The sequence below is a fragment of the Methylobacterium sp. 77 genome (assembly GCF_000372825.1).
Classification (GTDB): Bacteria; Pseudomonadota; Alphaproteobacteria; order Rhizobiales; family Beijerinckiaceae; genus Methylobacterium.
In genome coordinates this window covers 2539599-2654110 of record NZ_KB910516.1, presented here as the reverse complement: position 1 = coordinate 2654110, position 114512 = coordinate 2539599, and the positions used below count along the sequence as shown (strand labels likewise).

103 protein-coding genes, 1 tRNA gene, 1 other RNA gene and 1 riboswitch (2 of these 106 cut by a window edge) are annotated in these 114512 nt (G+C 65.6%); of the genes, 59 read left to right on the top strand and 46 right to left on the bottom strand.

What is annotated here, in order from left to right; genetic code table 11:
• Nucleotides 1–803 carry the 3' end of an FdhF/YdeP family oxidoreductase gene (locus A3OK_RS0112555; RefSeq protein WP_019905226.1) on the top strand. The gene continues 1498 nt to the left of window position 1, outside the view, so 803 of the gene's 2301 nt are visible here — the last part of the coding sequence; its start codon lies beyond the left edge, outside the window; the stop codon is at nt 801–803.
• A complete protein-coding gene (locus tag A3OK_RS0112550; RefSeq protein WP_019905225.1) occupies nt 800–1105 on the top strand; it encodes a hypothetical protein in 306 nt (101 codons plus the stop codon). The genes A3OK_RS0112555 and A3OK_RS0112550 overlap by 4 nt, the downstream gene beginning before the upstream one ends.
• A gap of 22 nt (nt 1106–1127) precedes the next feature.
• Here A3OK_RS0112550 and fliP read toward each other — a convergent pair whose 3' ends face one another.
• Nucleotides 1128–1892, bottom strand: a complete 765-nt coding sequence (gene fliP / locus A3OK_RS0112545; RefSeq protein ID WP_019905224.1) for a flagellar type III secretion system pore protein FliP — start codon at nt 1890–1892, stop codon at nt 1128–1130.
• A 195-nt stretch (nt 1893–2087) separates the two neighbouring features.
• On the opposite strand from fliP, the gene A3OK_RS0112540 reads away from it, so the two are divergent.
• Nucleotides 2088–4160, top strand: a complete 2073-nt coding sequence (locus A3OK_RS0112540) for a M3 family metallopeptidase (protein WP_019905223.1) — start codon at nt 2088–2090, stop codon at nt 4158–4160.
• A 1-nt stretch (nt 4161) separates the two neighbouring features.
• On the opposite strand, the gene A3OK_RS0112535 is transcribed toward A3OK_RS0112540, so the two are convergent.
• The 3 genes from A3OK_RS0112535 to A3OK_RS0112525 all read right to left on the bottom strand — a co-directional run bounded on the left by A3OK_RS0112535 (nt 4162) and on the right by A3OK_RS0112525 (nt 9317).
• Nucleotides 4162–5952, bottom strand: coding sequence for a hypothetical protein (locus A3OK_RS0112535; RefSeq protein WP_019905222.1), 1791 nt, complete (start codon nt 5950–5952; stop codon nt 4162–4164).
• Between the two features lie 61 nt (nt 5953–6013).
• Complete coding sequence (flgK, locus tag A3OK_RS0112530; RefSeq protein WP_019905221.1) at nt 6014–7891, bottom strand: flagellar hook-associated protein FlgK; 1878 nt, start codon at nt 7889–7891, stop codon at nt 6014–6016.
• 37 nt (nt 7892–7928) lie between these two features.
• Nucleotides 7929–9317 carry a flagellar hook-basal body complex protein gene (locus A3OK_RS0112525; RefSeq protein ID WP_019905220.1) on the bottom strand — a complete coding sequence of 463 codons (1389 nt, stop codon included), beginning with the start codon at nt 9315–9317 and terminating at the stop codon, nt 7929–7931.
• Between the two features lie 245 nt (nt 9318–9562).
• Between A3OK_RS0112525 and A3OK_RS0112520 the strand changes: the two genes are divergently transcribed.
• Both A3OK_RS0112520 and A3OK_RS0112515 read left to right on the top strand, forming a co-directional pair.
• Nucleotides 9563–10030 (top strand): BLUF domain-containing protein, encoded by a 468-nt coding sequence (locus A3OK_RS0112520; RefSeq protein ID WP_019905219.1) that lies wholly within the window; start codon nt 9563–9565, stop codon nt 10028–10030.
• Between the two features lie 57 nt (nt 10031–10087).
• Nucleotides 10088–10540: a response regulator gene (locus tag A3OK_RS0112515; RefSeq protein ID WP_019905218.1), complete on the top strand. Its 453-nt coding sequence runs from the start codon at nt 10088–10090 to the stop codon at nt 10538–10540.
• A 33-nt stretch (nt 10541–10573) separates the two neighbouring features.
• On the opposite strand, the gene A3OK_RS0112510 is transcribed toward A3OK_RS0112515, so the two are convergent.
• The 6 genes from A3OK_RS0112510 to lptF form a co-directional block, all read right to left on the bottom strand.
• On the bottom strand, nt 10574–11365 hold the full coding sequence (locus A3OK_RS0112510) for a DUF2189 domain-containing protein (RefSeq protein ID WP_019905217.1): 792 nt from the start codon (nt 11363–11365) through the stop codon (nt 10574–10576).
• A 380-nt stretch (nt 11366–11745) separates the two neighbouring features.
• Entirely contained in the window at nt 11746–12582 is an 837-nt protein-coding gene (rsmA, locus tag A3OK_RS0112505; RefSeq protein WP_019905216.1) for a 16S rRNA (adenine(1518)-N(6)/adenine(1519)-N(6))-dimethyltransferase RsmA, read from the bottom strand.
• Nucleotides 12579–13598 carry a 4-hydroxythreonine-4-phosphate dehydrogenase PdxA gene (pdxA, locus tag A3OK_RS0112500; protein WP_019905215.1) on the bottom strand — a complete coding sequence of 340 codons (1020 nt, stop codon included), beginning with the start codon at nt 13596–13598 and terminating at the stop codon, nt 12579–12581. The genes rsmA and pdxA overlap by 4 nt, the downstream gene beginning before the upstream one ends.
• Nucleotides 13599–13647: 49 nt before the next feature.
• Complete coding sequence (locus tag A3OK_RS0112495; RefSeq protein WP_051093009.1) at nt 13648–16326, bottom strand: LPS-assembly protein LptD; 2679 nt, start codon at nt 16324–16326, stop codon at nt 13648–13650.
• Nucleotides 16327–16337: 11 nt separating this feature from the next.
• On the bottom strand, nt 16338–17426 hold the full coding sequence (gene lptG, locus A3OK_RS0112490) for an LPS export ABC transporter permease LptG (RefSeq protein WP_026597213.1): 1089 nt from the start codon (nt 17424–17426) through the stop codon (nt 16338–16340).
• Between the two features lie 10 nt (nt 17427–17436).
• Complete coding sequence (gene lptF, locus A3OK_RS0112485) at nt 17437–18606, bottom strand: LPS export ABC transporter permease LptF (RefSeq protein ID WP_019905212.1); 1170 nt, start codon at nt 18604–18606, stop codon at nt 17437–17439.
• Nucleotides 18607–18844: 238 nt separating this feature from the next.
• Here lptF and A3OK_RS0112480 point away from each other — a divergent pair, with 238 nt between their 5' ends.
• From A3OK_RS0112480 to msrP, 4 genes are all read left to right on the top strand, one after another.
• Entirely contained in the window at nt 18845–20341 is a 1497-nt protein-coding gene (locus A3OK_RS0112480; protein WP_019905211.1) for a leucyl aminopeptidase, read from the top strand.
• A gap of 50 nt (nt 20342–20391) precedes the next feature.
• Nucleotides 20392–21060, top strand: coding sequence for a hypothetical protein (locus A3OK_RS0112475; protein ID WP_196805437.1), 669 nt, complete (start codon nt 20392–20394; stop codon nt 21058–21060).
• Nucleotides 21061–21157: 97 nt separating this feature from the next.
• Nucleotides 21158–22849: an AMP-binding protein gene (locus tag A3OK_RS0112470; protein ID WP_026597212.1), complete on the top strand. Its 1692-nt coding sequence runs from the start codon at nt 21158–21160 to the stop codon at nt 22847–22849.
• A 141-nt stretch (nt 22850–22990) separates the two neighbouring features.
• Entirely contained in the window at nt 22991–23947 is a 957-nt protein-coding gene (msrP, locus tag A3OK_RS0112465; protein WP_019905208.1) for a protein-methionine-sulfoxide reductase catalytic subunit MsrP, read from the top strand.
• A 12-nt stretch (nt 23948–23959) separates the two neighbouring features.
• Here the strand turns inward: msrP and A3OK_RS0112460 are convergent, their stop codons facing one another.
• From A3OK_RS0112460 to carB, 6 genes are all read right to left on the bottom strand, one after another.
• Complete coding sequence (locus A3OK_RS0112460) at nt 23960–24850, bottom strand: LysR family transcriptional regulator (RefSeq protein WP_026597211.1); 891 nt, start codon at nt 24848–24850, stop codon at nt 23960–23962.
• 232 nt (nt 24851–25082) lie between these two features.
• Nucleotides 25083–26057, bottom strand: a complete 975-nt coding sequence (trxB, locus tag A3OK_RS0112455) for a thioredoxin-disulfide reductase (protein ID WP_019905206.1) — start codon at nt 26055–26057, stop codon at nt 25083–25085.
• A 14-nt stretch (nt 26058–26071) separates the two neighbouring features.
• Nucleotides 26072–27088 (bottom strand): mitochondrial fission ELM1 family protein, encoded by a 1017-nt coding sequence (locus A3OK_RS0112450; protein ID WP_155912152.1) that lies wholly within the window; start codon nt 27086–27088, stop codon nt 26072–26074.
• A 34-nt stretch (nt 27089–27122) separates the two neighbouring features.
• Entirely contained in the window at nt 27123–27611 is a 489-nt protein-coding gene (locus A3OK_RS0112445) for a hypothetical protein (protein WP_019905204.1), read from the bottom strand.
• A gap of 65 nt (nt 27612–27676) precedes the next feature.
• The gene (greA, locus tag A3OK_RS0112440; protein ID WP_196805485.1) at nt 27677–28153 is read right to left on the bottom strand and encodes a transcription elongation factor GreA; all 477 of its coding nucleotides are present in this window, start codon (nt 28151–28153) and stop codon (nt 27677–27679) included.
• Between the two features lie 127 nt (nt 28154–28280).
• Entirely contained in the window at nt 28281–31766 is a 3486-nt protein-coding gene (carB, locus tag A3OK_RS0112435) for a carbamoyl-phosphate synthase large subunit (RefSeq protein ID WP_026597209.1), read from the bottom strand.
• A gap of 360 nt (nt 31767–32126) precedes the next feature.
• Between carB and A3OK_RS0112430 the strand changes: the two genes are divergently transcribed.
• Complete coding sequence (locus A3OK_RS0112430; RefSeq protein WP_026597208.1) at nt 32127–32528, top strand: pseudoazurin; 402 nt, start codon at nt 32127–32129, stop codon at nt 32526–32528.
• Between the two features lie 51 nt (nt 32529–32579).
• On the opposite strand, the gene A3OK_RS0112425 is transcribed toward A3OK_RS0112430, so the two are convergent.
• Both A3OK_RS0112425 and carA read right to left on the bottom strand, forming a co-directional pair.
• Complete coding sequence (locus A3OK_RS0112425) at nt 32580–32957, bottom strand: hypothetical protein (RefSeq protein WP_019905200.1); 378 nt, start codon at nt 32955–32957, stop codon at nt 32580–32582.
• 218 nt (nt 32958–33175) lie between these two features.
• Nucleotides 33176–34414, bottom strand: a complete 1239-nt coding sequence (gene carA, locus A3OK_RS0112420) for a glutamine-hydrolyzing carbamoyl-phosphate synthase small subunit (protein WP_019905199.1) — start codon at nt 34412–34414, stop codon at nt 33176–33178.
• 206 nt (nt 34415–34620) lie between these two features.
• Between carA and A3OK_RS0112415 the strand changes: the two genes are divergently transcribed.
• The 8 genes from A3OK_RS0112415 to A3OK_RS0112375 all read left to right on the top strand — a co-directional run bounded on the left by A3OK_RS0112415 (nt 34621) and on the right by A3OK_RS0112375 (nt 44353).
• Complete coding sequence (locus A3OK_RS0112415; protein WP_019905198.1) at nt 34621–35082, top strand: GatB/YqeY domain-containing protein; 462 nt, start codon at nt 34621–34623, stop codon at nt 35080–35082.
• Between the two features lie 94 nt (nt 35083–35176).
• Nucleotides 35177–37102 carry a DNA primase gene (dnaG, locus tag A3OK_RS0112410; protein WP_026597207.1) on the top strand — a complete coding sequence of 642 codons (1926 nt, stop codon included), beginning with the start codon at nt 35177–35179 and terminating at the stop codon, nt 37100–37102.
• A gap of 199 nt (nt 37103–37301) precedes the next feature.
• Nucleotides 37302–39302: an RNA polymerase sigma factor RpoD gene (rpoD, locus tag A3OK_RS0112405; protein ID WP_019905196.1), complete on the top strand. Its 2001-nt coding sequence runs from the start codon at nt 37302–37304 to the stop codon at nt 39300–39302.
• A gap of 665 nt (nt 39303–39967) precedes the next feature.
• On the top strand, nt 39968–41218 hold the full coding sequence (locus A3OK_RS0112395) for an adenylate/guanylate cyclase domain-containing protein (RefSeq protein ID WP_019905194.1): 1251 nt from the start codon (nt 39968–39970) through the stop codon (nt 41216–41218).
• Between the two features lie 54 nt (nt 41219–41272).
• Nucleotides 41273–41403: riboswitch (TPP riboswitch) on the top strand.
• 75 nt (nt 41404–41478) lie between these two features.
• The gene (thiO, locus tag A3OK_RS0112390) at nt 41479–42699 is read left to right on the top strand and encodes a glycine oxidase ThiO (RefSeq protein WP_036302812.1); all 1221 of its coding nucleotides are present in this window, start codon (nt 41479–41481) and stop codon (nt 42697–42699) included.
• Nucleotides 42696–42908: a sulfur carrier protein ThiS gene (gene thiS, locus A3OK_RS0112385; RefSeq protein ID WP_019905192.1), complete on the top strand. Its 213-nt coding sequence runs from the start codon at nt 42696–42698 to the stop codon at nt 42906–42908. The genes thiO and thiS overlap by 4 nt, the downstream gene beginning before the upstream one ends.
• A 21-nt stretch (nt 42909–42929) precedes the next feature.
• Nucleotides 42930–43724, top strand: a complete 795-nt coding sequence (locus A3OK_RS0112380; RefSeq protein ID WP_019905191.1) for a thiazole synthase — start codon at nt 42930–42932, stop codon at nt 43722–43724.
• Nucleotides 43721–44353, top strand: a complete 633-nt coding sequence (locus A3OK_RS0112375; protein WP_026597206.1) for a thiamine phosphate synthase — start codon at nt 43721–43723, stop codon at nt 44351–44353. Before A3OK_RS0112380 ends, A3OK_RS0112375 begins: the two co-directional genes overlap by 4 nt.
• Here the strand turns inward: A3OK_RS0112375 and A3OK_RS0112370 are convergent.
• The 6 genes from A3OK_RS0112370 to map all read right to left on the bottom strand — a co-directional run bounded on the left by A3OK_RS0112370 (nt 44350) and on the right by map (nt 50200).
• A complete protein-coding gene (locus tag A3OK_RS0112370) occupies nt 44350–45099 on the bottom strand; it encodes a peptidase (RefSeq protein ID WP_019905189.1) in 750 nt (249 codons plus the stop codon). The genes A3OK_RS0112375 and A3OK_RS0112370 overlap by 4 nt on opposite strands.
• Nucleotides 45100–45157: 58 nt before the next feature.
• Nucleotides 45158–45985, bottom strand: a complete 828-nt coding sequence (locus A3OK_RS0112365) for a transglutaminase family protein (protein WP_019905188.1) — start codon at nt 45983–45985, stop codon at nt 45158–45160.
• A 36-nt stretch (nt 45986–46021) separates the two neighbouring features.
• Nucleotides 46022–46966, bottom strand: coding sequence for an alpha-E domain-containing protein (locus tag A3OK_RS0112360; RefSeq protein WP_019905187.1), 945 nt, complete (start codon nt 46964–46966; stop codon nt 46022–46024).
• Nucleotides 46967–47046: 80 nt separating this feature from the next.
• Entirely contained in the window at nt 47047–48486 is a 1440-nt protein-coding gene (locus A3OK_RS0112355; protein WP_019905186.1) for a circularly permuted type 2 ATP-grasp protein, read from the bottom strand.
• Nucleotides 48487–48624: 138 nt separating this feature from the next.
• Nucleotides 48625–49344 carry a DNA repair protein RadC gene (gene radC, locus A3OK_RS0112350; protein ID WP_019905185.1) on the bottom strand — a complete coding sequence of 240 codons (720 nt, stop codon included), beginning with the start codon at nt 49342–49344 and terminating at the stop codon, nt 48625–48627.
• A gap of 25 nt (nt 49345–49369) precedes the next feature.
• A complete protein-coding gene (gene map / locus A3OK_RS0112345) occupies nt 49370–50200 on the bottom strand; it encodes a type I methionyl aminopeptidase (RefSeq protein ID WP_019905184.1) in 831 nt (276 codons plus the stop codon).
• A gap of 253 nt (nt 50201–50453) precedes the next feature.
• Here map and A3OK_RS0112340 point away from each other — a divergent pair, with 253 nt between their 5' ends.
• The 5 genes from A3OK_RS0112340 (at nt 50454) to eda (ending at nt 54783) form a co-directional block, all read left to right on the top strand.
• Nucleotides 50454–50708: a zinc-finger domain-containing protein gene (locus A3OK_RS0112340; RefSeq protein ID WP_019905183.1), complete on the top strand. Its 255-nt coding sequence runs from the start codon at nt 50454–50456 to the stop codon at nt 50706–50708.
• 56 nt (nt 50709–50764) lie between these two features.
• Nucleotides 50765–51934 carry an FAD-dependent monooxygenase gene (locus A3OK_RS0112335; RefSeq protein ID WP_019905182.1) on the top strand — a complete coding sequence of 390 codons (1170 nt, stop codon included), beginning with the start codon at nt 50765–50767 and terminating at the stop codon, nt 51932–51934.
• A gap of 65 nt (nt 51935–51999) precedes the next feature.
• Nucleotides 52000–52086: transfer RNA gene (locus A3OK_RS0112330), tRNA-Leu, on the top strand.
• Nucleotides 52087–52236: 150 nt separating this feature from the next.
• Nucleotides 52237–54060 (top strand): phosphogluconate dehydratase, encoded by a 1824-nt coding sequence (gene edd / locus A3OK_RS0112325; protein ID WP_019905181.1) that lies wholly within the window; start codon nt 52237–52239, stop codon nt 54058–54060.
• Nucleotides 54061–54165: 105 nt separating this feature from the next.
• Nucleotides 54166–54783 carry a bifunctional 4-hydroxy-2-oxoglutarate aldolase/2-dehydro-3-deoxy-phosphogluconate aldolase gene (eda, locus tag A3OK_RS0112320; protein WP_019905180.1) on the top strand — a complete coding sequence of 206 codons (618 nt, stop codon included), beginning with the start codon at nt 54166–54168 and terminating at the stop codon, nt 54781–54783.
• Between the two features lie 91 nt (nt 54784–54874).
• On the opposite strand, the gene A3OK_RS24015 is transcribed toward eda, so the two are convergent.
• Nucleotides 54875–55018, bottom strand: coding sequence for a hypothetical protein (locus tag A3OK_RS24015; protein WP_019905179.1), 144 nt, complete (start codon nt 55016–55018; stop codon nt 54875–54877).
• Nucleotides 55019–55112: 94 nt separating this feature from the next.
• Here A3OK_RS24015 and A3OK_RS0112310 point away from each other — a divergent pair, with 94 nt between their 5' ends.
• The 8 genes from A3OK_RS0112310 to A3OK_RS0112275 all read left to right on the top strand — a co-directional run bounded on the left by A3OK_RS0112310 (nt 55113) and on the right by A3OK_RS0112275 (nt 64611).
• Nucleotides 55113–56390: a dicarboxylate/amino acid:cation symporter gene (locus tag A3OK_RS0112310; RefSeq protein WP_019905178.1), complete on the top strand. Its 1278-nt coding sequence runs from the start codon at nt 55113–55115 to the stop codon at nt 56388–56390.
• A gap of 66 nt (nt 56391–56456) precedes the next feature.
• Nucleotides 56457–57350 (top strand): amino acid ABC transporter substrate-binding protein, encoded by an 894-nt coding sequence (locus tag A3OK_RS0112305; RefSeq protein ID WP_245259351.1) that lies wholly within the window; start codon nt 56457–56459, stop codon nt 57348–57350.
• Between the two features lie 98 nt (nt 57351–57448).
• Nucleotides 57449–58954, top strand: a complete 1506-nt coding sequence (locus tag A3OK_RS0112300) for an aspartate ammonia-lyase (protein ID WP_019905176.1) — start codon at nt 57449–57451, stop codon at nt 58952–58954.
• Between the two features lie 464 nt (nt 58955–59418).
• Nucleotides 59419–61026 carry a porin gene (locus tag A3OK_RS0112295; protein WP_019905175.1) on the top strand — a complete coding sequence of 536 codons (1608 nt, stop codon included), beginning with the start codon at nt 59419–59421 and terminating at the stop codon, nt 61024–61026.
• Between the two features lie 363 nt (nt 61027–61389).
• A complete protein-coding gene (locus tag A3OK_RS0112290; protein WP_019905174.1) occupies nt 61390–62328 on the top strand; it encodes an amino acid ABC transporter substrate-binding protein in 939 nt (312 codons plus the stop codon).
• A gap of 28 nt (nt 62329–62356) precedes the next feature.
• Nucleotides 62357–63079, top strand: a complete 723-nt coding sequence (locus A3OK_RS0112285) for an amino acid ABC transporter permease (RefSeq protein WP_019905173.1) — start codon at nt 62357–62359, stop codon at nt 63077–63079.
• Between the two features lie 57 nt (nt 63080–63136).
• Nucleotides 63137–63829 (top strand): ABC transporter permease subunit, encoded by a 693-nt coding sequence (locus A3OK_RS0112280; protein WP_019905172.1) that lies wholly within the window; start codon nt 63137–63139, stop codon nt 63827–63829.
• A gap of 53 nt (nt 63830–63882) precedes the next feature.
• A complete protein-coding gene (locus tag A3OK_RS0112275) occupies nt 63883–64611 on the top strand; it encodes an amino acid ABC transporter ATP-binding protein (RefSeq protein ID WP_196805484.1) in 729 nt (242 codons plus the stop codon).
• A 66-nt stretch (nt 64612–64677) separates the two neighbouring features.
• Here A3OK_RS0112275 and A3OK_RS0112270 read toward each other — a convergent pair whose 3' ends face one another.
• On the bottom strand, nt 64678–65658 hold the full coding sequence (locus A3OK_RS0112270; RefSeq protein ID WP_019905170.1) for a substrate-binding domain-containing protein: 981 nt from the start codon (nt 65656–65658) through the stop codon (nt 64678–64680).
• A 74-nt stretch (nt 65659–65732) separates the two neighbouring features.
• Between A3OK_RS0112270 and A3OK_RS0112265 the strand changes: the two genes are divergently transcribed.
• The 4 genes from A3OK_RS0112265 (at nt 65733) to A3OK_RS0112250 (ending at nt 68648) form a co-directional block, all read left to right on the top strand.
• Entirely contained in the window at nt 65733–66428 is a 696-nt protein-coding gene (locus A3OK_RS0112265) for an ABC transporter permease (RefSeq protein WP_026597202.1), read from the top strand.
• Nucleotides 66425–67156, top strand: a complete 732-nt coding sequence (locus A3OK_RS0112260; RefSeq protein ID WP_019905168.1) for an ATP-binding cassette domain-containing protein — start codon at nt 66425–66427, stop codon at nt 67154–67156. Before A3OK_RS0112265 ends, A3OK_RS0112260 begins: the two co-directional genes overlap by 4 nt.
• Nucleotides 67129–67971 carry a substrate-binding domain-containing protein gene (locus tag A3OK_RS0112255; protein ID WP_019905167.1) on the top strand — a complete coding sequence of 281 codons (843 nt, stop codon included), beginning with the start codon at nt 67129–67131 and terminating at the stop codon, nt 67969–67971. Before A3OK_RS0112260 ends, A3OK_RS0112255 begins: the two co-directional genes overlap by 28 nt.
• Nucleotides 67972–68078: 107 nt before the next feature.
• The gene (locus tag A3OK_RS0112250) at nt 68079–68648 is read left to right on the top strand and encodes a hypothetical protein (protein WP_155912011.1); all 570 of its coding nucleotides are present in this window, start codon (nt 68079–68081) and stop codon (nt 68646–68648) included.
• A 75-nt stretch (nt 68649–68723) separates the two neighbouring features.
• Here A3OK_RS0112250 and A3OK_RS0112245 read toward each other — a convergent pair whose 3' ends face one another.
• The 5 genes from A3OK_RS0112245 to A3OK_RS0112225 all read right to left on the bottom strand — a co-directional run bounded on the left by A3OK_RS0112245 (nt 68724) and on the right by A3OK_RS0112225 (nt 74466).
• Nucleotides 68724–69425: a TerC family protein gene (locus A3OK_RS0112245; protein WP_019905165.1), complete on the bottom strand. Its 702-nt coding sequence runs from the start codon at nt 69423–69425 to the stop codon at nt 68724–68726.
• A 161-nt stretch (nt 69426–69586) separates the two neighbouring features.
• Nucleotides 69587–70843, bottom strand: a complete 1257-nt coding sequence (gene glp / locus A3OK_RS0112240) for a gephyrin-like molybdotransferase Glp (RefSeq protein ID WP_026597201.1) — start codon at nt 70841–70843, stop codon at nt 69587–69589.
• Nucleotides 70827–71381 carry a molybdopterin-guanine dinucleotide biosynthesis protein B gene (gene mobB, locus A3OK_RS0112235; protein WP_196805435.1) on the bottom strand — a complete coding sequence of 185 codons (555 nt, stop codon included), beginning with the start codon at nt 71379–71381 and terminating at the stop codon, nt 70827–70829. Before mobB ends, glp begins: the two co-directional genes overlap by 17 nt.
• A complete protein-coding gene (locus A3OK_RS0112230; protein ID WP_019905162.1) occupies nt 71378–73372 on the bottom strand; it encodes a molybdopterin biosynthesis protein in 1995 nt (664 codons plus the stop codon). Before A3OK_RS0112230 ends, mobB begins: the two co-directional genes overlap by 4 nt.
• On the bottom strand, nt 73369–74466 hold the full coding sequence (locus A3OK_RS0112225) for a molybdopterin-binding protein (protein ID WP_019905161.1): 1098 nt from the start codon (nt 74464–74466) through the stop codon (nt 73369–73371). Before A3OK_RS0112225 ends, A3OK_RS0112230 begins: the two co-directional genes overlap by 4 nt.
• Nucleotides 74467–74688: 222 nt before the next feature.
• On the opposite strand from A3OK_RS0112225, the gene A3OK_RS0112220 reads away from it, so the two are divergent.
• Nucleotides 74689–76014 carry a c-type cytochrome gene (locus tag A3OK_RS0112220; protein ID WP_051093007.1) on the top strand — a complete coding sequence of 442 codons (1326 nt, stop codon included), beginning with the start codon at nt 74689–74691 and terminating at the stop codon, nt 76012–76014.
• On the opposite strand, the gene A3OK_RS0112215 is transcribed toward A3OK_RS0112220, so the two are convergent.
• Nucleotides 75959–77944: a 4Fe-4S dicluster domain-containing protein gene (locus A3OK_RS0112215; RefSeq protein ID WP_081631248.1), complete on the bottom strand. Its 1986-nt coding sequence runs from the start codon at nt 77942–77944 to the stop codon at nt 75959–75961. The two genes, A3OK_RS0112220 and A3OK_RS0112215, sit on opposite strands and share 56 nt — an antisense overlap.
• Before the next feature lie 198 nt (nt 77945–78142).
• Between A3OK_RS0112215 and A3OK_RS0112210 the strand changes: the two genes are divergently transcribed.
• The 12 genes from A3OK_RS0112210 (at nt 78143) to A3OK_RS0112155 (ending at nt 89124) form a co-directional block, all read left to right on the top strand.
• The gene (locus A3OK_RS0112210; protein ID WP_019905158.1) at nt 78143–78880 is read left to right on the top strand and encodes a biotin/lipoate--protein ligase family protein; all 738 of its coding nucleotides are present in this window, start codon (nt 78143–78145) and stop codon (nt 78878–78880) included.
• A gap of 152 nt (nt 78881–79032) precedes the next feature.
• On the top strand, nt 79033–80268 hold the full coding sequence (locus A3OK_RS0112205; protein ID WP_245259350.1) for a porin: 1236 nt from the start codon (nt 79033–79035) through the stop codon (nt 80266–80268).
• A 132-nt stretch (nt 80269–80400) separates the two neighbouring features.
• Nucleotides 80401–80979, top strand: coding sequence for a DUF6505 family protein (locus tag A3OK_RS0112200; protein ID WP_019905156.1), 579 nt, complete (start codon nt 80401–80403; stop codon nt 80977–80979).
• Nucleotides 80976–81986, top strand: a complete 1011-nt coding sequence (locus A3OK_RS0112195; protein ID WP_019905155.1) for a DUF6352 family protein — start codon at nt 80976–80978, stop codon at nt 81984–81986. The genes A3OK_RS0112200 and A3OK_RS0112195 overlap by 4 nt, the downstream gene beginning before the upstream one ends.
• Entirely contained in the window at nt 81983–82531 is a 549-nt protein-coding gene (locus A3OK_RS0112190; RefSeq protein ID WP_019905154.1) for a DUF3305 domain-containing protein, read from the top strand. Before A3OK_RS0112195 ends, A3OK_RS0112190 begins: the two co-directional genes overlap by 4 nt.
• Complete coding sequence (locus A3OK_RS0112185; RefSeq protein WP_019905153.1) at nt 82528–83181, top strand: DUF3306 domain-containing protein; 654 nt, start codon at nt 82528–82530, stop codon at nt 83179–83181. The genes A3OK_RS0112190 and A3OK_RS0112185 overlap by 4 nt, the downstream gene beginning before the upstream one ends.
• Before the next feature lie 95 nt (nt 83182–83276).
• On the top strand, nt 83277–83924 hold the full coding sequence (locus tag A3OK_RS0112180) for a molecular chaperone TorD family protein (protein WP_026597199.1): 648 nt from the start codon (nt 83277–83279) through the stop codon (nt 83922–83924).
• A 44-nt stretch (nt 83925–83968) separates the two neighbouring features.
• Complete coding sequence (locus tag A3OK_RS0112175; protein WP_019905151.1) at nt 83969–84193, top strand: formate dehydrogenase; 225 nt, start codon at nt 83969–83971, stop codon at nt 84191–84193.
• Between the two features lie 7 nt (nt 84194–84200).
• Nucleotides 84201–87143 (top strand): formate dehydrogenase subunit alpha, encoded by a 2943-nt coding sequence (locus A3OK_RS0112170; protein WP_019905150.1) that lies wholly within the window; start codon nt 84201–84203, stop codon nt 87141–87143.
• A 12-nt stretch (nt 87144–87155) separates the two neighbouring features.
• On the top strand, nt 87156–87752 hold the full coding sequence (gene fdh3B, locus A3OK_RS0112165; protein ID WP_019905149.1) for a formate dehydrogenase FDH3 subunit beta: 597 nt from the start codon (nt 87156–87158) through the stop codon (nt 87750–87752).
• A gap of 73 nt (nt 87753–87825) precedes the next feature.
• Entirely contained in the window at nt 87826–88857 is a 1032-nt protein-coding gene (locus A3OK_RS0112160; protein WP_026597198.1) for a formate dehydrogenase subunit gamma, read from the top strand.
• Between the two features lie 63 nt (nt 88858–88920).
• On the top strand, nt 88921–89124 hold the full coding sequence (locus A3OK_RS0112155) for a hypothetical protein (RefSeq protein ID WP_019905147.1): 204 nt from the start codon (nt 88921–88923) through the stop codon (nt 89122–89124).
• A 34-nt stretch (nt 89125–89158) separates the two neighbouring features.
• Here A3OK_RS0112155 and moeB read toward each other — a convergent pair whose 3' ends face one another.
• Nucleotides 89159–89935: a molybdopterin-synthase adenylyltransferase MoeB gene (gene moeB / locus A3OK_RS0112150; RefSeq protein ID WP_019905146.1), complete on the bottom strand. Its 777-nt coding sequence runs from the start codon at nt 89933–89935 to the stop codon at nt 89159–89161.
• Nucleotides 89936–90052: 117 nt separating this feature from the next.
• Here moeB and dapE point away from each other — a divergent pair, with 117 nt between their 5' ends.
• Nucleotides 90053–91249, top strand: coding sequence for a succinyl-diaminopimelate desuccinylase (gene dapE / locus A3OK_RS0112145; protein WP_196805434.1), 1197 nt, complete (start codon nt 90053–90055; stop codon nt 91247–91249).
• Here the strand turns inward: dapE and truA are convergent.
• From truA to recR, 4 genes are all read right to left on the bottom strand, one after another.
• Nucleotides 91216–91992, bottom strand: coding sequence for a tRNA pseudouridine(38-40) synthase TruA (gene truA / locus A3OK_RS0112140; RefSeq protein ID WP_019905144.1), 777 nt, complete (start codon nt 91990–91992; stop codon nt 91216–91218). The genes dapE and truA overlap by 34 nt on opposite strands.
• Nucleotides 91993–92017: 25 nt before the next feature.
• Nucleotides 92018–92947, bottom strand: coding sequence for a methionyl-tRNA formyltransferase (gene fmt, locus A3OK_RS0112135; protein WP_019905143.1), 930 nt, complete (start codon nt 92945–92947; stop codon nt 92018–92020).
• Between the two features lie 28 nt (nt 92948–92975).
• Nucleotides 92976–93494 (bottom strand): peptide deformylase, encoded by a 519-nt coding sequence (locus A3OK_RS0112130; RefSeq protein ID WP_019905142.1) that lies wholly within the window; start codon nt 93492–93494, stop codon nt 92976–92978.
• 126 nt (nt 93495–93620) lie between these two features.
• Nucleotides 93621–94226 carry a recombination mediator RecR gene (recR, locus tag A3OK_RS0112125; protein WP_019905141.1) on the bottom strand — a complete coding sequence of 202 codons (606 nt, stop codon included), beginning with the start codon at nt 94224–94226 and terminating at the stop codon, nt 93621–93623.
• Between the two features lie 348 nt (nt 94227–94574).
• On the opposite strand from recR, the gene A3OK_RS0112120 reads away from it, so the two are divergent.
• The gene (locus A3OK_RS0112120; protein ID WP_026597197.1) at nt 94575–96191 is read left to right on the top strand and encodes a phosphoenolpyruvate carboxykinase; all 1617 of its coding nucleotides are present in this window, start codon (nt 94575–94577) and stop codon (nt 96189–96191) included.
• Nucleotides 96192–96269: 78 nt separating this feature from the next.
• Here the strand turns inward: A3OK_RS0112120 and A3OK_RS0112115 are convergent, their stop codons facing one another.
• From A3OK_RS0112115 to A3OK_RS0112105, 4 genes are all read right to left on the bottom strand, one after another.
• Nucleotides 96270–96590 (bottom strand): YbaB/EbfC family nucleoid-associated protein, encoded by a 321-nt coding sequence (locus A3OK_RS0112115; protein ID WP_019905139.1) that lies wholly within the window; start codon nt 96588–96590, stop codon nt 96270–96272.
• Between the two features lie 117 nt (nt 96591–96707).
• The gene (locus tag A3OK_RS0112110) at nt 96708–98564 is read right to left on the bottom strand and encodes a DNA polymerase III subunit gamma/tau (RefSeq protein WP_019905138.1); all 1857 of its coding nucleotides are present in this window, start codon (nt 98562–98564) and stop codon (nt 96708–96710) included.
• Between the two features lie 69 nt (nt 98565–98633).
• Nucleotides 98634–98730, bottom strand: an RNA gene (gene ffs / locus A3OK_RS23600) — signal recognition particle sRNA small type.
• Nucleotides 98731–98786: 56 nt separating this feature from the next.
• Nucleotides 98787–99050 carry a PepSY domain-containing protein gene (locus A3OK_RS0112105; protein WP_019905137.1) on the bottom strand — a complete coding sequence of 88 codons (264 nt, stop codon included), beginning with the start codon at nt 99048–99050 and terminating at the stop codon, nt 98787–98789.
• 145 nt (nt 99051–99195) lie between these two features.
• Here A3OK_RS0112105 and A3OK_RS0112100 point away from each other — a divergent pair, with 145 nt between their 5' ends.
• A complete protein-coding gene (locus tag A3OK_RS0112100; protein ID WP_019905136.1) occupies nt 99196–100731 on the top strand; it encodes a YifB family Mg chelatase-like AAA ATPase in 1536 nt (511 codons plus the stop codon).
• 16 nt (nt 100732–100747) lie between these two features.
• On the opposite strand, the gene A3OK_RS0112095 is transcribed toward A3OK_RS0112100, so the two are convergent.
• From A3OK_RS0112095 to A3OK_RS0112085, 3 genes are all read right to left on the bottom strand, one after another.
• Nucleotides 100748–102181, bottom strand: coding sequence for a mannose-1-phosphate guanylyltransferase/mannose-6-phosphate isomerase (locus tag A3OK_RS0112095; RefSeq protein ID WP_026597196.1), 1434 nt, complete (start codon nt 102179–102181; stop codon nt 100748–100750).
• A gap of 174 nt (nt 102182–102355) precedes the next feature.
• Nucleotides 102356–104521, bottom strand: coding sequence for a methylmalonyl-CoA mutase (scpA, locus tag A3OK_RS0112090; protein WP_026597195.1), 2166 nt, complete (start codon nt 104519–104521; stop codon nt 102356–102358).
• Between the two features lie 138 nt (nt 104522–104659).
• A complete protein-coding gene (locus A3OK_RS0112085) occupies nt 104660–105097 on the bottom strand; it encodes a hypothetical protein (protein WP_026597194.1) in 438 nt (145 codons plus the stop codon).
• 41 nt (nt 105098–105138) lie between these two features.
• Here A3OK_RS0112085 and A3OK_RS0112080 point away from each other — a divergent pair, with 41 nt between their 5' ends.
• Nucleotides 105139–106113, top strand: coding sequence for a DUF817 domain-containing protein (locus A3OK_RS0112080; protein ID WP_019905132.1), 975 nt, complete (start codon nt 105139–105141; stop codon nt 106111–106113).
• An 89-nt stretch (nt 106114–106202) separates the two neighbouring features.
• Complete coding sequence (locus A3OK_RS0112075; protein WP_019905131.1) at nt 106203–106403, top strand: hypothetical protein; 201 nt, start codon at nt 106203–106205, stop codon at nt 106401–106403.
• A 217-nt stretch (nt 106404–106620) separates the two neighbouring features.
• Here A3OK_RS0112075 and A3OK_RS0112070 read toward each other — a convergent pair whose 3' ends face one another.
• Nucleotides 106621–106836: a hypothetical protein gene (locus A3OK_RS0112070; protein WP_019905130.1), complete on the bottom strand. Its 216-nt coding sequence runs from the start codon at nt 106834–106836 to the stop codon at nt 106621–106623.
• A gap of 424 nt (nt 106837–107260) precedes the next feature.
• Here A3OK_RS0112070 and A3OK_RS0112065 point away from each other — a divergent pair, with 424 nt between their 5' ends.
• From A3OK_RS0112065 to A3OK_RS0112055, 3 genes are all read left to right on the top strand, one after another.
• Entirely contained in the window at nt 107261–108394 is a 1134-nt protein-coding gene (locus A3OK_RS0112065; RefSeq protein ID WP_019905129.1) for a trypsin-like peptidase domain-containing protein, read from the top strand.
• 104 nt (nt 108395–108498) lie between these two features.
• Nucleotides 108499–108747, top strand: coding sequence for a hypothetical protein (locus A3OK_RS0112060; protein WP_019905128.1), 249 nt, complete (start codon nt 108499–108501; stop codon nt 108745–108747).
• A complete protein-coding gene (locus tag A3OK_RS0112055; RefSeq protein WP_019905127.1) occupies nt 108744–109457 on the top strand; it encodes a DnaJ domain-containing protein in 714 nt (237 codons plus the stop codon). The genes A3OK_RS0112060 and A3OK_RS0112055 overlap by 4 nt, the downstream gene beginning before the upstream one ends.
• 140 nt (nt 109458–109597) lie before the next feature.
• Here A3OK_RS0112055 and A3OK_RS0112050 read toward each other — a convergent pair whose 3' ends face one another.
• A complete protein-coding gene (locus tag A3OK_RS0112050) occupies nt 109598–111088 on the bottom strand; it encodes a D-alanyl-D-alanine carboxypeptidase (protein WP_019905126.1) in 1491 nt (496 codons plus the stop codon).
• 297 nt (nt 111089–111385) lie between these two features.
• Here A3OK_RS0112050 and A3OK_RS0112045 point away from each other — a divergent pair, with 297 nt between their 5' ends.
• The 3 genes from A3OK_RS0112045 to clpA form a co-directional block, all read left to right on the top strand.
• Nucleotides 111386–111730 carry a phasin family protein gene (locus A3OK_RS0112045; RefSeq protein ID WP_019905125.1) on the top strand — a complete coding sequence of 115 codons (345 nt, stop codon included), beginning with the start codon at nt 111386–111388 and terminating at the stop codon, nt 111728–111730.
• A gap of 424 nt (nt 111731–112154) precedes the next feature.
• The gene (gene clpS, locus A3OK_RS0112040) at nt 112155–112505 is read left to right on the top strand and encodes an ATP-dependent Clp protease adapter ClpS (RefSeq protein ID WP_036302806.1); all 351 of its coding nucleotides are present in this window, start codon (nt 112155–112157) and stop codon (nt 112503–112505) included.
• A gap of 23 nt (nt 112506–112528) precedes the next feature.
• On the top strand, nt 112529–114512 hold the 5' portion of the coding sequence (clpA, locus tag A3OK_RS0112035) for an ATP-dependent Clp protease ATP-binding subunit ClpA (RefSeq protein ID WP_019905123.1). 509 nt of this gene lie beyond the right edge of the window; only the first 1984 of its 2493 coding nucleotides appear in the window; it begins with the start codon at nt 112529–112531; its stop codon lies beyond the right edge, outside the window.

The following is a 114512-nucleotide window of genomic DNA, read 5'->3' as shown; positions in this document are numbered from 1 at the left end:
TCGTGCCGGGTCGTGTCGCCTACCTGCTGCCCTGTCTCGGTCGCACCGAGATCGATCGAAATTCGAAGGGCAAGATCCAGATCGTCACGGTCGAGGATTCCATGAGCATGGTCCACGGCTCCGGTGGCATCAACAAGCCCGCTTCGCCGGAACTGCGCTCCGAAATCGGAATCATCGCCGGAATGGCCGCCGCCACCGTCGGCTCGGACAAGGTCGATTGGGCAGCGCTCGCCGACGACTACGACGGCATCCGCGCCTTGATCGAGCGCACCATTCCAGGATTTGCCGGCTACAACGTCCGGGTCCGCCGCCCGCGCGGCTTCATGCTGCGCAACCTCGCCGCCGAGCGCAATTTCGAGACGGAGTCGGGCAAGGCCACCTTCGCGGCGGATGCGCTACCGGAGGCGACGGACCATCAGCAGGCAAGGGCGAAGGGCGGTGTCTTCGTGCTCCAGACCTTCCGCAGCCACGACCAGTACAACACCACCGTCTACGGGCTCGACGACCGCTATCGCGGCGTCTACGGCGAACGAAAGGTGCTGTTTGCCCATCCCGACGATCTGGCCGAACTCCGCGCCGCCGCGGGCGACCGTGTCGACATCGTCGGCGCTCATGACGACGGCGTCGTGCGCGTCGCCGAAGGCTTCCGCCTCGTGCCATTCGACATGCCAAGGGGGAGTCTTGCTGGCTACTACCCGGAACTCAACGTCCTCGTTCCCCTGTCATCCTTCGGTACGGAGAGCGATACGCCGACCTCGAAATCGGTGATGGTCTCGATCCGTCGTCCGGCAGAGGCCGCGTGAGCGAGCCTCCCGCCGATGCCGAGACGTTCCTCGCCGTCACCGACTCGATTGCCGATCTCCAGCCCGGGCTCTCGACCCTAGAGGCCGGCCTCCTCGCCGGATTGCATCTGAAGCTCGCCGCCGATAGCCGCAGTTTCGCGCGGGTCTTCGGCGTCGAGCACGCCCTCGTCCTGCGTGCAGTGGAAACGCTGTCGGCGGAAGCCGAGCTTCTGGCGATCACCGAGCGGAACCAGCGTACCCAGCGCGCTCGCTACCAGGCGACACCGGCGGGGCTCGCCATCCTGGATCACCTCCACGGCTGAATGGCCGGGGAGTAATCCCGGATCATGTTCCGTAGCTCTGGATCAACGACCCCGCCACCAGCGTCCAGCCATCCACCAGCACGAAGAAGATCAGCTTGAACGGCAGCGCCACCGTCGCCGGTGGGACCATCATCATGCCCACCGCCATCAGGATCGAGGCGACGACGAGGTCGATGATGAGAAAGGGGATGAAGAGGAGGAAGCCGATCTCGAAGGCCCGTCTCAATTCCGAGATCATGAAGGCCGGAGTGACGATCTCGAGGCCGATCGCCTCCGGGCCAGCCGGGGTAGGGGCCTTTGCCATGTCGAGGAAGAGCTTCAGGTCCTTTTCGCGGACGTTCTTCAGCATGAAGGTCTTGAACGGGGCCGATGCCCTATCGAACGCCACGCCTTGCGTGATCTGCCCGGCAATCAGCGGTTCGATGCCGGTGCGGTAGGCCTCGCGCGCGGTCGGCGCCATGACGAAGGCGGTGAGGAACAAGGCGAGGCTGGTAATGACCGCATTCGGCGGCGCGCTCTGGGTGCCGAGCGCCGAGCGCAGGATCGAGAGGACCACCACGATCCGGGTGAAGGAGGTCGCCATCACCAGGACCGAGGGGGCCAGTGCGAGGACGGTGATGAGGGCAACGAGCTGAAGCGCCCGCTCGGTCACTCCACCCTGGCCGAGATCGAGCGAGAGGCTCTGCGCCTCGGCCGCAACAACGCCGGCGGCCATGAGGCCGCTCACCACCAGCAGAAGGCCGGTGGCACGGAGGAGACGGGATGGCGTTCGGCTCACGGGTGTCATCACGGGCGGCAAACTGCGTCGCCTGAAGCGCGGGCGCAAGCGCTCTGGCCGCGAAGAAAGCTCGATCGAGAACGAAGGAACCTAACCTCGGCGAAACGTGACAACTCTCCGGGAATGCACGGGGAACGCTTTGCGCTCGTCCATCGGGATGACTAGGTTCCCCCGAACATAGCCGGACGACGCCGAAGGACGACCATGACGAACGCAATTGCCGCCGACGCCCGGGATATCGGGCCGTTCGCCGAGGCCGTATGGCCGACGCCGTTCGGGCTGCCGCCGTTCGAGCGCATCCGGTCGGAGCATTTCCTGCCCGCTTTCGAAGCTGCTCTCGACACGCATGATGCCGAGATCGCCGCCATCGCCGGAAACCCTGAACCGGCGAACTTCACCAACACGGTGGAGGCACTGGAGCGTGCCGGTCTCGATCTCGACCGCGTCGCTTCCGTCTTCTTCAACCTGAGTGGCAGCAACACCAGCCCCGAACTCCAGGCTGTGGAGCGGGCAATCACGCCGCGCCTCGCCCGCCACGGCAGCGCCATCTACCTGAACCCGCTTCTCTGGGCACGCATCGCCGCCGTCGATGCGGATACCGAAAGGCTCGGTGACGAGGAGCGTCGCGTTCTGGAGCGTTACCGCACGCGGTTCCGGCGGTCGGGAGCGGATCTGGCGCCCGAGCAAAAGGCTCGGATGGCGGAGATCGCCGGCCGCATGGCCGAGCTCGGCACCAATTTCAGCCAGAACCTGCTGGCGGATGAAGGCGCCTTCACTCTTCCCCTCGACGGTGACGGCGATCTCGACGGCCTGCCCGAATTCCTGCGCTCGGCCGCTGCCAGCGCAGCCAAGGATCACGGCGGCGAGCATAGCCACGTCATCACCTTGTCGCGCTCGCTGATCGAGCCGTTCCTCGTATTCTCGACCCGGCGCGACCTGCGCGAGAAGGCCTATCGGGCCTGGATCAGCCGGGGCGAGAGCGGGGGCGCCACCGACAACCGGGCGATCATCGCCGAGATCGTCGCGCTCCGCGCCGAGCGCGCCCGCCTTCTCGGCTTCGACAGCTTCGCCCATTTCAAGCTGTCCGATACCATGGCGGGCTCGCCGGATGCGGCCATGGATCTCCTGCGCAACGTCTGGACGCCGGCCCATGCCCGCGCGGGCACCGAGCGCGACCGCCTGCAGGCGTTGGCGACGGCCGAGGGAGCGAACTTCGCCATCGGGCCGCATGATTGGCGCCATTACGCCGAGAAGCTGCGGCGGGCCGAGCACGATCTCGATGAGAGCGAGGTCAAGCCCTACCTGTCCCTCGACGGCGTCATCGCGGCCTCGTTCGACACGGCCTCGCGCCTGTTCGACCTGCGGTTCGAGGAACTCGCCGACTTTCCCCGCTACCATCCGGACGTGCGGGCCTGGGTGGTGCGCAACGCCGACGGATCCGAGGTCGGTGTCTTCCTCGCCGATTACTTCGCTCGCTCGTCGAAGCGCAGCGGAGCCTGGATGAGCGCCTTCCGCTCGCAGGAGCGGCTCAACGGCGTCGTCACGCCGATCATCGTCAATGTCATGAATTTCGCCAAGGCGGCGGAGGGCGAGACGCCGCTCCTGTCCTTCGACGATGCGCGCACCCTTTTCCACGAGTTCGGCCATGCCCTGCACGGCCTTCTCTCGGACGTCACCTATCCGCTTCTGTCGGGCACGGCCGTGGCCGGCGATTTCGTAGAGTTGCCCTCGCAACTCTACGAGCATTGGCTCGAACAGCCCCAGGTTCTGCGCGCCCATGCCAGGCACTACCGCACCGGTGAACCGATGCCGGAGGAATTGCTGAAACGGCTGCTGGCGGCTCGGGCATTCAACCAGGGCTTCTCCACCATCGAGTATACTGCCTCGGCCATCGTCGACATGACGCTGCACCTGTCGAGTGCGGGCGAGGGCGGGCTCGACGTGCTGGCCTTCGAGGCGGACGCGCTTCAGCGCATCGGTATGCCGGCGGAAATTTCGATGCGGCACCGCTCGCCGCATTTCGCGCATATCTTCTCCGGCGACGGCTACGCGGCCGGCTATTACAGCTACCTCTGGTCCGAGGTGCTGGATGCCGACGCCTTCGACGCATTTCGCGAGGCCGGCGACATCTTCCACCCCGCGACGGCGGCGCGTCTGCGCAAGTTCGTCTACGGCGCCGGCAACCTGCGCGCTCCTGGTGAGGCCTACATCGCCTTCCGGGGACGCCTGCCGAGCATCGATCCTCTGCTGCGCAAGCGCGGCCTCGCCGCCGCCTGACTCAGCTGAGGTAATTCACCAGGCTGAGCTTCGAGAGCATCGAGGTGACCTGATAGCTCGCCTGGAGCTGCGTCTGAAGCGACAGGAGCTTGGCGGTGACCTCCTCGGTCGACACCGTGTCGACGCTGTCGAGGCTGTCCTGAAGTGCCGCTCGGGTATAGCTGTTCTGTGTCTTGGCGTCGGCCATGCTCTTGGCCGCCAGGCTGAGTTCGCTGGCGATGCCGGCCACTCCGTCCTGGCCATTGCTGGAGGACAGCAGCGCACGCGACCGCTCGGAGACGGCGAAGTAGCGCGCTTCCTCGCTCGACCCGACCGTGGGCGCGGCGAAGCTCTGCACGGCCACCTGCGCGATGCCCGCGAGGACCGCCCGGATCGGAGCCTCGTTGGCCTGGGCGCCGATGCCCAATTTGCGGTCGGCGCCGACCTGAACCGTCGCGGTGGCGCGGGGATCGGTGGCGGTATCGTCACCGGTGTACCAGATGACGGTCTTGGTGCTGGCCTGCTCGGCATAGCCGTTCCCGTCGGCGGACACGCGGCGTGGGGCGAAACCGGCGGATTTCGAGCCTGCGAAGAAGTCCTGTGACGCACGCGACGCCGAACTCGCCGAGAGCGTCGTTCCCGCCGCTTCCTTGAGGGCGTTGGAGAGGGCCGTGGAGATGTTGCCCGCGACGTCGCCGCTCAGGGAGAACTCGTTCTTCGACGTCGGGTCGGCCGACGCCCTCGCCGTCAGCGTGATCGTCTTGGTCGTGCCGTCGCGAAGGGCGAGATTGAAGGTCAGCGTGTCGCCCGCCGTCGGCGTGCTGTTCACCGTGAGGCCGATCGAGGCAGGGGCGCCGGTGCCGAAATTCGCCGCTATTCCGAGAGACGCGTCGCCCTGAATGCTGGCGACGGGCTGCCCCGCGAACTTCGCGTTGAGGGCTGCGGCGGTGGCCGCGGCGCTGCCGAGCGGGATCGTATCGGTCGAGCCCGCCGGCGGATTCGCCGTGACGGTCAGGTCGGTGAAGGTCTGGGTGCCGTCAGCCTGGTTGATGGCCACACGGATACGGTCGCCTTCCTTCGGTGCGTTGGCCAGCGTGAACGTGACGTCCGGCGACGTTCCGCCCGTGGTCGCTCCGGCCGCGATGGCGGTCGGGTTCGAACTCGTCGCGGAGACGAGCTTGAACCCAAAATTCTCGCGCGTCTCCGTCCCGGCCGTACCGGTGCCTTCCTCACTCACCGTCACGGTCGAACCCGACGCGCTCGTGGAGATCCGGCCGTTGCCGTTCGGCCCGAGATCGGCGGCGACCTGTTCGCTCACCAACGTCTTGAGGCCATCCAATCCCAGGCTGGGCACGCCGTTCAGGATCGCATCCGACGACGCCACCGGCGGCGTTTCGGTGATCCGGCCGCCGAAGACGTAATTGCCGGCCGCTTCCTGGTTGAGGGCGTCCACGACGGCGTCGAAGCTGTTTCTGGCGCTCTGCACGACGGTGCCGGCCGCGACCGAACTCGTGGAGGTCAGTGATTTCTGAACCGTGGCGCCGAGGGTAGAGACCTGCGTCACCGCCGCGGTCGTGAGCTTGACCCGGGTGTCGTTCGCGGCGATGGCGGCGTCGTAGCCATCGAGGGCACTCAGGGACGCGTGGGCACTGAGGCTGGTGGTCCTGGCTCCGCCGATTCCACCATACGTCTCCGAATTCCGACCGGTGGCGAGCTGACCGGACAGCGTATCGAGCCGGCTCTTTAGACCGACCAGATTCGTCGTGTTGCGATCCTGGAAGTAGGTGCCGGCCGTGAAGGCGTTGATCGTCATCGGGACCTCGGCATGGGAAACGTCGAAAGGGGTCTGTCGGTACGGCTACGAGAACCGTTCGCTAGATTCGCAGGAGGGTGTCCATCATGTCGCGTGCTGCCGTCAGCACGCGGGCATTGGCGCTGTAGGCGGTCTGCAATTCGACGAGCTTCGACATCTCCTCGTCGATGCTGACACCGGAAGAACTGGCGAAACGCCCCTGAGCCGTGGCTAGCGCGATGCCCTGGCCTTCGTCGAGATTCTGCGCCGTCGCCGCGGCGGCGCCCTGCGCATCGATGATCCGCTGTGCGAAATCCCGCACCGACGAACTGTAGGGCGCGTCGACACCGCCGATTCCACTCGCAGCCGAGAAGGTGCGGCTCGCGCTGGTGAGGGCGTCGTAGAGATAGTTCGGCCTCGTCGCGTCGGACGTCTGGGTTTGGGTCGACGACTTCACCAGGGTCTCCGTCTTCGCGACCACGGTCGGGTTCACCGTGATGCGCTGGGCGAAACCGGTGAGCTGCGATCCGCCGTCGAAAGACCCGGTATAAAGTCGGCCGCTGCCGATTCCGTCGATGAAGAGGGGAATCTGAACGGCGCCGTTCTGCGTGTCCGTGGGCGATGTCGACTGCGTCACGCTGGCCGTGACGCCCTGGATCGCCGGAGCGCCGCTGCCGGTCTTCGACAGGATCCTGACGCCGCCCACGCCGACGCCGGTCTGCGCCGTCACGGAAAAGGTCGAGCCGAGCGCATTGGCAATCGCCGTACTGATGCTGGCGGGATCACTGGTCACGGTGATCGGAACGATGGTCGCCGTCGGATCGGACGTGTCGGCGGGGTTCACGGCCGCCGCCGGAGACGTGTTGGACGGCACCAGGATCAGGTTGCGCTGCGTGCCCGACGCGTCCTTCAGGGTGATCGTGATGGCGTTGCCGGCACTGAGGCCGGTGAGGTCGATGTCGACGCCAGTCCCGACGGAGGTCGACACGGGCGTACCCGTCGCGGACTTGTCCGAGAGTGAGCGTGACAAACCGGCGGCGAGATCGTCGAGCTGGCGCTGGGCCTGCGGCAGGACCGTGTCGCGCAGCTCGATTCCGGCGGCCAGCGAACCGGACCGGATCGCATTCGAGGCGACGAGGTCGATCTTGGCGCCGCCGGGCGTGGTCGCCGTGATGGTCCCGACGCCGCGTTTCGCCGGATCGCTCGAATAGGCGGAATCGGGAGTCAGCGTCCCTCGCCCGTCGAAGCTGAGGGTCGCTGCCGCCCCCCGGTCGACCAGGGTCACGCCGGATGCGGTGATGACCGTGACGGTGCCGTCTCGCTGCGGAGAGGTCTGCACATCGAGATAGCCGGACAGCGAATTGATGGCTTGGTCGCGCTGATCGAGCAGGTCGGCCTTGGCTGCGTCGTCGCTGGTCGCCGCGATCTTCGTGTTCAGTGCCGCGATCGACGACAGCAGTCCGCTCGCCGAGGCCGTGTCATTGCCGAGCTGGTTCTCCGTGGCGGTGCGGAGGGATTGGACGCCGTTCGCGATGGATCCGATCTTCGAGGCGAGATTGGAGGCGGCGGATACCACCGTCGAGCGGGCCGGGGCCGAGGTCGGGTCCGCGGCGAGCGTCTGGAGCGCCAGGGTGAAGTCGTTCATCACCCCGTCGAGAGCCGTGCTCGTACCCGGGATACCGTAGAGCTTGTCGAGCTGGGTCCGGACGTCGGACATCATGCTCGTATAGGAGGAGCCGGACGTTTCGAGACGCAGTTGCTTGAGGGCCGCATCATCGAGGATGCGGCCGATCGTACCGATGGCGACGCCGGAATTTCCGGGCCCCTGTGCGACCGTGTCGAGGGTGCGCTTGATGTAGCCGGCGGTGCCGACATTCGCGATGTTCTGCGACACCACACTGATGGCGGCCTGAGTGGATTTCAGGCCGGCGGCAGCGGTGCTGAGAGCAGTGAACGACACGGTCGTTGTCCTTCTATGTCACGCGGTACCGGAGCCTTCAGCGAATGATGTTGATCAGAGAGGACATCATATCCTGCGCGGTCGAAATGACCTTCGTATTGGCTGAGTAGGCCTGTTGGGTTACGATCATCTTCGAGAATTCGCTCGCAATGTCCGTATTCGACTGCTCGACGTTGCTGCCTTCGATCGTCGCGCCGTTGAGGCCCACGCGGGGTGAACCGGATTCGAGGGTCTGCCGATAGTTGCCGGCCGAATCCGCCTTCAATCCGTCGGGGTTCGTGAACTGCACGACCGCGACCTTTGCCAGCGCGACGCTGTTGCCGTTGCTGTAGCTGCCGACGACCTCGCCTTCGGCGTTGATGGAGACGCTGTTCAACTGACCGGCGCTGTAGCCGTCCTGCGTCAGCGTCCTCGTGGTAGCCGCGGTCGCCGTATAGGCCGTCAAGCCGCCGGCACCGTAGGCGACGCTGATCGCTCCGAGATCGATGCCGTTGACGGTGAGGTTGGGGATCGACACCGACGTCGTCGTCGGCGTGACCAACTGCCCGCTGCTGTTGAATGCGAAGGCGGTGCCGGCATTCGTCCAGGTGCTCGCCGAGGAATCGACAGCGTTGTTGTTCTGATAGAACAGGTTCCAGACGTCGTTTGTCGCCGGCGTAGCCGAGGCATCGCCGTTGGCGACCTTTGCCCAGACCGTGTTGATCGTGACCGGAGCCCCGCTGGCGGTATAGGCGGTGAGGCTCGGACCATTGATGCTGTTGGCCAGCAGCTTCGACGCGTCGCCCGGGGCAACCGTCGCGGTCCCGGTCCCGGTGGTGATCCGGGGGTCGGTGGCGAAACCCGTCGCGGGAAGCAGTTCCGACCCGGCAACCGTCGACGAGTAGTTCTTCGTCGCAGGAGTCTTCGGCAGGTTGGCCGCATAGTTAATCGTCGACGTTGCCTTGGCCGGCAAGGTCGATGTCGAGATCTGGATCGGGCCCTCGCTGGTCGCTCGCCCCGTGACGGGGTCGAGGCTCGTGCCCGTCAGATACGCCCCGCCGCCATTCCGCAGATAGCCGTCCTTGTCGGGAGCGAAATCGCCACGGCGGGTGTAGACATTGCCCGATGAGAAGGTGGTCTGATTGTTGGCGTCGCCGGTCTTGGTCTGGACCACGAAGAATCCAGGGCCGTTGATGGCGATGTTCGTCGGAACCTCGGTGGCGTTGATGCTGCCCTGAATCGTGGTGGTGAGCCGGGAATTGGCCGCGACGCTGCCTGCGACCTGGCGGTTGGGAGCTTGCTCGGCGACCAGGTCGACGAAGTTGGTGTCGACCCGCTTGTAGCCCGTGGTCTGCGAGTTCGCGATGTTGCCGGAGATGTTCTCGAGGGAGAAGGCCTGGGCCTTCAAGCCCGAGACCGCCGTCTGCAACGCGGTGAACACATCCATGACCGGCAACCCTTGACTCGAATGACGTGGACCGGAGACCGGCTCGACAATGGGTCAGCAATCGCGGTGCCAAATCTAAGATATTGATTTAATTAAATAAAATCTTGTTCCGCCCGGCAAGAACGACCATTCGATGGTGCCGCCCCGGCAGCTTTTGCCGGTTCCCGTCAAGGCGGTGGAGCCGTTTACCCAGCGTTATGCCTGGAACGGCTATCGTGACGCCGGCACTGCAATGGACGGGGATTATGAAGAGCAAACGGACGACCCTTGTCCACCTCATCTACTTCTCACGCCTGAACCTCGCCGCCGATGCCGCGGGCCGTACCCGTCAGCTCGGCGAGATCACGAGACAGGCGCAGAAGAAGAACGAATTTTCGGTCATCACCAGCTTCCTGCTGGTGGAGCAGAATTTCGCGGCCCAGATCATCGAGGGCGAGCGCACCTCGGTGAACGACACGTTCGGACGGATCAGCAACGATTCACGGCATCGCGACGTCCAGATCGTCGAGTGGCGGGAGATCGTGAAACGCGAATTCGTCAACTCGTTCGTGACCGCCGTCCGCGGACCCGTGAACGACGCCACCTTCCAGAAATCCGGTCTCCTGCCGATGTTTCAGCGCGGCACGCCGAAAGCCGCGGCGATCCACGCCCTCGCCGTCGCCCTGCAGGCCGAATCCATGTCGAAGCAGGGCATCGACCATCTCTTCGTGTGAAACCTCGTCCGTCACTGTCCCTGATGCCGACCATCCGGCCCTGAGCCTCGAAAGCCCATGAGCGAGACGCCACCGATCCTGATCGTCGACGATCAGGAGAAACTGCTGAAGCTGGTCATCCTCCTGATGACGCGGATCGGTTTCCCCGACGTCGACGGCGTCACCAGCGGAGTCGACGCGCTGGAACGCATGCGCGAGCGTAAATATGCCCTGGTCATCTCCGACCTGATGATGGAGCCGATGGACGGGCTCACGCTCTTGCGCGAGATCCGTGGAAACGACGTGTTGATGAACACGCCCTTCATCCTCACCGAGACCTCGTTCGATTTCGAGGACATCAACCTGGCCCACCAAGCCGGTGCCGATGCCTTCATCCTGAAGCCGTTCGATATGTCCGTGCTCAAATCGAAGCTGAAACAGGTGATCAACCGTAAGCCGCGCCGCCGTGAGGCTCCGCTTGCCACCGAATCGACGTTGAGCGTCGACTTCCCGATGCTCGGCAAGTTCTGATCATCCCGCCGGCGCGAGTCGACGGCGCCGCATTCACGTCACTACGAGCCGCTTGTAGAGGTGCCACGTAGCGTGTCCGAGGATCGGCATCGCCACGGCGAGGCCGATGAAGAGCGGGATCGAGCCGACGACGAGCATCGCCGCGACGATGCATCCCCAGGTGATCAACGTGCGCGGGTTGCGCCGGAACGCATCGAGAGAGGTCTCGACAGCTGTAAGTGCATCGACATCCCGGTCGACCATCATCGGCATGGACACGATGCTGGTCGCGAGCACGATGAGTGCGAAAGCGAATCCGACCCCGGTGCCGAGCGCCATCAAGGCCCACCCCCGCGATGACGTCAGCACGTCGGTGATGAAGGCAGTGGGAGTGGCGGGCACGTCCGCGCCATAGAGCGCCCAGAACAGGCCTTGGGCCGACAGCAGCCAGGCGACGAAGACGATCGCCAGGACGAGCCCCATAGTGGCGAGCCCGGTCGACGTCCGGCGGCTCAAGCTTCTGAAGGCGGCGTTCCAGCCCGTGTCCCGGCCGCTATGGCGTCGCCGGCTGAGCTCGTAGAGGCCGACGGCCGCGAATGGCCCGATCAGCGCGAATCCCGACGCGAGCGGGAAGATCATCGGCATGAGATCCGCACCGAAGGCGGTGAGGGCGATGAAGAGGCCGACGAGAGGATAGATCAAGCCGAGAAACAGGACGTGGGTCGGCATGGCGAGAAAATCGTCGACGCCGAGCGACAGGGCGGCCTTCAGATCGGCGGCCCCGATCTCGCGCACGGGCAGGGGAGTGGTGACACGGCGGGACGAGGTGATGGGAAACGTCGTCATCGATCGAAGCCTCCGAGATGAAGCTCACGACGCCGGCCGGGCCTTGATACGCATGCTCGCGCGTGACGGCGCCGAAAGCAGTATCCAGACAAGTAAGGCCCGATCTCGAAAAATGTCCATGGCCGTCATGGGGTCAATACCGAAGACATCGCGACGTTTGTCATCGTCTCAACGCGGATCTCAGCCGGGTCTCGCATTCGTGCGATTGCTCCGGGTCGTTGATTGGCGCGGATTTATTCGACGACCAGTGTCGCGTTCTCGGAAACCAGTATCGAACCAGGAGGTCGAGGTTGTGCGATGATCCCGCTCGAAGGCTGGCCATCCGAGAGGATCGGACTCGGTCCGGGACGACGCTCAGGCTTGCGGCATCCGTATCCGACTCAATCGAGAGCTCGCGCCATTGCGACGAAACCCGCCACCGGGACCTCCTCCGCACGGGCAGTCTCGGCTATGCCCGCCGCGTCGAGCAGGCGCCCGGGGTCCGGTGTCGCGGCTTTCAGGCTCTGCCGCAGCATCTTGCGGCGCTGGCCGAATGCGGCCCGTGTGACGCGCTCGAGGGATCCCACCGAGCAGGGGAGGGGCTCCCTCCTCGGCTTGAGATGGACCACGCTCGACGTCACCTTCGGCGGCGGTACGAAGGCCGAGGGAGCGACGTCGAACAGGATATGCGCTTCGGTGCGCCAGCCGCAGAGGACACCGAGACGACCGTAATTGGCCCTGTCGGATTCGTCGGCGACGATCCGCTCGGCGACCTCGCGCTGGAACATCAGGGTGAGGGATTCCCACCAGGGTGGCCACACCGCCTCCGTCAGCCATCCGGTCAGCAACGGCGTTCCGACATTGTAGGGAAGGTTGGCGACGATCCGGACCGGCCCGTCGCCGACGAGCGGACGTGGATCGAACTTCAGCGCATCGGCATCGACCACATCGAGGCGGCCCGGATAATGCGCGGCGATCTCCGCGAGCGCCGGCAGGGCGCGGGGATCCCGCTCGATCGCGACCACGCGGGCGGCGCCCGCCGAGAGCAGGGCGCGCGTCAGGCCGCCTGGACCCGGACCCACCTCCACCACCGTGACCCCGTCGAGGGGACCGGCGGCACGGGCGATGCGCCCGGTGAGGTTGAGATCGAACAGGAAGTTCTGTCCGAGTGCCTTCTTCGGCGCGAGATCGTGCTTCAGCACCACATCGCGCAGCGGGGGAAGTCCGTCGTCGCTCAAGTCCGTCGCCCGGCAAGTCTGGCGGCGAGCCGCAATGCGCCCATGAGGCTGTCCGGCCGTGCCACGCCCTTGCCCGCGATGTCGAAGGCCGTGCCGTGGTCGGGCGAAGTCCGAATGAAGGGAAGCCCGAGGGTCACGTTCACACCATCGTCGAAGGCGATCGTCTTGATCGGGATCAGAGCCTGATCGTGCGTCGGTGTCAGCGCGACGTCATAGGCCGCGCGGGCTCGGGGATGGAACAGGGTGTCCGCCGGGAGCGGTCCTCTGATGTCGATCCCCTCATCCTGAAGCTGCGCGACCGCGGGTTCGAGGACGTCGCGGTCTTCCGTGCCCATCGTGCCGGCCTCGCCCGCATGGGGATTCAGCCCCGACAGGACGAGACGGGGACGGGCGATCCCGAAGCGCTCCCTCAGGTCGTGCGCCACGATGCGTGCCGTGCGGACGACGAGGTCCTGGGTCAACAATTCGGGCACCCGCCTGAGGGCGACGTGGATGGTCACCGGGACCACGGCCAGGGTCTCGCTCCACAGCATCATGACGGCGAGAGGCGCGGCCTCGCCGGGCTCCACCGACAAGGCCCCGAGGAACTCCGTATGGCCGGGATAGGCGAAGCCGACGCTGGTCAGGACGTATTTCGCGATCGGATTGGTGACGAGGGCGATGGCCTCGCCCGACCGAACGAGGCCGACCGCCGTGGTGATCGATTCGAGCGTGGCGCCGGCATCCGCCGCATCGGGCCGTCCCGCCACCGCACCGACACGGGTGCCGCTCGGCAGTGGCATCACCGGAAATGCGCGGGGAAAAACCTCGACCGCGACATCGGGACCGACTTCGGCCACGGGAACCTGGAGGCCGAGGCTGCTCGCCCTCGCTTCGATGAAATCGGGATCGCCGACGAGGAAGAACGGGGGCAGCCCGACGCCTTCGTCACGCGCCAGCCAAGCCATGAGCGCGATCTCAGGCCCGATACCGGCCGGATCGCCCATGGTGAGGGCGATGGGTCTGTGCAGCGTCATCGCCTGTTTCGGTCTTCGCGCGCGTGTGCGGCCGGTCTGGTGCCCGACCTCACCGGGCCGCCGCGATGCCGTCGGCCGTGGCCGCAACGTTGACGTTCTGGCGCAGGTCGACCTCGCCGAGCGTCTTCAGTTCGACGCGCAGCAGGACGGTGCGGTTGCGCTCGGTGACACCGAGAGCGGCCGCGGTCGGAGAGACGATGTAGTTGAGCGAGAAGGTGGTGCATTCGTCCTGATAGCCGCCGCCCACGCTCAATCCGGCGAGATAGGCCCGGCCGGGATTGGTATAGACCGGTGCCGCGCCGACAGGGTTCGAAAGATAGGCGGTATAGGCATTAGCATAGGTGTCGCGCACGTCGATGTAATGGGTGAGGTCGACGAGTGCGGAGCCCGTGACGAACCAGTTCGGGGTGATGTGATAGGTGGCCGTCGCCGTCAGGCCTTCCCTGCGGTTGTTGAAGCCGAGCTGCGGCTGCGCGTCGTAGTAGGAATAGAACATCGACAGATCGATGGGCGCGAAGGGAGCGAGCCGTGCGATCACGCCCGTCTCCATGCGGTTGACGGAGAAGTCACGCTGCTCGAACCGAGCACGGGTGATGAAGGTGATGTTCTGGTTCGGCGACAGCTGGAAACGTCCGACGTAATCGGATTCGCGCCGCTCCAGACCGGAATCGAGGCCGACATTGGCGATATCGCCGCGCCGGAACGAATTGACGCCGGCGACCTGAATGGACTCGCCGAACATCACGTTCGCGTACCAGCCCGACGGCGTCACCACAGAATACTGCGCGCCGAGATTGGTGCGGACGCCGCCTTCCACGCGGTCGTAGCCCGAGAACTTGTCCCATTCGAACAGGGACGTATCGTCGAAGACGAGGCTCTGCGCGTCTTCGTTGGGCAGGCGCCCGATATGCGTCTCGCTCGGCCTGATGACGACCTGTGCGATCGGCTCCAGCGTATGGACACCGAGCGGACCGAAATTGCTCACGAACGGATAGCGGTAATCGAGGCCGACCGCGGGCATGATGCGGCCCGAGAAGTCCGAATCCGTGGTGCTGATCGTCTGTGCGAGGGCGTTCTGATAGCCAGAATTCTTCGGGTCGACGAAGAACGCGTCCGTGCGGAGATAGGCGAAGGGCGTGAAGACCTGTCCGACGTCGTCGATGAAGCTCCGGCGCCAGGACAATTGCGCGGATGCGCGCGTGTTGCTCCCCGCCAGACCGCGGATGATGCAGGTGTTGCGGTTGAAGGTCGTGCAGGTCTCGTAGAGCGGATAGGTCACCCCGTTGACCGTGGGATTGTAGAGGTACGAGCCCGTGCGCGGGATGCCCTGGAAATCCGTGGCTTCACGATCGAGATGGGTGATGTTCGCCTCGAACCGCACTTCACCGCCCAGGAATCCGGGACCGTTGATGCGTTTGTCGTAGTCGATCACCGGCGCGACGATCGGCTGTTCCTTCTGCCAGTCGTAGCTCGACAGGCCCTTGAAATAGTAGGCGCGCGCCTCGAACCATGAGCGGTCGCCCTGGCCGATCAGGTAGGCGGTCGACACCGCTTCACGGAAGTAATCCGTCGTGATGTTCGAGTTGCGGATGCGATAATTGTCGAGGAACCATTTGTCCGTGACGCCGACCACGTCCCAGCCGGTGCGCCAGCGGTCGTTGAGGTAGAACTGACCCTTGGATTCGATCGCGCCGCGGAAGTCGCGGTCGCCCGCACCGAGCGGGCCGGGCAGGAAGGCGCTGGGTGTCGTCTGGAAGATGCCGCTGGCACGAACCAAGTACGTTCCGGTCTCCAATCGATGCCGGATCTCGCCCTGACCGAGAAGACCCTGATTGCTCAGGAAGGCCGGAGACAGGGTGATGTCGAAATTCGGCGCGACGTTGATGAAGAACGGCGTCGAGACACCGCGACCGAGGGCGGTCGAGGTGATGAAGCGCGGGGTGAGGAAGCCGGTCTTGCGTTTCACCGTCGGGTCCGGCGCTTCGAAATAGGGCAGGTAGCCGACGGGGATCCCGGCCAGTTCCAGGACCGATTCCTCGAACGAGATGATGTGGGTCTCGTTGTTGTGGATGATCTTGGCGGCGCGCACCTGCCAGAGCGGCGGCGTCTCGGGATGGTTCTTACACGGCTCGCAGGCGGTGTAGGTGCCCGACTCGAAGGTCGTCTGCTCGCCGTCCACCCGTTCGCCGCGCGGCGCCGAGAAGCGGGTGCGGACGGGTTGACCGTGCATCTCGACGGATTGCTGGATGCGCAGGGCGTCGACGAAACCGTTCTTGAAGTCGTCCGTCAACTCCATCGTATCGCCGGTCACGACCGCACCGGTCTCGTCGGTGAGGCGGACGTTGCCTTCGGCGAAAACGCGGCTGCTCGCCCGGTCGTATCGGACGCGGTCGGCCTGGAGGATGCGCGGTCCGTAATGCAGCTCGGCGTTGCCGCGAGCCGTCACGGTGTTGTTGTCGTTGTCGTAGATCAGCTCGGCCGCCTCGACGAGGAGACGCTCCGCGGGCTTCCCCGTCGGCGCCGGTTGCGCGGGCGCCTTGCGCGCCGCAGCCGCCCGGGGCTGGCCCGGACCGTTCCGTGCAGCCGATTGCGCATTCGCTCCATCGGAGGCGAGCGCGAGCGCAGCACCTGAGACGAGCGCCAGGAGCCTGGCGAGCTTCGCGATGTCGGAGACTTTACGCAACCCGTGTCCCAACCTCTGCCTCGGCCTCGTTTCGCGTCCCGTCATCGGCAACGGCATCAGCCGTCCTCCTGATAGAGAAGCGTAAGCGTACCGAGAAGACTCCCTACCACGGCCGGGAACCATGCTGCCACCGGTGGCGACACGATCCCTGATGCGCCGAGGCTCTCCATGACCTGCCGAGCGACGTAGAGGATGAACCCCGCCGCCACACCGCCGAGCACAAGCTTGCCCACTCCACCAAAGCGGAAGAACCTTAAGGAAACGCTGGCTGCCACGAGCACCATGGCAACGAAGAGAATGGGCCTCGCCATGAGGACATCATACTGGAGTCGGTAGCGCGTCGCATCCAACCCAGCCCTCTCCGTTCGTGCGATGGTGTCGGTCAGTTGCCAGAAAGGCACAGATTCGGGAGGCGTGAAGCGCTGCCTCACCTGACCCGGGTCGAGATTCGAGGCGAGGAGGTAGGTGTCGAAGCTCTCGGGAGCCGTTCCCTTGGTGAGCAGCCGCGCATCCTGCAGGCTCCAGTAGCCGTCATGCAGGGTCGCCCGCGCGGCCTCGATCTGCGACAGGAAAACACCGGTGTCGTCGAACGTGTAGACCGAGACTCCCGCCAGGGTGGTGGTGCCCTCGATCGCCGTTCCGGCCCTGAGGATCGCTTGTCCGTCGAGACTGTTCTGGCGGATCCACAAGTCCTTGCCGGTGTTCAATTTCGTTGATTTCGTGAAGATCTTGGCTTCGATCTCGGTGGAGCGCTGTTTCATCGCTGCGGAGACGGGATTGTAGATTCCCACCGCGAAGGCTCCGACGGCGAGGGCCACCATGATGCCCGGCTGAAGGAACTGCCAGGCCGAGATACCGGCGGCTCGCGCCACCACGAGTTCCAGCTTGCGTGACAGCTGGAGAAGGGCCGCCATGGAACCGAACAGGATCGCGAAGGGCAGGACACCCTCGGCCACCGCCGGCGTCCGGTAGAGCGAGAGCTGGGCCATCAAACTTGTGGATGCGCCCTCCGTGTCGCCCGCTCGCCGCAGCAGCTCGACGAAATCCAGGGTGTAGACGAGCGCGAAGACGGTGATGAAGACGCCGAGCACCGTACGCAGGAAGCGCATGGCGAAGTAGCGGCCGAGGGTGAAGCCGATCATCATGGCGGCGGCCTCAACCGTCGCCGAGGCGCGGCCGGCGCAACAAGGCGCGGCCGACATTCGAAAGGTTCTTGGCCACGCGCGCGTTCCAGTCCCTGACCACCGCTCCGTTGAAGACGATCATGCAGGAGATGGCCAACGCCAGGGCGGGGGCGGCGTAGATCGCGATCACGGCGCCCTGGCTCCGCACGGCCGCGCTGCTGGCGGCAAAGCCGGCGATGCGCAGCACGATGACGGCGATGACGGCTCCCGCCACCGCCAGGCCGCGCCCCTGACGCGTGGTGCGCGGATCACCGAGGGCGGCGAAGGCGATGAGCGTCAGGGCTAGGGGGTAGAGCCATGCCGAGAGCCGGTCGTGAACCTCGGCACGGAAGCGCCCCTTCTGCGACTGATAATAGGTCTCGGTCGTGTCGGGGAAGAGGAGCTGCGCGGTCGACCGCTCGCGCGGCTTGTAGACGGTCTCGGCGTCCGGGGGCGTGAAGGCGGCGAGATCTACCGTGTATCGCTCGAAGGTGATGATTGAAGAATCCCGCGAATCCTTCTGCTGCCGGTGGATGCTGCCCTTCTCCAGGGCAAGGTAGCTCTGACCCTCGTAATCGACCGCCTGTCCCTGCTCGGCGAGATAGACCACCGTCTTTCCGGCCTCCCGCTTGTCCTGGATGAAGATGCCCTGCAGCGTTCCGCCGGGGCCGCGCTCGCGGAAATGGAAGGTGATCCCGCTGTCGAGCTCGGTGAACTGGCCCTCCTTCACCACATTGGAGATGAAGTCGCCGCGCACGCGCGTGAGCACATCGCGCAGTTCCTGGAACGACGAGGGCATCACCTGAATCGTGAGGAAGGCGACGCCCGCGCTCACGATCAGGCCGAGCGTGAGGAATGGGCGAAGAATGCGCCGCGGCTGCATGCCGGCGGCGGACATGACGATGAGTTCGGAATCGCCGTTCAACCGGTTCAGGGCATAGACCACGGCGATGAACAGGGCCACTGGGGCGATCACGGTGATCAGCGTCGGCACCGAGAGGCCGGTGATCAGGAAGAAGATGATGAGGGTCTGGCCCTTGGCCGTGATCAGGTCGAGTTCACGCAGGGCCTGGGTCACCCAGATCGTGCCCGTGAGGCCGATCAGGCAAGCGAGGAAGGCCCCGGCCACGATCCTGAATATGTAGCGCTCGATCTGCGTCATCGGATCTCGTGGCGGGCCATACGCACAGCTTCCCTGAGAAGCTTCCCTCGGGCCGTCCTCATGCCCCCCGGCATCGCGCCCGTCCACCGATGTCAGACGCTTTGGGGCGCTTCAAATCGGGCGGTTTCGCGGCAGCGGGATCGCGTTGCGTTCTTCGCCTCAACGGGTACACAGGGACCATCGCGGCGCTGCGTGCTGAGCCGCACGGACCATTCCAAACCTTCGGAAAGCTTGACTTATGGCGGACGGTATCACGATCGCATTCGGGCCGCTCGGCGCGGTCGGCCAGGGCGACATCGTACTCTTCGTCGGCGACGATCTGGCCCTCTCACCCGCCGTCGCGCAGGCCGTCGGCCGCACCGCGTCCGACTTGGTGGCGCGTGCCGCCGCGAGCGAGCGCTTCAAGGGCAAGTCGTTGACCGCGCTGGCGCTTCCTGCACCCGCCGGGCTCGATGCCGACCGCCTCGTCGTCATCGGTCTGGGCTCCGAGAAGGACCGCGCCAAGATCGACTGGCCGGCGCTCGGCGGCTTTGCCGCGAGCAAGGTCAGCGGCCGCAACGCCCACGTGGCTCTGGATTGGCCCGGCTCCTCGGTGAGCCCGACGAACGCCGCCGATTTTGCCCTCGGCGCCCGCCTGCGCCTCTACAGCTTCGACCGCTACAAGACCAAGAAGAAGCCGGAGGGCGAGGAAGGCCGCGTGACCGCGCTGACCCTCATGGTGGCCGATCCGTCGGCGGCCGAGGCCGCCTCCAAGGTCTCCGAGTCAGTGGCCGGCGGCGTGCTGCTCGCGCGTGAACTCGTGAACGAGCCGCCGAACGTGCTCTATCCCGAGGAGTTCGCACGCCGTGCCGAGGAACTGACCAAACTCGGTGTGGAGGTCGAGGTTCTCGGTCCCGGCAAGCTCGAGGCGCTGGGTATGGGCGCCCTTCTCGCGGTCGCGCAGGGTTCCACCCGGGAAGCCCGCGTCGTGGTGATGCGCTGGAACGGGGGCACCGACCCGGCGGAGGCGCCGATCGCCTTCATCGGCAAGGGCGTGTGTTTCGATTCCGGCGGTATCTCGATCAAGTCCGCCGGCGGCATGGAAGACATGAAGGGCGATATGGGCGGTGCCGCCTGCGTCGTCGGGACGATGTTCGCGCTGGCCTCGCGCAAGGCGAAGGTCAACGCCATCGGCGCCATCGGCATCGTCGAGAACATGCCGGATGGCGGCGCCATGCGACCCGCCGATATCGTCACCTCCATGTCGGGCCAGACGATCGAGATCATCAATACCGATGCGGAGGGACGCCTCGTCCTCGCCGACGTGATCTGGCACGTGCAGAGCGCCTACAAGCCGAAATTCATGATCGACCTGGCGACGCTGACCGGAGCGATCATCGTCGCGCTCGGCCAGGACATCGCCGGCATGTTCTCGAATGACGATGCCCTCTCCGCCAAGATCACTGCCGCCAGTGAGGCGACAGGCGAGGCGGTGTGGCGGATGCCGCTGATTCCCGCCTACGACAAGGCCATCGATTCGAAGTTCGCCGACATGAAGAACACCGGCGGCCGCCATGGCGGTGCCGCCACCGCTGCGTCCTTCATCAAGCGCTACGTCAACGACGTGCCGTGGGCGCATCTCGATATCGCTGGCGTCGCGATGTCGTCGAGCCCGAGCGAGATCAACCGGAGTTGGGGAGCCGGTTGGGGCGTTCGCCTCCTCGATCGGCTCGTGCGCGACAATTACGAAGCATGAGGCCATCCGGCGGCGCGTCTGTCGCTTTTCCCTTTGCGGCAGCCCTTCCTTTGGCTGCGGCGGCGCTTGCGGTCTGTGCGACCGCAAGCGCCGGGCTGAGCCAGGCTTCGGCGCTGCCGCCAGAGGTCCAGGCCCGGTTCTACGGGTTCTTCCTCAATGGTTACCCGCTCTTCGCCTTCGCCCTGGTCTACGCCCTGGCGCGGATCGTCGTGATGGCGACGACGAGCATCGCATCCCCTATCAGGCGCGTCCTGGGCGCTCTGGTCGGAATCGGTCTGCTCGTCGCGCTCAGCCTGCATCCGACCTTCGGCGGTCTCGTCCTACGGGCAGGGTTCGCAACCGGCGGAATGACCTTCCTCACCTACCAGCCGATGAGTGCCGCCTACGCCGTCGGTGCCGCCGCTTCGGCCTTCGTATTCGGCTCGGCACTGGCGGTCAGCCGCCTGCTTATCGGTGGCAGCGCTCCTCCGGCGTCCTGGAGACGGCGGATGGGCTTTGGGCTCTACAGAGGCGTCGGGGCCTTCCTCGCGCTTTGGTTCGCCTTCGCGGTGATCGGGGCAGCCCATATGGCCGGCTTTGGCCCATGGCCCCGTCGCGCCATGTCGGCGAGCGAAGCAGGATTGGCCCTTTCCCTCGTCGTCGCCGGCTTTCTTCCCCACGCCATCCTGATCTGGCTGGTGCTTCGGGCGAAACCTCGACAAGCATCGTTTGCGGCTTGATCCCGTGCTCGGGATACCGGAAAGATAGTTTATATGTGAACGAAGGTGGCGCTAAGCCGCCGCGGGCATCAGAGGGAGGATCGCGATGATCCAAGGCATGGCCCAAGGGCCGGTTTCCGCGCGCCCATGGCTCTCCATGTATCCGCCCGGCATGCCGGGCGAGATCGACGTCGCGAACCAGGGTACGCTCGTCGATCTCCTGCGCGCCGGCACGGAACAATGCGCGACGCGGCCGGCGATCCGATGCTTCGGCAAGTCGATCACCTATGCCGAGCTCGGCGCCTCCGGCGATGCGATCGCGGCATGGCTGATCGCGCAGGGATTCGCGAAGGGCGACCGGATCGCGATCATGATGCCGAACGTGCCGGCCTATCCGGCGGCGATCTATGGAATCCTGATGGCCGGTTGCGTCGTCGTGAACGTCAACCCGCTCTACACCCCGCGCGAACTGACGGCACAGATCAACGATTCCGGCGCGCGAGCCCTCTTCGTGCTGGAGAATTTCGCCCACACCGTCGCCGGCGCGCTGGCCGATATCGCCCTCGAACGGATCGTCATCGCAGGACCCGGCGACGGGCTCGGCTTCAAGGGGCGGATCATCAACCTCGCCTCCCGCCACGTCAAAAAGGCGGTGCCCGCCTATGACTTGCCGGCCGCGAAGACGGTGCGTTTCGAGGCCGTGGTGCGTCACGGGCGCGGACTGCCGAAATCGGTGGTCCCGGTCGGGCCGCAGGATCTGGCGTTCCTGCAATATACCGGAGGCACGACGGGGGTCGCCAAGGCTGCGATGCTGACCCACGCGAACATCGTCGCCAATGTGGCGCAGTGTCGGGTCTGGTTCTGCGTATCCCAGGCCGACCATGTCGACCGTGTGATGGTGACGGCGCTGCCGCTGTATCACATCTTCGCACTGACCGGATGTTTCTTCCTCTTCATGAACATCGGCGGATGCTGTCTGCTGATTCCCAATCCCCGCGACGTGGACGGGTTCGTGAAGACCTTGAAGAATAACCGCTTCACTCATTTTTCGGGTGTGAACACGCTCTTCAATCTGCTCAACAACCATCCCCGCATTAACGAGGTGGATTTCTCCGCGATCCATTTCGTGATCGCCGGCGGTATGGCCGTCCAGGCGCCGGTCGCAGCGAAGTGGAAGTCGATCACGGGCAAGTCCATCGTCGAGGGCTACGGGCTCTCCGAAACTTCCCCCGTAGTCTGCGTGAACATACCTGACGTGGAATGGACCGGCACGATCGGCTTTCCGGTGCCCTCCACCGATGTCGCGATTCGCGATCCCGACGGAAAGGATGTCCGTCCGGGCGAGCCGGGCGAACTCTGCGTGCGCGGACCGCAGGTCATGGCCGGCTACTGGAAGCGGCCGGACGAGACCGCGCGGGCCACGACGAGCGACGGCTACTTCCGGACCGGCGACGTCGCGGTCTTTCAGGCGGATGGTCAGGTCCGCATCGTAGACCGGATGAAGGACATGATCCTGGTCTCGGGCTTCAATGTCTATCCGAACGAGGTGGAGGAGATCCTGGTCGGCCATCCCGGCGTGCTCGAATGCGCCGTGGTGGGGACGCACTGCGAGGAGACCGGCGAGATGGTCGTCGCGCATGTGGTGCTCAAGGATAAGAGCGTCGGCATCGAAGCGTTGCGCGCCTACGCGCGCTCGCAGCTCACCGGCTACAAGGTGCCTCGGCGCGTCGTCTTCCACGAGACGTTGCCGAAGACCAATGTCGGAAAGGTGCTGCGTCGTGCGCTGCGCGACGAGGCGCCGCGGGCGTGAGCCCTGCCGCACCGTAACCTGCGACGGTTTCTCGCCGAATGGTGACGGTCGGCCGTGCTTGCGCGACGGACCGGCGGGACCGATGTTCCAGGGATAGGGCCGCCTCGCGCGCGGCAACCGGCTTTTGCTCGAGGACACCAAATGTACATCAAGCGCCAACGCGGTTGGGAAATGCCGGAGCGCCTGGCTACCCCGGAGAGTGTGTTCCTGAATCGTCGCGCGCTGCTCGGTGGTGCTGCAGGCCTCGCGGCGACGTCTCTGGTCGGCGTCGAAGGCGCATTCGCCGCTGCCGATCCGACGAGCGGCCTCTACCCGGCCGCGCGCAACGACGCCTACACCCTCGACCGGCCGCTGACGCCGGAGAAGTTCTCCGCAGAGTACAATAATTTCTACGAGTTCGGCACCTCGAAGACCGTGCTTCCAGCAGCGTACGCGCTCAAGACCCGACCCTGGACGATCAAGATCGACGGCCTCGTGGAAAAGCCGCTCGAACTCGGAATCGACGATCTCGTCCGCAAGATGGCTTTGGAGGAACGGCTCTACCGCCATCGTTGCGTCGAGGCGTGGTCGATGTCGGTGCCCTGGACAGGCTTCCCGTTGTCGAAGCTGGTGGCGCTGGCAAAACCCGCATCGGGTGCGAAGTACGTGCGTATGGAGACGTTCATGGACAAGTCCATGGCGCCGGGCCAGCGCTCGTTCCTCTACCCCTGGCCCTATGTCGAGGGGTTGACGATGGAGGAGGCGAACAACGATCTCGCCTTCATCGCCACCGGTGTCTACGGCAAGCCGCTCGCCAACCAGTTCGGCGCACCGATTAGGCTGGCGGTGCCCTGGAAATACGGGTTCAAGTCGGTCAAGTCGATCGTGAAGCTGTCATTCGTCGCCGAGCGCCCGAAGACCTTCTGGGAAGGCCTGCAGGCGTCGGAATATGGGTTCTGGGCCAATGTGAACCCGGCCGTGCCGCATCCGCGTTGGAGCCAGGCGACGGAACGCGTGCTCGGCACCGACCAGCGAGTCCCGACGCTGATCTACAACGGCTATGGCGAACAGGTCGCCGGGCTCTACAAGGGCTTGGAGAACGAGCGCCTTTTCGTTTAACGACGCGGTTCGCTAGTAGGTCCAGCGCTGGGCTTTCGCGACGAGGAAGTCCCGAAACGCCTGTACGCGAGCGACCGAACGCATCTCCTCGGCATAGACGAGGTAGCTCTCCATATGCGGCATCTCTGCCTCGCGCATGACCTGCACGAGGTCGGTCTGACCCTCGACCGCGTAATCGGGCAGGATGCCGATGCCGGCGCCCGTCTCCATCGCCTTCTGCAAGGCGGCGATGTTGTTGACCGTGAAGTGGATCGGGCGCCGTTCCAGCCCCTCGCGGCCGACCGTCGAGAGCCAGTGGGTCGCCAGAAGGTAGGACGGTTCGTTCCCGCCGAAGGAGACGAGGCGGTGGTTGTCCAGATCCGCGATGGATTTCGGCTCGCCGAACCTCTTCACGTAATCGGCCGAGGCGAAGGCGTGATAGTGGACGGTGAAGAGACGCCGCTGGATCAGGTCGGGTTGGGCCGGGCGCCGCATCCGAACCGCCACATCGGCCTCGCGCATGGCGAGATCGAGTTCCTCGTTGGTCAGGATCAGCTCGACGCGGACATCGGGATAGAGGTCGAGAAACTCGGCGACCCGTTGGGCCAGCCAGGATGTGCCGAGTCCCGTCGTGGTCGTCACCTTGAGATCGCCGCTCGGCCGCTCGCTCGTTTCCACGAGCCGCGCCCTGGTGTTTTCCAGCCGCAGCTTCATGTCTCTCGCCGCCCGGAACAGCAGGTCGCCCTGCTCGGTCAGGATCAGGCCACGGGCATGCCGGTGAAAGAGCGGTGCCTTCAGTTCCCGCTCGAGCGCGCTGATCTGGCGACTCACTGCCGATTGACTCAGGCCGATATCGTCGCCCGCGCGGGTGAAGCTGCCAGCCTCGGCGACATTGAGGAAGATTCGGATCTTGTCCCAGTCCACGGCGTCCAACCCCCTCACGCAGCCCCGTGCCGGTGGCCAAACGCCCGATGCCGGACCCAATTCGGGCAGGCACCGAGCCTTGCCGTGTTTCGGCGTGCCCGACTGCCGTTTCATACGGTTCAGCCGCGCAACACGGGACGCCGAGCCGATCGAATTCGGCTCGCGCTGGTTTTAGGACAACGATCTTGCGATTAGGTTGATGCCCGACGCAAGGCGCCGGGCAAAGATTTCCCTATTCGGCTGCGGCCTGACGAGGGGTTTCGCCAAGTTCGAGAGCTGCGAGGTACTTTTCAGCCTCCAACGCGGCCATGCAGCCCATGCCGGCCGCGGTGATCGCCTGACGATAGACATCGTCGGTGACGTCGCCGGCGGCGTAGACGCCGGGAATTGCTGTCTCGGTCGTCCCCGGCCGGGTTTCGATGTAGCCGCCATGGCGCATGGCCAGCTGCCCCTCGAAGATACCGGTCGCCGGCTGATGTCCGATGGCGACGAAGACGCCATCTGCCTTACGCTCGGTAATCTCGCCGGTGCGAACGTCCTTCAGTCGCAGATGCGTGACGGATGGCGGCGTCTGAGTTCCGCAGATTTCCTCGATCGCATGATGCCAGACGACCTCGACCTTCGGGTGCTTGAACAGGCGCTCCTGGAGGATGCGCTCGGCACGGAACTCGCCGCGGCGGTGGACGACCGTCACCTTCGAGGCGAGGTTGGCGAGGTAGAGCGCCTCCTCGACGGCGGTGTTGCCGCCGCCGACCACCACGACTTCCTTGCCGCGAAAAAAGAACCCGTCGCAGGTAGCGCAGGCCGAAACGCCGAAGCCCTGGAACTTGGCCTCGGAGGGAAGGCCGAGCCATTTCGCCTGCGCGCCCGTCGCGATGATGAGGGCATCGCAGGTGTAGGTTTCACCGGAATCGGCTTCCAGCTGGAAAGGGCGCGTCTGAAGATCGACCTTGGTGATGTATTCAGACACGATCTTGGTGCCGACATGCTCGGCCTGGAGCCGCATCTGCTCCATCAGCCATGGCCCCTGGATCGGATCAGCGAAACCGGGATAATTCTCCACATCGGTGGTGATCATCAGCTGACCGCCCGGCTGGAAGCCGGAGATCAGCAATGGCTCGGCCATGGCTCGGGCGGCATAGATGGCTGCAGTATAACCCGCAGGCCCGGAGCCGATGATGATAAGCTTGGAGTGATGAGGGGCCATAGTTCTAAAGTCTCCTACGACCGCGTCGCAGGTGCCAACCTGGAGCGGTGCTCGATATAGGCGCAAGCCATAGCTTGTGCGATGGCCGGCGTCGCGTCGAGAGGTGTGTAATGCAAATCTTCCAGGCGGCCGACGAAGGGCTTTAAAGCACCTGCCATTGCCAACCCAGCAAAGAGCCGCCTGTGCCGAATATAGGTGTTGGGAAGATCGAAGAGAAGCACCGGCGCCCCGCTGCTCACAGCTTCACCCACCATATTGGCCGAATCGGACGTTACGACGATCGCATCGGCCAGGGCCAGCATCGACACGTAGGGGTTCGCGCCCGTGCCGTCCCAAAAGAACCCGCCTTTCTGCTCGACGAGGCGGTGTAGCGCCGTCCTTAACGGCGCTGGGGTGCGACGGGACACCGTGAGCATCAGGGAGGATCCGCTCTCGGAGAGTTTCGTCAGGTTGGCGAGCAGCCGCTTCATATCGGCCGCGCGATAGCTCAGATGCCGGCTGTCTCCGCCGATCAGCACGGCGACGCGAGGTTTCTCGAATCCGATCAGGCGTGGATCAGGCGAGCGGCGTGCCGCCGCCAACCGCGCTGCCGTGACTTGGTGGGGCGCGGTGAGCGTCGTGAGGACGTTCGGCCCGCGAAGATCGTCGTAATCCGGCACCCAGATGAAATCAGCGGTATCGTGCCCGGTGCGAGGGTCCTTCAGGAACGCGGTGAAGGTTCGGCCCTTCGTGGCCTTGCGGATGGCGCGAAGATACGGAACCGCGCGGCGTCCGGAAGCGATGACGATCTCGGGAAAGGGGCCCGACAGGGCGCCCCCCCGATGGCCCGGGCGGTCGCGCGGGTCGATCGGCCCCCACGGAGCGAGCCAGCCGAAGGGAGGTCGCGGCGACACCCTGCGGATCTCGAAATCGAGCCCGAGCGTCTCGGCGATCCCGATGCACTGATTTTCGTCGCCGGCCTTGCCATCGGTGACGATCCAGGCGCCGACATGGGGGAGCTGGGTCGGAGAGGCTTCTCCAGCAGATCGCATCATGCCGGACGCTCCCGATATCGACATGGCCGCGTCAATTGGAGGGGAATGCCCGGCGCAGCCAGCCGGCATAATGCTGAGCGATCGCGGCAACGCGGCGGCGTTCCGAATCCGGATCGTACCACGCCCCGCCCGAACTCGATGGAAGTGCTGAAAGCTGCGGATGGCGGGCGAGAACCTCGCCGCGACGACCAACGATCAGGGCTTCTCCCTCGAGGTAATCGGATTGCGAGCCGCCGCCGAAGCCGCTGCGCCCGCCCTCGCTCCCGGTATAGGGCCTGAGTGAGAGGCTCGTGATGCGGACCACCAGGACCGGACCGGCACCGCCGAGTCTCTCGGCGAACTCGCTCTTCAGCGCCCCGAGAAGGTCACCGCGAAGTGCCTCGGCAGGGGCGCCGCCTCCCTGCGCCAAAAGCGGACCGACATCGACGCGAATTTCCGACAGACGCGATGCGCCAAAGGACGAAAGCCCTTCGGCCCCGACCGGAGAAACCATGGCCAGAGCGGCGGAGATCGCTACCATCGCTCGTCTCCAGCCAGCGATAGGCCGGCCGAATGCAGTCTGGCGCATGTTGCAAGCCTCAGGCGTCAGACGCCGTACTGGACCGCGACGACCTCGTAGGATTTGCCGCCGCCCGGCGTGGTCACTTCGACCGTATCGCCGACGCCCTTGCCGATGAGAGCACGGGCGATGGGCGACGTGATCGAGACCAGGCCCGAACGAACATCGGCCTCAGGTTCGCCCACGAGCTGATAGGTCTTCTCTTCCTCGGTATCCTCATCGACGAGCCGCACGGTCGCGCCGAACTTGATCTTGGTGCCCGACAGCTTGGTGACGTCGATGACTTCGGCCCGGGCGATCATGCTCTCGAGCTCCATCACGCGCCCCTCGTTATGGGACTGCGCCTCCTTGGCGGCATGATACTCGGCATTCTCCGACAGGTCGCCGAGGGCCCGAGCTTCGGAGATGGCCTGGATGATGCGCTGGCGCTCCACCTGCTGGCGATGCTTCAGCTCGGCTTCCAGAGCAGCGAACCCGCGCACCGTCATCGGAACCTTGTCTATCGTCATCGTCTCGCGCCACAATGAATAGGCCCGGTCGGGGGCGGAACGCTCCCTCCGGGCCAGAGTAAGATGGTTCTGAAGCCTTGGCAGTTGCTGTGTCCATCCAAGACGGACACGACATCAAATGTTAGGCTGCGAAGTATTCTTGCAAGGCGCGGACTTGGAGATCACCCTCGAGATAGGCCTTGATCCCCTCGGCCGCTGCCATCGCTCCAGCTAGAGTGGTGTAGTACGGCACTTTATGCAAGAGGGCCGCCCGGCGCAGGGAGCGAGAGTCCGACAGCGCACCCGCGCCTTCCGTGGTGTTGAACACGAGTTGAATGTCGCCGTTCTTGATCGAATCGACCACGTGCGGTCGGCCTTCGAGAACCTTGTTCACACGCTCGGTCGGAACGCCGTTCTCGACGAGGTAGCGCTGCGTTCCGCTCGTGGCGACGATCGTGAACCCGGCCTCCGACAATTGCCGGATCGCCGGCAGGATACGCGGCTTGTCGGCATCGCGCACGGAAACGAATACCGCGCCGCTCTTCGGAACCAGGGTGCCCGAGCCGAGCTGACTCTTGGCGAAGGCGACGCCGAAGCTGGCGTCGAGGCCGATCACCTCGCCGGTGGACCGCATCTCGGGTCCGAGCAGCACGTCGACGCCGGGGAACCGCGCGAAGGGGAAGACCGCCTCCTTCACGGCGATATGGTCGAGCACCTTCGGCTGCAGGTTGAAGCTCGCGAGGGGCTCGCCGGCCATGACCCTCGCCGCGATCTTGGCGATCGGCTCGCCGATGACCTTGGCCACGAAGGGCACCGTGCGCGAGGCCCGCGGGTTGACTTCCAGCACATAGATCGTGCCGTCCTTGATCGCGTATTGGACATTCATCAGGCCGCCGACACCGAGTGCCATGGCCATGGCCTTGGTCTGCCGCTCCAGCTCGGCCATGGTCTCCGGCGAGAGTGAGCGCGAGGGCAGCGAGCAGGCGGAATCGCCGGAATGGATGCCGGCTTCCTCGATGTGCTCCATGATGCCGGCGATATAGACGTCCTTGCCGTCGCAGATCGCATCGACGTCGATCTCGGTGGCATCCGACAGGTAGCGATCGAACAGGAGCGGATTCTTGCCCAGCACCGTGTTGATCTGCCCCGTCTTGTCGTTGGGATAGCGCGACTTCACGTCGGACGGGATCAGGCTCGGCAAGGTGTCGAGGAGGTAGTCGGCGAACTGCACCTCGTCGCGGATGATCGCCATGGCGCGACCGCCGAGCACGTAGCTCGGGCGCACCACGAAGGGCAGGCCGAGATCCGAGGCGACGAGCCGGCTCTGCTCCACCGAATAGGCGATGCCGTTCTTCGGCTGCTTCATCCCGAGCTTGTCGAGGAGGCGCTTGAACTGGTCGCGATCCTCGGCGAGGTCGATGGCGTCCGGCGAGGTGCCGAGGATCGGCACACCGGCGGCTTCCAGGGCGCGGGCGAGCTTCAGCGGAGTCTGGCCGCCGAACTGGACGATGACGCCGTGAAGCGTCCCGGCCTGGCGCTCGGTCTCGATGATCTCGAGGACGTCCTCCTGCGTCAGCGGCTCGAAATAGAGCCGGTCGGAGGTGTCGTAATCCGTCGACACCGTCTCCGGATTGCAATTGACCATGATGGTTTCATAGCCGGCCTCGGTGAGCGCGAAGCAGGCATGACAGCAGCAATAGTCGAACTCGATGCCCTGTCCGATCCGGTTCGGGCCGCCGCCGAGGATGATCACCTTCTTGGCATCGGTGGGCTGAGCCTCGTCGACCACCGTTCCCGCAAAGGGCGCCACATAGGTCGAGTACATGTAGGCGGTGGGTGCCTTGAACTCGGCCGCGCAGGTGTCGATGCGCTTGAAGACCGGCCGCACGCCCATAGCCCGGCGGGCGGCGCGGACGCTGTCCTCGTCGGTCTTCGCGAGCACCGCGAGGCGCGCGTCGGAGAAGCCGGCAGCCTTGAGCTGACGCAGCGCTCCGGGCGTGGTGGGAATGCCGTGCGCCTTCACCCGGTTCTCGAGATCGATGATCGCCTGAAGCTGCTCGAGGAACCACGGATCGATCTTGCACGAGGCATGGACCTCCTCGTGGCTGACGCCGAGGCGCAGGGCCTGTCCGACCTTCAGCAGCCGATCCGGCGTCGGCGTGCCGAGGGCCGCCTTGATCGCATTGTGGTCGTCGCCCTTGCCGAGGCCTTCGATCTCGATCTCGTCGAGGCCGGTGAGGCCGGTTTCGAGGGAGCGCAGCGCCTTCTGCAGCGATTCCGCGAAGCAGCGCCCGATCGCCATGGCCTCGCCCACCGACTTCATCGCGGTGGTCAGGGTCGGCTCGGCGCCCGGGAACTTCTCGAAGGCGAAGCGCGGGATCTTGGTGACGACGTAATCGATGGTCGGCTCGAACGAGGCCGGGGTCGCGCCGCCGGTGATGTCGTTGGCGATCTCGTCGAGGGTGTAGCCGACGGCGAGCTTGGCCGCGACCTTGGCAATGGGGAATCCGGTGGCCTTCGAGGCCAGGGCAGACGAACGCGAGACGCGCGGGTTCATCTCGATGACGATCATGCGGCCGGTAGCCGGGTCGATGGCGAACTGCACGTTCGAGCCACCGGTCTCGACGCCGATCTCGCGAAGCACCGCCAGGGATGCATCGCGCATCACCTGATATTCCTTGTCCGTCAGCGTCAGGGCCGGCGCGACGGTGATGGAATCACCGGTATGGACGCCCATCGGGTCGATGTTCTCGATGGAGCAAACGATGATGCAGTTGTCGTTCCTGTCGCGAACGACCTCCATCTCGTATTCCTTCCAGCCGAGGACGGATTCCTCGATCAGAACCTCGTTGGTCGGCGAGGCGTCGATGCCGCGCTCGACGATGTCGAGGAATTCCTCCCGGTTATAGGCGATGCCGCCGCCGGTGCCGCCCATGGTGAAGGACGGGCGGATGATCGCCGGCAGGCCGACCTCGGCAAGAGCGATCAGCGCCTGCCCGATGGCATGCTCGCCGTAGCGCTTGCGCCGGTCGGATTCTCCCGCGTGCCACTTCTTCTCGAATGCGGCGAGCGCAGCCGTTCGCGCCGAGGCTTCGGTCGCGGTCTCGATCCTGGCGATTTCGGCGAGATACTTCTCGCGGTCCACCTTCTTGGCGGCGGAGGCGTTGGCGACCGCCGATTTCGGCGTCTCAAGGCCGATCTTGGTCATGGCGTCGCGGAACAGCTGCCTGTCCTCGGCCTTGTCGATGGCCTCAGCCGTGGCGCCGATCATCTGGACGTCGAATTTCTCCAGAACGCCCATCTTCTTGAGGGACAAGGCGCAGTTCAACGCGGTCTGGCCGCCCATGGTCGGCAGGAGGGCGAAGCCGCCGGGAACGACGTGACGCTCTTTCTCGATGATCTTGGCGACGATTTCCGGGGTGATCGGCTCGACATAAGTCGCATCGGCCATGTCCGGGTCGGTCATGATCGTGGCCGGGTTCGAGTTGACCAACACGATCCGGTAACCCTCCTCGCGCAGGGCCTTGCAGGCCTGCGTGCCCGAATAGTCGAACTCGCACGCCTGACCGATCACGATCGGACCGGCACCGATGATGAGGATCGTGGAGAGGTCGGTGCGTTTCGGCATCGGGCGCCTTGGCTTGCGGGCACGCGCGCCCGACAAGCGCGGCGCCACACTCTCGAGGCGGGCCGGATGTGAGCGCGTGCGGCGTGAATGATCGTTGGGCCTCGCGTCTACACCCCGAATGCCGGTTTTGGAAGAGCTCTGAACGGCTTGAGCAGGTCCGTGCCCGGCTCTGGCGTGATCGAGCAATCACCGAATGATCGAAAGCTTTCATTGTTATAAATTTTAGTTATCGAGAAATTTTGCTTGGTCGATGGCAATCGTGTATTTGCAATGATCGACGGAGGGTCGACTTTTATCAAGAATAAGTCGAGGGAAGAGATGAAGAAATTCGGAGTGTTCTCCACCGTCACGGCTTTCTGCATGGCCGTTGCCGCGGTCGGCGCCACCGCCGCCGAGATCACCGTGAAGACACTGAACAGCGGACCCGGGGGAGCGATGGTATTCGATCCGTCCTTCGTGAAACTCGCGCCGGGCGACAGCATCAAGCTCGTGCCGCAGGACAAGGGTCACAACGTCGAGTTGATCAAGGGAATGGCCCCCGAAGGCGCAGAGACCTTCAAGACGGTCCTGGGCAAGGAAGAGAGCGTCAGGTTCGACAAGCCGGGCATCTACGGCGTGAAATGCTCGCCGCATTACCTCATGGGCATGGTCGGCCTGGTGATCGTCGGGGACAAGCCGGACAATCTGGAAGCGGCCAAGACCGTCGACCACAACAAGCTCGCCAAAAAGCGCTTCGACGCTCTTTTCGCGCAGCTTCCATGAGGGAGGTCGGAGGCGGTGTCGTGCCGCCTCCGGTCATCCCGATCGGACCTCTCAGACGCCGATATACAGGGCTGCGACCGCACGATCGATCGAGAGGTAGAACACGCCGAACGCGATCAGGGCGGCGGCGGCAAACTCAACGGCGACGTTGGGGAGCGTCTGCGAGCGGCGGATGATCTCCCGGCCGAAATACAGGCTGACCCAGGCGATGGTCAGGATCACCGGAAGCACGAAGAGAAACGACCACGTGCTCTCGACGCGGTCGATTCCGCCGGTCGGATCGATCAGGGCGCGGATGTTGCGGACCCACGGAGCGTAGCAGGCGGAGTAGAGCGCCGTCATCCAGGCAAGGCCGACGGCCACGCCGAGATGGAACGTGAAGACCCGATGCAGCCGCGAGAAATCGTCCCGCGCGTCGTCGAACGTCATATGGAAATCCCCGATCCTGGCCCGCCGGACGATCTTTGAAAGCGTCGTCGCTCGAACGGCCCGTTGATGATTCGGGAATGCCGGCCAAAGCTGGATTTTTTATGACGGGCGCGGGAACCAATCGACGATCGGCGAATCCAAGCTGGCCGACCTCGCCCATCCTTACGCCACGCGCACGGACTCCCGGATGAGGCCGATCTGTCCGGGACGTCCGAGACTTACTCGCTGGTCGCGACCAGCGTCTCGGCCTTGCCGCTGCGCATCAGCGTCACGAACCGCTCGAACAGGTAGTGGCTGTCGCGTGGGCCAGGCGAGGCTTCCGGGTGGTGCTGCACCGAGAAGGCCGGGCGGTCGGTGAGGGTGAGACCGCAATTCGAGCCGTCGAACAGCGAGACATGCGTCTCGACGGCGGTGTCCGGCAGGCTCGCCGGATCGACAGCAAAGCCATGGTTCATCGAGACGATCTCGACCTTCCCCGTCGTCTTGTCCTTCACCGGGTGATTGGCGCCGTGATGGCCCTGGGCCATCTTCACCGTGCGGCCGCCCAGCGCGAGTCCCATCAGCTGATGCCCGAGGCAGATGCCGAAGGTCGGCACCTTCTCGTCGAGGAGCGTACGGATCACCGGCACCGCGTATTCGCCGGTAGCGGCCGGATCGCCCGGTCCGTTGGAAAGGAAAACGCCGTCCGGCTTCATCGCCATGATATCGGCGGCCGAAGTCGTGGCGGGCACGACGGTTACGTCGCAACCGGCTTCGGCCAGCAGGCGCAGGATGTTGCGCTTCACCCCGTAATCGATGGCGACGACCTTGAGGCCCTCGCCGATCTGCCTCGTGCCGTAGCCGCCCTTCACCGCCCAGGTCGTCTGCGACCAGTCGGAGTTCTCGCGGCTCGTCACCGGGGGCACGAGGTCGAGACCTTCCATGGGGGCGAGAGCGGCGGCGCGCGCCTTCAGCGCTTCGCGGTCGAACGCTCCGGCCGGATCGTTGGCGATGACGGCATTGGGCATTCCGTGATCGCGAATGAGCGCGGTCAGCGCCCGGGTGTCGATCCCGGTGATGCCGACGATGCCGCGCGCCTTCAGCCAGGCGTCGAGATGGCTCGACGAGCGCCAGTTCGACGGATTGGTGACGGCCGAGGCGATGACCGCGCCGCGCACGCCGGAGGCCGGGGCCGCGTCGAGGCTCTCCAGGTCTTCGTCGTTGGTCCCGGTATTGCCGATATGCGGGAAGGTGAAGGTGACGATCTGGCCGGCATAGGATGGGTCGGTCAGGATTTCCTGATAGCCGGTCATCGCGGTGTTGAAGCAGACCTCACCATCCGCCGCTCCGGTCTGCCCGATACCGAAGCCTTCGAGAATGGTCCCGTCGGCGAGGACGAGGAGAGCGGTGGCCACTGGCTCTGCCCAGGGAGCGGGCGTGGAGGAAAGCCGCGCCTGGGCGCCTTCGTCTTGCAGCATCGTCGCGATCTCGCTTATGTCCGGCCGACCCATCGACGCCGGTGCGACGGCGCGTGCAGGTGGCGCATTGTGCGGCGCTCATAACGAGCGGGCCGTGATGGGGTCAATGTGGCCCCTGTCTTCGACCGGCTCAACCACCTCGATTCGCCGATCACCGCAATTCGTCGACCATTTCAGACGCTTACGACGATTCTCAGGAGACGACCATGCTGCGCGCCCGCCTCACCACCGAAATGAAAGAGGCCATGAAGGCCGGCGACAAGGCGAAGCTCGCCACCGTGCGGATGATTCAGGCCGCGTTGAAGGACAAGGACATCGAGGCGAGAGGTCTCGGCAAGGAGCCGGCCTCCGAGGAGGAGATCCTCGCGCTGCTGCAGAAGATGATCAAGCAGCGCAACGAATCGGCCGGCGTCTATGATCAGGGCGGCCGCCCCGAACTCGCGGAGAACGAGCGGGCCGAGGTCGCGATCATCGCCGGCTACCTGCCGCAGCAGATGGACGAGGCGGAGACCAAAGCCGCGATCGAAGCCGCCGTCGAGGAAACCGGCGCGGCCGGTCCGAAGGACATGGGCAAGGTCATCGCCGTGCTGAAGAGCAAGTTCGCCGGCCGGATGGATTTCGGCAAGGCCAGCGGATTGGTGAAGGATGTGCTGAACGCCAAGGCGTAAGGGCCGGGGCGGTATGGGCAGGGTGCGTCGAAGCGTTCGGGACTCCTTAAACGCGCTCGGCTAGAATGCCGGCCTGCAAAGGTCCGGTCCTCCCGTGCGTTACCCACCCCATATCCTCGAAGAGATCAGAGCCCGGCTTCCCGCCTCGGATGTGGTCGGGCGTCGGGTCAGGCTGAAGAAGGCGGGCCGCGAATGGCGCGGCCTGTCGCCGTTCAATTCGGAAAAGACGCCGTCCTTCTACGTGAACGATCAGAAGCAGTTCTATCACTGCTTCTCCTCGGGCAAACACGGCGACGTCTTCACCTTCCTGATGGAGACCGAGGGCCTGAGCTTTCCCGAAGCCGTCGAGCGTCTGGCCGGCGAGGCGGGCGTGACTCTGCCGGCTCCCAGCGCCGACACGCGGGAGATGGAAACCAAGCGCACCGGCGCCTTCGAGGTGATGGAACTGGCGGCCGGCTATTACGAGGATCAGCTCAAGGGCCGTCTCGGCACCAGCGCCCGCGCCTATCTCGACCGGCGCAGCCTCGGCCCTGAGATTCGCTCGCGCTTCCGGCTCGGCTATGCCACGTCGGAGCGCTATGGGCTGCGTGATTATCTGGCCGCGAAGGACGTCGACAAGGAGTTGATGGCCGAACTCGGCCTGCTGGTGAGTGGCGACGACATCGCCGTGCCGTTCGATAAGTTTCGCGACCGGGTGATGTTTCCCATCACCGACAGCCGGGGCCGGGTCATCGCCTTCGGTGGGCGTGCGATGCAGGCCGACGCCAAGGCGAAGTATATGAATTCGCCTGAGACGCCGCTCTTTCACAAGGGGCAGGTGCTCTACAATCTGCATGGCGCCCGGAAGGCCGCTCATGATCGCGGGACGATCATCGCGGTGGAGGGCTATGTCGACGTCATCGCGATGACCATGGCCGGGCATCCGAATGCCGTGGCACCGCTGGGTACGGCGCTGACGGAAGAGCAGCTCGCGCTCCTCTGGCGCAACGCCGACGAGCCGATCCTGTGTTTCGACGGTGATGGTGCCGGCCAGCGCGCGGCTTTCAGGGCCCTCGACGTGGCCCTGCCGGGGCTCACGCCCGGCAAGTCGCTTCGGTTCGCGCTTCTGCCGGAAGGGCAGGATCCCGACGACCTGCTTCGTTCCGCCGGCGCCTCGGCCATCGACCGAGTTCTCGAAGGGGCGCGGCCCCTCGTGGAGGTGCTGTGGTCGCGCGCTACGGAGTCGACGCCCACCGATACGCCCGAGCGCAAGGCCGGCCTCGCCAAGGGTCTGCGCGAGATGGTCGCCTCGATCCGGGACGAGACGGTGCGACGGTTCTACAAGGATGAGATCGAGGGGCGACTGCGGGCCTTGTCGCCCGGGGGTAGTAACGGCGGCCAGCGCCGGAACGGCTACGAGCCTCGGAATGTCGGAACCTCGACGTTCCAGCGCCGCCCGAGGCCGGGCGATCCGCCGCCTTCGCCGCGAATCACGACGAAGTTCAATCCGCTCTATGCGGGCTCGACGAATTCCGGCGGGACGGCGATGTTCCGGGATCGCGAGGCGATGATCGTCTCAAGCCTGCTGGCCCACCCGGAACTGTTGGGGATAGAAGCCGAGGATCTGGCGGCGCTGGAACTCGACGATCCCGATGCTCAGGCGCTTCGGTCGCTCCTGCTGGACCAGGCCGCCGACGCCGACCAGCCCGATGTCGAGGTTCTGGAGAGCCGTCTGCGCAGGGCAGGGCTCGAAGCGGCGGCGGCGCGGCTTGCCTCTCATGTCAGGCCGGGAGACCGATGGACGCTCGATCCACATGCCGACCGGATGCGTCTGGAAGACGCATTGCGTCAGGCCGTGATCTTGCACCGGAAGTCTGGAGCGCTAAATAGCGAGCTTCGCTCTGCCGAGAGAGCATTGGTCGAGGATGAATCCGAGGCCAACTTCGCTTGGCTATGCGACGTCAAGGAACGTATGGCCGTGATCGCAGGGGCAGAGGCAGACGCCGACGTGCCAGAATCAGACGATACGGCGGCCGCGTAGCCCGCGATGAATTGAGATTTGGGGCGCCTTTCGAGGCGCATGGTTAACAGTCGGTCAAGCGTATCGCTTGTACACCGAGATATGCGATATCGACGCGGTCGCTTCGTGCGCGCCGTACATCACTTGAATGGCGGCGTTGACGACGCGGAGTGAGCCGAACGCTCCCGCTCAACGCGACCAGGACAACAATAGGCGGAACATGGCGACGAAGGCAACGGAACGGGACGATACGGATGCTGCTCCGGAGCAACAGACCGACGGACCGCTCCTCGATCTGACCGATGCCTCGGTCAAGCGGATGGTGAAGCTCGCCAAGAAGCGCGGTTACATCACCTACGAGGAGATCAACGAGGTGCTGCCCGAGGGCCAGTCCGATCCGGACCAGCTCGAGGATGTGCTGTCGCAGCTCTCCGAAATGGGCATCAACGTCGTCGAGGCGGAAGAGACCGAAGATGCCGGCGGCGACAAGCCGGCGAGCGGCGAGGCGTCCGACGACGACGACGCTGCCGAGGGTACGGAAGTCGCCGAGATCGCCCCGGCCAAGCCATTGGCCGTGCGCGAGACGACCGCCAAGGAGCCGACCGACCGCACCGATGACCCGGTGCGCATGTACCTGCGCGAGATGGGCTCGGTGGAGCTTCTCTCCCGCGAGGGCGAGATCGCGATCGCCAAGCGTATCGAGGCCGGCCGCGAGGCAATGATCGCGGGCCTCTGCGAAAGCCCGCTGACGTTCCAGGCCATCATCATCTGGCGCGACGAGCTCGTCGACGGCCGGGTGCTCCTGCGCGACATCATCGATCTCGAAGCCACCTATGCCGGCCCGGACGCGAAGAACGCGCCGCAGCTTACCGAGGGCGAAGAGAGCGAAGATTCCGAGGCCGAGGCGCCGATCCCCGCCGAGGGCAGCGACGACGACGACGACATGGAGAACAACGTCTCGCTCGCGGCGATGGAAGCCGAGATCAAGCCGCGCGTTCTCGAGACGTTCGACAACATCGCCAACAACTACAAGAAGCTTCGCAAGCTCCAGAACGAGCATGCCGAGCTGAAGGCCGGCGGCGGCACGCAGACCTCCGGGCAGAACCAGAAACAGAGCGATCTCAAGGATACCGTCGTCGCCGACGTGAAGTCCCTGTCGTTGAACTCGAACCGCATCGAGGCGCTGGTCGAGCAGCTCTACGACATCAACAAGCGACTGATCAGCCATGAGGGCCGCCTCATGCGCTATGCCGAGAGCCACGGCGTCGCCCGCGATGAATTCCTGCGGCACTACCAGGGCTGGGAACTCGATCCGAACTGGATGGAGCGGGTCGGTAAGCTCGGCGGCAAGGGCTGGAAGAACCTCGTCGAGAAAGGTGCCAAGCAGGTCGCCGACCTGCGTGAGCAGATCCTGACTCTCGCCTCCGAGACGGGGCTGGAGATCGGCGAGTACCGCAAGATCGTCAACATGGTCCAGAAGGGCGAGCGCGAAGCCCGTCAGGCCAAGAAGGAGATGATCGAGGCCAACCTCCGCCTCGTGATCTCGATCGCCAAAAAATACACCAATCGCGGCCTGCAGTTCCTGGACCTGATCCAGGAGGGCAATATCGGCCTCATGAAGGCCGTCGATAAGTTCGAATATCGCCGCGGCTACAAGTTCTCGACCTACGCCACTTGGTGGATCAGGCAGGCGATCACCCGTTCGATCGCCGATCAGGCCCGGACCATCCGCATCCCGGTCCATATGATCGAGACGATCAACAAGATCGTCCGCACGTCGCGCCAGATGCTGCACGAGATCGGGCGCGAGCCGACCCCGGAGGAATTGGCCGAGAAGTTGGCCATGCCTCTCGAGAAGGTGCGAAAAGTCCTCAAGATCGCTAAGGAGCCGATCTCGCTCGAGACGCCTATCGGCGACGAGGAAGATTCGCATCTCGGCGACTTCATCGAGGACAAGAACGTCGTCTTGCCGATCGACGCGGCAATCCAGTCGAACCTGCGCGAGACCACCACGCGCGTTCTGGCTTCACTCACGCCGCGCGAGGAGCGCGTGCTGCGAATGCGCTTCGGCATCGGCATGAACACCGACCACACTCTCGAAGAGGTCGGCCAGCAATTCTCGGTGACCCGCGAGCGTATTCGTCAGATCGAGGCGAAGGCGCTCCGCAAGCTGAAGCACCCGAGCCGCTCGAGGAAGCTGCGGAGCTTCCTCGACAACTAAGAACGAAACGTCCCGCTCGTCGGGATGAGAGATGTCTCGGACCATTACGACAACGGCGCACCTTTCGGTGCGCCGTTGTCGTTGAGGCTGGCTCTTTAAAAAAAGCCGATTTCTCAATCGCTTCCGGCCAGCGAAGGATCGAACCCTCGCCCTCTCGAATAGATGCTCTCGGAATCGGGCATGCCGCGCCCTACACTCGGGCTCACGTTACCCGTGACCTTCGGCTTATGCCGATGGGCCCTCGCTCTGCAGCCGTCACACAGCGATGAGATCGCCCGTTCGCCGCGCCGAGCGATTCGTTTGTTGAAGGCGGCCTGGCGACGGACGCTGGCCTCGTTCGCTTGCGCGAAGCTCGATGCCGTCGGCTTGAAAGCATGGTCTCCCGGATTGGCGGGAGCTGGCATCGGATTGTTGGCGGATGGGAGCAATGCAGGCTCCGCTCCTGCGGTTCCTTGGAGCGCGAGGAGCGTCACGACGGCGAAAGACGCGAGTGCGATACGCATAGGCAAGCTCGATGACATGAAAGAACGTCTGCGTCCCGTGCGACCGGTGATGGTATTTTTCACCTTATCATGGCACGACTTGAGCGACACCCGACTTCGGAAATCGTGACGATCTTCGCGGCACCCGTTGCCGCTCGCCCCTCTCCGACCCACCTTGGCGTTATGCTTGAACTCGGTCCGCCTCATCCTCCGCCGACTGCCGATGCAGACGGATCGGAGGCCAACGACGTTCCGTTCGGCGCATTGCAGGATTGCGTGGCATTGCGGGATTGGCTGCTGAGCGAAGGTGCGCGTCTGCCGCAGGCTGACGACCTCCTGGCCGGGATGTCGGAGCGGCTGAACGGACTTGGTGTGCCGGTCGATCGTGCTTCGACCGCCATCGACACGCTGCACTCCGAATATTCCGGTGTCGGCCGCTTCTGGACTCGTGAGACGGGATCGACGGTCCGCCTGTTCCCGCACGGAGATGCGTCCGACAGGGCCTATCAGGAGAGCCCTTTCTTCACTGTCCACGAGACCGGCGAATGGCTCATCGTCGACCTGAAACAGCCGTTGGATCTGCACTACTCGATCATTCCCGACCTGAAGGCCGGGGGGTACACCCATTACATCGTCGCACCGTTGTTCTTCACCAACGGCACGCGTAACGGCATCACCTTCGCGACCCGCGCTCCCAATGGTTTTCGGGACGAGGACATCGCCATTCTGCGCTTCGTCATGCCGACCCTGGCGGCCGTGATGGAGATGCGGATCGTCAACAAGACGCTGGATCAGGTGCTGCGCATCTATGTCGGCGACGAGCCTCACCGCGCGATCCTCTCGGGTGACATCCGCCGTGGGCAGGTCAAGCGCATCCGCTCGGCGATCCTGTTCGCCGACATGCGTGACTACACCCAGATTTCGGCGAATATGACGCCGGAAGAGGCCGTCGATCTCCTCAACATTTTCTTCGATTGCCTTGTACCGGCGGTGGAGCGCGAAGGCGGCGAGGTGCTGAAGTATCTCGGCGATGGGTTGCTGGCGATCTTCCGCGAGCGCGGCGACGATCTCGGCGGTGCCGCCAAAGGCGCTCTCATCGCTGCCCGGACCGCTCTGTCCGCCCTCGACGAGGCCAATGCCATCGGCCGCTTCGCGCAGCCGGTCGTTGCCGGAATCGCGCTTCATCACGGTGAAGCCGCCTACGGCAATGTCGGCTCCGGCGCTCGGCTCGACTTCACGGTCATCGGCCGCGACGTGAATCTCGCGAGCCGGCTCGCCCGCTTGAACAAGACTCTCGGCGAGCCGCTTCTCATGTCGAAGCCCTTCGTCGATTTCCTCTGGGACGAGTCTGAATCCCTTGGGGAGCACGATCTCGACGGGTTCGTCGAGCCGATGGGCGTCTACCGGCCGGGGCGAACACCCGCAGCACTCTGAATACGGTTTCGCGCGTCCGGGGATTGACCGAAGCGTGATCCTTGCCCACATCAGGCACGTTCCAGGGAGATCCCCGTCAAGGGGCTGAGAAACCGATGAGCTTGGACCGTGAGTCCGGGCAGCGCGGAAATCCTTTGAACCTGAACCGGCTCATACCGGCGTAGGGATTGGACCGCGGGTTTTTCTCATCGGAAGCCCGGCATGCTTCGGATCAGAAGCGGAAGGACACCAATCTCTGCGGATCATCGCGGAGGTTCCTGTTGGACGTCTCAGCCACATCAACAATCGGTTCGCGCCGAACCACCGGTATCGCCATCGAAGCCGCTACGCTTCCTGAGCGAAGCGACGTCGTTGTCGTCGGCGCCGGGCTGATCGGACTTTCGTCGGCTTGGCGTCTGGCCGAGGCCGGTCTCACCGTGACGGTGATCGAGCGCGATACGGTCGGCGCCGGGGCGAGCCTCGCGGCCACCGGCATGCTGGCCCCAGCCGCCGAACACGAACCCGGTTCTGATCCGCTCCTGCCGCTGGCGTTGGAGAGCCTGGCGCGCTGGCCAGGGTTTCGTGACGATCTCCAGACCGCTTCCGGTATCGGCATCGACTACCGGGAGGAGGGGACCCTCGTGCTGGCGATCGGCCGCGACGAGGTCGACCGCCTGCGGTTTCGGCACGATCTGCAGGTCCGGTCCGGCCTCTCAGCACGCTGGCTTTCCGGAATGGAGGTTCGTGCCCGAGAGCCGGCTTTGCGTCCCTCGGTCACGGCCGGCCTGTTCTGCGCGGAGGATCATCAGGTCGATCCGCGCCTCGTCATGGCGGCACTCACTCGTGCCGCCCAGGCCGCCGGCGTCGTCATCGTCGAGCATTGTCCGGTCGAGGCGCTCGATTGGGAAGGCGGTCGTGTCCGTGGCGTGACGACGCCTCGCGGGCAGATGTCGGCCGGGGTCGTGATTCTCGCAGCCGGTGCCTGGAGCGGCGAAGCCGGGCTCCTCCCGGATGAACTCGCCCTGCCGGTGCGACCCTTGCGTGGCCAGTCGCTCGCTCTGAAGACCAACGCCCGGACGGGCAATCTCTCGCACATGGTCTGGACCGAGCAGGTTCACATGGCTCCGAAAGCCGACGGGCATCTCATCATCGGCGCCACTGTGGAGGATTGCGGCTTCGTTCCCGGCGTCACGGCCGGCGGCCTCTATGCTCTGCTGGAAGGGGCGAGGCGCGTCCTGCCCGGCATCGAGGAGATGGAAGTCGAGGCGGTCTGGAGTGGCTTCAGGCCGACATCCGACGATGATGCGCCGATCATCGACAGGCTCGCTCCCGGTCTCGTCGCGGCCACCGGCCATCATCGCAACGGCTACCTTCTGGCTCCCGCGACCGCAGATGCCGTCGCCGCCCTGATCGTCGAAGGTGCGCTGCCCGGTTTCGCTGGCGGCTTCGGCCTCGCCAGATTTCAGCGGCCGGCGCGCGCGGAAAGGAGGGCCTTCGCATGAGGCTCACCATCAACGGAAACCTGCGCGAGATCGAGGCCGCCGACCTTTCCGGCCTCTTCCTGATCGAGGCGGAGGAGACGGGAATCGAAAGCCCGCAAGGGATCGCGATTGCGTTGAACGGCACGGTCATCCGCCGACGCGACTGGGAGGCAACCCCGGTCGCGGAGGGCGACAAGGTCGAGATCGTGCGCGCCATGCAGGGCGGATAGGATAGTCGAAGGATCAAGCTCATGAACGGACACACGATCGAAGCCGCCGCCGAGGATGCGCTCGTCATCGCCGGCGTGGCCTTGAGTTCACGGCTCTTCATCGGCACGGCGGGTTATCCGACGCAGAGCATCATGGTCGATGCCGTCGAGGCTTCCGGGGCCGAGATCGTCACCGCATCGATCCGCCGGGTCTCGCTCCAGGGCCATGGGTCGGACACGGTGAGGCGCCTCAAGGGATATCGCTTCCTGCCCAATACCGCTGGATGCGAAACCGCGCGCGACGCGATCATGACGGCGGAACTGGCACGCGAGGCGCTCGATACGAACTGGATCAAGGTCGAGGTCATCGGCGATCGGGAAACGCTCTACCCGGACGTCTCCGAATTGCTGGAAGCCTGCCGCCATCTCGTCGATGACGGGTTCATCGTACTGCCCTATTGCAACGACGATCCCGTCGTGTGCCAGCGGCTCGCCGATATCGGCTGTGCGGCGGTCATGCCGATGGGGTCGCTCATCGGCTCGGGGATGGGGGTGGCCAATCCCGCCAATCTCGAACTGATCTGTCGACGCGCCAGCGTGCCCGTCATCGTCGATGCGGGAATCGGCACCGCTTCCGATGCCGTCGTGGCGATGGAACTCGGAGCAGCCGGCTGCCTCCTCAACACCGCCGTCGCCAAGGCCGACGATCCCGTGCGCATGGCCCGCGCCATGCGCCACGCCGTCGAAGCCGGCCGCCTCGCCCATCTCGCCGGCCGCATCCCCAAGCGGGGCCGCGCCGAACCGTCGAGCCCGCAGCTTGGTCTCGTCGGTTCGTGACGCCGGCTCTATCACCGCTTCTCGTCGTGACGGATCGAACGGGCAGCACGCGCCCCTTGGTCGAGAGAGTGGTTGCGTCGCTCTCGGGGGGCGCTCGCTGGATCTGGTTCAGGGATCGCGATCTCGACACGGCCGCGCGGCGATCCCTCGCTGAAGCGGTGATGCGTGCGGTGCGCATGGCCGGTGCCCGGCTTGTCGTCGGCGGAGACGTTATGCTCGCCCGCGCCGTCGGTGCCGATGGCGTCCATCTTGGCGGTCATGCGACTTTCGAGGACATCACCACGGCACGGCGCGATCTTCCGCCGGGGTGCCTGATCGGCGTCTCGGCTCATTCTCCAGACGATGTCGCCCGCGCCGAGCAGGCCGGCGTGGATTACGCCACGTTGAGCCCGATCTTCGCGACGCCGAGCAAGCCTGGATACGGGCCGGCACTCGGACCCGACGCTCTTCGGTCCCGTCGCGATCTGAGAATCCCGGTCTTTGCTCTCGGCGGCATCACATCCGAAAACCTCCATTCCTGCCGCGATGCCGGTTTTGCCGGAATCGTCGTCATGGGTGGGGTAATGAGAGCGGATGACCCGAGCGCTGCGGTGCGCGCCTACCTGAAAGCCTGGGACGGCAGAGGCTAGCGTGCCGCAGGGCCGTAAGGCGGCCGGGGGATAGCGCGGTGCGCGGCGCGCAGGGCCGCCGACCAACGCTCCCGGAGGTCGTGGAAGTACGATTCCCCCGCCTCGATCCGATGGCTGACCTCGAGGTCGAGAGCGCCGCGCCTCGCCACGGCAATATCGATGGGCAATCCGACACCGAGATTCGAGCGCATGGTCGAATCCATGGAGACGAGGCTGACCTTCAAGGCATCGTAAAGTTCGGTCTCGAATTTCACGGCACGGTCGAGGATCGGCTTGCCGTATTTATGTTCGCCGATCTGGAGGAACGGCGCATCGGTGCTGCACTCTATGAAGTTCCCGGCCGAGTAGATCAGGAACAGGCGCATCGGCTCGTTGCCGATCTGGCCGCCGAACAACAGAGAGATCGAGAACCGCAGGTTGGCCGCCTCGAACCCGGCCTTCTCGACGATGCGGACACGACGGATCGCCTTGCCGATGAGCTGGGCGGCCTGGAACATCGTCGTCGTTTCGGTGATCTTCAGCGTCGGCTCACCATCGTCGTCGGATACGCCCTCGGCGAGCATGCTCAGCACCGATTGTGTGATTGAGAGGTTGCCGGCCGAGGCCAGCATCATCACACGTTCGCCCGGGACGTTGAAGTGATGCAGCTTGCGGTAGGTCGAGATGTCGTCGAGTCCCGCATTCGTGCGGGTGTCGGCAACCATCACGAGCCCTTCCTCGACGAGGAGCCCGACGCAATAGGTCATGATACCGGTACCTCTGATGGCCCGCGATTCATCGGGCCACGCTGCATGGAATGAGACGTTAAGCCTGGATGGCGGCTTGAGCCTGTTCCACGCGAAGCTTCACTTCGAGCGTCTCAGTCCCGCCACCCATCCGGCTACCGCGGATCGGAGCCGCTCCCAGATAATCGAGCCCGATCGCGACGCGGATATGTGCCTCCGTCGTAGCGATACCATTGGCCGGGTCGAAACCCACCCAGCCGAGGCCGGGCACCAGGGCTTCCGCCCAGGCATGCCCCGCCTCCTGATCCTCCACGCCATCGGCGCGATGGAAATAACCCGAGACGTAGCGAGCGGGAATCTCCAGATGCCGCGCTGCAGCGATGAAAATATGTGCAAGATCCTGGCAGACGCCCTTTCCGGCCGCGAAGGATTGCGCGGCGGTGGTGCTGGCGCTGGTCGGGCCCGGCTCGAACACGACGGTGTCGTAGACGGCAGCAAGGAGGCGATGGAGGCAAGGCAGGACCGAGGAATCGCCCTCGTCGACCACGCTCTTGGCAAAAGCCTGAAGCTCGCTGTTGGCGACGGCGAGATCAGAGTCGCGCAGGTAGAACACGTCGGGCAGGCGTTCCACCGTGCCGCGAACGATGCCGTGCATCTCGTTGGTATCGACTTCGCCGGTCACCCGGATGGTCAGGGCATCGGCCGGCTCATCGGCCGTGAACCAGTGAGTGACGTTTCCGAATCCGTCCTCCCGCTCACTGATCCGCCCATCCACCGAAGGCTCGATCCGCCAGCGGCGGACATATTGTCCATCATGGTCGCGCGGGCGAAGGCGCAGAAGCTGGATGAGTCCGCGAGCCGGATGCTCATAGGTGTACGTGGTCTCGTGGAAGACGCGAATGCGCATGGACGTCTCTTGCAGAGCTCGGGATTCGGTCGGACCCTACACCAGATATTGCTCGATGACCGCCGCGCCGAGGCGATTGTTTTCCACGATGAAGGCGGTGACGAACTCGTGTAGCCCCGAGCGGAAGACCCGGTCGATGTTTTCGCTTTCGAGGCGAGCGAGCGTGTTGCTCGCAAGCCGCTGGCTCGCACCGCGCCGTCCATAGGCGTCGGCGATGAGATCCAGGTGTTCCACCAGCATGCCGTAGCAATTGGTGAGGGAGCGCGGCATCTGCCGGTTGAGGATGAGCAGGTCGGCCACCAGGAGCGGCTTGACGCTCTCGCGGTAGACCCAATGATAGGCGTTGAAGGCCGAGACTTCGCGCAGGATCGTGGTCCACTGGAAATAATCCAGGCTTCCACCGACCTTCTCCGTGGCGGGAAGGAGGATCCGATACTTCACGTCGAGAATACGGGCCGTATTGTCGGCGCGCTCGATCGCCGTACCCAGCCGGGTGAACCAATATGCGTCGTTGCGCAGCATGGTGCGATAGGCCGAGCCATCGAACGCGAGCGACACGCCCTTCACCCATTCGAGGAAGCGGCTGAACTCGTCGCGGTTGAGATCTCTGCCCTCGTAGTTGCGCAACTCGAGCCATGCGCCGTTGATGGCGTCCCACATTTCGGTGGTCAGCGCCGTGCGTACGGATCTCGCATTTTCACGCGCCGTCTCGATGCAGGAACGGATCGAAGATGGGTTGTGCGGCGAGAAAGCGAGGAAGTTGCACACCGTCGCTTCGTTGACGCTGTCGTAGAGTGGCTTGAACACTTCCGGGTCGCCGGCGGAGGCCAGGGCCGACGCCCATTCGTTGGTCTCGCCACCGCCGTAACTAGAGGGGAGGGCGGCGAGCCGGTGCGCCGCATCGAGGATGCGGGCAACGAACTCGGCCCGCTCGGCATAGCGCGAGAGCCAGTACAGATTGTCGGCGGTCCGGGATAGCATGGGCTTCCGTTAAGGCGATGGACGAGAAAACGATCCGCCTCGTTCCAGAGGCAGGCTCCGAAAGAGCGGATGGCGTAGGGTCAGGCGTCGAGCACCCAGGTATCCTTGGTGCCGCCACCCTGGCTCGAATTGACCACAAGCGACCCTTCCTTGAGAGCCACGCGGGTCAATCCGCCGGGAACGATCCTGATCTCGTCGGAACCGCATAGCACGAACGGCCGCAGATCGACGTGACGCGGCGCGACGCCCGAGGCGACGAAGGTCGGGCAAGTGGACAGGGCCAGGGTCGGCTGAGCGATGAACCCGTCAGGCGAGTGTCGCAGCTTGCGGCCGAAATCCTCGATCTCCCGCTTCGTGGCATGCGGACCGACCAGCATGCCGTAGCCGCCGGACCCATTGACCTCCTTCACGACGAGGTCGGCGAGGTTGTCCATGACATAGGAGAACGCCTCCTTCTCGCGACAGCGGAAGGTCGGCACGTTGTGCAGGATCGGCTCCTCGCCGGTGAAGAACTTCACGATCTCCGGCATGTAGCTGTAGACGGCCTTGTCGTCGGCGATGCCCGTACCGACCGCGTTGGCGAGGGTTACGGTCCCGCGCTCGTAAGCATTCATCAGGCCGGGAACGCCAAGTACGGAATCGGGGCGGAAGACGAGCGGATCGAGGAAATCGTCGTCGAGGCGGCGGTAGATCACGTCGACCCGGCGCGGACCTTCGGTCGTGCGCATGTAGACCACGTCGTCCTTGGTGAAGAGGTCCGACGCCTCCACCAGATCTACGCCGAGCTTGTCGGCCAGAAACGAGTGTTCATAGAACGCCGAATTGTAGCGGCCGGGGGTGAGCAGAACGACGGAAGGATCACGCGTCGCCGTCTGCGGAGCGAGGCTGCGCAAAGTCGCAAGAAGCGAATCCGGGTAATTTTCCACGGGCGCCACGCGGTGACGCGAGAACAGTTCGGGGAAGAGGCGTAGCATCACCTCCCTGTTCTCCAGCATGTAAGAGACGCCGGAGGGAGTGCGGGCGTTGTCCTCCAGCACGAAGAAATCGTTCTCCCCGGTGCGGACGATATCGATTCCGGCAATGTGGACGTAGAGGTCGTGCGGGACTTTGAAGGCACGCATCTCCATGCGGTAATGCGGGTTGCGATAGACCAGATCCGCCGGAATGATCCCGGCCTTGATGCATTCCTGGGCACCGTAGATGTCGCTGAGAAAGGCGTTGATCGCCGTCACGCGCTGCTTCAGCCCGCGTTCGAGGAAGCTCCATTCGGGCTTGGTAATCACCCTGGGGATGATGTCGAACGGGATCAGGCGCTCGGTGGATTCGTTGGCGCCATAGACGGCGAAGGTGATGCCGATGCGCCGGAAGAGCATCTCGGCCTGGCTGCGACGCGTGTTGAAGTGTTCGGGCGGCGTCGTATCGAGCCATGATTTCAGGCTGTCATAGGCCTCGCGAACCGCGGAATCGCCCATGGCGGCTCCGGGTATCCCATTCATCTCGTCGAACGCAGCGAGCGCCATTCGCGCCTCCCCTTTTATCCCGGCATCTTCGCAAGAGGCGCGCCATCGGTACGATGCGCGCCTCGAAGGAGGCCGACGTTTTCCCCGGACGAGCGCGGAGCGAGCGATCCAGGCAGTTCGATCATCAAAGTAGCACGTTCATATCAGCTTCAACCCTTTCAGACTCGCATGTCCATCGCGGCCGAGAATGACGTGGTCGTGGACGACAATTCCCAGCGGGTCGAGGATGGCGACGATCTCCCGCGTCATCTTGATATCGGCGGCCGACGGCGCCGGGTCGCCGGACGGGTGGTTATGGGCGAGGATGATGGCGGTGGCCGACAGTTCGAGGGCCCGGCGTGCGACCTCGCGTGGATAGACAGGAGTGTGATCGACGGTGCCCTGGCCCTGGACCTCGTCGGCGATGAGGTGGTTGCGCTTGTCGAGAAACAGAACGCGGAACTGCTCGCGGGCCGAGAACGCCATGGTCGCGCGGCAATATTCCAAGAGCGCCGCCCAGGAAGAGAGCAGGGGGCGCGCGGCGATAGCGCCTCGCGCGAGGCGGTGGCCTGCCGCCTCGATGAGCTTCAGATCGCCGATGACGCCCTGGCTGACACCCTCGACCTCCGCCAGCCGGTTCGGCTCCGCGCTCACCACCTCGGCGAAGCTGCCGAAGCGGCGGATCAGGGCCTTGGCCAGAGGCTTCACGTCCCGTCGCGGGATCGCGCGGAAGAGAACGAGTTCGAGGAGCTCGTAATCCGGCAGGGCATCGGAGCCGGCCTGAGCGAAGCGGGCGCGCAGCCGGTCGCGATGCCCGAGATAGTGCGGCGCCTCGAGCGCGGCCTCGCCGATGGACGATTCGATGGGGAGGCGCGGCATCGTCTTGCCTCCGGATTCCGTGACGTCAGGCGGATGGATTGACCGGCTGATGCAGGCCCTTGGGGGAGTAGGTGAAGACCTCGACCCCCGTCTCCGTCACCGCCACCGTGTGCTCGAACTGCGCGGACAGCGAACGATCCCGCGTCACCGCGGTCCAGCCGTCGGAGAGCACCTTCACTGCCGGTCGACCGAGATTGATCATCGGCTCAACCGTGAAGAATTGCCCGGGCTGGAACGCCACGTCGTAGCTCGGCTCGACATAATGCAGGATGGTCGGCGCATCATGGTAGGTACGCCCGAGGCCGTGACCGCAGAAGTCGCGGACCACCGAGCAGCGCTCGGATTCCGCATAGGCCTGGATCGCGCGGCCGATATCCGTGGTCGAGCCGCCCGGCTTGATCGCGGCGATGCCGCGCATGAGGCATTCGTGGGTGATCTCACACAGGCGTGCCGCCTTGCGCGGCACTTCGCCGACATAGGCCATCCGGCTGGAATCGCCGTGCCAGCCGTCGACGATCAGGCAGATGTCGAGATTGACGATATCGCCCTCGCGCAGTGGCTTCTCGTTGGGGATGCCGTGGCAAACCACGTGGTTGATCGAGGTGCAGATCGACTTCGGATAGCCGCGATAGAGCAGCGAAGCCGGGTAGGCGCCGTGGTCCATGGCGAATTCGTAGGCAAGCCGGTCGAGAGCTTCCGTGGTCACGCCTGGGCCTGTGGCTTCCATCAGCACGTCGAGGGCTTCCGCCGTCAGGCGTCCGGCCCTGCGCATGCCTTCGAACCCTTCGGGACCGTGGATCGGCGGACGAGGCGCGCGGCGTCCGCCTTCGACGACGGCCTGTTCGTTCTGGGTCATGACGCGTGCGGTTTCGTAAAAGCGACGGTGATCGATCTCTATCTACGGCGGCACGTGCGGGAGGCCAAGCCTCGACGATGCAAAGCGACCCGGTGATGATGGCTTTTCCGGTTCTGCGACCTGGGATGCGGGCTAGGCTTGCGCGAACGTCGGCGCTAGGTTTGAAGCGGCCGAGCGGGTAGAGGATGCCCCCGACGGAGCAATGGTGCCCGCGCGGGGTCTACCCCTGGCGGGCCAGAAGCAGGATCGGGCTATGGCTGACAAGGCGGTGCCGCATTTCCACAACGACCTTGGGGTCGCCGTGATCCATGTCGGCTCCAAGGAGTTCATGTGCATCGGCGCCAAGCCGCCCTTCGATCATCCGCACGTGTTCCTCGACATGGGGACCGATGAGGAGATCATCTGCCAGTATTGCTCGACACTCTACCGTTATCGGCCCGGCCTGAAGGCCGGAACGGCCGATCCGGCCGCGAGCGTCTGGGACGATCACAGCGCCAAGGCCGCCTGATCGCCCAAGCTCCCCCCGTGTCTACCGGCTCACACGTTCCCTCGGCGTCTCGCAGTATGACCGTCGCCATCGTCGGCGCCGGAATCGGTGGCCTGACCGCCGCCCTCGCGCTCGAAGCCGCCGGGCATGGCGTGACGCTCATCGAGCGCAGGACCGGATTCAGCGAGGTCGGGGCGGGCCTGCAGCTATCGCCTAACGCCAGCCGCGTTCTGATCGGCCTCGGCCTCGGCGCGGCCCTTCGCAGGGCCGCGAGCGAACCGCCGAGGGTGGTGGTCCGCGCCCTCGGATCAGGCCGCGAGATTGGCGGCGTCGATCTCGGCGCCGAGCTGCGTGGGCGCCACGGCGCGCCCTATTACGTCATCCACCGGGCCGATCTCCAGACGCTGCTGCTCGACGCCGTCCGAAGCCGGCCGGGGATCCGCCTGCTGATGGGGCGGGACGTGAAGGGGCTCGTCGAGTCGAACGTTTCCGTCGAACTGATGCTGGAGAGTGGCCAGGGCTCGAAGTCCGAGACCCTTTCGGTCGACCTCGTGGTCGGAGCCGACGGCGTACGCTCGACCCTGCGCGGACATTTCGACGGCAAGCCGCTGAAATCCTGTGGCGAGGCTGCTTGGCGCGCGACGATCCCGCGTGAGGCCGCCCCACCCGAATTGCAGGGTGACGAGACCGGTCTCTGGCTCGGACGTCGCCGGCACGTCGTGCATTACCCGATTCAGGGCGGACAGAGCATCAACATCGTCGCCGTGGTGCCCGAGCGGCTCGGCAGCGAGGATTGGGGCCAACTTGGTGAGCCGGCGGTCCTGCGCGCCCAGTTTCCCGATGCCACTCCAGTGCTGGCAGGTCTCCTGACCGCACCGGATTCCTGGCTGGTCTGGTCCCTCGTCGACCGGCCTACGGCACGGCCCATGGCGCGGGGCCGGGTCGCGCTCGTCGGCGACGCGGCCCATCCCGTCCTGCCGTTCCTGGCACAGGGGGCGGCCCTCGCCATCGAGGATGCGGCCGTCCTTGCCCTGACCTTGAAGGCCGATGACGTGCCGACATCACTGGCCGCCTATGCCGCGACGCGCGCCTCCCGCACGAAGCGCGTGCAATCCGCGGCGCGCGGCAACGGCCGAACCTACCATGCCGGCCCGCTCGTCGGCTTTGCCCGCAATGCCGTGATGCGCCGCCTCGGTCCGTCCGGAATGGGCCGTCGCTACGACTGGCTCTACGGCTGGGCGCCGTGATCTTGTCTCCCCGATCCTGATGCCTTGATCTCCCGGCCCGGCATCGCTACCGCTCTTGCGGGTATGCGGACGTGGCGAAACCGGTAGACGCACGAGACTTAAAATCTTGCGGCTGAAAGGCTGTGCGGGTTCGAGTCCCGCCGTCCGCACCATCGTCGTCGAACACTTAGCGATGGCCTAAAACGTGCTGTGCCGGGTTGGTCATTGACCGTATCGCTTGCCGGCCGATCTATCGCCTGCGAGACGAGCCCTCTACGTTCCTGACAGCAGGCGGCTTCGCATCAGCGAGGGAAGGATCTGCCATGACCGAGCTTCACCCCGAAGTCGCCGCCGTGACCGAGCGCGTGGTGGCGCGCTCGAAGGCGAGCCGGCGCGCCTATCTCGATCTGATCGCACGCGAACGCGATGCCGGCGTGCATCGGCCGATGCTGAATTGCGGCAACCTCGCTCACGGGTTCGCGGCGTCCGGCGAGGACAAGCCAGCGATCAAGTCCGGCCGGACGATGAATATCGGCATCGTCACCGCCTATAACGACATGCTTTCCGCGCATCAGCCCTACGGCCGCTACCCGGAGCAGATGAAGCTCTTCGCCCGCGAGGTCGGTGCCACGGCGCAGGTCGCGGGCGGTGTCCCCGCCATGTGCGACGGCGTGACCCAAGGACAGCGGGGCATGGAGTTGTCGCTGTTTTCGCGGGACACCATCGCACTGTCCACCGCGGTGGGCCTAAGCCACGGCATGTTCGACAGCGCGGCGCTGCTCGGCATCTGCGACAAGATCGTGCCGGGGCTGCTAATCGGCGCGCTCCGCTTCGGCCACCTGCCGCAGATCCTGATCCCGGCCGGACCGATGCCGTCGGGCCTCGCCAACAAGGAGAAGCAGCGCATCCGCCAGCTCTATGCAGAGGGCAAGGTCGGTCGCGACGAGCTTCTCGAATCCGAATCCGCGTCGTATCACGGCGCTGGAACCTGCACGTTCTATGGCACCGCCAATTCCAACCAGATGATGATGGATGTGATGGGCCTGCACATGCCAGGCGCGTCCTTCATCAATCCCGGTACGAAATTGCGCCAGGCCGTCACCCGCGCGGCCGTTCACCGACTTACCGAGATCGGTGCCGCCGGCAACGATTACCGCCCCCTGGGCCGCTGTGTCGACGAGAAGGCGATCATCAACGCCGTCATCGGATTGCTGGCCACCGGTGGTTCCACCAACCACGCGATCCACCTCCCGGCGATCGCGCGGGCGGCCGGCATCCTGATCGACTGGGAAGATTTCGACCGGCTCTCCGCCGTCATCCCACAGGTCGCCAAGGTCTATCCCAATGGCTCGGGAGACGTGAACCACTTCCACGCCGCCGGCGGGATGTCCTATGTGATCGCCAGCCTCATCGATGCCGGTCTGCTGCACGACGATATCCTGACCGTCGCCGGCGGCCGTTTGCGCGACCATGCCCGTGACCCCAAGCTGATCGATGACGTATTGGTGTTCGAGGACGCGCCCGCGGCCTCGCATGACGAAAGCATCCTGCGCGGCCCCGCAAACGCCTTCCAGCCGGATGGCGGAATGCGGCTGGTCAAGGGCAATCTCGGCCGGGCCACTTTCAAGACCAGCGCCGTCGATCCGTCGCGCTGGACGGTCGAGGCACCGGCACGGGTGTTCGACGACCAGGACGACGTCATGGCTGCCTTCAAGGCCGGTGAATTGGAGCGGGACGTCGTCGTCGTCGTCCGCTTCCAAGGGCCGAAGGCCAATGGCATGCCCGAACTTCACAAGCTGACGCCGCAACTTGGCGTGCTTCAGGATCGCGGATTCCGCGTCGCCCTCGTCACCGACGGCCGCATGTCCGGCGCCTCCGGCAAGGTGCCGGCAGCGATCCACCTGAGCCCCGAGGCACTCGGAGGCGGCCCGCTGGCGAAACTGCGCGACGGCGACATCGTCCGCCTCAGCGCCGAGGACGGAGCGCTTCAGGCGCTCGTCGACCCGGCGGAGTGGGATGCCAGGGGCGATGCCACCGCACCGCCGCCGGCTCTCGGGACCGGGCGTGAACTCTTCGCCTTCATGCGGCACGGCGCCGATGGTGCCGAGCAGGGCGCTTCCGCGATGCTCGCTGCGGCGGGGCTTTAAATAATAGCCCCTTCACCCCCTCCTGCGCGGGAGAGGGCGCGCTTGACCTCTGCGCGTCGATCCCTTGACCGATAGATGCTCCGCCTTTCGCAAGGATGCCTCTCAATGACGAATATCGACGCACTGATGCGCTCTGTTCCCGTAATCCCTGTCCTCGTGATCGAGAAGGCGAGCGACGCCGAGGCCATCGCCATGGCGTTGGTCGACGGGGGACTCACGGCGCTGGAGGTGACTCTGCGGACATCCTCCGCCCTGGAGGTCATCCGCATCATGGCTCAAGTCGAGGGTGCGGTGGTGGGTGCCGGCACCGTCCTCAATGAACGAGATCTCGATGCGGCGATGGAGGCCGGGGCGCAATTCATCGTCAGTCCCGGTCTCACCGATCCTCTCACGAAGGCCGCGATCGATCGCGGCATCCCCTTCCTGCCAGGCGTTGCCAATGCCGCCGACATCATGCGTGGCCTCGACCATGGCCTCGACCGCTTCAAGTTCTTCCCGGCGGAGGCCGCTGGAGGGATCAAGGCGCTGAAGGCGCTCACTGGACCGTTTGGACAGGTGCACTTCTGCCCGACCGGTGGAATCACCGAAGCGACTGCGCCGGACTGGCTCGCGATCAGCCAGGTCCTCTGTGTCGGCGGAAGCTGGGTCGTTCCGGCCGGCGAGCCGCACCCGGAAGCGATCCGCAAAGCGGCGAGGGTCGCGTCAGGCCTGCGGCCGCATTGACGCACCGGACATCCCCATCGGAGTCTGGGGCTCTCGGCAAGAGCGCCGACTTTAAGATTGGCCTTTAGAAGTCGGTCGGGAGAACATCCGATCAGCGCTTGCGCGACAATGGAAATAGAATAGCCTCCTTACACATCGTCATAATGGAGAGCTTGGTCATCGTGCCGGAAGCAGAACCGAGTGTTCGCACCTGCAGCATGCGGGGGCGCTCGGTCGCGGTGGTATCGCTGAGCATCGTAACTTCGTGATGCGACGTCGATGGCAATGGCATGCGTCATGCAGGTCTTGCCATGCAGATCAGAAGTCGATCTTGCCGGTGGGGAAACGCGATGCAGTCCAGGCTGACGACCTATATCTTCATCGGCATGCTTCTCGGGATCGCGGTCGGCTATCTCTGTAACGTGACGTGGCCGGACCCGCAGACGTCCAAGGAAATCTCAGGCTACATCGCCCTCATCAGTGACATCTTCCTGCGTCTGATCAAGATGATCATCGCGCCTCTGGTTTTCTCGACCCTCGTCGTCGGCATCGCGCATATGGGCGATACGGCCTCCGTCGGCCGCGTCGGTGGCAAGGCGATGCTTTGGTTCGTCGGCGCCTCACTCTGCTCGCTGCTGCTGGGCCTCGTGATGGTCAACATCCTTCGGCCCGGCGATGCCCTGAACCTGCCGCTGCCCGATGCCGGTGCGACCACGAATCTCAAGGCCGCTTCGCTCTCGCTCAAGGAGTTCGTGACCCATCTGGTCCCGAAGAGCCCGGTTGAGGCGATGGCGAACAACGAGATCCTCCAGATCGTCGTGTTCTCGATCTTCTTCGGCGTGGCGCTCGCCGCCCTCGGGGAGAAGGGTAAGCTCCTCGCTGAAGGCATCGAGGGCCTCGCCGATGTCATGCTCAAGATCACCGGTTACGTGATGGGGTTCGCGCCGGTGGCAGTGTTCGCGGCGATTGCGGCGACGATTACGACGCAGGGCATCGGCGTGCTGGTGACCTACGGCAAGTTCATGGTGGAGTTCTACTTCAGCCTCGCGATGCTGTGGTGCCTCCTGGCCTTTGCCGGCTTCCTGCTCGTTGGGAGCCAGATGAGGCGCCTCCTCAACCTCATCAAGGAGCCGTTCCTCCTCGCCTTCTCTACCGCATCGAGCGAGGCGGCTTATCCAAAAACCCTGCAGAACCTCGAGCGCTTCGGCGTGCCGAACAAGATCACCTCGTTCGTTCTTCCGATGGGATACTCGTTCAATCTCGACGGCTCGATGATGTACTGCACCTTCGCGGTGATGTTCATCGCGCAGGCCTACAACATCCCGCTGACGCTCGGACAGCAGATGACCATGCTGCTTCTTCTGATGGTGACGTCGAAGGGTATGGCCGGCGTGCCGCGCGCGTCGCTGGTGGTGATCTCGGCAACACTCTCGACCTTCCATATCCCGGAAGCCGGCCTGCTGCTCATCATCGGCATCGACCAGTTCCTCGATATGGGCCGCTCCGCCACCAACGTGCTGGGGAACAGCGTCGCCACCGTCGCCGTCGCGAAGTGGGAGGGCCAGCTTGAATTGACCGACCAGAGCCTTGACCGCGAGGTTTCTTCCATTCCGGAGCCGGCCGAATAGCCGGAGCCGTCGGGCAAAAGCGGTCGACCGGCAACCAGAGGGCAGGACGGGAAGCGGACAATGCGCATGAAAGGCATGATGGCCGCCGCCGGAGCGCTGGTCCTGGCATTGGGGCCCACGCCGGCGGCTGCCATCGACGTTCTGACCGGGACCCTTCAGAAGATCGGTCAGTCGGGCACCGTCACGCTCGGTTATCGCGAGAACTCGTTGCCCTTCTCGTTCAAGGACGGCACCGGGCATCCGATCGGTTATGCGATCGATCTGTGCCTGGAGGTGGTCGACGCGATCGGCAAGGAGATCGGCCGGAACGATCTCACCGTGCGCTATGAACCCGTGACCTCGGAAACCCGGATCGCCGCGGTGACGTCAGGCAAGATCGACATCGAGTGCGGGTCGACCACGGCGAATGCCGAGCGCCGCAAGCAGGTGGCGTTCTCGCCTGTGACCTATTTCAGCGCCACGAAGCTGCTCGTGAAACGCGGCGCAGCGATCGCATCCTATCGCGATCTGGCCGGCAAGACTGTCGCGGTCACCGCCGGAACCACCAACGAGGCGGCGTTGCGCGCCCTCGTGGCGCGACTCAACATATCCACGACTATCGTCACCGGCCACGACCATGCTGAGTCCTTCGCCATGGTGAAAGACGGACGGGCCGATGCATTGGGCCTCGATGACGTCCTCCTCTACGGTCTCATCGCAGCGGCCGGACCGGACGGGACGTCCTATACCGTACTCCCCGACAAGCTCTCCTTCGAGCCTTATGGCCTGATGTTCCGCAAGGATGACGGGCAATTCGCCAGCCTGGTCACCGCCACGTTTGAGCGCCTCGCCGAAGCGCGCGAGCTGCGCTGGATCTACGAGCGCTGGTTTCTCAAGCGACTGCCGAATGGCGAACGCCTGAACGTGCCGATGTCGGATGAGTTGAGGACGAACTTTCAGGTCATCGGGCTTCAGGATTGAGCCGATGTCAGGATTGCACCTTCACGGCGCTTGACGGTTCATCCGCCGCATGTGGCCTTCGGCGGACCCGCCGTTAGCGCGGCGCTCAGGAGAAACCGATGGCGACGGAAACGCAGACCGCTACCGAGGCGCCGACCGAGAACATCGCCATCGCGACAGTTCGAACCGTCGAGATGGAAGGCGCGCAAACGCGGACGGAGCACGATCTCCTCGGTTACGGCGAGGTGCCGGCCGGTGCCTATTGGGGCATCCACACCAAGCGCGCGGTCGCCAACTTTCCCATTACCGGCGTGCCGGTCGGGCACTTTCCCGAATTCGTCCGAAGCCTTGCATTGGTGAAGCAGGCGGCCGCCCGCGCCAATAGGCGGCTCGGATATCTGTCCGCCCAAAAGGCGGATGCCATCGACCGCGCCTGCGCCATGGTCGCCACCGAACCGCGCTTTGCGGAATCCTTCGTGGTCGATGCCATCCAGGGCGGCGCCGGCACATCGACAAACATGAATGCCAACGAGGTCATCGCGAACGTCGCACTGGAACTGATGGGGCACCCGCTGGGGCATTATGAGGCGCTTCACCCCAACGACGACGTCAACATGGCGCAATCCACCAACGACGCCTATCCGACCGCCCTGCGCCTGGCCGTCATCTTCGCGACCCAGCCCCTCATCAAGGCGCTCGACGATCTCGCCTATGCCTTCAAAGGCAAGGCCGTGGAGTTCGCCGACGTCCTCAAGATGGGCCGCACCCAGCTCATGGATGCGGTGCCCATGACCCTCGGTCAGGAATTCGACGGGTTCCACGCAACGATGAAGGAGGATGTCGCCAGGCTGAACGAGATCGTCGGCCTGTTCCGCGAGGTCAATCTCGGTGCCACCGCCATCGGTACGGGGATCAACGCCGATCCTCGCTACGCGTCCCTGGCGGTCGAGGAGCTGTCACGCACCTCCGGGCAGCACATGATCCTCGCCTCGAATTTGATCGAGGCGACGTCCGATCTCGGCGCGTTCGTCCTGTTCTCGGGCGTGCTCAAGCGCGTGGCGGTGAAACTCTCCAAGATCTGCAACGATCTGCGCCTTCTCTCCAGCGGACCTCGCACCGGGTTCGGCGAAATCCGTTTGCCTGCGGTCCAGGCCGGCTCCTCGATCATGCCGGGCAAGGTCAACCCGGTGATTCCGGAAGTGGTCAATCAGGTGGCCTTCCTGGTGATCGGCCACGATCTCACCGTGACCCTCTGTGCCGAGGGGGGGCAGCTTCAGCTCAACGCTTTCGAGCCGACCATCGGATATTGCGTCCTCAGCTCGCTGCGCATGCTGACCGCCGCGGTCGATACCCTCACCAAGCGCTGCATCGAAGGAATCGAGGCCGACCGCGAACGCTGCCGCTCGCTCGTCCATGGTTCGATCGGACTCGTGACCGCCCTGGTCCCGGCACTGGGATATGAAGCCTGTTCCAGGGTCGCTCAGCGCGCATTGGCAGAGAATCGGCCGGTCGCTGATATCGTGCTGGAAGAAGGGTTGCTGACGCAGAGCCAACTCGACCACCTTCTCGAGCTCGAGGCGATGACAAGGCCGTCCCGCGTGAGGCGGAACGCTCCGTCGGCCTGAGCCACCGCCCCTTCTCTCACTCCGGCCGTCGACGAGACGGCGATATAGGCCGGCTGAGGACACTGCCACCGTGCTTCATGACGTTTCGACGACGTTGCGGAGCACAAAAACTAAGCTCAGCCTGCATCGAAGGGACTAATTAACTCCACTAGCACGCTAGGCTGCATTGCCTATCTGCTCATGGCTTGCCGGCTGAATAGCAACCAACCCAGCCGACGACATCATTTGCCGCCTGACAAACGTTGCAGCGCCGCCACAGCAGTTCAGAACCGCCGTGGCATTCACGATTCCGAGTTGCCGGTTCGAACCCTCTCGCACAGAGTGAATACGCACTGGGGAAACCCCGGGGCAGAGTCGGAAGGGCACCAACGGCCAGCCGACTAACAAATAAAGGCAAACGAACTTCGGTCATCGCCGAGTTGAAGTTGCCTGTCCCTCGGGTCTCGAAGCTTTTGGAGATATCAATGAAGCTCTTGAAGAGCTCACTCCTCGGTTCTGCCGCAGCCTTTGCGTCAGTCGTTGGAGCGCATGCCGCCGATCTTCCCGTGAAGAAGGCTGTTCCGATCGAATACGTCCGCGTCTGCAGCGCCTACGGCGCCGGCTTCTTCTACATCCCCGGTACGGATACCTGCATCCGTCTGTCTGGCCGCGCCCGCCTCGACATCGGCTACCAGCCGACGGACAGCCGCTCCGGCACCAACGGCGACACGACCGGCTATATCGGTCTCGCCCGCATCAACGTCGATGCCCGCACCCAGACCGCTTACGGCACCCTGCGCGCCTTCACCCGTATCCAGTTCGCTTCGCGCACCGGCGCCACCGGCGGCCTCCGCTCCGGCACCCAGGAGCGTATCGGCTCGGCCTTCAGCGCCACCGGTCAGGATCAGTTCGGTCGCGACCAGCAGTTCGTGAACACCGACAAGGCGTTCATCCAGTTCGCCGGCCTCACCGCTGGTCGCGCTTCCTCGTTCTTCGACTTCTATGCTCACGACTTCGAGTTCGCCGGTGCGACCCTGAACTCGGATGTCCAGTCCACCAACCTTTTGGCCTACAGCGCTAAGTTCGGTGAAGGCTTCTCGGCGACGATCTCGCTCGAAGACCCGACCTTCCGCCGCAACACGATCTACTCGCAGACCTACTCGGTCGGCGCTGGTGTCTCCACGGCGCCGTCGCCAGTGCTGATCGGCACTGCTGGGGGTATCAACACCTTCGGTAGCTTCGACGTCGCCCAGCGCAACCGCATGCCCGACTTCGTCGGCGTGCTTCGCTACGACGCGGCATGGGGTTCGGCTCAGCTGTCTGCGGCCGTAAAGGAAGTCAACGTCGGAAACACGACCGCCGGAACGACGGCTCTCGTTGCCGCACCGGGCTTTGGCGGGTTCGCCGCCGTCACGGAACGTCCGTCCAACGAGTATGGTTGGGCCGTTCAGGGCGGTATGAAGATCAACACCCCGTTCATCGCTCCCGGCGATACCCTGTACCTCCAGGGCGCCTATGGTGAGGGTGCGACCTCCTACACCGGCTTCTCGTCCTACAACGGCAGCTACACCTCCGTTGCCAGCACCATCAACGGCGCTGCCTTCGACCCCTTCATGTCCGACGCCACGCTCAACCCCTTCACGGGCAAGATCGAGCTGTCCACCAGCTTCACCGTGGTGGGTTCGTTCCTTCACTACTGGTCGCCTGAGTGGCGTTCGGCCGTGTTCGGCAGCTACGGCGAGCTGTCCTTCGCCCGTGGTGCTCGCGCTGCCAATGCTGCAGCGTTCCAGACCAACGGAGCGACCGGTCAGTTCACGGGCACTCCCGGACAGGTCTCCTTCGACGTCAGCCCAGTCCTGCGTGACACCTACCAGATCGTCGCCGGCGCAAGCCTGATCTGGTCGCCGGTGAAGGATCTCGATATCGGTGTCGAGGGCTTCTACACCAAGGTCGGCGTCCAGAATGGCCGTGTTGTGGATCGCACCCAGTCGAGCGGAACCGTCAGCGCTGCCACCATCGCGTCCGGCGCCGTTCGCACCGTCACCGCAGACGACACCTACCAGGTGCGTATGCGCGTCCAGCGCGACTTCTAAGCATCGAAGGCTTTCGGGCCGGAGCATCGATGCCCTCGCGGTAAAAATGCTCCGAGCCTGAAGATTTCTTCAAGATCTGACGAAAAAGGTCCGGCTGAAAAGCCGGGCCTTTTTCATGTTCGGCGTTGGGCGGCTGTGCCCAAAACTTGTCTCGAACGACAAGATTTCAAAGATATGCTTTTGTCTCACGTAAGTGTTTCGCCTCCGCGCGAACGGCACGGCGATTGCTATAACGCCCCTGAGCGGTTGACATCTCCGGTGTGAATTCAAATCACCGATTGCGATGGGCACGACCGCTGCTACGTTGAGCCTCAAGAGCCGGTCGACCGATCGGCGAGAACACCTCTGGGAGCCAGCCTTCACATGCAATTGGGTCATCACAGGTCCGCTGCTCTGTCAGCGGCGGTCATTCTTGCACTTGTCGCGGGCATTCCCCTCGGTGCATCCGGCGCCAGCGCTCAGGAACTGACCGGCACCCTCAAGAAGATCAAGGAGACCGGCGAGATCACGATCGGCTACCGCGATGCATCGGTCCCATTCTCGTACCTGGACGGCGATCAGAAGCCGGTCGGCTACGCCTTCGAAATCTGCAAGAAGATCGCCGATGCGGTGAAGGCGAACCTGAAGCTGACCAAGCTTGAGGTGAAGCTCAATCCCGTGACCTCCGCCACCCGCATCCCGCTGATCGCGAACGGCACCGTCGATCTCGAATGCGGATCGACCACCAACAACGTCGACCGCCAGAAGCAGGTGTCCTTCACCAACACGCACTTCCTCACCGCCACCCGCTACGTGGCGAAGAAGTCGGCCAAGCTCGACACGATCGAGGACCTCAAGGGCAAGACCGTCGTCTCCACCTCGGGCACCACGAACATTCGCCAGATCAACGAGGCCAACACCGCCCGCAGCCTGGGTCTGACGATCCTGCCGGCTAAGGACCACGCCGAAGCCTTCCTTATGGTGGAGACAGGCCGCGCCGCCGCCTTCGTGATGGACGACGTGCTGCTGGCCTCGCTCGCCGCCAGCTCGAAGGACCCGGGTGCCTACGCCATCTCCACCGAAGCTCTGTCGAAGCCCGAGCCCTACGGCATCATGCTCCGCAAGGACGACGCGCCCTTCAAGGCCGTGGTCGATGAGGCGACGGCGAAGCTCTACAAGAGCCCCGAGGGTAAGGCACTCTACGAGACTTGGTTCACGAAGCCGATCCCGCCGCGCGGTATCAACCTGAACCTTCCCATGAGCGAGCCCATGATCAAGGCCTTCGCCTCGCCGAGCGATAGCGCCGACCCGGCCGCCTACTAAGCCGCCGTACCGGAGCAGACGACAGGCGATGAATTACAATTGGAACTGGCGGATCTTCTTCGAACCGTCGCCGGAAGGCACCGGCACCTATGCCGACATGCTTCTCTCCGGCTTGTCCTGGACGATCGCCACGGCGCTCTGCTCCTGGATCATCGCCTTCTCCCTCGGCTCGTTCATCGGTGTGCTGCGCACGCTTCCGAGCCGGGGGGCTCAACGGGTCGGCACGAGCTACGTGGAGTTGTTCCGCAACATCCCCCTGCTCGTGCAGATGTTTCTATGGTTCTACGTGGTGCCGGAGCTGCTGCCCGGCTCCTGGGGTACATGGCTGAAACAGCTTCCCAACGCGTCGTTCTACACCGCCGTGGTCTGTCTCGGCTTCTTCACGGCGTCACGCGTGGCCGAACAGGTCCGCACCGGCATCGAGACCTTGCCTCGCGGACAGCGGATGGCCGGTACGGCTCTCGGCCTCACCACCTGGCAGACCTATCGCTACGTATTACTGCCGAATGCCTACCGCGTGATCCTGCCACCGTTGACCTCCGAATTCCTGAACAACCTCAAGAACACCTCGGTGGCACTCACGATCGGTCTGCTCGAACTCACGGCACGGGCTCGCTCGATGCAGGAGTTTTCATCGCAGGTCTTCGAATCCTTCACAGCGGCGACGGTGATCTATCTCGGCATCAGCCTGATCGTGGTCACGCTGTCGAGCAGACTCGAAACCCGCATCACCGTGCCGGGATCGCGCTGATGTCGGCGCGTCCCGTCTCCAAATCCTTCGCGCCCGTCAGACTGGACTAGAGGACCGATGTTCACGGATTTCGACTTCGGGGTCGTCCTCTCATCCTTGCCGTACCTGTTCGGGACGGGAATGGTGTTCACGCTGACGCTCACCGCCCTCGCGGCTTCGGGGGGGATCATCCTCGGCACCATCATCGCGATGATGCGCCTCTCCGGAATCGCCATCCTGGCGCTCCCTGCCAAAACCTACGTCAATTTCATGAGATCGCTGCCGCTCGTGCTGGTGATCTTCTGGTTCTACTTCCTGGTTCCCTATATCGGCCAGTGGATGACAGGTGCATCGCGGCCGATCTCGGTCGGTGCCTTCACCTCGGCCCTCGTCACCTTCACCCTCTTCGAGGCGGCGTTTTTCTCCGAGATCATGCGCGCCGGCATTCAGGCCATTCCGAAGGGGCAGACGTCCGCGGCCCAGGCCATCGGCCTGACCTATGGGCAGACCATGCGGACGGTGATCCTGCCCCAGGCCTTCCGCAACATGCTGCCACTGCTGCTGACGCAGACCATCGTGCTCTTCCAGGACACGTCGTTGGTCTATGTCATCTCGCTCACCGACTTCCTCGGCGCCGCCTCCAAGGTGGCCCAGCGTGATGGCCGCCTCGTCGAGATGTATCTGTTCGCCGCGGCCGTTTACCTGGTGATCTGCATCACCGCTTCGACCCTCGTCCGGCGTCTGCAGCGCCGCGTCGCCATCATCCGCTAAGCTTTCGAGGATCCGCCATGTCCGCCATCGATCCCCAAGCTTCGGCCAAACCGATGATCGCCATCGACAACATCAGCAAGTGGTATGGACCGGTCCAGGTTCTCAATGGTTGCACGACGCAAGTCACCAAGGGCGAGGTCGTCGTCGTCTGTGGTCCGTCCGGTTCCGGCAAATCCACGCTGATCAAGACCGTCAACGCCCTGGAGCCGATCCAGAAGGGTGCCATCACCGTCGACGGGATCGGCGTTCAGGCCAAGGGCACGAACCTCCCCAAGTTGCGCGCCCGCGTCGGCATGGTGTTCCAGCATTTCGAGCTCTTCCCACACCTGTCGATCATCGATAATTTGATGCTCGGTCAGTGCAAGGTCCTCGGCCGATCGAAGGACGACGCGCATGACCGCGGACTCAAGCTCCTCGGGCGGGTCGGCTTGTCGGCGCATTCGCACAAGTATCCGGGCCAACTGTCCGGTGGTCAGCAACAGCGCGTGGCCATCGCTCGCGCCCTGTCGATGAATCCCATCGTCATGCTGTTCGACGAGCCGACGTCGGCTCTCGATCCCGAGATGGTCGGCGAAGTCCTCGACGTGATGATCGAGCTTGCCCGCGAGGGCATGACGATGATGGTCGTCACCCACGAGATGGGCTTTGCCCGAAAAGTCGCCAACCGCGTCGTCTTCATGGATCGCGGTGAGATCGTCGAAGACGCCACCAAGGACGATTTCTTCGACAAGCCGCGCTCGGAGCGTGCGCAGACCTTCCTCTCGAAGATCCTGGCTCACTGATTTTAGGCATTCCGGCGAGGGCATCATGGAGCTTTCGCCGGTCTGCTCGGTTCGCTTTTTTGGGTCCTACGAATAGCCGGGCGTCGACTTCGCCCGTCTGCGAATGGCAGTTGTGATGGCCTCCAGCCGTTCCGCCCCGATGGAGGCGCGAACCGCGAGGAAGTAGGTTTCCTCACCGAGCGGCACGTAGTGGAGGCCGAAGCGCTCCGCGATCGCGCGTGTTCCCATCCCGACATCGGCGGCGCCTGACGCGATCAGAGCGGCGACGGCCTGATGGGTGAATTCTTCGGTCTCATAGCCGTGGATGTCGCCACCGCTGACGCCGGCTTCGTCGCATAACCGGTCGAACCAGATTCGCGTGCCTGCTCCCTGCTGCCGGTTGACGAAGCGGATGCCGCTAGAGGCGAGGTCCGCAATGCCGGCGATGGCGAATGGATTGTCTTTTGCGATCATCAAACCCTGCTCGCGGCGCAGGACCGGGCGCGTGAGCAGAGCCGGATCGGCAAGGACGTCGGCGAAGGCCGAACCAGGCGCTGGAATGGACGCGCCGAAATGGAATCCTGCCCCGTCGACTTGGCCGTTTGCCAATTGTGCGAGGGCATTCATGCTTCCCGCGATCGACATCCCGACGCCGCCGATCTCGCTCAGGGCTTCGAGGAGGACGGAATCGTGACTGATCGCCAATCTCAACGGGACAGTCGCCATACCCGTCAACGCGGACAGAGCCGCTTCCAGAGACCGCTCTTCCCGCCCGATGACGCCGTCGCACGCCCGTGATGCCATGCCGAGCGTTTGGTGAAAAGCCGTGCCATAGGACGTCAGGACGGTGCCGTGTCCTTTTGTTTTGCGGATGATGGATCGCCCGAGCGTCTCTTCCAGGGCGGAGAAGCGCCCCCAGGTGGAGCGGTAGGATAAGCTCAGTCGCCCTGCCGCCCCCCGCAGCGAGCCCTCGGCGGCGACGGCGTCGAGAAGGGCCAGGGTCGGCCCGAATGCGATCTCTCGCTCCCCGACACGGATGGTGCCGCCCAATGCGAGGTCGACCTTCATAGGCAACCGGTTTCCTATTGAACTGGCAGTCGCGGAGATAGCATGAGGGAGCGCGCGCGCACAGCACCGGAGCCATGCTGCAAACTCTTCAGGACATGCTCTCGCGGATCGCCACGCTGGATCCGGAGGTGATCGCCATCGCTGGCCTGTCGTTGAGAGTGAGCCTCTCGGCCGTCGGGCTCGGGAGCCTCTTCGGCGTGCCCCTCGGAGCCCTCGTCGCCGTGTCGGCGTTCAGTGGGCGACGGGTGGTGGTCGGCCTTCTCAACGCGGCGATGGGATTACCGCCGGTGGTCATCGGCCTCGTCCTCTACCTGTTGCTGTCTCGCTCCGGTCCGCTCGGCGGTCTCGGCCTCCTGTTCACGCCGAGTGCGATGATTGTGGCACAGACTATTCTGGTCGTTCCGCTGATCGCCGCGCTCACGCGCCAGATCGTCGCCGATGCCGACGACCATCTCGGCGAGCAGCTTCGCTCCCTCGGCCTCGGCCGGGCACGGCGCGCCGCGGTCCTGATCTTCGATACGCGCTTCTCGCTGGTCACAGCGATCCTCGCCGCTTTCGGCCGCGCCATCTCGGAGATCGGCGCCGTCCTCGTCGTCGGGGGGAATATCGACGGGCATACCCGCACCATGACCACGGCGATCTCGCTCGAGACGCAGAAGGGCGACCTTCCGCTCGCCCTGGCTCTCGGCCTCGTCCTTATCGCTGTCGTCATCGTCGTCAGCGCCGTCGCCTCGCTCCTGCGTTCCTACGCGATGCGTGCCTACGGATGAGCGCTGCGCTCGCCATCGCGATTGAAGGGCTGTTCTACCAGGTCGGCGACATCCCGATCCTGAGAGGCGTCGATATGACGGTGACGTCGTCCGGCATCACGGCGATCATCGGGGCGAACGGCGCCGGAAAGAGCGTGCTCCTGCGTCTCATCGACGGATTGCTGGAGCCGACGAGCGGGACGATCCGCATAGGCGCATCGTCCGGACTTCGTCCGAGCACCGCCTTCGTGTTCCAACGTCCCGGGCTCGTCCGTGCTAGCACCGCCGCCAATGTGTCGCTGGCCCTGGCACCGCTCGGCCTCGATGCCAGCGACCGGCGCGACCGGGTGCGCGCTGCCCTCCACCATGTCGGTCTCGCCGACAGGGCCGGCGCTCCGGCGACCCGTCTGTCGGGCGGCGAACAGCAGCGGCTCGCGCTGGCGCGAGCCTGGGCGAGAAAGCCGGATCTGCTCCTCCTCGACGAGCCAACCGCGAATCTCGATCCGGCCTCCGCTCACGCCATCGAAGACCTCGTTGTGTCGATGGCGCGGGCCGGAACGAAGGTCATCCTCGTCTCGCACAATCTCGGTCAGGTCATGCGCCTTGCCGAAGATGTCGTGGTCCTCGCCGGCGGTCTCGCCATCGAACATGGGGCCGTACGGCACATCCTCTTATCGCCCCGCTCGCCGGAAGCGCGGGCCTATCTCGCCGGAGAAATGCCATGGACCTCCTTCGCCGCTCGCTCCTGAGCCTCGGCCTCCTCGTCGTGGTCGGATCATTCGGCCTCTCGACCGCGCCGGCCCTTGCCGAACCGGGTGAGACCATCACGGTCGCATCCACCACCTCGACGGAGCAGTCAGGCCTGTTCAAGGATCTGCTGCCGAAATTCACGCAGGCCAGCGGCATCGGCGTGAAGGTGGTGGCTCTCGGTACCGGGCAGGCCCTCGACGCGGCGCGGCGCGGCGATGCCGACGTCGTCCTGGTCCACGATACCGTCGCGGAGGAGAAGTTCGTCGGTGAGGGCTGGAGCGCGAAGCGCTACCCGGTGATGTACAACGACTTCGTCGTGGTCGGCCCGAAGGACGATCCGGCCGGTGCAGCCGGCAACAGCGTCGTCGAGGCTCTGGCCAAGATCGCGTCCGCCAAGGCTCCCTTCGTCTCGCGCGGCGATCGCTCGGGCACGCACAGCGCCGAGTTGCGCTACTGGAAGGAGGCCGGCCTCGACCTCGGCACGGTACGGGGCGATTGGTACAAGGAGATCGGCCAGGGGATGGGGCCGGCCCTTAACACCGCTTCCGCCACCAACGCCTATGTGCTGAGCGACCGTGGCACCTGGCTGTCGTTCAAGAACCGGGGAGAGCTCAAGATTCTGGTGGAGGGCGACAAGCGCCTGTTCAACCAGTACGGCGTGATGCTGGTGAACCCCGAGAAGCATCCGCACGTGAAGGCGAAGGCAGGGCTGGCCTTCATCGACTGGCTCGTGTCGGCCCCGGGTCAGGCTGCCATCGCATCTTATAAGATCGGCGGAGAGCAGCTTTTCTTCCCGAATGCCGGAGTGAAGTGAGCGCTGGCAGTGGATCGCGACCCTTGACAGGCTTCGGCCTTGGCGCACCTTCTCTCGGAAATCGCGCCGCAATGGCTGCAAGAGCTTGGCCTAGGGAGGGCCATCACATGACAGGTTTGGGTATCAGAGGGCTCGTAATCGGAGCCGCCACGGCGACGATGGTGCTGCTGCCGGCGATCGCTTCGGCGGAATCCGGCAAGCCGGCCAATATCTGCAAGGAACTCGTCGCTTTCCTGCACCCGCCGGCTCCGCCGACATCCGCCAGCCCAACGCCTGCCCAGGCGAGCACGGCCGTGACGGCACCCGGCGCAGATTCGCAGAAGCCTTCGGGGGCGAGCGACACGCAAAAGAATTCCGGCTTGAGTGGTCCCACCGCATCCACCGGTCCCGGAGCGGCCGGTCCCCAAGGGGCGAGCCAGAATGCCGCCGCACCGTCGGGAGCTTCGGCTCAGGCTCAGGCTCCGGCCGCAGCTGCGGCCCCTGCAACGCCCGCCGCACCTCCGCCGAAGGCACCGAGCGCTGCCTCGGTCGAGCAGGGTGACGCTGTCGCCGGCGCCAACGACATTGCCGGGTGTCAGCGCGTAGCACGGCAGATCCGCCGCGACGGCGTGGTGATGCCAGCCCCGCTCATGTCCCTGGCCGCCCTCGACCTGAAATATCTCGAGGCAGCCCGGTAAGCCCCTGAGCCGGCCACTCTCCGATTGACGGAAGGAGGTCCTGAAATGGGGCCTCGTTTCGATACCTTCGAGGTCTCAGCTCCGGCCGTGATCGGCGACCGAGGCTGGTGATGCCGTCGCCCGCTTCCAGACAAACGCCACGGCAACGACCAGCACCGCGCAGATGGCGGCGGCGGCATTATGCACGTGGGGCACGGAGGCTACATGCTCGGCGATATAGGGGTCGGTGACGATCATCTCACCGGCGATCCATCCGAGTAGCGCGGCACCCGCCCAGATCACGATGGGGAAGCGCTTTAGCAGCGTGGTGATGAGAGAAGCGCCGGCCACGATAAGGGGAATCGACAACAGCAGGCCGAAGACGAACAGGGAAACCTCGCCCTTCGCGACGGCCGCGATGGCGACCACGTTGTCGAGGCTCATCACCGCGTCGGCGATGGCGATGGTTCGAACGGCCTTCCACAGTGTCTTGCTGTCTCCGATCGCGTGGCCGTCCTCTTCCTCGCCGAGAGCCAGCTTCACCGCGATCCAGAGTAGAAGCAGGCCGCCGCCGATCCGCAGGAACGGCACGGCCAGCAGGTAAGTGATGACCACGGCGAACAGGATTCGCAGGCCCACGGCCGTACCCGCCCCGAGCAGGATTCCGGTGCGGCGCTGTTCGGCCGGCAGGGACCGGCAGGCCATCGCGATGACGACCGCATTGTCGCCGGAGAGAAGCAGGTCGATCCAGACGATCTGCAGCACCGAGACGAGGAAGTGCGAGTCGAGGAAATCCATCGGCGCTTTCGGTCAGGTCGGAGATGCGAGAAAATGAGAGGGAGCCGGCTCGCCTTCGGAGGCGGAGAGCCCGCGATATCGGTATGCTCCCGGCACATCGTGCCGGAGCTTATGCAATGCAAGCTTCGGTTCCGCTCTTCGGGCGACGGGGAGAGGATTCGTCACCCGTAAAGCAAGGCATGGAGATAGACTTCCATCATGTCTCCCGGTTCGATGCGGGTCACGTCGTCGCCGAGAGCGGCGAGCCCATCGCTGTCCGTCAGCGAGGTGAGCACGCCGGCACCGTCGCGGGGAAACTTCACCGCTTCCAACCCACCATCGGCGGAGCGTCGGAGGCTGATACGCACGTATTCCCGGCGGCCAACCTTCTTGCGGTAGGCGAAGGACGAGCGGACCGGAATGCCGAGCGGCGCGGCGAAGTTTTCTCCGCCGAGCCGCGCGAGCAGCGGACGGACCACGAAGAGCAGGGTCACGTAGACGGCGACGGGATTGCCCGGCAATCCCACGAACGGCGTTCCCTGCACGATGCCCATGGCCACCGGCCGGCCGGGCTTGATACCCAGACGCCAGAATACGAGGCTGCCGACGCTCTCCACCGCCGGCTTCACATGGTCTTCCTCGCCGGTGGAGACGCCGCCCGACGTGAGGATGAGATCATGCGCGGATGCCGCCTCCGCGAGGCGCGCGGCGAGGAGAGTGCGGTCGTCGCGCAGGATGCCGAGATCGCTGACCTCGGCGCCGATGCGCTTCAGGATGGCGATGAGCATCACCCGGTTGGAATCGTGGATCGCTCCCGGTGCGAGAGAGGCGCCCGGTTCGGCCAGCTCGTTGCCGGTGGAGAACACCGCGACCCGCAAGCGTCGGCGGACGGCCAGCGACGAGCGACCGATGGCGGCGGCAATGGCGAGATCCATTGGCGAGAGCCGTCGCCCGGCGACAATGACCGTGCTGCCGCGCGCGACATCCTCGCCCGCGAGCCTGCGGTTCGCGCCGCATTTGAGGCCCGATGGGAGGATCACATCCGTGCCGTCGAGAGCGACATCCTCCTGCATGAACACCGTGTCGGCGCCGCCCGGCATTCTCGCGCCGGTGAAGATACGCACTGCCGCCGGCGCCTCCCGCATTTCCGGGCCGGATTCGCCAGCGGCGATCCGACCCTCGACCGACAACCGTGTTTCGCCGGTCGAGGCGAGATCGGCATAACGCACGGCATAGCCATCCACGGCCGAGTTATCGAAGGGCGGGATGTCGATGCCAGCGATCACGTCTTCTGCCGCGATGCGCCCATCCGCCTCATGAAGCGGTACGTGCTCGATCCCGGCGAGCACGGGCAGCCGCTCCGCGATGAGCGCCAGCGCATCGTCCACGCTCATCAATTGTCCGCCGAAGGCGAAGCAATCGTCAGTCAGCTGAGCCATCGCCCTCGAACCTCGTCAGGACGGCGTCGATCGGTTCCGCCAGGGATTCGACGAGGGTCGCAATTCCTGAGACGTCGTCGAGATCGATCACCGGGATGCCGGCATCGGGAAATGCTGTGTCGCTGGCGAGGGCGACGATCCCTTTGTCGTCCGGATGCAATGGTGGGCGCCCATTGGCCTTCCGATAGATCTCGAGCTTCAGATGTCCTTCTCGCTTGAACCCCTCGACCAGGACGAGGTCGCACGGGCTGAGGCGCCGCAGCAGGTCGGAAAGCGTCGCTTCGACACCGTCACGTGCCTCGTGCATCATTACCCAGCGGGCGGCGGACGAAATCAGCACTTCGGATGCGCCCGCCTCGCGATGCCGGTACGAATCCTTTCCCGGCTGGTCCACGTCGAACGCGTGATGCGCGTGCTTGACGGTCGAGACCGTCAATCCGCGGGCGATCAGGGTGGGGATGAGCTTGGTGAGAAGCGTCGTCTTGCCCGCCCCGCTCCATCCGGCGAGGCCGATGACCCGCATTGCACGCTCCGTCATGACGCCGCCTCGGGCACCGAAAACCCCAGTTTGGCCAGGGCCGCCCGGGTTTCCGGCTCGGCAAGGACGGAAAGGAAACCGGCCAATGCCGGCTCGTCAGCCCGCTCGGCGGCATAGGCGAAATCGTAATGCTCGTTCGTGAGCGGCAGGAAGCCGAGGCCATAGGTACGAGCGACGCTCTCGATGGCGATGCCCCAGTCGGCCCGGCCCTGCGCCACGGCGGCGGCGACGGCGTTGTGCGAGCGCGGCTGGTTCCAGAAACCCGGCGGGCGGGCGCCGTCCAGCACTCCGTCGATCAGGAGTCGCGTGCCCGATCCGGTGTTGCGGTTCACCATGATCGCATCGGGATCGTCGACAAGGGCTGAGACCGCGCTCGCCGCGTCCCGTCCCTCGAACCGCCTGTCACCGGAGCGGAACACCACCCCTTGCATCCGTTTCCAGCCGGGGGCGAGTCTCAAGGTCGGGATCAGGAACGGCGTGTTGTAGAAGCCTGTCTTGAGGTCGAGGAGATGCATCGAGGCGATGTCGCATTCGCCCCGCTTCAGGGAGGCGAGGCCGCCTGACGATCCGACCCAGATGGTGCGCGCCCGGACGCCGCGCTCTGCCAATCGTCCGACGATTGCATCGAGCCCGATGCAGTGGCTTCCGACGATGGTGAGGTCGGGCGCGCGTGTGCCCGCTCCGATCCGGGTGAGGCTCACCCGTTCTCCGGCTTCCATGCCCGACCGTGGGGCGGGAATGGCGAAGAAACCGTCGGCTTGCGAGAAGGCGGTCACTGAGCCGGAGCCTTTGGACAACGGGACGGCGACGGGCGCCTCCCGCCCATGGGCGAGGGAGGCCATGACGAACTCCATCCGCCCGAGCTCGGAGGCCATGCGCTGGGGCAGCACCGCGTCGACGCTCTCCTCGTCGCGCGGCGGAAGCCCCGCAAGCGCCCTTATCAGCGGCACTGCGAACTCGTGGAAGGTGAATATCGCCGAAGTTGGAAAGCCCGGCAGGACGACGATGGCCTTGCCCTGCGCCTCGGCGAGGCAAAGGGGCTTGCCCGGTTTCAGAGCGACGCCGTGGACGAGGATGCCGGGCTCGCCGAGGCGCGAGAGGATGCGGTGTGAAACGTCCCCGGCGCCCTTCGATGTACCGCCGGAAAGGACGACCACATCGCACTCCGACAGCGCCTTTCGGATCGCCGCTTCGAGGGCGTCCTCGTCATCCCGGATGATGCCGTAGGGGACGGGTACGCCGCCATTCTCGGTCACCGAAGCGGCCACGATGGCGCTGTTCGAATCGTAGATGCCGGCGGGTGGCAGAGGCTTGCCGGGAGCCACCAACTCGTCGCCGGTGGAGAGGACGGCGATTCTGGGCCGACGCACCAATTCAATCTCACCGAGGCCGCAGGCGGCGAGGATGCCGATCTCTCGCGCCGTGATGACCATGCCCTTGCGCAGCACCGTCTCGCCGCGCGCCATGTCTGAACCGGCATAGCCGACGAACTGGCCGGGTGAGGCCGTCCGATCGAGGTCGATCGCCAAAGGCCCGTCACCGGAAGCGATCTCGGTCGACTCCACCATCACCACCGCATCGGCGCCGCGCGGGATGACGCCGCCCGTGGCGATGGCCGTCGCCGTACCGGGGTCGACGGCATGTCGGGGCGCGACACCGCAGGCGAGGATCTCGTGGTTGAGGCCGAGTCGACGCGGCTCCGCCTGGCTCGCGCCGAGCGTGTCCGACGAACGAAGCGCAAACCCGTCCACGAGAGCCCGATCGAAGGGCGGCACGTCGATCGGCGAGGCGATGTCCCTCGCCAGCACACGGCCGAGTGCTCCGACGAGCGGTACGATCTCAGCGGAGAGTGAAGCATGCGGGATGGCGGCGCGAAACCGCGAGACGGCCTCGTCCCGGCTCACCACGTGGAGGAATTGCTCCTGGCGCGCTGCGCGCGACAGCTTCGCCAGGAAATCCTCCGTCGTCTCGGATCCTTCGTTGCGGCTCACAGAGGTATGATCTCGACCAGTTCTCCCTCGGGATAGCCTTCCCGCTCCGGCGGCACCAGAACCGCGCCCTCTGCGAGGATCAGTCGCCGCAGCGGCAGATCCGCGCCGCCGAGGGGCTCGACGATGCCGTTCGACAGCCTTGCGAAGACGATCTCGGTCATTCCGATGCTTGAGGAGATTTTTCGGGAGAGCGGCGCTTTCGGGCGGGTGGATACCATCATCCCCGATAACCGTGCCAGCAACGGACGCCCGAGGGCGAGAAAGGCGGCGAGGGCGGAATCCGGCCGACCTGGTAGCAGCAGAGTCGGAACCGTTCCGAGCCAGCCAAAACCAGTGCTTTCTCCCGGACGCAGCGCGATTCCGTGCGCATCGAGGCGGCCCCTTCTCGCGAGAGCGGCCGCGCTGTGGTCCGTTCGGCCGAGTCCGGTTCCGCCGACGACGAACATCGCGTCAGCGAGCTCGACCGTCATCGCCCGGGCGATCGACTCCATGTCACGGGCCGAGCGGCCCCGTGTGACCCGCCCTCCGGCGGCGACAGCCCATGCAGCGACCGCGTCGGCGACCGAAGACGAAGGCCCGTCGCCAATTCCGATGACCAAGATATGCGGCCTCCGTATCGCGACTTTGCGGATCCCGGCGGCTTCGAGCGCGACGGCACCGAGTGGTGTCAGCCGCAATCCGGACCGCGCCAGTAGATCGTCGTGCGCGATCTCCTGACCGCCACGGGAGACTCCTTCCCCCAATGCGGCGTCGGCGACGATCTCACCCGAAGTATCGAGCGCTTCCGGAGGCAGCACCGTATCGGTGCCGAGCGGCATCCCGTCGCCGGCCTCCACCCATCGAGGCGCTGAGAGGAGGCCGACGGGTGCGTAGGCTGAAGCACCGGTCACGTCCGCGCCGGCTACGGCCCAGCCGTCCCTTCGGGCGCTCGCAGTGATCGGAAACTCCGTCGCTGCGGCGACATCGTCAGCGAGAACGAGGCCGACGGCCTCCCCCACCAGCACGAGAGAAGAAGGAACGGGCGCGGCGACGAGAAGCCGAGCCAACGCCTCAGTGAGGGGCATCAAGGCCGAGGTGGCGGACCGGATCGACATGAGCCCAGACGGATGCGGCATTGCAGACAGCCGATCAACCCCACTCATTACGGACGTGGGGGCGTGAGCCTGTGGGGGAGACAGGTGCCGCCAGCATCGCTAATCCTTGGAGGCCTTCCCCAGCAGGAGAGTGACGGCGCGGTGCAGACATCCGGGTTCTCGGGTCGACCCAAAACCTTTCGGCCATCGTTCCGGCGCGCCGTTTACGTTTGTGCCGCTCTCCTGGCCCTTTCTGATGGGATTCCTGCCTGGGGTCAGCTCCGAGGCCATGGCGGCCCGGTGCGGGCTCTCGCCGTCGCCCCGGACGGACGTATCGCGATCTCCGGCGGGTTCGACCAATCGGCTATCCTTTGGGGGATCGACCAGGGAGTCGCGCTCGCGATCTTGCGCTTTCACGATGGTGCGGTGAATGCCGTCGCTGCCCTTCAGGATGGCCGTTTCGCCACGGCGAGCGAGGACGGACGCATCGCCCTATGGCAGGCGGGGCGCTCCGAGCCCGTTGAAATCTTCTCCGATCATGCCGGGCCAATCGTGTCCCTGGCGATCTCGCCGGATGGAACGAGCCTCGCTTCGGCCTCCTGGGATGGAACCGCGCATGTCCGACCCCTGTCCGGAGGCCCGGTCCGGGTGCTTCAAGGACATGCCGGCAACGTCAATGCCGTAGCATTCCTCGCCGATGGGCGACCGGTGACGGGCGGCTATGACGCAACCTTGCGGATATGGCCGCTCGTCGATGCCGCGGATCCTCCGCTCGTCGTCCAATTGCCGTCGCCGATCAACAGCGTCGTCGTGATGAGCGACGGAGAGATCGCTGCAGCCGGAGCGGACAGCATCGTGCGCTTCCTGGCCGCGGACGGATCCATCCGCGCATCGGTCGATCTCGCCACGAACCCGGTCATCGGCCTCGCGTCGTCGCCTGATGGCCAGCGGGTAGCGGCCGCCACTGTCGCGGGCACCGTCGCCATGATCCATCGGCTGACGGCCAAGGTCGAGTTCAATCTTGTTGGACCCGGGCTTCCGGTCTGGTCTCTCGCCTTCCGGCCCGATGGAACCGAGCTGCTTACCGGCGGTGGCGACAGGCTGTTACGCCGCTGGGATGCGAAGTCCGGCGAGCCGATCGGGCCGCTGGCGATGGTGCGACCGGCGGATTCACTCGCCGCTTACAAGGGAGATCGCGGCGCCGAGGTCTTTCGCGCCTGCGTCGCCTGCCACACCCTGACGCCGGAAGACGGCAACCGCGCTGGTCCCACCCTGAGCGGTGTGTTCGGCCGTCGCATTGCCACCGCCGACGGCTACAATTTCTCGCAAGCCCTGAAGAACCTCGACATCGTCTGGGACGCGCGGACCATCTCGAAGCTCTTCGAGATCGGTCCGTCGCGCTACACGCCCGGCACCAAGATGCCCGAGCAGACGATCAACAACGCGGATGATCGCGAGGCTCTCGTACGGTTTCTGGAGAGGGCAACGAAAACGCAGTCACCGCGAGTTGGGATCAGGCGCCGCCGTCCCCCCGCGTCTCACGGGCGCGGAAATAATCCTCCGAGGTGAGCGGCTTGGATCGTTCGGGCACCGTGTGCGGATCGAAGGCCTCGTTCACGACGGCCTCGACGCGACAGGTGTCGCACATCATGAGAGTGCGGATTCGGGACTCGCCGGCACTGCCCCTGAACATCCAGTGGCGCCCATGAAGCTTCTCGATGACCCGCTCGATCGTGCTGCGCGTGCCGAACGGCTTACCACAGGAAACGCAGTCGAACGGCTCTTCCTCTTTGACGATGCGGCGCGGCTGGCTCCAAGCGGCGAAATCCACCTGTGGCTTCAGCGTGATGACGTTTTCCGGGCAGGTGGCAACGCAAAGTCCGCATTGCACGCACAGGCTTTCCTCGAAGGCGAGGAGTGGCCGGTCCTGGCTGTCGCTCAGCGCATGGGTCGGGCAGGTGCCGACGCAGGCAAGGCACAAAGTGCAGTCCTCGGTCCTGAAGTCGAGCCCGCCGAACGGCGCTCCGCCCTCCAAGGGGACGAGTGCGACGGGCGCTGGAGCGGCGACGTGCATCTCGCGGAAGGCGAACTGCAGAACGTGACGCTTCGGTCCCACGGGCATGAACGCGGCCGGGATCGGCGCGGGGGTGCCGACGGTGCCGGATGAGAGCGCGGTGGCAAGCATGTCCGGGTCGTCGGTCTCGATCAGGGCGACCAACGGCGAGCCATCTGCAGCGCCGTAGCCAAGGGCTTTGCCCAGGGTATCGGCCAGCGTCGCCATACGCCGAAGCGGCGCAATGTCATGCTTGGGGCGGTCGCGAACGAGGAGGCGGACGCCCACCGCACCGTAGGCGAGGAGGGCGGCGGCGGCTTCGGGGCCGAGCTGCGTCACCTCGTTGACGGCCACCGGCAGCACATTGGCCGGAAGCCCGTCGCCGTAGCGTGCCAGCGCCTCGATCAGCGGTTCGCCATGCTCGGCATCGTGAAGGAGTACCACCCCGTTCCGGCCGCCGGCCTCATGGTAGGCTCGCATCAGGGTGCGCAGGCGCCGCATCAGGGCATCGGCGGGTGGCAGCGCGTAGGCGGCAGCCCCGGTCGGACAGACTGAGGCGCAGGAGCCGCAGCCGGCGCAGATATAGGGATCGATCGTCACGTGATCGCCGGCAGGCGCGATCGCCCCGGTTGGACAGACATCGAGGCAGCGCGTGCATCCGGTGATGCGTGAGCGGGAATGGGCGCACAGATCCGCCTGAAAATCGACGAACCGCGCCTTCTCGAACTCGCCGACGAGGTGGGAGATCGTGAAGATCGCCCGCTCCACCGAGGCAGGGTCGCCGGGATCGGCCCGCACATAGCCGCTGCGAAGGTCGTGGGCGGGAAATAGAGGCATCCCGCCCGTCAGATCGAGGACCACGTCGCAGGTGGAGGTCGCTCCGTTGCGGGATGGACCGAATTCCAACGAGCGACGCGACGATGGGCTCGGCACGGCGTAATCGTCGATGCGCAGGGAGAAAGCGCCGAGATGGCCAATGGCCGACACGACGCTGCCCTGGAGGATGGGAAACTCGTGCCTGCGGGGCACCGCAACGTCTCGCGGTCGGCTCAGCAGCACGGTCACGTCGAGATGGTCCGCGAGCCGGCGCCCGGCCTCGATCGCAACCTCGTCGCGTCCGAGGATGAGGGCAACGCCCTGGCTGACCATCGCCACGGTGCCCGGCGCCGGCGCAACCTCCGCTGCTGCGGCTAAGAGTGCCGCAATCTTCGGTGCCGCTTCGGCCGAGTTGCTGGACCAGCCCGCAGTCTCGCGGATATTGGCGTAGGTCACCAGGGCATCCGCCCCCGCCTCGGCAGCGACGTCGGTGAACAGCGGCGCCTGCAAGGTGCAGGAGACGGTGACCGGCCCGCCCTGCGCCAAGGCCTCCCCGAACCGCCCGATCTCACGCCCGCACAATTGCTCGGCGGTCTGCAAACGCCCGCCGCACGCCTTGCCGATCGCCATCTCGTCGAGGGCGATGGTTCCCTCGCACGAGCATGCGATCACGATCCGATCGGACACAGACTCACCCCGAACTTTTGGTCACACCGAGGAGGGAACAGGCCTCCTTCGCGCTCACGATGCGTATCGTATACTATAACCAATCGAAACTAGGACCCGACATACGGGCGCAGGCAGAACCGACAGGCAGAACCGACAGGTATGGCGCCGAGCCCCGACGACACCGCCCCTCCGAAGCTGGCATTGCCGCCGGTCTTCTCGCTTCTGGTTTCCGCCGGGCCTACGAGCGCATTCGATGCGGCCTGCCGCCATGCGAGTTCCGGAGAGGCGACCGGGCTTCTGGTCTGGCGCCGCGACGCCGCCATTCTCGATCTCGCCGTGATCCTGGCGCCGGACGAACCGTTGGCGACCGCGCGCCGTGCCTTCTTTGCCGGCATCGTGGCTCTGGCCGAGGCCATCGGCGCACATGGGCCACCTGAAATTCCGGTGACATTCGACTGGCCCGACACGGTCCGTTTCGATGGCGCGCGCCTCGGCGGGGGACGTCTCGGATGGCCGGCGACCTGCGGAGAAGGCGACGTGCCGGACTGGCTCGTCTTCTCCACCATGATCATCGCCTCGAAGGCCCAGGCCGGCGACCCTGGGCTGACGCCGGATTCGACCTCCCTCGCGAACGAAGGCTTCGCGCAAGACGATGACCACGCCAGCGTCGTCGAGAGCTTCGCCCGTCACCTGATGAAGGCTTTCGCCCTGTGGGAGGAGGATGGGTTCGAGGCCATCGAACGGCGCTACCTGTCGCGATTGGTCGATGGCGGCCGATCCGCGAGGATCGACAGGAATGGCGACCTGATCGATGACGACGGTACGCGTCGCTCCCTCGTATCGGGGCTTGCCGGGATGTCCTGGCGCGATCCGCTCACCGATGAACCACTTTTGTGAAGGGCGCCATCGACGAGACGTGCCGAAGCAGGCGCGAGCATTTCGGTATCGTTTCGGCCAGCCGGTGCGATCTCTTCACGGCGTGTCGCAGGGTCAGGATGAACGCGAGACAGTGCATTGCCTGCCTCATCGCGCTCGCATCTGTTCTCTCCATGCCCATCGAGCTCCGGGCTGAGGAAGCGCCGAGGGACGAAGCCATTGCAGTGAAGGGCATGCCCGGCCCCTATGGCGAACGGCTGACCATCGATGACAAGGGCATCACCCTGACCTTTCCCGACGAGGCCGTAACGCTGCGCATCGGCGGCCGGCTTCATCTCGATTTCGGTGCTGCCGCCGTCCGCCAATCGGGCTTCGGCGAGCCATTCTCGGATAATGTCGCCGTGCGTCGTTCGTGGATCGAGACGACCTTGAGCCTGGGCAAGGATGTCGGCATCGGCTTCCAGTACGATTTCAGCGATCCGACGACCCCGATCAACGATGCGGTCATCGTCTATCGTGGCGTGCCTGACATGCTCTTTAGCATCGGCAACGAGAAGGAGCCGTTCGGTCTCGATCAGCTCGCCTCGAACAACAACATCCTGTTCACCGAGCGGGCATTGTCCGATGCGCTCGTTCCGGCGCGCAATTTCGGATTCGCAGTTGGAAAGCACGGCAAGGAATGGAGCATCGTCACCGGAATCTTCGGCGGCAATGCCAATACCGGCATCCGTGGCGAAGGTGTCGCCTCGACCAGTCGCGCGACCTACGCGCCCATCAATGACGACGATCGGACCCTGCATCTCGGTCTCGCGGGCAGTTTCCGCAGCCTGTCGAAGGACGACAGCCCGCTATCGCTTTCGAGCCGGTCGGAGGCGTTTCTCTATGCCCGGAGTTTCGTCGATACCGGCGATATTCGCGATGCCGCGAGCATCACCCGGATGGGTGCGGAACTGGCCTATCGTTCGGGTCCGCTGCTGATCAGCGCGGAATATGCCCGTACCGAGGTCGATCGATTCGATGGCAGGACGCCGCTGAGCTTCCAGGGCGGATACGTCCAGGCGAGCTGGGTGCTGAACGGCGCCAACCGGGCCTATCGCATGGCTCCCGAGTTCAATGGGACCAGCTATGCGGTCTTCGGCGGCGTCAAGGTCGCCGAAGCCCAACGCATCACCCGCGGCGGCTTCGGCGTGTTCGAGATCGGGCTGCGCTTCTCCGCGATCGATCTCGACGATGGTGGCGTGCGCGGCGGCATCGAGCGGGACGGCACGCTGGGATTGTCGTGGTATCCCGATACCAACATTCGGATCATGGCGGATTACGTCAGGTCACACACCTCGCCATCGGCGCTCCATAATGGCCGGACAATCGATGCAGATACCGTCATCGGCCGATTTCAAGTGTATTGGTGACCGCGTCCTCGTCGTGCTGAAAGCAGGTCCTGGTTCCCGACACCCGACAGAAGCGTTGACGGTGATGACCGGCTCCGCTGGCCGAGATGCGAGTTCGACGGCCAGCATCAGGATGGATTTTCGGAAGTCTCGATGAGCAGTCTCAAACTTCCACGGACCTTACGACTCGACCCTTCGGACACCTTCGTCTTCGCGAAGGCTGCCGAGCCGGGCGAATGGGCCGTGACGGGATCGTTCCTCTTCTGGGATGCTGATGTCGCGCGTCTCGAAGGCAAGGAGCGGACGGCGTTCCGCTCCGGATTCCTCGGTGTGACCTCGCTCGGGTTCTCCACCCTCGTCGTGGTCAGCGAGGCGACGGAAACGGAGCGGGACGCGGCTGTCGAGGACCTGGCGCATCACCTCCGTGATCGCCTCGGCGCGCCGAGCCTGGACGTGGCCAGGATCGCGGCGGCGGAGGAAATCGCTTTCGCTTCCTCCCTGTGTCAGCCCGCAATCGGAAGCGTGATCGCCCTCCATCGGACGTTCGAGGAGGGGGAAATCCGCGAGGCGTTCCGCACCTTGCATCAGCGCGGGCCGGGAATGGCGGGAGCCGACAGGCTTCACGCCCATGCCAGGGCCTTCACCTTCGTCGAGACCGATGACGAGCCCGAGGAGCGGGCGGACCTCATCGGCATGGCACAAGAACGAGTATCGGAAGGCGAAGGACGATGACCGAGTTCTGGGTCTCCAGCGGCCACCATCTTGCCGGGCGCACAGAGGGCGGTGGTCTTGCAGTCACAGACGAGCTGATCCTCGCCTATCTCGCGAGGCCGGAACTCGTGCCGCCGGAGGAGGCGTGCATGGCCGAGCGCGCGCTCCACCGCAGCCTCGTGAGGGCGCCGCGCCGGGCGGTCTCCCCCGGCGAAATCGCCGCGATGGCCGACGCGGATGCGCGCGAGAACTGGACGATGATGCTCGCCTTTCGCGACCGGCTCACGGCCGCTCGCTCGGTCGAGGCGGCCTATCTCGATCTCGTCCGGAGCGGCCTGAACGGCACCCCTCCGATCTTCCTTAACCAATTGGCGCATCTCATCTTACGCAACGCCCTCGATGGCTGCGACGACCCCTACACCCTGCGTGCGGGCGAGCTTTTCTTCCGGCCCCAGCGCGTCTCGTTCGTGGATGGCGCGGCGCTTCTGGCCGATGCCGAAGTGATCGAGGCGCGGGAGACCGGAGCCGCGCAATCTCCCCTCGTCGCCATGCTCGGCAAGGAGCCGGCGAACGAACTCGACGTGCTGACCGACGAGACCGCCTGGACGTATTGGAGCCGCTCGGACGCTTTCACCATGGCGCTCAACCTCGGGAGCAACCCGAAGAGCCGCCAAGGACTGGCCCGCGCCATCGAGGCCTGGCTGCGCCATCTCATGTCCGTGGAGGCGACAATCGAGCCGATCGAGGCGATCGAAGACCCGGATTGGCGTTGGTTCATCGGACTCGACGCACAGGCGACCCGCATCGGCAACGCATTGTGGAACAACGAGGAACTGGACGATCGCGGTCGCGAACGCATCCTCGCCCTGTTTCGCATGACGTTTCCCGACGATTCGAGGATCGATCCGCGCGTCGCCGGTCGTCCGGTCTATCTCCTGATGGCGATGGATTCCGACAAGCGCCTGTCCTTCAAACCCCAGAATCTCGTGGCGGGATTGCCGATCGCCGCCGGTTCGGAGGCCGCATGACCGAACAGGACCCGACCGGCGACACGCCCGCGCCGCCCCCTGACGACCGGTTCGAAGTCGGGATCATAGTCGCCAAGCGGACCCTGAAGAGCTGCTGGGCGAGCCATGCCTGGCTTCCGGTCGCGGCGCTGCCGGCGATTCCCGCCACCGCGCCCTGGACCACGCTGTCGGCGACGCCGGAGGAGGAGACCTTCTATGCCGGCGCCTACGAGGTCTCGCTCCATCCGGCCGAAACCTCGCATTACCGCGACAACCTGATCTCGGGCCGTCCCTCGCTCTGGGTCGCCCTGCGGCAAGTCGCGGATTCGAGCTACGCGGTCGCGAACGTGACGGCCGATCCCTACGAGGGCGAATCCATGGCAGAGGGCATCGGCGAGGTGGTGGAAGCGGTGCCGATGCCGGTGGAGATCCAGGCCAAAGTCCTGGCCTTCTTTGAGGCCTTCCATGTCGAGCAGGTGTTCCATAAGCGCAAGCGCGACAGGGCCGACCCCGAGGCGCTGGCCCGCCAGGGAACCGGCACCCGCAGGAGGGGGGACGAGGGATGAGCGGCGGCGATTTCCTCTCCCGCTGGTCGAAGCGCAAGCGCGCCCTCGTCCGCGAGGCCCCGCCCGCGAGCCTGCCCACGGAGACCGAGGCGGCACCCCTCTTGGAAGAGCTCGACGAAGCCGGGTCGCTGCCTCCCGAGGAACTCGCGAAGCTGCCCTCGCTGGACAGTCTGACGGCCCAGACCGACCTCGCCCAATTCCTCCGGGCGGGTGTGCCGATGATGATGCGCAAGGCGGCCTTGCGCCGGATGTGGTCCCTCGACACCAACATCCGCGACTATGTCAGCGAAGCGCGAGAATATGCCTATGACTGGAACGTGGTCGGCGGCGTGCCGGGAAACGGACCGCTCCTGCCCACGGACGACATCAAGGCCATGCTGCGCGACATCTTCGACGGGACGCCCGTCGCGGAGCCCGAGGCGGCAACGGAGCCGGTGACCGTGACGTCCGGGATCGGCGAGACGGACGAACCGGGGGAGGAGCCTGTTTCGGCGACGACCGACGAAGAAACGGAACAAGTCGACCCTGAACCCGTGCTCCTCGCATCGCAGACATCCGGGCCGAGCCTGCCCGTTTCCGCGCCGCGACGGCAGCCCGAGGATGCGGGCGTACCGAAACCGCGACGACATGGCGGCGCCGTCCCGCTTTGAGCCGTTAAAAACTAGATTGCGGACATCCCGTTCCGGGCTATGGTGGCAGAAGTGAATACACTTCGCCCGCGAAACGTGGCGGCCTGAGGGATGTGATGCGTTCGGTAGAGTTGTTGCGCGAGGTTGAAGCGGGTTCCGCTTCCGGCGCGCCAGGCCTGATGGCGGGAGGCGCCGACGACGTCGATCTGCTGCGCGCGCATCTCTACGACCTTCTGGCGGCTCTGACCGGCCGGGAACCGTCCGACGACATTCTGTCGATCCTCGCGGGCTCGGGCGGCGACGAGAATCCTTTGGGCAAGGCCTGTTCCGCCCTCGCACGCGAAGCGGCCAATGCGGCACTCGCCAAGGTGAAACGCGAGTATTTCGATCTCTTCGTCGGTGTCGGACGCGGCGAGGTGGTCCTGCACGCCTCATACTACCTCACCGGCTTTCTCAACGAACGGCCGCTGGCGCGCATCCGCGAGGATCTGGCTCGCCTCGGCATCGAAGCCACCGGCGGGATGAGCGAGCCGGAAGACCATGTCGCCCTGCTGCTCGAGACCATGGCGGGTCTGGTCTCCGGAAGGTTCGAGACCGAACCCGGCGCCGATCGCACCTTCTTCGAGCGGCATCTCGAGCCCTGGGCCGGGCGCCTGTTCGACGATGTGGCGGCCAATTCCCGTTCGTCCTTCTACCGCGCCGTGGGTGACCTCGGTCGGATCTTCATCGGAATCGAGACTCAGGCCTACGCGCTCGACGCATGAGGCAGGGGCCAATGAGACATCGGTCGCATTCAGGAGTGACGAGCATGCGGGACGATCGAAAGGACGAGATGGGACGGCGCCATTTCTTCCGCGCCCTCGGCGGCGGGTCGGTGGCGGCTGCCGCCGCGATCACGGCCCAGCCGATGATCGCGACGCCGGCACAGGCCTACGATCCGGGCGCCGAAGAGACGAAGGCCCGCTACCGCGAGTCCGACCACGTGAAGGCGTTCTACCGGACCAACGGCTACGAGACCCTGAAGAAGAATTGAGGGCGCCATGCTGATCAAGCGCAAGACCGGCGGCCCTGGCCGCACGTTCCACCAGGCCGTCACCATCGGCGAGACGCCGAGAGCGATCGACCGTCGCGCCTTCCTGCGTAATTCCGGTCTCGTCGCCGGAGGCCTCGCCGCCGCCGGCTCGATCCAGCTCGGCTCGGTGCGCAAGGCCCAGGCCGCGGGCTCCGCCGTGAGCGGTGGCGAGGTGACGATCAAGAAGAACATCTGCACCCACTGCTCGGTCGGGTGCACGGTGACGGCCGAGGTCGTGAACGGCGTCTGGGTCGGCCAGGAGCCGTCCTTCAGCAGCCCGATCAACCGGGGCACGCATTGCGCCAAGGGCGCGGCGATCCGCGAACTCGTGTCGAGCGACCGCCGCCTGAAATACCCGATGAAGATGGTCGACGGGCAATGGACCCGGATCTCGTGGGATCAGGCGATCGACGAGATCGGCGACAAGATCACCGGCCTGCGCGACAAGTACGGCCCCGATTCCGTCTACTGGCTCGGCTCGGCCAAGTTCACCAACGAGGCAGCCTATATCTTCCGCAAGTTCGGCGCCTTCTGGGGCACCAACTCGGTCGATCATCAGGCGCGCATCTGTCACTCCACCACGGTGGCCGGCGTCGCCAATACCTGGGGCTACGGCGCCCAGACCAATTCCTACAACGACATCCGCAACGCCAAGACGATGATCATCCTCGGCGGCAACCCGGCCGAGGCGCACCCGGTCTCCCTCCAGCACGTGCTGTCGGGCAAGGAGATCAACCGCGCCAACATGATCGTCATCGATCCGCGCTTCACGCGGACGGCGGCGCACGCCACCGATTACGTCCGTATCCGCTCCGGCACCGATATCCCGGTGGTCTGGGGCATCCTCTGGCACGTGTTCGAGAACGGCTGGGAAGACAAGGAATTCATCAGCCAGCGCGTCTACGCCATGGACGACGTCCGCAAGGAAGTCGCCAAGTGGAACCCCGAGGAAGTCGAGCGCGTGTCCGGCGTGCCGGGTGAACAGCTGCGCCGCGTGGCGGAGAAATTCGCCAAGGAGAAGCCCTCGACGCTGATCTGGTGCATGGGCGCGACCCAGCACACGGTGGGCACCGCCAACGTCCGGGCGCTCTGCATCCTCTGTCTCGCCACCGGCAATGTCGGCAAGCCGGGCACCGGCGCCAACATCTTCCGCGGCCACACCAACGTGCAGGGGGCCACCGATATGGGCCTCGATGTCACGTCGCTGCCGCTCTATTACGGCCTCGTCGAGGGCGCCTGGAAGCATTGGGCCCGCGTCTGGGAGGTCGAGTACGATTGGCTGCAGGGGCGGTTCGACGAGGTTCCGGCCAAGGCCGGGCGCAAGGCCCGCACCCGCAAGGAAAGCATGGAAGCGCCGGGCATCACCTCGACGCGGTGGTTCGACGGCGTGAACCTGCCCGAGGAGCAGATCGACCAGCGCACCGGCATCAAGGCGATGATGGTGTTCGGCCATGGCGGCAACACCGTCACCCGCCTGCCCGAGGCGGTGAAGGGCCTGACCAAGCTCGACCTCCTGGTGGTGGCGGACCCGCACCCGACCACCTTCGCCGCCCTCGATGCGCGGCGCGACAACACCTACCTCCTGCCGATCTGCACCTCGCTGGAGATGGACGGCAGCCGCACGGCATCGAACCGCTCGCTCCAATGGGGCGAGCAGATCGTCAAGCCGGCCTTCGAGTCGAAGAACGATTACGAGGTGATCTACCGCCTCGCGGCCAAGCTCGGCCTCGCCGACAAGATGTTCAAGAACATCAAGGTCGTCGAAAACGTCCCCGAAGCGGAGGACATCCTGCGGGAGATCAATCGTGGCGGCTGGTCGACCGGCTATTGCGGTCAGAGCCCCGAGCGCCTGAAGGCGCATATGCGCAACCAGGCGAAGTTCGACCTGATCACCCTGCGCGCGCCGAAGGACGATCCGGAGGTCGGCGGTGATTATTACGGCCTGCCCTGGCCGTGCTGGGGCAAGCCCGAGCTGAAGCATCCGGGCACCCACATCCTCTACAACACCAACCTTCACATCAAGGATGGCGGCGGCACCTTCCGGGCGCGCTTCGGCACCGAGCGCAACGGCGTGACGCTGCTGGCGGAGGATTCCTTCGCCAAGGGTTCCGAGCTCACCGACGGCTATCCCGAATTCACCATGGCGGTGTTCAAGAAGCTCGGCTGGGAGAAGGATCTCACGGCCGAGGAGATGGCGAGCATCACCAAGACCGGTGGGGCCAATATCGATGCCGTGAGCTGGGCGACCGACCTGTCGGGCGGGATCCAGCGCGTCTGCCTCGACCATGGCGTGACGCCCTACGGCAACGGCAAGGCCCGGGCGAATGCCTGGAACCTGCCCGACCCCGTGCCGGTGCACCGCGAGCCGATCTACACGCCGCGCCCCGACCTCGTCGCCAAATACCCGACCCGGCCGGACGAACGTCAGCTGCGGATGCCCAATATCGGCTTCTCGGTGCAGAAGGCGGCGGTCGACCGCGGCATCGCCAAGGACTTCCCGATCATCCTCACCTCCGGCCGTCTCGTGGAATACGAGGGCGGCGGCGAGGAGACGCGGTCCAACCCTTGGCTGGCCGAGCTGCAGCAGGACATGTTCGTCGAGATCAATACCGGCGATGCCACCGATCGCGGCATCAAGGACGGTCAGTTCGTCTGGGTTTCAGGCCCGGAGAACAACGCCAAGGCCAAGGTGAAGGCACTGGTGACGGACCGTGTCGGCAAGGGCGTGGCCTTCATGCCGTTCCACTTCTCGGGCTGGTACCAGGGCGACGACATGCGGAAGTTCTATCCGCACGGCACCGACCCCGTGGTGCTGGGCGAAAGCTCCAACAACACCACGACCTATGGCTTCGATCCTGTGACGGGCATGCAGGAGACGAAGTGCACCCTGTGTCAGATCCGGGCCGTTTGAGGAACCATCGCCATGGCTCGCATGAAATTCCTCTGCGACGCGGATCGCTGCATCGAATGCAACGCCTGCGTCACCGCCTGCAAGAACGAGCACGAGGTGCCGTGGGGCATCAACCGCCGGCGCGTTGTCACCCTCAATGACGGCAAGCCCGGCGAGCGCTCGGTCTCCATGGCCTGCATGCACTGCACCGACGCGCCCTGTGCGGCGGTGTGCCCGGTGAACTGCTTCTACACCACGGCCGATGCGGTGGTGCTCCACTCCAAGGACATCTGCATCGGCTGCGGCTACTGCTTCTACGCCTGCCCGTTCGGCGCGCCGCAATATCCGAAGGTCGGCAATTTCGGTTCGCGCGGCAAGATGGACAAGTGCACCTACTGCGCCGGCGGCCCGGAGGCCGATCTCTCCACCATCGAGTACGAGAAATACGGCTCGAACCGTCTGGCCGAAGGCAAGCTGCCGCTCTGTGCCGAGATGTGCTCGACCAAGGCATTGCTCGCGGGCGACGGCGAGATGATCGCCGAGATCTACAAGCAGCGCGTGATCAAGCGCGGCTACGGCTCCGGCGCCTGGGGCTGGAAGACCGCCTATCGCGAAACCGTCGCCATCTGAGCGGCGGACGCGCCTGGCGGGCAATCGCGCCCGACAGGCTCGCGCGGGTTACGACTTTGGGAAGGGAACGCCGATGCGGCGGACAGTGACGACTTTCAGGACGCTGATCGCGGCGACCATCCTCACGGCTGCCGTGGGCGCGTCCTCGACCGCGTTCGCGCAGCAGACGCGGGACGGCCTCAATCCCACGGGCCAGAACCCGACGGCGGAATCGGTCAACGAGGAATTCCTGTTCAAGCAGGATCCGAAGATCTCCGGCCGCATCACCATTCCCGACGCCAAGGCCGCGAACCTGATCCAGCCGGCGGGCCGGGAATATCGCGCCTTCCGCGAAGGCTGGCTGCCCTGGATCGGCGCGCTCGCCGTCCTCGGCGCCATCGGCCTGCTGGCGCTGTTCTACTTCGTCCGCGGCCGCATCATGATGGAGCGCGGTCCCGATACCGGCCGCAAGATCCTGCGCTTCAACGGGTTCGAGCGCTTCGCCCATTGGATGACGTCGAGCTGCTTCATCATCCTCGCCCTGTCCGGGCTGAACTACATCTTCGGCAAGCGCCTGCTGATGCCGCTGATCGGTGCCGACGCCTTCGGCGTGGTGGCGCAATATGCCAAGTTCAGCCACATCTACCTGGCGTGGCCGTTCATGATCGGGGTCGCCCTGATGCTGGTCCTCTGGCTGAAGGACAACATCCCGAACAGGGTCGACATCGCCTGGATCAAGGCCTTCGGCGGCTTCGTCGGCAACAAGCATCCGAGCGCCTTCCGCTTCAACGCCGGCCAGAAGATGGTGTTCTGGATGGTGATCGGGTTCGGCACGGCCATGAGCGTCACCGGCCTGATGATGATCTTCCCGTTCGCGCTCACCGACATCACCGGAATGCAGCTGATGCAGGTGATCCACGCGCTCATCGGCGTCGCCTTCATCGCCGGCATCCTTGCCCATATCTATATCGGCACGCTCGGCATGGAGGGCGCCTACGACGCCATGGGCAGCGGCAAGGTCGATCTCGGCTGGGCCAAGGTCCACCACGACCTCTGGGTCGAGGAGGAGCAGGCCAAGAACGCGAGCGGCCGCCCGCTCGGGAGCCATCAGGTTCCCGCCGAGTAGGCGTTTGGGACCACTTACGGGTTCGGCGACCTGCGCCGGCATGTCGAGGATCGGACGACGTCCATGAAAGCCTTCATCATCGCGCTGATCGTCGCCGTCGCCATCGGCACGCTCGCCGCCACGCTCCTCAACGATCAGCAGCGCTTCGCCTATCAGGCCTTCGCCACCTCGGGCGCGCGCGTCTCCGACCCGGCCGGCCACAGCAACCTCGTCGGACCGCACTGGAACGGCGTGACGCCCGAACCGGCTAAGCCGGCGAAGTCGTGAGCGACGGCATTCCTCGAGGGTCGACAGTCGAGCCTCAGCCCCCGGTGCCGCTCAGCGGATTGCTCTCGTCCCAGCCGTAGCCCAGGGTCTCGAAGCGCATGGAGCGTGCGTCGACCATGAGCAGTCGCGCCACCAGCGGCTCGCCGAAATCCGCCACCGCGCGGATCACCTCCATCGCCATCAGCGATCCCATCACACCGGCCAGGGCGCCGAGCACACCGGCTTCGGCGCAGGCCGGAACGCTGCCGGGCGGCGGCGGGTTCGGGAACAGGCAGCGATACGTCGGGTTGGGGCGACCGTCCGGCCCGGTCTCATGGGCGCGGATGGTCGTGAGGGTGCCGTCGAACTGCCCGAGCGCCGCCGTCACCAGCGGGCGCCGCGCGTGGAAACAGGCGTCGGACACCGCGTAGCGCGTCGCGAAATTGTCCGAGCCGTCGGCGACCACGTCGTACTCGCCGATCAGGGCGACGGCATTCTCCGCGTCGATCCGCAGACGATGCGCCTCGATCCGCACATGCGGGTTGAGCCGGGCCACCGCATCGATGGCGCTGTCGACCTTCGGACGGCCGAGATCGGGCGTTCCGTGGATCACCTGCCGCTGCAGGTTCGACAGCGAGACCGTGTCGTCGTCGACGATGCCGATCGTGCCGATGCCGGCTGCCGCGAGATACTGGATCAGCGGCGCGCCGAGGCCTCCGGCGCCGATGACGAGCACGCGGGCCGCCTTCAGCCGCGCCTGTCCCGGTCCTCCGACCTCGCGCAGGACGAGGTGGCGGGCGTAGCGTTCGACTTCGTCGCTGGAGAAGGCCATGAGCGTGAGATAACGCGTGCCGCGAGGCGCCGAAAGACCGCCGCGACCGTATTTGCCTCACGCGGCCTCGGCGCCTATTCGCGACCTTGAAACTCCCAGCCCGACGAGACGCTGCCCGTGTCATCTCCCGTGAACGCCGATCATTCGCCGCTGGCCCTCGCCCAGGCGCTCATCCGCTGCCCGTCGGTGACGCCGGAGGAGGGGGGCGCGCTGCAATGGCTCGGCGGCGTGCTGGAAGCGGCGGGCTTCACCGTCGAGCGACCCCGTTTCTCGGAGCCCGGCACGCCCGACATCGACAATCTCTATGCCCGCATCGGTACGGGCGGCCCCTACCTGCTGTTCGCCGGGCATACCGATGTCGTCCCGCCGGGCGCTCTCGAGGCGTGGCGCCATGGGCCGTTCGAGGGAATGGTCGCGGACGGGATGCTCTACGGACGCGGCGCAGTCGACATGAAGGGCGGCATCGCCTGCATGCTCTCGGCCGCCCTCGCCTTCATCGCCGGGCGGGGAGGGGCCTTCACCGGATCGCTCGGTTTCCTCATCACCGGCGACGAGGAGGGGCCCGCCATCAACGGCACGGTGAAGCTTCTCGACTGGGCGAAGGCGCGCGGCGAGCGCTTCGATCATTGCCTTCTCGGCGAGCCGACCAACCCGGCGGCCTTGGGTGAGATGATCAAGATCGGCCGTCGCGGCTCGCTCACCGGCACGCTCGTCGTCCATGGCCGCCAGGGCCACGTTGCCTATCCGCACAAGGCCGAGAACCCGATTCCCGGCCTGCTGCGCCTCGCATCGGCCCTTCTCGATGCGCCGCTCGACGAGGGCACCGCGCATTTCGATGCGTCGAATCTCGAACTCACCACCATCGATGTCGGCAATCCGGCCACCAACGTCATCCCGGCGGAGGCGCGCGCCACCTTCAACATCCGCTTCAACGAAAGCTGGACGGCGGAAAGCCTGGGTGCCGAGATCCGGCGGCGCCTCGAAGTGGCGGCCGGCAATTCGGTGCGGTTCACCCTCGACCTGCAGCCCTCGAATTCTCCGGCCTTCCTCACCGCGCCCGACGCCTTCACCGACCTCGTGGTCGAGGCGATCGAGGCCGAGACCGGACGCCGCCCGGTTCTCTCCACCACCGGCGGCACCTCCGATGCCCGCTTCATCAAGGATGCATGCCCGGTGATCGAGTTCGGCCTCGTCGGCGAGACCATGCACCAGACCGACGAATGCGTGGCGGTCGCCGATCTCGATAGGCTGACGGCGATCTACGCGCGGGTGCTCAGTGCCTATTTCTCCGTGCGCTCGCCCTCTGGGAGATAATCCACCCCCACAAAAGTCAGCCCTTGCGCCGGCGCCATCGGTCCGCAGCGGGCGCGGTCGCGGCTGGCCAGGATGTCGACGACGTCGGCGGCGCTGAAGCGGCCGCAGCCGGCCATCATCAGCGTGCCGGCCATGGCGCGGACCTGATGGTGCAGGAACGAGCGCGCCGAGGTCGTGATCACGATCTCTTCGAACACGCCCATCGTCACCTTGGCCACGTCGAGCTGCTCGAGGGTGCGGATCGGGCTGTTCGCCTGGCATTCGGCGGCGCGGAAGGCGGTGAAATCGTGCCGGCCGAGAAGGCCCTGCGCGGCCGCGTGCATCGCCTCGGCATCGAGCGCCCAGGGCACGTGCCAGACATGGGCGCGGGTCAACGCGGGCGGGCTGCGCCGGTTGAAGATGCGGTAGCGGTAGTGCCGGCGGATGGCGGAATGGCGCGCATCGAACCCGGGCCCGATGTTCTCGGCGCTGACGATGGCGACCGGCAGCGGGCGAAGATGGGCGTTCAGGGCGTCGCGCACCGTATCCGTGCGCCATTCCTTGGCGAGATCGAGATGGGCGACCTGATGGATGGCATGGACGCCGGCATCGGTGCGCCCGGCGCAGGTCAGGCGCGCCTCCTCCCCCGAGAAGCGTTTGACGGCCGCCTCGATGGCGCCCTGGACGGTCGCATCCTCGGCCTGGCGCTGCCATCCGCAGAACGGCGCACCGTCATATTCGATGACGAGCTTGTAGCGGGGCATCAGCGCGGCCCAATGGCGGTGCCGTTCACGGGAAGCGCGTTCCGGGCGTTTGGTGCGCGCCGCGCACGAACTCGGCGCCGGTGGCGATTCCGCCCTTGCCGGCCCGGCGCAATTCGGTGAGCCGCACTGCGCCTTCGCCGCACGCCACGGTTCCGGCCGCATCGAGCAAGGTGCCGGCCTCGCCTCGTCCTTCCGCGGGGGAAGCGCGCAGCACCTTCACTCGCTCCGGGCCCTTGCCGAGATCGGCCTCGAAGAAGGCGCCGGGGAAGGGCGAGAGACCGTTGATGTGGTTCGCCACATCACGCGCCGATTTCGACCAGTCGATGCGGGCCTCGTCATTGGTGATCTTGTGGGCATAGACCAAGCCGTCCCCGGCCTGGGCGACGAGACTGAGCGGCCCGTTCTCCAGCCGGCGAAGCGCCTCGCTCATCAGGGCGGCGCCGATCGGCATCAGCGTATCGTGGAGATCGCCCGCGCTCATGCCGGGGGTGATGGCGACCGACTCCTCCATGGCGACCGGCCCGGTATCGAGGCCCGCTTCCATGTGCATGATGCCGACGCCGCTGAACGCATCGCCCGCCATCACCGCGCGCTGGATCGGCGCCGCCCCGCGCCAACGCGGCAGCAGCGAGGCGTGGAGGTTCAGGCAGCCGTGACGCGGCACGTCGAGGATCGCCTGCGGCAGCAGCATCCCGTAGGCGACCACCACGGCGACGTCGCAGGCATGCGACCGGAATTCGGCGAGCGCGTCCGCCGTCTTCAAGGTCGCGGGCGTGAGCACCGGCACGCCGAGCCTGTCGGCCAGGGCGTGGACCGGAGACGGTCTCAGCGCCATGCCTCGCCCGGACCGTGCCGGCGCGCGAGTATAGACAGCGGCGACGTCGTGGCCGTCTTCCGCCAGTCGCGCCAGGGTCGCGACGGCGAAATCGGGCGTCCCCATGAAGACGAGCCTCATCGCACGGACCCTTCGTTGTCGGACGCGATCAGGCGTCCTCGCCGCGCTTGGCCGCCTTGACGAACTTCTTGATCACCCGGTCGCGCTTCAGCTTCGACAGGTGATCGATGAAGAGGACGCCGTCGAGATGATCGATCTCGTGCTGGATGCAGGTGGAGAGGAGGCCGTCCGCGTCGATCTCGCGGGTTTCCCCGGTGAGGTCGCGGAAGCGCACGCGCACCCGATCGGGGCGCTCGACCTCGCCGTAATATTCCGGGATCGACAGGCAGCCCTCGTCGTAGACGCGCTTCTCCTCCGAGGACCACACGATCTCCGGATCGAGGAAGACCTGCGGCTGCCGGTCGTTCTCGTCCTTCGACGTGTCGATCGTGACCACCCGCCTCGCCACGCCGACCTGAATCGCGGCCAGCCCGACGCCGGGGGCGTCGTACATGGTCTCCAGCATATCGGCGACGAGGGTGCGGACCTCTTCGTCGATCGTGCCGACGGGGGCCGACATCTGGCGCAGGCGCGCGTCCGGCAGGATGACGAGGGGGCGGATGGTCATGGCTCGGCCGGAGTGATCGATGAGAAAAGCCCGGCCTCCCGTTGATGGGAGCGGGCCGGGCAGACCCCGCAGATAAGGTTTGGCGGTGGGTCGGTCAAATGGCGCGGCCGTCCCGAAGCGCGAGGCTCAGAACGCGGTCCGGGCTCGGATGGCCGCCGAGAGCGTGCCCTCGTCGAGATAGTCGAGCTCACCGCCCACCGGCACGCCATGGGCGAGGCGGGTCACCTTGAGCCCATGATGGCTCAGGGATTCCGTCACGTAATGCGCGGTGGTCTGGCCATCGACGGTGGCGTTGAGCGCGAGGATGATCTCGCGCACCTCGCCGTTTCCGGCGCGCTCCACCAGGCTGGCGAGGTTGAGATGCTCCGGGCGCACCCCGTCCAGGGCCGAGAGCACGCCGCCGAGGACGTGGTAGCGTGCGGTCACCGCGCCCGACCGTTCGAGCGCCCAGAGATCGGAGACATCCTCCACCACCACCAGGATCGAGGGATCGCGCGCGGCGTCGCGGCAGATGGTGCAGGGGTCGCTGGTATCGACGTTGCCGCATTCCCGGCACACCACGATGCGCTCGGAGGCGACCTTCATCGCCTCCGCCAAGGGGGCCAGCAGCGCCTCCCGTTTCTTGATGAGATGCAGGGCCGCGCGCCGGGCCGAGCGCGGGCCGAGCCCCGGCATGCGGGCGAGGAGCTGGATCAGACGCTCGATTTCAGGGCCGGCAACGGCTTGGGCCATCGATGTTCCGTCGGGCGGCCATGGCCGCGTGTCTCGTGAGGTGTTCGCGTGTCGCGCTCTCTTAGCCCGGATTGGCCGCTTTCGCATGTGTTGCGACGCCGCTCCGAGCATCGTCCGAAGCGCGTTATCCGACGCTGACAAATCGCTCCGATCGTCGGTTCTTCGGACATTGGTCGAATTGACGCGGGTGCTTCGACGACTATTCAAGACAGATCGATAGAGTGGTGAACCTGCGCGCGGCGGGCCTGACCGACCGCGCGGACGCTCATTCGAAGCGGCCGGAGGACCCTCAGGACTTCTCGGCCGACGCAGACATTCGAGCGATCAGGCGCCCGAGGAGTGACGGACGTGACAGATATCGGCGAGTTCAACGCCAGCCATGGCGCCGACAAGATCGGCCTGCGCAACCTCAAGGTCGTTCACTGGAACCTCGAAGCGCCACGCCTCTACGAGGAATCCCTCGCCCGCGGCGAATCGCAGCTCGCTCATGGCGGCGCGCTGGTCGCGACCACGGGCACCCATACCGGCCGCTCGCCCAAGGACAAGTTCGTCGTCCGCGACGCCGGCACCGAGAGCGAGATCTGGTGGGAGAATAACGGCGCGATCACGCCGGACCAGTTCGAGACCCTGTATCAGGACTTCCTCAGCCATGCCGAGGGTCGTGAGCTCTTCGCCCAGGACCTGTATGGCGGCGCAGACCCGACACACCGCGTCCAGGCCCGCGTCTTCACGGAACTGGCTTGGCACTCGCTCTTCATCCGCAACCTGCTGATCCGTCCCGACCGCTCGGCCATCGCCGATTACGTGCCCGAACTGACGATCATCGATCTTCCGAGCTTCCAGGCCGAGCCGCACCGCCACGGCTGCCGCTCGAAGACCGTGATCGCCATCGACTTCACCCGCAAGATCGTCCTCATCGGCGGCAGCGCCTATGCCGGCGAGATGAAGAAGTCCGTCTTCACCTACCTGAACTTCGTGCTCCCCGGCGCCGGCGTGATGCCGATGCACTGCTCGGCCAACGCGGCGCTCGACGCCGAGGGCGACTCGGCCCTGTTCTTCGGCCTGTCGGGCACCGGCAAGACCACGCTCTCCAACGATTCCTCGCGCATGCTTCTCGGCGACGACGAGCATGGCTGGAGCAAGGACGGCATCTTCAACTTCGAAGGTGGCTGCTATGCCAAGACCATCCGCCTGTCGCGCAATGCCGAGCCGGAAATCTACGCTACCACCGAGCGCTTCGGCACGGTGATGGAGAACGTGGTGATCGACCCGCTCTCGCGCCGCCCCGATTTCGACGACGCGTCGCTCACCGAGAACACCCGCTGCGCCTACCCGCTCGACTTCATCGCCAATGCCAGCGCGACGGGGCGGGCCGCCCACCCGAAGAACATCGTCATGCTCACCTGCGACGCGTTCGGGGTGATGCCGCCGATCGCCAAGCTGACCGGCGCGGAAGCGATGTACCACTTCCTCTCCGGCTATACCGCCAAGGTGGCCGGGACCGAGCGCGGCCTGACCGCGCCGGAGGCGACATTCTCGACCTGCTTCGGCGCGCCGTTCATGCCGCGCCATCCGAGCGTCTACGGCAACCTGCTGCGCGACCTCATCGCTCATCACGACGTCGATTGCTGGCTGGTGAATACCGGCTGGACCGGCGGCGGCGTCGGCACCGGGCGGCGCATGCCGATCCGCGTCACGCGGCGCCTGCTCGGCGCGGCCCTCGACGGCTCGCTGTCGAAGACCGAGTTCCGCCGCGATCCGTATTTCGGCTTCGCGGTGCCGGCCTTCGTCCCCGGCGTCGAGCCGCACATCCTTCAGCCCGTGAAGACCTGGGGCAACAAAGCGGCCTTCGCCGAGACGGCGACGCGCCTCGTGTCGATGTTCCGCGAGAACTTCAAGCGCTTCGAGGCGCATGTCGACGCCGACGTCCGCGCTGCCGAGCCGGTGCAGGTGATCGCGGCCTGACAAGGGAACATCGTCCGATCCCGGGTCGAACCGGGATCGGACATCCGGGCGGCGTGTCGGCCCGGCAAAAGAGACCGATCAGAACAGCTTCATGCCGGGCGGGATCGGCAATCCCTTGGTGAGTTCGGCCATGCGTTCGGCCGCCACCTGCTCGGCCTTGCCGCGCGCGTCGTTGACCGCGGCCACGATGAGATCCTCCAGGATCTCGCGCTCGTCCGGCACCATCAGGCTCGCATCGAGGGTGACGCCCTTCACCAGCCCCTTGGCCGTCATCGTCACGGCGACCGCGCCACCGCCCGATGCGCCCTTCACCTCAACGGCGTCGAGTTCATCCTGCAGGCTCGCCATCTTCTCCTGCATGGCCTGGGCCTGCTTCATGATTCCCATGAGGTCGCGCATGGCTGAGCTTTCTTGGATGGGTGGAACGGAGGGTCTGTAAGAGCACCGTTCCGACAGGTAGGTTCTGTTCTCGGAGAATACGATGCCTCGTCATGAGGCTACGGCCTCCGCGAAGGGTTACGCATCGTCGTCCGGCTGACCGCCGCCGTCGAGGTCGGGTGCCGCGAGATCCGCGTCCGGCGGCAGTTCCACGATCGGGGCCTTGTCCCTCACGTCGATGATCTGCGCGCCGGGAAAGCGCGCGAGCACTTCCTTGACGAGGGGATGGGCAGCCGCGTTCTCGTGGCGCGATTCCAAGGCGAGGCGCGCCTTGTAGGCGAGGGTGGGTTCGCCCTCCTCCTTCGACAGGGCGACGATCCAACGTCGGCCGGTCCAGGCGTCGAGCGAGCGCGCGAGATCGTTGGGCAGGCTCTGACGGCCCCCTTCGGCGAGGCGGAACTCGATCCGCCCCTCCTCAAAGCGCACCAGATGTGCTTCGCGTTCCAGCGCCATCTTGAGGCCGATGTCCCGGCGCTCGTCGGCCAGCGCGACGATATCCTCGAACCGGGTCAGGCGGGGGCCGGCCGGTTGCGGAGGCGCATCCGGGGCGGGTGCCGGGACGAGGCTCGCCCGTGCGCCGCCGCTGGCCGCCAGGGTCAGCGCGGGCCGCGGCGGCGGCAGATCAACCGGCGGCGGCGAAGCCAGCGCGCTCGAAGCGGGCAAGGAAGAGGATGCGGGCGCCGCCGGGGAGGTCTGAGCCGTGGCGAGCGACTCCGTCTTCAGCTGCCGCAGGGCCTCGTCCGGCGTCGGCAGGTCGGCGGCGTAAGCGAGGCGGACCAGTGCCATCTCGGCGGCGGCCAGCGGTCTCGCGGCGGTCTGGACCTCGGGAATCGCCTTCAGCAAAATCTGCCACGCGCGCGACAGGACGCGGATGGAGAGCTTGGCGGCGAATGCGCCGCCGCGTCCGCGCTCGTCGGCGCTCAGGGTCGGGTCGGCGGCGGCCGCCTCGGGCACGAGCTTCAGCCGGGTGACGAGATGGGTGAAGCTCGCCAGATCCGACAGGACGATGGCGGGATCGGCTCCGGCCTCGTACTGGCCGCGGATTTCGGCGAAGGCGGTCGGCACGTCGCCGCGCATCACGGCTTCGAACAGGTCGACGATCCGGCCCCTGTCGGCGAGGCCGAGCATGTCGCGCACGCTCGCCGCGCTGACGAGACCGGCGCCGTGGGCGATGGCCTGGTCGAGCAGCGAGAGCGCGTCGCGCACCGAGCCTTCGGCGGCGCGGGTGATCGCCGCGAGCGCCTCCTGCTCGGCCTCGACCGTCTCGGCGGCGCAGATCTTCGCCAGATGCGCGACCATGGTATCGGCCTCGACCCGGCGAAGGTCGAAGCGCTGGCAGCGCGACAGGATCGTCACCGGCACCTTGCGGATCTCGGTGGTGGCGAAGACGAATTTCGCGTGCGGCGGCGGCTCTTCGAGCGTCTTCAGGAAGGCGTTGAACGCCTTCTCCGAGAGCATGTGCACTTCGTCGACGATGTAGACCTTGTAGCGGGCGGAGACCGGCGAATAGCGGATGCCGTCGATGATGCCGCGCACGTCGTCGATGCCGGTATGCGAGGCGGCGTCCATCTCCAGCACGTCCATGTGCCGGGATTCCATGATCGCCTGGCAGTGTCGCCCGAGTTCCGGCATGGCGATGGTGGGGCCGGTATCCGGCTGCCCCTCGCGCTGGTAGTTCAGGCCGCGTGCCAGGATGCGGGCGGTGGTCGTCTTGCCGACGCCGCGCACGCCGGTCAGCATCCAGGCCTGCGGGATGCGGTTGGCAGCGAACGCATTGGCCAGCGTGCGCACCATGGCGCCCTGGCCGATCAGATCATCGAAATTCTGGGGGCGATACTTGCGGGCCAGCACCCGATACGGGGTGGCAGCCGCGACCGGCTCGGGAAGGCCTGGAAGACCGGGAAAATCGCTCGGAGTTCCGGAGGTCGCGTCCATGCCGCCTTGCGTGGTTGGAACGGCCCCGGGGTCGGGGAATGCCGCCACGCGGACCTCAAAGGAAACGAAGGTGGGAGGCTGGACGAAGACCCGCTCGGTCTCGTTAGGGCTGCTTCCTTCCGGACCTGACCCGGTTGGCGAGTGAAACGTCCCTCGCCAACCTCCCGAGCGCTATATGGCCGGCGCCTTGTTGGAACGCAAGCGCCTGCATGAGCGAAGCGCTTATTCCGCTTCGCGGCTGGTGATCGCGTAGGTCTTCGGATCGAGCTCCAGATCGAACTGCTTGCCGTTGGCGTCGATGGCGTTATCCACGTCGATCTCGTGCTCCTCGACCTCGATCTTGCCCCACTTGGTGAAGCCTTCCTTCTTCAGGGTGGCCTCGATCTTGGTGAGTTCGTCGGGGGTCGGCGCCCGATCGGCGAAGGCGGTGCCGGTGAGGGCGAAACCGAGGGCGATGGCCGCGAGGCCGGCAGTCTTGAACGACATGAAGAACTCCTGGGTCGAAAATCCGACGGCAGGCGAACGGCGGAGCGTCGCCCGGGTTCCATGCCGCGTCCTCAACGTGCACGCTCTGGTTGTCACTGGCGTCGCCGCATCCTAACCTTGGCCGTGTTCTGAGAGGTCCGGACCCATGGTCACCCGCGTCGCTACCGTCGCCTTCGAGGGAATCGAGGCGCGTGCCGTCGACGTCCAGGTTCAGATCGCCCCCGGCGCAGTGGTCTTCATGGTGGTGGGGCTCGCCGACAAGGCCGTTGCGGAATCCCGCGAGCGCGTCCGCTCAGCCCTGATCGCATCGGGGCTGGCACTTCCGGCAAAGCGCATCACCGTCAATCTGGCGCCGGCGGACCTGCCGAAGGAAGGCTCGCATTACGATCTTCCCATCGCATTGGCGGTGATGGCCGCCATTGGCGCGATCCCGGCCGACGCGCTCGCCGGCTATTGCGTCCTCGGCGAGCTGGCCCTCGACGGCACGATCACAGCGGTGAACGGCGTCTTGCCGGCGGCCATGGCGGCGAATTCGCGGGGCCTCGGCCTGATCTGCCCGGCGGCCACGGGGCCGGAAGCGGCCTGGGCTGGGGGCGACATGGACGTGCTGGCCCCGCGCTCGCTGATCCAGCTCGCGAACCATTTCAAGGGCACGCAAGTCATGGCCCGGCCGGAGCCGGCCGTCGCCACGCCCACGGGGCGCCTGCCCGACCTTCGCGACATCAAGGGACAGGAAGGGGCCAAGCGGGCCTTGGAGATCGCGGCCGCCGGAGGCCACAATCTCCTGATGAACGGGCCGCCCGGTGCCGGCAAGTCGATGCTGGCGGCTCGGCTTCCGTCGATCCTGCCGCCGCTCGGACCGCGCGAACTGCTCGAAGTCTCGATGATCCAGTCGGTGGCCGGCGAACTCAAGGGCGGCGCTCTCTCGAACCGGCGGCCCTTCCGCCAGCCGCACCATTCGGCATCGATGGCGGCGCTCGTCGGCGGCGGCATCAATGCCCGCCCCGGCGAGGCCTCCCTGGCGCATGGCGGCGTGCTCTTCCTCGACGAGTTGCCGGAATTCACGCCCCAGGTGCTCGATTCCCTGCGCCAGCCCATGGAAACCGGCGAGGTCATGATCGCGCGCGCCAATCACCGCGTAACCTACCCGGCGCGGTTCCAGCTCATCGCCGCCATGAACCCCTGTCGGTGCGGCCAGGCCCTGGAGCCGGGCTATGCCTGCCGGCGCGGTCCCAACGAGCGCTGCGTCGCGCAATACGGTGCGCGGATTTCCGGGCCGCTCCTCGATCGGATCGACCTGCGAATCGAAGTCGGCGCCGTGACGGCGGCGGACCTGATCCTGCCGCCCCCCGCCGAAGGCTCGGCCGAGACGGCGGCGCGGGTCGCCGCAGCGCGGGCGCTGCAGACCGAGCGGTTCGCCGCGCACGGCCTCTCCGGCGTGGTCACCAACGCGACCTGTCCGGCACCGTTGATCGAGGAGATGGCGGCGCCGGACGCGGATGGCGCAGCGCTGATCCGGGATGCCGCCGAGACGATGCGCCTGTCGGCGCGAGGCTTCCACCGCGTCCTGCGAGTGGCGCGGACATTGGCGGATCTCGACGGGGAGGAGCGGGTGCGCCGCATCCATCTCGCCGAGGCCCTGTCCTATCGCGGTCGGGTCGAGCGGCCCGTAGCCGCCTGACCCCGACCATCGGGCTTTATCGGCCGTAGATATCCTCGACGCGGATGATGTCGTCCTCGCCGGTATAGGAGCCGACCTGAACCTCGATCAGTTCGAGGGCGATCTTGCCCGGGTTGGTGAGGCGGTGCATCGAGCCGATCGGCAGATAAACGGCCTCGTTCTCGTGGACGAGGACGACGCGATCATCCACCGTCACCTCAGCCGTGCCGCGCACCACGACCCAATGTTCGGCGCGGTGGAAATGCTTCTGCAGCGAGAGCCGGCCGCCCGGCGTCACCATGATGCGCTTCACCTGGAAGCGCTCGCCGATGTCGATCCGCTGATACCAGCCCCAGGGGCGGAACATCCGCCGATGCGCATCCGCTTCCGGATGGGCCTTCTCGCGAAGCTGGGTCACGAGCTCCTTGACCAGTCCGGCCTTGGCCTTCGAGGTGACGAGGACGGCGTCCGGGGTCGAGACCACGACGATGTCGTCCAGGCCCACCACGGCGGTGAGGTGCTCGCCCTCGCTATGGACGAGGCTGCCGCGCGTCTCCACCAACTCGACCCGGCCGCGCACGGCGTTGCCCTGTGCGTCGCGCGGAAGCACGTCCCAGACCGCATCCCAGGTTCCGACATCGGACCATGAGAACGAGACCGGCAGCACGCCGGCGCGGTCGGTCCGCTCCATCACCGCGTAGTCGATGGAGATCTTGGGCGCGGTCGCGAAGGCGGCGGCGTCGAGGCGAAGGAAGTCGAGATCGGTCGCCGCGCCGTCGAGAGCGGCGCGGGTCGCGGCCAGGATCTCGGGGACATAGGTTTCGAGCTCGGCCAGCATCACGTCGGCGCGGAACAGGAAGTAGCCGCTGTTCCACAGGGCGCCGTCCTCGATCAGACTCTCCGCTCCCTGCCGGTTGGGCTTCTCGACGAAACGGCCGACCTCATAGGCGCCGTCGACACCGTCGATCGGGGCGCCCTTGCGGATGTAGCCGTAGGCGGTGGAAGGCGTGCCCGGCTCGATGCCGAGGGTCATGATGCGACCGGCCTCGGCGCCGCGCGCCGCCGCACGGGCCGCGGCCACGAAGGCGTCGGTGTCGCCGATCACGTGGTCGGCGGCCAGGATCAGAACCACGGCCTCCGGGTCGCGGCGGGCGGCATGCAGCGCCGCAACGGCCACCGCGGCGGCGGAATCGCGCCGTTCGGGCTCGAGCACGATATCGGCCTCGATCTCGGCCTGGAGCAGCTGCTCGGCCACGATGAAGCGGGCATCGCTGCTGGTGATGACGGTCGGCCGCGAGAACGCCGATCCATCCGCGACCCGCCGGGCGGTGTCCTGGAAGGTCGAACTGTCGGGATTCACCAGCTGCGTGAACTGTTTCGGCATGCTCTCGCGCGAGGCGGGCCACAATCGCGTGCCTGACCCACCGCAGAGGATGACCGGATGGATGAGTCGAGAGAATCCTGAGGCCATCAACGTCTACTCACAATCTATGGTGCGGCGCAGCGCCCATGACATACGATTTCCGCGCGCTCGAACCAACCAAGTCCGAAATCGAAGTTGCGAACGCAGCGATACGGCAGGAGTTGCGCGGCCGGCAGGAGCTCGGGAGCGTCGCTCTCGGACCCCTCGGAGCGATGACTCCGCCTACTCGGCAGCCTCGCGCGCGCCGTATCCCAGCCGTCCGTTCAACTCCTCGATCAGCTTCACGGCAGCCTCAGCAATGACCGTGCCGGGCGGGAAAATCGCCGAGGCACCAGCGGCATAAAGCGCCGGGTAGTCGCCCGGAGGAATCACGCCGCCGATGACGATCATCACGTCGCCCCGGCCCTGCTCGGTCAGGGCCGCCTTCAATTCGGGCACCAGCGTCAGGTGGCCAGCGGCCAGCGACGACACGCCGACGATATGGACGTCGTTCTCCACAGCCTGACGCGCCGCCTCGGCGGGGGTGGCGAAGAGTGGCCCGATATCCACGTCGAAACCGAGATCGGCGAAGGCCGAGGCGATCACCTTCTGGCCACGGTCGTGCCCGTCCTGACCCATCTTTGCGACGAGGATGCGCGGGCGGCGCCCGTCATTCTCCTCGAAGGTCTCCACGAGATGACGAACCGTCTCGACCACCGGCGACATGCTACCCACCTCCCGCTTGTAGACGCCCGAGATCGAGCGGATCTCGGCACGATGTCGGCCCCAGGCCTTCTCCAGGGCGTCGGAAATCTCTCCGACCGTGGCCTTCGCCCGCGCCGCCTCGACGCCCAGCGCCAGGAGGTTGCCCTCTCCCTGAGCCGCTGCCGTGAGCGCGGCCAGGGCGGCATCGACATCGGCCTGGTTGCGCTCCGCGCGAAGCCGCTTCAGCTTGTCGATCTGGAGCATGCGGACATTGCCGTTGTCGACGCGCATCAACTCGATGGCGCGGTCGTCCTCGGGCTTGAACTTGTTGACGCCGACGATGGTCTGGCGGCCGGAATCGATGCGGGCCTGGGCGCGGGCCGCGGCCTCCTCGATGCGCAGCTTGGGGATGCCGGCCTCGATGGCCTTGGCCATGCCGCCGAGTTCCTCGACCTCGCGCAGGTGCTCCCAGGCGCGGGTGACGATGTCCTGGGTGAGCTTCTCGACATAGTAGGAGCCGCCCCACGGATCGACGATGCGCGTCGTGCCGCTCTCCTGCTGCAGGAAGAGCTGGGTGTTGCGGGCGATGCGGGCCGAGAAGTCAGTGGGCAGCGCCAGCGCCTCGTCGAGGGCGTTGGTGTGGAGCGATTGCGTGCCGCCTTGCGTCGCGGCCATCGCCTCGATGCAGGTGCGGGTCACGTTGTTGAACACATCCTGCGCGGTGAGCGACCAGCCCGAGGTCTGGCTGTGCGTGCGCAGGGGCAGGGACTTGTCGGTCTTCGGCTCGAACTCCTTCACGAGCTTGGCCCAGATCAGGCGCGCCGCCCGCATCTTGGCGATCTCCATGAAGAAGTTCGTCGAGATCGCCCAGAAGAACGACAGGCGCGGGGCGAACTTGTCGATGGTCAGCCCGGCAGCCAAGCCCGCCTTGATGTACTCGACGCCGTCGGCCAGCGTGTAGGCGAGTTCGAGGTCATTCGTCGCTCCGGCCTCCTGCATGTGATAGCCGGAGATCGAGATCGAGTTGAATTTCGGCATGTGCTGAGAGGTGTAGGCGAAGATGTCGCCGATGATCCGCATCGAACCCGCCGGCGGGTAGATGTAGGTGTTGCGGACCATGAACTCCTTCAGGATGTCGTTCTGGATCGTGCCGGCGAGCTTCTCCGGCGGCACGCCCTGCTCCTCGGCCGCCACGATGTAGAGCGCGAGGATCGGCAGCACCGCGCCGTTCATCGTCATCGACACGGTCATCTCGTCGAGCGGGATGCCGGAGAACAGCGTGCGCATGTCGTAGATCGAATCGATCGCGACGCCCGCCATGCCGACATCGCCCGAGACGCGCGGGTGATCCGAATCGTAGCCGCGATGGGTCGCGAGATCGAAGGCGACCGACAGGCCTTTCTGGCCCGCGGCGAGGTTGCGCCGGTAGAAGGCGTTCGAATCCTCGGCGGTGGAGAAGCCGGCATATTGCCGGATGGTCCAGGGCTGGGTCACGTACATGGTCGGGTAGGGGCCGCGCAAAAACGGCGCCACGCCCGGATAGGTGTTCAGAAACTCGATCCCCTCGCGATCCTCGGGACCGTAGACGCCCTTCACCGGAATGCCTTCCGGGGTCATCCAGGGTTCACCGATCGGCGGAACCGGCGCCGCGAAGGCATCTGCCGCGTAGGGGACGGTCGCGAAATCGGGGATACGGGACGTCATGTGATCGGACTCGTGCGGCGGCGTTTCGCGGCGCATTATAATGAAGCACCGGCCTCGGGCTATCCCTCTCAAATCCATTTTGAGAAACAGTGACGCCACCGGACCGGACGCTCCCGGTTCACCGAGCGGAAAATCCGGTCACGGCCGCCGATAGCGCGGTGCCGCGCCGGTGCGGCTTTCGAGCCATCCGAGGCGCTCGGCGATCAGCTCGCGCAGCCTGTCGCGTCGCGTCGAGGCACTCCAGCACGAGTCCGGGCAACTCGGCGCCTCGCCCTCCATGGCGCCCACGACGGCGAGGACGAGGAGAACGAGCGCGAGGAAGAGACCGACCACGACGGGCCAGGCGAAACAGAGCCCGACGAGCAGGGCGAGCCCGCCCTTGAGCACGAGGGAGCCGGCGAGCTTCAGCTTCACCAGCGCGGCGAAACTGGCGCCACCACCGAGCGCCCCACGGACACCGCGCATGGCGACGGCGCGGACGCGGCGGCGCTCGAGGAGAACCTGAAGCCGGGCGAGGTCCCGCCGCACGCGCCGCGTCTCGGGATCGGTCTCTTCGGGCAATGCGTGGTTCGTCAAACGGTCTGTCCCTCGCGCGATCGGTAAGGCCGAGCTTCGATGTGGGCCTCGCCTCCATTCGGGTAAAGGGAGGCCGCACCAGCTTCGGGACAGCCATCGTGACAGAGAATTCGACCGACAGCGCGGCCCGCCTCTGGCCGCCCATCGCCCGCTTCATCGCCATCGAGGCGCGGGTCGGCGCCTGGGCACTGGCACGCGGGTCGATGGTGGTCGGAGCCTACGAGTTCCTGCGCTTCGGCATCAAGCAGGGATGGGCCTGCCTGTTCGGCGGATTGCTCTGCGCCCTGCTGATCGGCAGCTACCTGTTCTATCCCGCCCAAGCCACGCTGAGCCGATACGACGTCCTCACCCTGTCGGCCGTCATGATCCAGCTGGGGCTTCTCGCCTTGCGGATGGAGACCTTCGAGGAAGCGAAGGTCATCGCGCTCTTCCACGTCGTCGGCACGGCGATGGAGGTGTTCAAGACCGGTGTCGGATCATGGATCTACCCGGAGGCGAGCCTGCTCCGCATCGCCGGCGTGCCGCTCTTCACCGGCTTCATGTATGCGAGCATCGGCTCCTACATCGCGCGGGTCTGGCGCCTGTTCGAGTTCCGCTTCACGAACCATCCGGGCTTCGGCGCCACCGTGCCGCTGGCGGCGGCGATCTACCTGAACTTCTTCGCCCATCATTACATCGTCGACATTCGCCTCGGGCTGTTCGCGGCGACGGCTCTGCTGTTCGGGCGGACCTGGGTGCATTTCAAGGTCTGGCATGTCCATCGCCGGATGCCGCTTCTGCTCGGCTTTCTCCTGGTCGCGCTGTTCATCTGGTTCGCGGAGAATATCGGCACGTTCACGCGCGTCTGGCTCTATCCCAACCAGGCATCGGGCTGGTCGATGGTGTCGTGGCAGAAGCTCGGCTCGTGGTACCTGCTGATGATCATTTCCTATGTGCTCGTCAGCCTCGTGAACCGACCGGAGCTGTATGTGCAGGGGCGAGGGCAAGGCCCGGTCGAGCGCGCCGATTTCTCATAAAAACTGTCGGCTTCGTTCAAGGTTCGGCAAGGCCGAGCCTTTACCGCTGACGAGAGCTGGAAAAAACCGGATATCGGGAGACCGAACCCATGAGCGATTCCATCGCCGGCCTCGCGCAGTCGATCGTATCGAGCCAGAATGCGGCGACGCGTCAGACCATGCAGGGGATCTTCATCCGCAAACAGGCCGATGGCGATCAGGCCATCGCGCAGTTGCTGCAGCAGACCGCGGAGACGCAGAAGGCGGTGCTCCCGGACGGGCAGGGGGTCGTGGTCGACCGGCAGGCCTGATCTCGGGTTGTGCGAGGCGTCGGCCGGCGCCGAGTGCGGCGATCACGGTTCATCGACGCGCGGTTCGCCGAATGAGCGACGCCGCAGGAAACATCTGTTCCGGCGCAGATCGTCGTCGTCGAGGCTGCGCGGCGCGGGTCGGGTCCGCGCCGGCGGCTAGGTCGGTCGGGCTATTGCCGAGACGACCGGGATCACAATGGTCCGGGCTGAGCGGAGCTCAGTTGAGGTAGGTGCGGATCCAGTTCGGGGACAGGATTTCGCCTTCCTCGGTGATGATCCAGGGCTGCTTGGCCGGATCGGTCAGGGCGCCGGCCGCGGCTTCGATCGCCTCGCGTAGGGTGTCGTAGCGCGCGGGCTGTGCCAGCGGGGACGGGATCGGAGTGGTCCGCCAGATCGTCAGATCGGCGGGACGTTCGAGAGCTTCGGTTTCCATGTCGGTCTTTTCCTTGAACCTGAGAGGGTCGCTCCCCGCGGGTCTGTGCGGCTGACCGAGCATTCGGTCCAACCAGCGCGGGACGTGTTTCCGTGAGAATGGAAGCATCTCTAGGGCAGCTTTGCGATCAATTTGGGCGCGTCCATGAAGAGTATGGCCGTCCCGATCCTTTATCCCTCGCCCTAAGCATCATGTTTTGGACACAAAGCTTACGGCGGCTGCCCTGGGAAGCCCTCTTTTTCGGATGAAGAGTGATAATTGCCAGTGCTGTTCTAGTCTCTAGCTCGAACCTCGAGGCGAAACGGTGTGCCGGCGCACCCGGATCGTGCCGCCTGTGAAACCAGTTGAACGGAGATGCGTGACCGACCAGTTAATGCGACGGACGCAAGCCTGCGATTATCCAAAGCTTTGAAGGGGATGTGACATGCCGGATCGCTTCGCTCGTTTGGCGATCACGGTGGCCCTCGTGCTCATGGCGCTCTATGTCGGGCAGCCCTACGTCACCGCCCTGCTGTTCTCGGTGGAGACCCCGAGGGCGATCACGGCGCGGGGTGACCTGGCCCCGGCCGAGACCTCCACCGCCGCCCTGTTCGAGCGCGCGAGCCCGTCCGTCGTCCATGTGTTCGCACAGGCCGCAGCCCAGGGACGCGCCCTGATGAGCCCGGATTCCGAAGAGAACGAGGGCGGCAGCGGAGCGCAGACCGGCACCGGCTTCGTCTGGGACGGCGCCGGGCATGTGGTGACCAACAACCATGTCGTCTCGGCGGCGGCCCAGCGCGGCGGCTCGGTCTCGGTCCGCCTCTCCTCCGGCGAGGTCCGACCGGCGACGATCGTCGGGACCGCGCCGAGCTACGACCTCGCCGTCCTCCGTCTCGGCGGTACGGGGACGGTTCCGCCGCCGCTGGCCATCGGCACTTCGGCGGATCTGAAGGTCGGTCAATCGGCCTTCGCCATCGGCAACCCGTTCGGCCTCGACCATACCTTGACCACCGGCGTCGTCAGCGCGCTCCGCCGCCGCCTGCCCACGGGGGAGGGGAGGGAACTCTCGGGCGTCATCCAGACCGATGCCGCGATCAACCCCGGCAATTCCGGCGGACCGCTGCTCGATTCCGCCGGCCGGCTCATCGGCGTGAACACCGCGATCTATTCGCCCTCGGGGGCCAGCGCCGGCATCGGCTTCGCCATTCCGGCCGATGTCGTGAACCGGGTCGTGCCCGAGCTCATCCGCAACGGGCGCACCCGCAATCCCGGCATCGGCATCATCGCCGGGCAGGAGGCCACCGCCGCGCGTCTTGGCATCGACGGCGTCGTGGTCCTGCGCGTCCTGCGTGGATCGCCCGCCGCCGAGGCCGGCCTGCGCGGCGTCGATGTTCAGTCCGGAACGATCGGCGATGTCATCGTCGGTGCGGGCGGGGAACCGGTGCACCGGCTCGCCGACCTCACCGCCGCGATGGAAACCGCCGGCATCGGCAAGACCATCGATCTTTCGGTCGAGCGGGATGGACGCATCCGCAAGGTCAGGGTCACCACGGCGGACGTGGCGGAGACGCGGCAATAGCGCTGTCGATATGCGGGCTTTCGCATCGGCTCCCCCCGGTGCAGTAGGGGGCGACGCACGACGACGAATAAGCAAGAAAACAGCGAGACAACGGAAAGACGACGATGCCGCGCCTGTCCCGATCCCTCGTCCTCGCCGTCATGGTCCTCGGCACGCTGCCGGTACGGGCGGCCGACACGACGCGCCGCCTTTGCCCGGAAGACGCGCCCGAGGGCGTGCGCCTGCCGGCGAGCAAGGCGTGTCCGGGCGCCAAGCCCGATCTTGGGCGGTCCGAGGACGGGTTCCACTGGATCGGCGACGTCAAGGTTCGGGTCGGCGGGCGGGTCACGCTCGATCACGACATGCGCCGATGACGGTCCTCGCCGCCCTCGTGGCCCTCTTCGTCCTGTGGTGGTTCGCCAAGGACGCCAAGCCCCATCTCGTCCGGCGTCTGCGGCGGTCGATCTCGCCTCGCGTGATGAGACGGGGCGGTGGCTATGTCCTGATCGCCCTGGCCGCCATCGCGGCCGTCCGTGGACGGATCGAGCTCGCGATCCTGTTCGGAGGCGTCGCCTTCTGGTTCCTCGACGGTGTGGACAGTCTCGTCGCCCGTGCCCGCGGCCTGTTGCGGCCAGGCCCGGCCTCGCGGCCCGCCATCCTCGTGTTCGAGGTTCTCCCCGACGGCCGTACCGCCGACGGCATCGTGCAGATCGGCCCCTATGCCGGACGGCGCCTGTCGGAGCTGCCGCAAGCGGCGCTGATCCAGATCCTCGCGGTCTGCCGCAAGGTCGACCGCATCGCCGCGCGCCGGCTAGAGGCGTATCTCGACGGCCGCTCGGCCGCCGGGCGTGTAGACGCTGAGAGCGATGCCGACGCGCGGGCGCGCCGCCCGCCGGATCCAGGGTCGATGACGCAGGAGGAGGCCCACCAGATCCTGGGGCTTCAGAGCGGGGCGACCCTGCAGCAGATCCGCACGGCTCATCGCACGCTGATGAAACGGTGGCATCCCGACCAGGGTGGAACGGTCGAGGGGGCTTCGCGCATCAACGCGGCCCGAGACAGGCTTGTGAACCGACATCGCTGATACTCCACGCGCGTTGCCAGAAAAATACTCGTTCGAACCCTGCCGGCGGACGGCCGACACGGTGGTGCGAGGGCGCGAACGGCGCCATCGTCGATGTCAGGATCGTCCCATCGACCCCGAAAGCGGGGTTGGTCGATGGCTCAGCTTCGCGTTGCGAAGCAGTTGAAGCCGCTGCGCTTCAGCGTGGAGCAGGCGTCCTGGGCCGCTTCCTGCTCGGCGAAGCCGGAGAATCTGGCGCGATAGAGCGTGGCGCCGCCATGCTCGACCTTGACGGTATAGGGCGAGGCTTTCGACAGAGCGCTTCCGCCGCGGCTGCGCGCATCGGACAGCATCGATTTCGCCTTGTCCTCGTCATCCATGGCGCCGAGCTGGATCACCCAGGCGGTGGGCGTCACGCGGCTCGCGGGCGAGGCCTTGGCGGCCGGTTCGGTGCGGGCACCGTCGACGGAGGCGAGGCGCGCATCGGACTTGCCGCTGGCGGACATCTTGGCGCCGGGGAAGGCGGCCGGTGCGCCGCTGGCGGCATAGGCCTGGGCCGAGGCCGGCAGAGCGCCGGTCCGCCATTTGGCGCCGGCACTGCCCGGAGTCGTGGTCTGGCGCGGAGAGATGTCGAGGGGCTGGGTCGAGGCGGTGGTCTCCACCTCGACATCCTCCTCGTCGGCGGAGGCGACCTGAGTGCGCGTCCGCGAGACGGCATCGGCGACGACGGCCGGACGGCCGCGCTCGGCGACTTCCGTCACCGCCGGCGACTGGCGGTTGCCGGCATAGGCGCGCGGCAGGCTCGACCGGACGAGGTCGGCCATGATGCGGTCGCGGCTGGCGCCCGACTTTCCGCCGAGCACGATCGCCACGATCTGGCGATCGTCAGACTTGGCGGCGGTCATCAGGTTGAAGCCCGAATCGCGGGTGTAGCCGGTCTTGATCCCGTCGACGCCCTCGACATTGCCGAGGAGGCGGTTGTGGTTGCCGATGACCCGGCCGCGGAAGGCGAAGGAGCGGGTCTGGAAATACTTGTAGTAGCGCGGGAAACGGTCCTGGATCGCCCGGGCGAGGATCGTCAGGTCTCGGGCGGTGGTGATCTGGTCCGCGTCGGGCAGGCCCGATGCGTTGGCGTAATGCGTCCGCGTCATTCCGAGCGCCTGCGCCTTGCGGGTCATCATCTCGGCGAATTTCGGCTCCGAACCGGCGATGTTCTCGCCGATGGCACAGGCGACGTCGTTGGCGGATTTCGTCACGATCGCCTTGATCGCGTCCTCGACCTCGATGGTCGAGCCGGGGCGGAGACCGAGCTTCGACGGGGCCTGGGCCGCGGCGAAGGCGGAGATGGTCAGCGGCGAATCGAGGCTGAAGCGACCGCGCTCGAGCTGCTCGAACAGCATGTAGAGCGTCATCACCTTCGTAATCGAGGCGGGATGGCGCAGGGAATCCTCATTGACCGCGTGCAGGGTGCGTCCGGTCTTCACGTCGATCACCATGGCCGCGTAGGGCGGGTTGTAGCCGCCGCCGCTGCTGCGATGATGGTGTCCCCGCCGCGCATCGGCCGGGGACGCGATCGCCGAGAGGACGGCCGCCGCAGCAAGCAGGGCCGGCAGCCCATGGGTCGTCCGGAAGCGACTCGGAACGCTACGCATCACGACTGATTGCCCTCGACGACCGACCATGGGCCGGCTTGCACTGCATCATCACTGCGAGGAGGCGAACGCGCCGCCGTGACCTCGCAACATCTGTCAATCAGGCTAGGTCGACGCGGTTACGGCCCGGTTAATGCCTCGGCATCAATTTGACCGTCCATGCTGCGATGCAACATGAGCTTGACCTTCCATGTTGCATCGCACATAAGAGTGGCATTGGTCGAGCCCGCGGGTCGGGGGGGCGGCCTTCACGAAATCCGGCCCCAGAGGAATACCCGCAAGGGTATCTCGCATCCCATGAGCATCCAGCCTTTCGACAAGATCCCCGGTTTCGACAAAGCCGGCATCGACTCGATGATGAAGAGCGTGTCGCTCGTCGCCAAGACGAACCAGACCGCCGGAACCGAGATGGCGGATTTCGCCAAGCAGTCCTTCGAGCATGGCACCGCGACCATGAAGAAGCTGGCCGAGGCGAAGACCCCGCAGAACGCCATGGAAATCCAGGCCGAGTTCATGAAGGCCTCCTACGAGCGTCTGGTCGCCCAGGCCAAGCTCGTCGGCACGCTCTACAGCGAGCTCGCCAAGGAGATGGCCAAGCCGCTCGAAGAGATGACCAAAGCGAAGTTCCCCACCGTCGGCTGAGGGCCGGGCCGGCATAGGAGCCGGCGCGATCTGGAGGCCAAGTCTCCACTGACCAGATTTGAAGGGCGATCGAGCGAGGCTCGATCGCCCTTTTCGCGTGCGCCACGGCACCCACCGCCGCCGTCGCGGGATGCAGCGTGCCGCTCCGATGCCGGCCAGGGCTTCTCACGACCGGACAAGTGCGCGCAGGCGACTGGCGAAGTCCGGAAACGGCCTATAGATTGATGAGGAAGCAGGTGCGCCGCGCCGGCGCGCCGTCGGGAAGCCGGTCGGTTCCTTTCCTCCGCGTCCGGACTCCGCCGTCATGTATGGGGTCGATGCCATTCCGATGTTCGACGACCTGATGCGGTCTCCCGCGTCGCCCGTGACCGTTGAGGGTTTCGTCGCGCCGCCCGAGGGGCTCGGCGACCGGATTTACGCGGGCATGATCGCGCCGCTGGCTGCCGGTCCGATCGGCCCCGGCGGCAGCGACGACGGTCGCTCCGGGACCGCGATCATCACGCGGACCAAGCCTAAGACCAAACGGCCGAGCCTGTACCGCGTGCTCCTCCTCAATGACGATTACACGCCGATGGAGTTCGTCGTGCACGTCGTCGAAAAGTTCTTCAACAAGTCGCAGGCCGACGCCTACCAGATCATGATGCACGTGCATCAGAACGGTGTCGGCGAGTGCGGGATCTTCACGTACGAGGTGGCGGAGACCAAGGTGACGCAGGTCATGGACTTCGCGCGCAAACACCAACATCCTCTCCAGTGCGTCATGGAAAAAAAATAGGCACTCCAAACGAGGACCCGCTTTTGCCCAGCTTCTCTCGCAGCCTAGAACAAGCTCTCCACCGCGCCCTGGCGCTCGCCGGCGAGCGCCGTCATGAATATGCGACGCTGGAGCACCTGCTCCTCGCCCTGGTGGACGATCAGGATGCGGCGGCCGTGATGCGCGCCTGCAACGTCGAGGTCGATACGCTCAAGCGCAGCCTCGTCGAATACGTGGATACGGAACTCGCCAACCTGATCGGCGACGGACGCCAGGATGCCAAACCGACGGCGGGCTTTCAGCGCGTGATCCAGCGGGCGGTCATTCATGTCCAGTCCTCCGGGCGGGAGGAGGTGACGGGGGCCAACGTGCTGGTGGCGATCTTCGCCGAGCGCGAGAGCCACGCCGCCTACTTCCTGCAGGAGCAGGACATGACCCGCTACGACGCGGTCAACTACATCAGCCACGGCATCGCCAAGCGGCCCGGCGCGTCCGAGCCGAAGCCCGTGCGCGGTGCGGAAGAAGAAGCCTCGTCCGAGCGCCCGAGCGGCGAGGAGGGCGAGAACCGCACCAAGAAGAAGGGCGACGCCTTAGAGGCCTATTGCGTCAACCTCAATAAGAAGGCGCGCGACGGCCGGATCGATCCGCTCATCGGCCGCGAAAGCGAGGTCCAGCGCACGATCCAGATCCTGTGCCGCCGGCAGAAGAACAACCCGCTCCTCGTGGGCGACCCCGGAGTGGGCAAGACCGCGATCGCGGAAGGCCTCGCGCGCAAGATCATCAACAAGGAGGTGCCCGAGGTCCTCATCGACGCGACCGTGTTCTCCCTCGACATGGGCACGTTGCTCGCCGGGACGCGCTATCGCGGCGATTTCGAGGAGCGCCTCAAGCAGGTGATGAAGGAGATCGAGGCGCACCCGAACGCGGTGCTCTTCATCGACGAGATCCATACGGTGATCGGCGCCGGCGCCACCTCGGGCGGGGCGATGGACGCCTCGAACCTGCTCAAGCCGGCTCTCGCCAACGGCTCCCTGCGCTGCATCGGCTCGACCACCTACAAGGAGTACCGCCAGTACTTCGAGAAGGACCGCGCCCTGGTGCGTCGCTTCCAGAAGATCGACATCAACGAGCCGTCGATCCCGGATGCGATCGAGATCGTGAAGGGGCTGAAGCCGTATTTCGAGGAATTCCACAAGCTCAAATACACCACCGAAGCCGTGAAGGCCGCGGTCGAACTGTCGGCGCGCTACATCAACGACCGCAAGCTGCCGGACAAGGCGATCGACGTGATCGACGAGACCGGCGCGTCGCAGATGCTGGTGCCGGAGGCCCGCCGCAAGCGGACGATCGGCGTGAAGGAGATCGAGGCGACCATCGCCACGATGGCCCGCATCCCGGCCAAGACCGTGTCGAAGGACGATGCGGTGGTTCTCAAGAACCTCACCGAGAATCTGAAGCGCGTGGTCTACGGCCAGTCGAATGCCATCGAGGCGCTGACCTCGGCGATCAAGCTCGCCCGTGCGGGCCTGCGCGATCCCGACAAGCCGATCGGCTCCTACCTGTTCGCCGGGCCGACCGGCGTCGGCAAGACGGAGGCGGCCAAGCAGCTGGCATCGTCGCTCGGCATCGAGATGATCCGCTTCGACATGTCGGAATACATGGAGCGGCATACGGTGAGCCGCCTCATCGGCGCGCCGCCCGGCTATGTCGGCTTCGACCAGGGCGGGCTGCTCACCGACGGGATCGACCAGCATCCGCATTGCGTGCTGCTGCTGGACGAGATCGAGAAGGCCCATCCCGACCTGTTCAACATCCTGCTGCAGGTGATGGACCACGGCAAACTCACCGATCACAACGGCAAGCAGGTCGATTTCCGCAACGTCATCATCATCATGACGACGAACGCGGGCGCCTCGGACATGGCGAAATCCGCCTACGGCTTCACCCAGTCCAAGCGCACGGGAGACGACGTGGAGGCGATCAACAAGCTGTTCGCCCCCGAATTCCGCAACCGCCTCGACTCGATCA

Bases quoted from the DNA above. Each gene is read 5' to 3' on its own strand.
- eda (WP_019905180.1), top strand. From the start codon at position 54,166: ATGACGAATATCGACGCACTGATGCGCTCTGTTCCCGTAATCCCTGTC.
- fliP (WP_019905224.1), bottom strand. From the start codon at position 1,892: ATGACACCCGTGAGCCGAACGCCATCCCGTCTCCTCCGTGCCACCGGC.
- A3OK_RS0112280 (WP_019905172.1), top strand. From the start codon at position 63,137: ATGTTCACGGATTTCGACTTCGGGGTCGTCCTCTCATCCTTGCCGTAC.
- A3OK_RS0112180 (WP_026597199.1), top strand. From the start codon at position 83,277: ATGCGTTCGGTAGAGTTGTTGCGCGAGGTTGAAGCGGGTTCCGCTTCC.
- A3OK_RS0112445 (WP_019905204.1), bottom strand. From the start codon at position 27,611: ATGGTAGCGATCTCCGCCGCTCTGGCCATGGTTTCTCCGGTCGGGGCC.
- A3OK_RS0112105 (WP_019905137.1), bottom strand. From the start codon at position 99,050: ATGTCGTTCAAGACTGCCGGCCTCGCGGCCATCGCCCTCGGTTTCGCC.
- A3OK_RS0112075 (WP_019905131.1), top strand. From the start codon at position 106,203: ATGAGCGATTCCATCGCCGGCCTCGCGCAGTCGATCGTATCGAGCCAG.
- A3OK_RS0112160 (WP_026597198.1), top strand. From the start codon at position 87,826: ATGCGGCGGACAGTGACGACTTTCAGGACGCTGATCGCGGCGACCATC.
- A3OK_RS0112055 (WP_019905127.1), top strand. From the start codon at position 108,744: ATGACGGTCCTCGCCGCCCTCGTGGCCCTCTTCGTCCTGTGGTGGTTC.
- A3OK_RS0112520 (WP_019905219.1), top strand. From the start codon at position 9,563: ATGAAGAGCAAACGGACGACCCTTGTCCACCTCATCTACTTCTCACGC.
- A3OK_RS0112275 (WP_196805484.1), top strand. From the start codon at position 63,883: ATGATCGCCATCGACAACATCAGCAAGTGGTATGGACCGGTCCAGGTT.
- A3OK_RS0112070 (WP_019905130.1), bottom strand. From the start codon at position 106,836: ATGGAAACCGAAGCTCTCGAACGTCCCGCCGATCTGACGATCTGGCGG.
- A3OK_RS0112100 (WP_019905136.1), top strand. From the start codon at position 99,196: ATGGTCACCCGCGTCGCTACCGTCGCCTTCGAGGGAATCGAGGCGCGT.
- carB (WP_026597209.1), bottom strand. From the start codon at position 31,766: ATGCCGAAACGCACCGACCTCTCCACGATCCTCATCATCGGTGCCGGT.
- A3OK_RS0112185 (WP_019905153.1), top strand. From the start codon at position 82,528: ATGAGCGGCGGCGATTTCCTCTCCCGCTGGTCGAAGCGCAAGCGCGCC.
- scpA (WP_026597195.1), bottom strand. From the start codon at position 104,521: ATGACGTCCCGTATCCCCGATTTCGCGACCGTCCCCTACGCGGCAGAT.
- A3OK_RS0112245 (WP_019905165.1), bottom strand. From the start codon at position 69,425: ATGGATTTCCTCGACTCGCACTTCCTCGTCTCGGTGCTGCAGATCGTC.
- A3OK_RS0112060 (WP_019905128.1), top strand. From the start codon at position 108,499: ATGCCGCGCCTGTCCCGATCCCTCGTCCTCGCCGTCATGGTCCTCGGC.
- A3OK_RS0112300 (WP_019905176.1), top strand. From the start codon at position 57,449: ATGGCGACGGAAACGCAGACCGCTACCGAGGCGCCGACCGAGAACATC.
- A3OK_RS0112195 (WP_019905155.1), top strand. From the start codon at position 80,976: ATGACCGAGTTCTGGGTCTCCAGCGGCCACCATCTTGCCGGGCGCACA.
- A3OK_RS0112095 (WP_026597196.1), bottom strand. From the start codon at position 102,181: ATGGCCTCAGGATTCTCTCGACTCATCCATCCGGTCATCCTCTGCGGT.
- A3OK_RS0112200 (WP_019905156.1), top strand. From the start codon at position 80,401: ATGAGCAGTCTCAAACTTCCACGGACCTTACGACTCGACCCTTCGGAC.
- A3OK_RS0112215 (WP_081631248.1), bottom strand. From the start codon at position 77,944: ATGGCGATCGGCAAGGCGTGCGGCGGGCGTTTGCAGACCGCCGAGCAA.
- mobB (WP_196805435.1), bottom strand. From the start codon at position 71,381: ATGACGGAGCGTGCAATGCGGGTCATCGGCCTCGCCGGATGGAGCGGG.
- A3OK_RS0112510 (WP_019905217.1), bottom strand. From the start codon at position 11,365: ATGACGACGTTTCCCATCACCTCGTCCCGCCGTGTCACCACTCCCCTG.
- A3OK_RS0112365 (WP_019905188.1), bottom strand. From the start codon at position 45,985: ATGCGCATTCGCGTCTTCCACGAGACCACGTACACCTATGAGCATCCG.
- A3OK_RS0112425 (WP_019905200.1), bottom strand. From the start codon at position 32,957: ATGACGTTCGACGACGCGCGGGACGATTTCTCGCGGCTGCATCGGGTC.
- fmt (WP_019905143.1), bottom strand. From the start codon at position 92,947: ATGAGGCTCGTCTTCATGGGGACGCCCGATTTCGCCGTCGCGACCCTG.
- A3OK_RS0112395 (WP_019905194.1), top strand. From the start codon at position 39,968: ATGCTTGAACTCGGTCCGCCTCATCCTCCGCCGACTGCCGATGCAGAC.
- recR (WP_019905141.1), bottom strand. From the start codon at position 94,226: ATGGCCCAAGCCGTTGCCGGCCCTGAAATCGAGCGTCTGATCCAGCTC.
- A3OK_RS0112415 (WP_019905198.1), top strand. From the start codon at position 34,621: ATGCTGCGCGCCCGCCTCACCACCGAAATGAAAGAGGCCATGAAGGCC.
- carA (WP_019905199.1), bottom strand. From the start codon at position 34,414: ATGCTGCAAGACGAAGGCGCCCAGGCGCGGCTTTCCTCCACGCCCGCT.
- A3OK_RS0112270 (WP_019905170.1), bottom strand. From the start codon at position 65,658: ATGAAGGTCGACCTCGCATTGGGCGGCACCATCCGTGTCGGGGAGCGA.
- A3OK_RS0112190 (WP_019905154.1), top strand. From the start codon at position 81,983: ATGACCGAACAGGACCCGACCGGCGACACGCCCGCGCCGCCCCCTGAC.
- A3OK_RS0112155 (WP_019905147.1), top strand. From the start codon at position 88,921: ATGAAAGCCTTCATCATCGCGCTGATCGTCGCCGTCGCCATCGGCACG.
- pdxA (WP_019905215.1), bottom strand. From the start codon at position 13,598: ATGACGCTGCACAGACCCATCGCCCTCACCATGGGCGATCCGGCCGGT.
- A3OK_RS0112515 (WP_019905218.1), top strand. From the start codon at position 10,088: ATGAGCGAGACGCCACCGATCCTGATCGTCGACGATCAGGAGAAACTG.
- A3OK_RS0112335 (WP_019905182.1), top strand. From the start codon at position 50,765: ATGACCGTCGCCATCGTCGGCGCCGGAATCGGTGGCCTGACCGCCGCC.
- A3OK_RS0112525 (WP_019905220.1), bottom strand. From the start codon at position 9,317: ATGGATGTGTTCACCGCGTTGCAGACGGCGGTCTCGGGCTTGAAGGCC.
- A3OK_RS0112175 (WP_019905151.1), top strand. From the start codon at position 83,969: ATGCGGGACGATCGAAAGGACGAGATGGGACGGCGCCATTTCTTCCGC.
- thiS (WP_019905192.1), top strand. From the start codon at position 42,696: ATGAGGCTCACCATCAACGGAAACCTGCGCGAGATCGAGGCCGCCGAC.
- A3OK_RS0112430 (WP_026597208.1), top strand. From the start codon at position 32,127: ATGGCCGTTGCCGCGGTCGGCGCCACCGCCGCCGAGATCACCGTGAAG.
- A3OK_RS0112045 (WP_019905125.1), top strand. From the start codon at position 111,386: ATGAGCATCCAGCCTTTCGACAAGATCCCCGGTTTCGACAAAGCCGGC.
- edd (WP_019905181.1), top strand. From the start codon at position 52,237: ATGACCGAGCTTCACCCCGAAGTCGCCGCCGTGACCGAGCGCGTGGTG.
- glp (WP_026597201.1), bottom strand. From the start codon at position 70,843: ATGGCTCAGCTGACTGACGATTGCTTCGCCTTCGGCGGACAATTGATG.
- A3OK_RS0112380 (WP_019905191.1), top strand. From the start codon at position 42,930: ATGAACGGACACACGATCGAAGCCGCCGCCGAGGATGCGCTCGTCATC.
- A3OK_RS0112285 (WP_019905173.1), top strand. From the start codon at position 62,357: ATGAATTACAATTGGAACTGGCGGATCTTCTTCGAACCGTCGCCGGAA.
- A3OK_RS0112370 (WP_019905189.1), bottom strand. From the start codon at position 45,099: ATGACCTATTGCGTCGGGCTCCTCGTCGAGGAAGGGCTCGTGATGGTT.
- A3OK_RS0112205 (WP_245259350.1), top strand. From the start codon at position 79,033: ATGCCCATCGAGCTCCGGGCTGAGGAAGCGCCGAGGGACGAAGCCATT.
- A3OK_RS0112255 (WP_019905167.1), top strand. From the start codon at position 67,129: ATGGACCTCCTTCGCCGCTCGCTCCTGAGCCTCGGCCTCCTCGTCGTG.
- A3OK_RS0112470 (WP_026597212.1), top strand. From the start codon at position 21,158: ATGGCCCAAGGGCCGGTTTCCGCGCGCCCATGGCTCTCCATGTATCCG.
- A3OK_RS0112535 (WP_019905222.1), bottom strand. From the start codon at position 5,952: ATGACGATCAACGCCTTCACGGCCGGCACCTACTTCCAGGATCGCAAC.
- A3OK_RS0112450 (WP_155912152.1), bottom strand. From the start codon at position 27,088: ATGCGATCTGCTGGAGAAGCCTCTCCGACCCAGCTCCCCCATGTCGGC.
- A3OK_RS0112115 (WP_019905139.1), bottom strand. From the start codon at position 96,590: ATGCGCGACCTCATGGGAATCATGAAGCAGGCCCAGGCCATGCAGGAG.
- A3OK_RS0112295 (WP_019905175.1), top strand. From the start codon at position 59,419: ATGAAGCTCTTGAAGAGCTCACTCCTCGGTTCTGCCGCAGCCTTTGCG.
- A3OK_RS24015 (WP_019905179.1), bottom strand. From the start codon at position 55,018: ATGCTCAGCGATACCACCGCGACCGAGCGCCCCCGCATGCTGCAGGTG.
- A3OK_RS0112225 (WP_019905161.1), bottom strand. From the start codon at position 74,466: ATGTCGATCCGGTCCGCCACCTCGGCCTTGATGCCCCTCACTGAGGCG.
- A3OK_RS0112050 (WP_019905126.1), bottom strand. From the start codon at position 111,088: ATGCGTAGCGTTCCGAGTCGCTTCCGGACGACCCATGGGCTGCCGGCC.
- lptF (WP_019905212.1), bottom strand. From the start codon at position 18,606: ATGACGCAGATCGAGCGCTACATATTCAGGATCGTGGCCGGGGCCTTC.
- lptG (WP_026597213.1), bottom strand. From the start codon at position 17,426: ATGATGATCGGCTTCACCCTCGGCCGCTACTTCGCCATGCGCTTCCTG.
- trxB (WP_019905206.1), bottom strand. From the start codon at position 26,057: ATGGCCCCTCATCACTCCAAGCTTATCATCATCGGCTCCGGGCCTGCG.
- A3OK_RS0112480 (WP_019905211.1), top strand. From the start codon at position 18,845: ATGGCGGACGGTATCACGATCGCATTCGGGCCGCTCGGCGCGGTCGGC.
- A3OK_RS0112110 (WP_019905138.1), bottom strand. From the start codon at position 98,564: ATGGACGCGACCTCCGGAACTCCGAGCGATTTTCCCGGTCTTCCAGGC.
- A3OK_RS0112360 (WP_019905187.1), bottom strand. From the start codon at position 46,966: ATGCTATCCCGGACCGCCGACAATCTGTACTGGCTCTCGCGCTATGCC.
- A3OK_RS0112250 (WP_155912011.1), top strand. From the start codon at position 68,079: ATGACAGGTTTGGGTATCAGAGGGCTCGTAATCGGAGCCGCCACGGCG.
- A3OK_RS0112290 (WP_019905174.1), top strand. From the start codon at position 61,390: ATGCAATTGGGTCATCACAGGTCCGCTGCTCTGTCAGCGGCGGTCATT.
- rpoD (WP_019905196.1), top strand. From the start codon at position 37,302: ATGGCGACGAAGGCAACGGAACGGGACGATACGGATGCTGCTCCGGAG.
- A3OK_RS0112305 (WP_245259351.1), top strand. From the start codon at position 56,457: ATGAAAGGCATGATGGCCGCCGCCGGAGCGCTGGTCCTGGCATTGGGG.
- A3OK_RS0112340 (WP_019905183.1), top strand. From the start codon at position 50,454: ATGGCTGACAAGGCGGTGCCGCATTTCCACAACGACCTTGGGGTCGCC.
- A3OK_RS0112065 (WP_019905129.1), top strand. From the start codon at position 107,261: ATGCCGGATCGCTTCGCTCGTTTGGCGATCACGGTGGCCCTCGTGCTC.
- radC (WP_019905185.1), bottom strand. From the start codon at position 49,344: ATGCCGCGCCTCCCCATCGAATCGTCCATCGGCGAGGCCGCGCTCGAG.
- A3OK_RS0112495 (WP_051093009.1), bottom strand. From the start codon at position 16,326: ATGACGGGACGCGAAACGAGGCCGAGGCAGAGGTTGGGACACGGGTTG.
- A3OK_RS0112540 (WP_019905223.1), top strand. From the start codon at position 2,088: ATGACGAACGCAATTGCCGCCGACGCCCGGGATATCGGGCCGTTCGCC.
- truA (WP_019905144.1), bottom strand. From the start codon at position 91,992: ATGCCCCGCTACAAGCTCGTCATCGAATATGACGGTGCGCCGTTCTGC.
- fdh3B (WP_019905149.1), top strand. From the start codon at position 87,156: ATGGCTCGCATGAAATTCCTCTGCGACGCGGATCGCTGCATCGAATGC.
- A3OK_RS0112130 (WP_019905142.1), bottom strand. From the start codon at position 93,494: ATGACCATCCGCCCCCTCGTCATCCTGCCGGACGCGCGCCTGCGCCAG.
- moeB (WP_019905146.1), bottom strand. From the start codon at position 89,935: ATGGCCTTCTCCAGCGACGAAGTCGAACGCTACGCCCGCCACCTCGTC.
- A3OK_RS0112210 (WP_019905158.1), top strand. From the start codon at position 78,143: ATGGCGCCGAGCCCCGACGACACCGCCCCTCCGAAGCTGGCATTGCCG.
- A3OK_RS0112170 (WP_019905150.1), top strand. From the start codon at position 84,201: ATGCTGATCAAGCGCAAGACCGGCGGCCCTGGCCGCACGTTCCACCAG.
- msrP (WP_019905208.1), top strand. From the start codon at position 22,991: ATGTACATCAAGCGCCAACGCGGTTGGGAAATGCCGGAGCGCCTGGCT.
- A3OK_RS0112265 (WP_026597202.1), top strand. From the start codon at position 65,733: ATGCTGCAAACTCTTCAGGACATGCTCTCGCGGATCGCCACGCTGGAT.
- A3OK_RS0112310 (WP_019905178.1), top strand. From the start codon at position 55,113: ATGCAGTCCAGGCTGACGACCTATATCTTCATCGGCATGCTTCTCGGG.
- map (WP_019905184.1), bottom strand. From the start codon at position 50,200: ATGACCCAGAACGAACAGGCCGTCGTCGAAGGCGGACGCCGCGCGCCT.
- clpS (WP_036302806.1), top strand. From the start codon at position 112,155: ATGATCGCGCCGCTGGCTGCCGGTCCGATCGGCCCCGGCGGCAGCGAC.
- A3OK_RS0112260 (WP_019905168.1), top strand. From the start codon at position 66,425: ATGAGCGCTGCGCTCGCCATCGCGATTGAAGGGCTGTTCTACCAGGTC.
- A3OK_RS0112355 (WP_019905186.1), bottom strand. From the start codon at position 48,486: ATGGCGCTCGCTGCGTTCGACGAGATGAATGGGATACCCGGAGCCGCC.